Raw genomic sequence first — 115343 nt, 5'->3', positions numbered from 1 at the left:
ACTGAACAGTCAAACCGCAAAGGCGGTTTCGAGCAAGGCTTGAGTGTAGGGGTTTTGGGGGAAATTAAACACCTGTTCGGCGGGGCCCTGTTCCACCACTTTGCCATCTTTCATCACCATCACCGAATGACACAGGGCTTTAACGACTTTCAGATCGTGGCTGATGAACAAGTACGACAAGCCGTACTCCGCCTGCAACCGCTTGAGCAACTCAATCACCTGGAACTGCACCGTTCTGTCGAGTGCCGAGGTGGGTTCATCGAGAATAATGAAACGCGGCCGCATGATCAGCGCCCGGGCAATCGCGATGCGCTGGCGCTGACCGCCAGAAAACTCATTCGGGTAACGAAACCGCATTTCAGGGTCAAGCTCCACCGCCTTCAGGGCTTCGATCACCGCCGCATCACGCTCTTCAGGCTCGCCGATCTTGTGGATATCCAGCCCTTCGCGAACAATTTGCTCCACCGATAACCGCGGACTCAGGCTGCCATAGGGGTCCTGAAATACAATTTGCATGCGCTTGCGCACTGGCCGCAATGCCTTGCGGTTCAGGCCTTGCAGCGACTGTCCCTCAAAATCGAGAACACCCGCGCTTTCTTCGAGTCTTAATATGGCGCGGGCCAGCGTCGATTTTCCGGAACCACTCTCACCGACAACACCGAGGGATTCACCCTCATGCAACGTAAAATCAATGCCATCAACCGCTTTCACATGCCCGATCGTGCGTCGCAGAATACCACGCTGAATCGGAAACCAGACCCGAACATCCCGCCCGGTCAGCAACGGTTTTTGCTCACCCTTCAGGGGCTCTGGCGGATTGCCCGGTTCTGCTGCCAGCAATGCCTGCGTGTAGGGATGCTGTGGCGCATCAAACACCCGACCGGTTGGCCCGGCCTCAACTACCCGGCCCCGCTCCATGACGGCTACCTGCTGGCAGAAGCGCCGCACCAGCGTCAGATCGTGGGTGATGAACAGAACCGCCATACCAAATTCCCGCTGCAGATCGGCAATCAGGTCCAGAATCTGCGCTTGAATGGTCACATCGAGTGCTGTTGTGGGTTCATCGGCAATCAGCATTTCCGGCTCATTCACCAGCGCCAGTGCAATCATCACCCGCTGCCGTTCGCCACCGGATAACTGATGCGGGTAGGCCTTTAGCTTGGTTGATGGGTCTTTCAATCCGACCCGTTCCAGCATGCTCAACGCCTTGGCCGAGGCCTGGCGTGCCGACACTGGGTGGTGCAACTGCACCATTTCGACGATTTGTTTTTCAATGGTATGCAGGGGGTTCAGGGAGGTCATCGGTTCCTGAAAAATCACCCCGACCTTGCGTCCGCGCCAGGCCTGCAGATCCCGGTCTGACTTGTTATCAATCCGCTCACCCTGCCAGCGAACTTCACCGCCCAGCCACACCAACGGCGGGCTGGGTACCAGCCGCAGGATCGACATGGCAGTGACGCTTTTGCCGGAACCGCTTTCACCCACCAGAGCAACAACGTCGCCCGCATGAATGTCCAGCGATACGTTTTCGACCACAGGCGTTACGGCATCGCCGAAACCAAAGCCCAGCGACACATCGACCAGGCTGACCAGAGGTTCGGAAGTCGGATTATTCATGCATCAATACGCCTTGCGCGGGTCAAAGGCATCGCGCACGCCCTCGCCCACGAAAATCAGGGTAGTCAGCATAAAGCCGACAATGAAAAACGCGGTAAAGCCCAGCCAGGGAGCCTGAATGTTCGCCTTGCCCTGCGCCAGCAACAAACCCAGCGATGGTGAGCCGGGCGGCATGCCGAAGCCAAGAAAATCCAGCGATGTCAGAATAGTGATCGACCCCGAGAGCGTAAACGGCAGAAAAGTCAGGGTGGCGACCATGGCATTCGGCAAAATATGCCGAAACATCAGCCGGCTATCACTCATGCCCATGGCCCGGGCCGATTGCACATATTCGAAGTTACGGGTACGCAGAAACTCGGCCCGCACCACACCAACAAACCCCATCCAGCCAAACAACAAAACAACCAGAACCAGCCACCAGAAACTCGGAGTTACGATGCTCATCAGAATGATCAGAATAAACAACGTCGGCATGCTGCCCCAGATTTCCATGAAGCGCTGCATGAACAAATCCAGCTTACCACCGTAAAACCCCTGCACAGCCCCCGCAGCCACGCCAATCACTGCGGAGATAATCGTGGTCAGAAACCCGAACAGCACTGAGAGCCGAAAGCCATACAGCACGTTCGCCAGCACATCCCGCCCCTTGTCGTCAGTACCGAGCCAATTTTCGGTGGTCGGCGGGCTTGGCGCTGGGCTCGGTAAATCGTAGTTGATGGTGTTGTAGGCATAGGGGATGGGTGGCCAGAGAATCCAGCCACTGGATTCGATCAGCTCTTGCAAATAAGGGTCGCGGTAGTCGGCCATCAGGTCGAAATCGCCCCCAAAGTCGAGTTCGGTGTAATCCTGTACCAGCGGAAAGTAAGGTTTGCCCTCGTACCAGATCAGCAAAGGCTCTTCATTGGCGACCAATTCCGACACCAGCGACAGCGCAAACACAATGGTAAAAATCCACAGACTCCACCAGGCCCGGCGGTTGGCCTTGAATCGTAACCAGCGAGCCCGGTTGACCGGTGATAAAAAGGACGTATTAGTACGAGCCATCAACGCGCCTCGAAATCAATGCGCGGATCGATCAGGGTGTACATCAGATCGCTGATAATGCCCATGATTAACCCCATTAACGTAAACACATAGAGCGTTGAAAACATGACCGGATAATCCCGTTGCAGCGTGGATTCAAAGCCCAGCAAGCCCAACCCGTCGAGCGAGAATATCGTTTCGATCAGCAACGAGCTGCTAAACAGAATACCCAGAAAGGCCGCCGGGAAACCGGCAATAATAATCAGCATGCCATTGCGGAATACATGGCCGTAAAGAATTCGCCGCTCGGTACAGCCCTTGGCACGAGCCGTCATCACATATTGTTTGTGTATTTCATCCAGAAAGGAATTCTTGGTCAGCATGGTCAGGCTGGCGAAGCCGCCGATGACCATCGCCAGCACTGGCAGGGCCATGTGCCAGAAATAATCCAGAATCTTGCCGCCGAGGCTCAGTTCATCCCAATTGGTGGAGACCAGCCCCCGCAGTGGAAACCAGTCAAAATAACTACCGCCGGAAAACAGAATAATCAGCAAGATGGCGAATAGAAACGAGGGTATGGCGTTGGCGGCAAAAATAACACCCGAGGTCCAGACATCAAACTGGGTGCTGTGTTTAATCGCCTTGCGGATGCCCAGCGGTATCGACACCAGATAGACAATCAGTGTCGTCCATAACCCCAGGGAAATGGACACGGGCAGCCGTTCGACAATCAGGTCCACTACCGAACCACCCCGAAACAGGCTGTCTCCGAAGTCGAATCTCAGGTATTCCCACAACATGGTGAAGTAACGTTCGTGCAGGGGTTTATCGAACCCGAACCGGGCTTCAATGGCGGCGATGTCTTCCTCGGTTAAGCCGCGTGCACCGCGATAGCTGGAATCCCCCGAGCGGTTATCGCTGCCGGAATCACGCTCGGAAGATGATGGCGACTGCAAAATATCGGTCTGATTGTTACCCGTCATCCGGTCCAGCATGGAGGCGGTATTGCCCTCCATGTTGGCGATCATTTGGTCCACCGGGCCGCCGGGGGCGACCTGGATGATCACAAAATTGATGGTAACAATAGCCCACAGCGTGGGGATGACCAGTAGCAAGCGCCGTATCAGATAGGCTGTCATGCCCCACCCTCAGCGAGCATTGCGGTCTGGCAAGGCAGCTTCGGCGTCAGCATCCAGCCACCAGGTCGAACTTCCCAGTGAATAGCGGGGCCGAGATTCAGGCCGGGCAAACTTGTTCCAGTAGGCCACCCGGTAAGCCCCAATGTGCCAATGTGGAATCACGTAATAGCGCCACAACAACACCCGGTCCAGCGCGCGGCCATAGGCGAGCAGTTCGGAATCGTTCTGCTGGTTATCGCGAATACCCTCTACCAGCGCATCGATTACCGGATCCTGTACGCCAATTGAGTTGTAGGTGGAATCCAGAAAATCACTGTGGAACTGAATCATCAGATCGGCATCCGGGTAGGCACCGCCGCCCAGATTGCCGACCAGCATGTCGTAGTCCCGCTCACGCATCCGATTGGTGTACTGGGTGACATCAACGGTGCGAATGTTCATGGTGATGCCGGCCCGTGACAGGTTCTCCCGGAACGGGATGGCTATGCGCTCGAAGGAAGGTGAGTACAGCAGCATTTCGAATTCCAGCGGTTCGCCGGTCTCGGTGTAGATCAGCCGGCCATCCCGGGTTTCATAGCCCGCCTCGCGCAACAAGGTTAATGCCTGGCGCAATTGAGGCCGCACATTGCCGCTGCCATCAGTGCTGAAGTTCTCGAACACCTCAGTGAAGACTTCTGGCGGCAACTGGTCACGGTATTCGTCGAGAATGTCCAGCTCACGGCCTTCTGGCAGGCTGTCGGCCATGTAGTCGGTGTTCTGGAAGTAGCTGCTGGTGCGGTTGTAGGCGTCATAAAAAAGGTTTTCGTTGGTCCACTCGAAATCGAACAGCATGTTAATGGCCATCCGTACCCGGCGGTCCTGAAACTGGGGGTTTTCGATGTTGAACACAAAAGACTGCATTGACTGCGGCAGCTCGTGCGGAATCTCTTCTTTAACGATATAGCCAGCGTCGAAATTATCCCCGGTGTAGGCCGTAGCCCAGTCTTTGGCAACATTTTCCTGGCGGAAATCGTATTCCCCTTTCTTGAAGGCTTCGAGCAGAACGGTGTCGTCGAGGTAATAATCGTATCGCTCAAAATCAAAATTCAGCTGACCAACGCGCGCTGGGTGATCCTTGGCCCAATAGTCATCGAGGCGCTCATAGACGACATATTGTCCCATACGGTAGTCCGATATGGTGTAGGGGCCACTGCCGAGCGGCACTTGCTCAAAGGGTTCAGTGAAATCCAGATCCGCAAAGGTGTGTTCCGGAAAAACGGTGAGGGTTGCCAGGCTAACCAGTAGGCTTTTGCTGGGCGTTTCCAGGTTAAACCGTACCTGTCGTTCGTTCAGTGCCTCAACGGTTACGCCCTCATAGTAGGTTTTGAATTGGGGAACGCCGTCTTCCATAAACAGATTAAACGTAAAGACCACATCAGAAGCTTCGATGGGCTCGCCATCCTGAAAAGTAGCATCCGGGTTCAAATGGAAGGTAATCCAACGATGGGCGGCATCGTATTCAACCTGCTCGGCAATCAACCCGTAGTAAACCCCTACTTCGTCGCCATTAGCGACCATCAAAGTATCAAACAGGTAATCCCGAATACCGGAAGGTGTGGTACCACGCTGGGCAAACCGATTGAAGTTATCAAAGGTGCCACGCACCCCGTAGGTAACATAGCCCTGGCGAGGGGCATCCGGGTTTACATAATCCCAGTGAGGGTAGTCGTCCGGGTACTGCGGCTCACCGCGTTCGGCGATGGCATGGGAAACAATAACGTCTTCGGCCAGGGCCGCAAACGACACGCCCAAGCCCACCACCAGACTCAACAAGACTCTCATCACGATACTCTCCAGGTTCTATACCACCGGGCAAATCTTATGCGAACCGGCCTCGGCCGGTACTATCAATACGCCACCGGCACGAGTCCGGTTTCGTTTGCATACTTCAAGATCCCTGTTCATGCCATACCGGCCAGATGTAGTCACCTTGTCCGGGCATTCTTGCATCGCTGAGAGCCTCTGGCTCTCCCATTGCATCCTTTCTAATGGTGTTCAGGCTAGTTTTCAGCCTGCATTAACCCCCTCTTGAAACCGTCTTTGTGACAGCGGGATTGTCGACAACCGGCCAATGAAGAAGGTACAGGTCGCCCAAAAACCGACCAGCATCCATTTCAACGCCACCGGTTCAACAATCAGGATCGAACTGCTGAACGTCACCGCCACTACCACCAGCGCAACCCGCTTGGAGCGTTTCTCAATGTAGCGCTCCCGCTGCCAGTTTTCGATCAGAGGTCCAAACAGCTTAGTGGATAACAGCCAGCGGTGGAAGCGGGGCGAAGACCGGTCGAAACAGGCCGCCGCCAGCAGCAGAAACGGCGTCGTCGGCAACACCGGCAGAACCACCCCGATAGCGCCCATCAACACACAACCCCAGCCAACAATAAACAATAGCCAGCGCAGTACAGCCCGGTGCATCAGACTGCCTCCTGCATTCGCGGGATCCTCAAACTCGACGAAGCCATCCTATTAGCGGCCTTCATGACGCCTTCCCTATACCGGATTCATTGGGAAGAACGATAGCAGAGACCAGTGACTGGCGGTATGCCCAGACCATGCTGGCAAGCCTCAATACAGCGCTAACACACTGATTTTGATAATTTTTTCAGGAAAACTGTTGCATTGGTAAATTCCAATGGTAATATGCGCCCCGCTTTCGACGGAAACGGCCAGATGAGGCTGCTTCAAACCAGCACCGTCCTATCGAAAGTTTGTGTGTCCCGTTCGTCTAGTGGCCTAGGACACCGCCCTTTCACGGCGGTAACAGGGGTTCGAGTCCCCTACGGGATACCATTTATTTTCTGTTTTGAGAGCACTGGTGCTCTTGAGACAAAAAACGCGGGAATAGCTCAGTGGTAGAGCACAACCTTGACGAGGTTGGGGCTGGGCGGGAAGCCTCGCGAGTTAAGCCTTCGAAGAAGGCTCAGTAAGTAAGACCAAATTGCGGGAATAGCTCAGTGGTAGAGCACAACCTTGCCAAGGTTGGGGTCGCGAGTTCGAATCTCGTTTCCCGCTCCAAATTTAGATGAAGCAGCCCAAGGGCTGCTTTTTCTGTTTATGGGAACCGAGTTTACATCTCGTAGTGATCCATCTCTTCCCTGTGATGCCCTCTTCGGGCGCAAACGTGCCGTGACTGACCCCGCCACTTACGCCCGCTTAGGATGGAAGCCTCACTGCTGTTTTAAAATGAGCAATCACTTCTTCCCAAGTGGTTCTCCACAGGTCAAAACCCCTGAGATGCCTCGCCCAACGACATTAGCAACTCGGTCTCACTTTCTTTATTGATGCCCAGATAAACATCCACTGTCTTTACTACCCATGCCGATCTGGGCATGGGGTAGCCCGCCTGGCGGGCGATGCTCTCTGCGTTGACGTTATAGGTCACCCAGGCATCAATATAGCCCAGGGTCAGCTTTTTGAGGTTCAATGCATCGTAGGGCAGTTCATCCACATTTACCCCCCGTTCCGTCAGGTACTCGGTAATGGGGGAGTTCTGATACCCACCCACTCTCATACCCTGCAAGTCATCCAGACTGCTGATCTCACGGTCACTGCTTGCTCGGGTGTAAACAACCCACTGGTACTCCGCTAAAGGCCCTATGAACTCAAAGGTGCTTTCCAGGTCGTCATGCCGTTCCAATGGAAAAATGCCATACCCTGGTCTTTCGGAAGCACGCCGGTAGGAGATCGGCCAGGTGCGCATCTGGATACTGTAGTCAACATCCACCTGATTCAGTATCTGCCGTACTCGCTGTGTTGTCTCGTCCTCCAGATCAATGGCACCGGCCTGACTCTGCAAATCGGTATTATAGTGAAACTGGCCATAATCCTCTTTCATAACCCTGAGTTCGGCAGCGGACAATGAACTGCACAAGGCCATCAGAACGGCAAACCACGTGAAATACTTCAATTCTGTACAAAAAGTCATACCTACCCCAAGACTACAACTGGAATCGTTTAATCGCCTGGTCAAGATGATCGGCGATTTCATTAAGTTCGGCGGCTCTCTGAACAGTCGACTCAAAGTCTGCTGCCACGACGGCACCAGTGTCACTAATGGTATTGGTGCGTTTGGTGATGTCTTCCGAGACCGCCTGCTGTTCGTCCGTGGCGACAGAAACCTGCCCATTAAGTTCGCTTACACGAGCGATGTAAGTGAGGTATTCGTTGAATGCTCCTTGCACATCGCCGACGCGACCGGAAATGTCATTCGCATCTTTTACGCTGGTAGAGATAGACGCTACCGCTTCCCGGGACCCTGCCATCACACTGTCTATCTTTTCCGCAATTTCCTGGGTGTAGGTTTGCGTGCGACTGGCCAGTGTACGAACTTCATCGGCCACGACGGCAAACCCTCTTCCCTGCTCGCCTGCACGTGCTGCTTCAATAGCAGCGTTGAGAGCCAGAAGATTGGTTTGCTCTGTGATATTTCTGATTACGTCGAGAATCTGGTCAATACCGGCTACTTCGCTATCAAGCGTCTCTATAACACCGGTCGCTTCCTGCATGGAAACGGTCAGTTTTTGATTGGAATTAACGGCGGCACTGACCGCCGTTTCTATATCATGAGCCCGCTCCTCGCTGTGCACCATTTCATCTGCAGCCTGCCGGGTGTTATGTGCCACATCACGAACACTGGCCGCCATTTCAGTGACCGCCGCCGCCACCGAATTAAGATCTTCACTCTGAAGGTTCAGGCGGGACCGCACAGACTTCGTTGATTCAGCAGTATCTGTGGAAATTGCATTAATATCGCGGTTGAGATCAGCGATCCTGGCGATCATCTCTCTTATCTTGTCGACCAGTTGCTCGGTCGAGTGAAAAACCTCGCCAATTTCATCATTAGGGTAATTGCCCACCCTGGCGCTGAAATCACCGTTACCCACCTGCTTCATATACTCGCTCAGCCTGTGAATGGGACGGCGCACACTGCGCACCACCACCCAGGAGACCGCCAAACACAAAAGCAGTATGGCGATCGTAGCCAGGATGACGATGTATCGCCCAACCGTTACCTGATCCAGCGCCACTTCACTGATTCTTGTTACTGCGCTATCGACTTGCTGTGACAGTGCTTGTAGGTTACCGCCTGTACTGGCAAGACTGGCTTGAACGGCCTCAATCTTCCCGGGTAATTCCGTGCGTATATCCACGAAGAGGTTGGTTTGCCGGGCGATCAGTCCATCGTTGGCAGTCGCCAAGCGGTTAATCTGGTCTAACAAGGGGTCGATAGCGTCGTTGTAGTCAGCAAAGGCAGGGTCTGCATCGACCTGATCGAAGATATCAAACGTCAGAGTGGCAAACGAATCCAGGCTGTCTCTGAGGTCGGCCTGAACTGACTGGATAACATCCAGACTGTCAGCCAGAGAGGCAGTGATGGCCAGCAAGCTGACGGTATCGAACAGTCTCTGTAGCCGAAAAGCAAGGGTTACTGCTTCGGGCTCTTCCATTCGAGCAAGGTTGGTGTCAAATGCCGGACCGGCTTCAGCCCGCAACTGGTCAATTTCCCTTCTCACCTCAGCAATGCGGATTTCGGCCTCAATGGAGCGCTCGTGAGTGTTCATGTTCAGTGCTACCAGCTCGAACTGCTCTCGTGCCTGTTCCACTGACTGAGTTAACCTCGCTTCAAGTTCAGGTGACTGGCTCAGTATGGGAAAGTCGGTCGCCAGACTACCTGCCATCTCATTGAACGACTGGATGCCGGACTCGACTCTGGCACGAATGGTTGCCATAACATCCGGTTGCCGGGCGTTATAGTGCTCGGCGGCACCGGTACTGATGTCTTTCAATGTCAGCCTGGCATCCGCCAGTGCTTCCTTTACCGGCAAAGCCTCTGTAACAAGGGCGTTTAAACCCTGACTGGACTGTTGCGAACTGAACAGACTCACACCGAGCATACACAGCACACCAATGCCGACTAATCCAAAGCCGACACTCAGACGGGTGACCAGCGTCAACCGCGGTAAACTGAGGTACTTTTTCAACACTGTGATCCGGGTCATTCCAAGGGAACTGACAACCATCACGGCCTCCTATTTGTTATTTTGGCCAGTGGTCTATGGGTATTTTCTGTCACTGTTTACTCTATCAGCAAGCCCCGGTTTCAGGCCGTTGCCACCGACATAGCGGCGCTATCTCGGTGACTCAACGTCCCTTGAACCGGGTTTGATATCAACGTGTTGGCTGTCCCCCCACAAATGGAATATTACGCGCTTATCGTTAATGCTTGTGACCACAGCTACCGCCTGAACCATGGCTGTGACCGCAGCTGCCACCGTGACTGTGGCTATGTCCTTTAGCCGACCCGCTACTGACCCCCCCGTGCACGGTGCGTCTACTGCTGACCGATCCATATACCGGGGTTTCCCGGCTGTTGCTGTACATCTGTTGTGCTAGTGCAACGTTAGAGGCACAACCACAGGCGGTGGCAGCGGCACTTTTATAGTTGACCTGTACGTGCTTTTTGAGCCCTTTCATGTGCAGCGCCGGAGCACCCATGATAACGCGCTCCAATGACTCTCCCGTCTCCGGGTGAGAGGTCAGTGCCGGGTCATGAATGCTGTGGAAGAGTTCATAAATCTCCCCGGAATCTGTTGCCCGATAGGTGTAAGTCGGCATTATCGTATCCTCAGAATCAGTGCTTAATAGGGGTTCGCCACGAACAGGTCCTGGGCTGGAAACAGGGTTATTACCCGACAGCCATCAGCTGTCACCACGACTTCCTCTTCGATGCGTGCCGCACCATTGCCATCGGCAGCCGGGCAATAGGTTTCGAGCGCAAAAACCATGCCTTCCTGAAGTTCGAACGGATTCTCGAACGACACAAGCCGGCTAATGATCGGACGCTCATGGAGTGCAAGGCCCAATCCATGCCCGAACTGCAGGCCAAAAGCTTCCATTTCACTCTGAAACCCAAACTCGGTTGCCGCAGGCCACACTGCTGCAATCTTGTCAGTGGTCATACCCGGCCTGACCAGGTTGATGGCCGCATCAATCCACTCCCGCGCTTTGCGATACGCATCGACTTGCGCTGGTGTTTTGCTGCCCACGTTCAAGGTTCGGTAGTAACAGGTGCGGTAACCCATGTACGACTGAATAATGTCAAAAAAAGCCTGATCGCCCGGACGATACATGCGATCAGTAAAGTTATGTGGGTGTGGGCTGCAACGCTCCCCTGATACAGCGTTGATCGCCTCTACATCGTCCGACCCATTGTCATAGAGAAACTTGTTGGCGATGGCCACGAGCTCGTTTTCTCTCTTACCAGGCTTAAGGTTGTCTGCGATTAACTGATAGCATCCGTCAACCATAGAGGCAGACTGGTTGAGCAGGATAATCTCGTCCATGCTCTTGATCTGACGCGCATTCAGCATCACTTGCTGCACATCCCGAACATCGAGCCCCTGCTTTTGCAAGGCGAACAACATGGGCGGTTCGCAGACATCGACCCCGATGGGCATATCGGCAACCCCTTCGGACTGCAGTATGTCGCGAATTTCTTTTGCGGCATTTTCAAACAACCCAGCTTCTTCAGCTACAGAACCTCGCAAACCCAGCATGCCCGCTCGCCAGTGGTCGTTGTCGAACCAGGGGTTATTCAAGCGGTGGTGTGCCGCTGCACTGCCAAAATCCCAGAGGTATGGATCTGAATTACCGGTGAATAGCGCATAGCGGCAAATCTTATCGCGCGACCACTCGCCGATCACACTGCTGGTCAGATAGCGTATGTTGTTATTATCGAAACACAGCATGGCGCCGAGATCAGATTCACGGAGTGCCTGTCTGGCACGGGCGACGCGATACTTGTGCAACCGTCGGAAGTCGACCCGTTCTTCAAAATCGACGTTCATGCGCCCGGGCGCCGGTATGGGACGACTCCAATCCCAGCGTGGATTAAGCGCGTCCGCGTCAATGATACTCGGTTCTACTATAATGTTATTACTCATGGTATCCCTCTCGCCCACGGTGTTGTGCCTGGCCACATCCCGGCACTTCACCACAGTGTCTTTGGTTATTTTGGTGTGATTCCGGAGATCGCCTGGATCAGGTTATCTTCCGTTACATCTTCTGATGTGAACGTTTTTATTATTTCGCCTGAGTACATGGCAACGATTCGGTCGGCGACATGCAGTACTTCGGGCATTTCCGAACTGATCACGATGACGGCGTAGCCACTGGCTGCGAGCTCGCGTATCAGCTTGTGAATTTCGGACTTGGAGCCTACGTCTATGCCTCGCGTTGGTTCATCAACAATCAGGACTTTCGGATGCATTGACAACCATTTGCCAATGACGATTTTCTGCTGGTTACCACCGGAGAGATTACCCACGGTTTGTCGCCAGCCCGGTGTGCGAATATCCAACCGGTCCCGATACAGGTCGAAAAGCGCTACTTCTGCACCATCGGATACAAAAGGGCCTGCTTTCATGTCATCAATCTGCGGCAAGGTCATGTTGTCGCGACAGTTCATACCAAGTACCAGGCCTTGGGTTTTCCGGTCTTCAGGAACCAGGGAAATGCCCTCTCTGATGGCGGTAGCAGGCGAATTGATCACTATCTCTTTGCCATCCAACAAGATCGTGCCTGAACTGGGTTGCCGGAGGCCAAACAGGGTTTCCGCTATTTCCGTTCTGCCTGCTCCCACCAGGCCGTAAAACCCAAGCACTTCACCACACCGGACCTTAAAACTGACGTTCTGGAATGAAGCTCCACAACTAAGGTCTTTAACTTCAATTGCAATATCCCCCAGCTCATGGTTTACAGGAGCCCGGGACAAGTCGAGGTTTCGGCCAATCATCATTCGGGTAATGGCTTCTTCTGTGGTATCCGCCGTCAACACAGAATCCTGATACTGGCCATCGCGAAGCACGCTGACCCGATCGGTGATCTTGAAAATCTCCTCCATGCGGTGGGATATATAAACAATCCCAACGCCCTGGCTCTTTAAGTCTTCAATCACTTCAAACAAGACCAGCTTCTCGGCATCAGTCAGTGATGCTGTCGGCTCGTCAAAAATCACAGCCTTGGCATCAACGGTCAGCGCTCGCGCGATCTCAACCATCTGCTGGTTGGCGATCGACAAATCGCCTACCCGTGTGCGAGCATTAAAGTTTACTTTCAGACGTGTAAGGATCTCGTCCGTCTTCTCGTAAAGCGTCTTCCAGTCAACCCGGCCCACTGACTTTCTCGGGAGTTCACCCAAGTACACGTTTTCTGCCACCGAGAGCTCTTCAGCAAGGCTGAGTTCCTGATGTATAAAAACAATGCCCTTGTTCTTCGCATCAAGCGGGTTGGACATGACAACCGGCGTTTCAGCAACGTAGATCGTTCCGGCATCGGGTTGATAAATGCCACCGAGCACCTTCATCAGTGTTGATTTTCCGGCGCCGTTCTCGCCCATCAACGCATGAACCTCGCCTGCCATCACCGACAGCGATACGTTATCGAGCGCCTTTACACCCGGAAATGCTTTGACAATGCCCTCAAGACGCAGGGCTGGCGTTGACTGAGTCATACTCTTAACTCCTGTGCGCCCTTCACGTTGAGCTGGCGATCAATGAACAGAACCACAATCAGGATCAGGCCGAGAACCAGGTTTACTGTCGATGTATCAGCTCCGATGTAACCGAGACCTGTTCGAAGCACCTGAATTGCGATGACGCCTCCCAAAGTACCGATGATAGAACCAGAGCCACCTGCCAGCTTGGTACCGCCCAACACAACAGCCGTGATGACCCATAATTCATACAGCATGCCATCGTTGGGGTTTACTGACCCCGATCCAGCATAAAAAACAACTGCAGACAATGCGGCGAGGAAACCGATAAGCGCAAAGTTAATCAACATGTGGGGGCCAACCCTAATGCCGGCATTAACCGCTGCGTTACGGTTGTCTCCAATGGCATAGGCGTTACGTCCATGCACCGTGTATCGGGTGATGAGCCAAACAACCAATACGGTCAGTCCAAACACCCAAGTGGCCGTGTGAATACCGAGAAAGCGTGCCTCGGCAAGGTCGACAAGCGTCCAGTTGAGGTTTGACGTTGGGTTCTCGCCATTGAACATGAACACAAGACCGCGATAGCCAAGCATGGAGCCCAGAGTGACGATAAAAGCATCAACGCCTGTCTTCCAGACAATCAACCCATTAAGGGCTCCCAGTAACGCTCCGGTCAGCAGAGCAAGTAGAATGCTGACCAGGATCACCCAATCGCCCAAGCCGGAGAAAATGCCCCAGGACAAGCTGTCTAACAGGATGATGCCCGCAATCGCAAATATGGCGCCAACACTCAAGTCAATGTTTCCATTAACCATGATAATTGTCATACCGACTGCAATAATGCCGATAGGTGCAGACTGCTTTAGTAGAAGCAACATATTACCGCCATCCATAAACGCCACATCAGTTAGCGACAGGTAGCTTCCAGCGATACTGAAGAACAGCAGCTCAAACACAATAAACAGCCAGATTGCGCTGGTACTGAGGTTCCGCTTAATAAAATCTGAGTTCATTACCCGCTCCTATACCGTGGCCCAGAACTTACCGCGCTTGACGGATATATCGAGCCACACCGCCAAGATGATAATGATCCACGTGATGACATATTGGATGTAGAAGGGCCACCCAATCAGCAAGAGTCCGTTTTGGATGAACCCCAGGATCAATACGCCAATCACCGTCTTTAGAATGGTCCCGGACCCACCCAGTAAAGACGCACCTCCAAGGATGACGGCTGCAAGCACCTCAAGTTCCAGACCCTGACCAACTGTGTTCTGGCTGCCCATGGAACGACTGGCTTGAATCAGACCCGCTGTTGCAACGCAAAACGCTGAAATGAGATAACAGTTGAATACCGTACGTGCTCTGGGTATGCCCGAAAAAGACGCAGCAGTCGAATTGCCACCAACGGCGTAAACTTTGCGTCCAAACGGAGTTTTAGCAAGCAATATGCCGAGAAATGCGGCTAGTGCAATAAACAGGATGATTGGAACAGGTAAGCCAAGAATCTCTCCCTGTCCGAAGAAGCTGAACCAGGTACCTGACTTATCCTGAATATCCATGTTCTTGCCACCTGAATACGTCAGTGTCAGGCCATGAATGGCCGATAACATACCGAGGGTTACAATCAGGGAGTTCAGTCGTAAGTAGCCGACCAGGAATCCGATGGTCCCCCCAAGACCCAGGGTCATCAGGTACATGGTAGGAATCGCCAGGGATGGGCCAAGCTTGTCGTGTAAATCCAGCACAACGATGGTGGAAAACGACATCATGGATCCGACGGACAAATCCAGATTCCCGCTGATGACGACAAAAGTAACGCCAAGCGCCATCACTCCCAAAATTGCAGAAGACCTGACGACGCTTTGCAGGTTTTCAAACGATAGGAATTTCGGGCTCGCTAGTGCGAAAATCAGCATGAACATAACGAAGGCGATCAGGATGCCTTGATTTCCGATCACGGTGAGAATTTTTTGTCTGGCTGCATTTGCCATGAGGGTATCCCTGAAACCGTTTTGTTTTTATTCGGGTTAAAGAGGGCCCCATGCGCTCGACTGAACGTCATGGGGCTTGACAACCGAGTGTTTTAAAGCACCATTAAGCGCCCTACCCTACGCCAATCTTAGAAAACCGGCCGGGTAAACTCGTCCATGTTATCTTGGGTAATTTTCGGCGTATCGAAGTAGTTGAGGAAAGGAACTTCTTTACCTTCCAGAATGTCAATGGCGGTCTGCAGAGCAGCTTCGGCATCATCAACTGGAGACTGGTAGATTGAACCCCAGTAGTCGCCTTCAGCCATTGCATCGTAGCCTACCGAGAAGTTGGTGGCGCCAACGAAGATGATCCCTTCACGACCCGCGGCGCGAGCAGCGTTCAGTGCTCCGACACCCATATTGTCGTCGCCTGAATAGACGCCGTCGATATCATCGTACTTGGTCAAAAAGGCTTCCATAACCTGTTGAGACCGCTCCCGGTTCCAGTCGCCGGGCTGCGTTTCCATCAGATCTACATTGGGGCACACTTCAGGCAAACGGTCTTCAAAACCCGCCGCACGCTCAATTGCCGTGGTATAGCCAGGCTGCCCGGAAATCTGAACGACCTTTGCTTCGTTTTCGATCCCCATATCTTTAAATTTGTCACACATGATCTCGGCAGAACGGCTGCCTTGCGTAACGTTATCCGGGCCAGAGAAGGAACGGATGAAATCAAAGCCTTGCTCTGCAATGTTGGAGTTGGTTACAACGACAGGAATACCCGCGTTGTTGGCCCGGCGGACCGCGGGAATGACGGCTTCCCCGTTAGTTGGCCAAATGATGATGGCGTCAACGCCCTGTTGAATCAGTGAATCAACCTGAGCGATTTGTCGCGCCACGTCACCACCAGCATCAAGCACAACGGCACGAACGTTATCGTTAGCCTCTGCTGCCGCGATAAAAGCGCTTTCATAGGTAGTTTGGTAGCTGTCGACACCAACGTTGTTCTGGGTAATACCGATTCTCATATCTTCGGCTACCGCCAGAGCGGGCCCCATCAGTACGGTTGTGGCTATTGCGGTAGTAAGTAGTGTTTTAGTGTTCATAATTACTCTCCGTTATTTTTGTTCTGACAAGCTGCGTTACTGCTGTGTTACCAAGACGCACTGCATGTAATGCATTCCCAGTTAGAAACCAGCCCGGTAACCATACCCCCGGTCGGTCATCGAAAAACCCCCCAATATATCCATTTTGAATGTCATTTTATCCATTTTGGATATCATAATGGTTAATATACTTACGTTCTCGGAGTATATTCAGTTCCCTAATAAGAATTAAACAGAGTCCAACCGCCCAATAGAGCGGTTGAACGAGTCACGGAGCGGTCTGTATGTCGGTACTGCATAACAACTCGGTAGACCGGATTTCGGTGTTAGCGGCACCGGACGAAGGCGTGTTGCGCTTTCTTGATTACATGGACGAGCAGATGCTGGCGTTCGAGTCCGCTCACTCACTGTTCAAACCCAATGCTCACCTGCGTATGTGCGTTGAACTGTTGCGGCGCCATTTCCAGGGGAAAGTAACCTCGCCAACACTGCTCATTGACATCAGCGGCGTACCTTATGCCACCGCCACACGTCGATTAAATGAACTGGTTGAGTCGGGTCTGATAAACCGAAGAGCCCGCCACAAGAGCGAGCGCAGCTTTACCCTGCACCCCAGTGATCAACTGCTGACACTCTGGATTCAAATGGCCAAGGACAATCACCTCCTGGTCAACAACACCATTAATCTGACCGAAAAATCATCAGAACCCGACGAACGTTTCTATGGAAGCGATTACTTCAGCGAACGTTTGGGGCCACCGTTAAACGTGTTGAGCAGCCCTCTGTCATTGCCGGGTGGGCTGCGCATGCTGTCTCACAGTGACCCCACCTTTTTAATCATGAACAACCTGAAACGGCACTTTGAACTCATCGTCGGCTGTCCAATTCACCACCGTTCGTACTCTTTGGACAAGCTTTACGACGAAGCGGTAGAAAATTCGGGTCGCGACAAAAGCAGTTATGACCTCGTGGCCGTCAACTTCCCATGGATTGGCGAGTTTGCCGAGCGGGGCATGCTGTTGCCGCTCGATACACTGATCGACATCGACGCTATGAGCCCTACTGACTTTCACGCCGCCAGCTGGCGCGCATCACACTGGGGTGGGCGCTGCTACGGTATTCCAGTGGAGACCACATCAGAAGTTCTGATGTACCGAACCGACTTGTTCGAACAGGAAGGTATTCAACCTCCTACCACCATTGATGAGCTGTTGGCAGCAGCCAAGAAGTTACACAAGCCCGAGAAACAGATCTACGGCATCGGCTGGAATGGTGCCCGGGGCACTGCATTAAGCCACACCTTCATGATGGCTATGGCCGATTTTGGTCAACCGATCATTGATTTGGCAGCGGATGGCGAAGAGTTCTCGATTGCAGGGCTGGGCAGCCGTAAATATCGGTCAATGATCGATTCCGAAGCGGGAATGTCCGCGGCGAAATTTTTGATTGAACTGCTTAAGTACTCGCCACCGGGCATTCTGAATATGTCTTGGTATGAGCGAACCAAAAGCTATGCCCAGGGCCAGGTTGCAATGAGCTACAGCTTTTCGCAGATGACGCCCTATTTCGAAGATGACGAAAGCTCGCCGGCCAAGGACAACACAGGCTTTATCCCGCATCCGGCCGGGTCCGGTAGAAAGCCTATTTCTCCGCTGGGCGGATTTATATTGGGTATTCCGAGCAACTTGAGTGAGCGACGCATACAAGAAGCCGCCATCGCGCTTGAAACGTTCACATCGGCACGGGCTCAGAGTCTTTATGTAAAGAATGGCAGTCGTGGCTGCTCACGGTATTCAGCAAGTGAAGATCCCAACATCCGCATCAATTCACCGATTTTCGATGCGGTTGACCAATTGGCCATCCAGGACCAACTGCAGGCATGGCCAAGACCACCCACTCCCGAGTTTGGAGCGATAACCCAGTTCTGTGGCGTCGTGTTACACGAAATGCTGCGTGGGGTCATCACACCGGAAGAGGCGCTGTCGCGGGCTCACGAAGGTGTTCAAAAACTCATTGAAAACTGGCAATAACAACAAGACTGGAGAAGTGAAATGGATCCGAAGAGACTGTCTGGAAAGAACATCGTTATCACCGGTGCCGCACAGGGCATGGGCGCAGCAAATGCCATGTATTTTGCCGCCCAGGGCGCCAACGTCGTTCTTGGCGATTTGAACGTCGAGGGCGTTAAAGCTGTCGCGAACAGCATCAACGAAGCAGGTGTTGGCAAAGCTATTGCCGTTTCAATGAATGTGACCAAACGGGAAGACCATACGGCAGCGGTTCAGGCCTGCGTCGATGCCTTCGGCTCCATCAACGTGTACCTGAACAATGCAGGCGTCAACAAGCCAAAAATGTTCCTGGACATCGATGATGAAAACTGGGACCTGATCATGAACGTCAACACCAAAGGTATGCTCTATGGCATGCAAGAGGCGACAAAACAAATGATCAAGCAGGGCCCAATGGATGATCATCCGTACAAGATCATCAATGTGGGCAGCATTTTGTCTCGCACCACCTTTCTGGATGTCATTCCCTATGGTTGTTCGAAGCACGCCGTACTTGCCCTGACCACCGGGGGTGCCAAGGCACTCTGGGAACACAAGATCACCGTCAATGGCTATGGCCCTGGTGTTGTTAAGACTGAGCTGTGGGAACAATTGGACAAGGATCTGGTTGAAATTGGCATGTTCGAAGAGGAAGGCCAGTCTATGGACCACCTTGCCAAAACGATGATTCTGATGAAGAAGCTTTCAACGCCCGATGACGTTGTCGGAACGGCTGCTTTCCTGTGTTCGGATGAAAGCGACTATATGACCGGCCAGATGATCATGATTGATGGTGGCATCGTTATGCAGTAATGCCAACCGGCTAGCACCGCAGTATCTGGAATGACGGTTGCAGAGCACCAATGTCTCTTGTTCTGCAAAACCACGGATACTGCGGTGCGGCCGACGGTTTTTTGAACACTTGCCCTCATTTTTCGCCATGCCTGGCACGACGACGCCTAATATCAACGGGCTGCCAGGTCAACTACAGAGGTTTGCAATGAGTAACGCCAAGAAGAAAGTGAGTGCGGACGATGCGTTAAGAATGTTTCGTCAGATGGTTCGCATCCGTACCTTTGAGAACAATGCGAATCAGCTCTACCTGTCAGCCAAGATGCCTGGTCTGACGCATATGTATTCCGGGGAAGAGGCAGTCGCCGTTGGCATTTGCGAAGCCTTATTGCCTACCGACAAGATCACTTCCACCCACAGAGGTCACGGGCATTGTGTCGCCAAAGGCGCAGACTTCAAAGCCATGTTCTGTGAATTGCTTGGGAAGGAAGAAGGCTACTGCCGTGGCAAGGGCGGTTCCATGCACATTGCCGATCAGTCAAATGGCAACCTGGGTGCCAATGCAATCGTCGGGGGCTCTCTGGGCATTGCAACCGGTGCTGCACTCACCTCCAAACTGAAAAAGACCGGTGATGTAGCCGTCTGTTTCTTTGGTGATGGCGCTACCGCTCAGGGGTTGATGTACGAAGTGATGAACATGGCCGCACTGTGGAAACTCCCGGTTATTTACGCCTGTGAGAATAACGGCTATTCCGAGTACACCAAGACGGAAGAAATTGCAGCCGGTTCCATTACGGCACGGGCTGAAGCATTTGGTATCGAGTCGCACCAGGTAGACGGGCAGGACGTCATCGCTGTAAACGAGTTGTCGCGCAAATTAGTCGAGCGCGCTCGCAAAGGTGAAGGACCTTTCTTCCTGGAACTGATGACCTACCGATACCATGGACATCATGTAGGCGATATTAACCGTGAGTATTACCGCGCCAAGTCAGAAGAACAGGACTGGCGGGATAACCGGGATCCTATCATCCGTATGCGCGCCTGGCTGATCGAGAACAAGTACGCCACGGAAGCCGAATTGGACGAGCTCAGTAAGGAAGTCACCGAAGACGCGGAAACGGCTGTCGCCTACGCGCTGGATGCCCCCTACCCGGATGTCTCGGAGGTGGACATGCATGTCTACACCGATATTGAGCATGTCTTAGCCTGAGGAGAACAGTATGCGGAAAATTACGTTATCAAAGGCCGTCAACGAAGCACTGGCTGAAGAGATGCGCCACGACGAAACGGTCATCATTCTCGGCGAAGACGTGGCAGAAGCCGGTACACCCTTCAAGGTTTTATCAGGCCTGGTGGAAGAGTTTGGTACCGAACGCGTCATCGATACGCCCATTTCCGAACCCGGCTTTATGGGTATTGGTGTGGGTGCCGCCATGACAGGGCTGCGCCCCGTTGTCGATTTGATGTTCGGCGACTTCATCTTTCTGATCATGGACCAGTTGTGTAACCAGGCGGCCAAAACCCATTATATGTCCGGCGGCAAACTCAATGTACCCCTGGTGCTGCGCACCAATATGGGGGCGACGCGGCGCTCGGCAGCGCAACACTCGCAGTCACTGCATGCCATTGTTGCCCATATACCGGGTTTGAAGGTGGCGATGCCATCGTCTGCCTATGAAGCAAAAGGCCTGCTTAAGACCGCGATTCGCGACAATAACCCGGTGGTTATTTTCGAAGACAAGCTGATGTATCAGGACTCCGCCGAAGTACCGGAAGAAGAATACAGCATCCCCTTTGGTGAAGCCTGTATAAAACGCGAAGGCACCGACATCACACTTATCGGCACCTCCTCTATGGTCCAGGTTTGTGAGAAAGCCGCGGAGATGCTGCAGGCTGAGGGCATCAGTGCCGAGGTCATCGACCCGCGCACCATTGTCCCGCTGGATGAAAAGACCCTGGTTGCATCGGCCAAAAAAACGGGCCGGGTCATCGTGGTCGATGAAGGTCATCAGAGCTTTGGTGTGACTTCGGAAATTGCCAGCCGGATCAATGAAAAGGCGTTTTACTATTTGGATGCCCCGACCACCCGTATCGGCGCGATGGACGTACCCATTCCTTTCTCACCGGCACTCGAAGACATCACAGTTCCCACCCCGGAGCGGGTGTTTGAACAGGCCAAAAAACTGGTAAGCGGGGAGTTGATCAATGCGGCATGACATCATCATGCCTGCGTTGGGCATGGCGCAGGATACGGGGACGCTGCTCGCCTGGCACAAGTCGGAGGGTGAGGCCGTTACTCAGGGCGAAACCCTGTTCGAAGTGGAAACCGACAAATCCACCATGGAAGTTGAAGCCCCTGCCAGTGGTTTTCTGGTAGGCGTCAGCGCTCGTGATGGGGATGAGATACCGGTAGGCCAGGTCATTGCCATCATCAGTGATACGGCCGACGCTCCGGCGCCGGGCGAGACAGCTGACAAAGAACCTGTAGAAGCAGCCCAAAAGCCTGACTCACTGCCTACCGGCAAAGCGATCATTATGCCCGTGCTGGGTATGTCTCAGGACTCAGGCGTATTGGTCGGGTGGAACAAGGAACCCGGTGACGCCGTCAAACAGGATGACATTCTGTTCGAAGTGGAAACGGACAAGAGTGTGGTAGAGGTACCGGCTGGCGTTGATGGCTATCTCGCGGCACGGCTGGCCGCCGCAGGCGACGACGTACCCACGGGTGAAACGATCGCCATCATGAGTGAACACTCGGTATCAGACCCCGTCGACAGAGCGTATTCGTCGTCGGCCGTGCCCGCTGCCAGCGCCGAACGCCCACCGGTAGAAGCATCGGCAAAAGCATCGGCAACGACTGTTGCTGAACCGGCTGTCCCAAAACAACCGGAAGTCAGCAAGCGTCGAGCACCGGCACCGGAAGGGAAGATACTCGCCTCACCCAAACTGAAGCGCCTCGCCCACCAGGCGGGCTATGATCTTGCCCATCTGGCCGCTACAGGCCACCCGCAACCTTTCCATGCCAGTGACTTTGAAGCGCTCAGGCAAGCCCATGAAGTGGCAGGAAAACGGTCTGAGTTCGCTGCCCCCGGCGCCGCAATAACCCGATTGTCCGCACGCGTATCACCGGTTGAGCTGGATGCCTTTCTCGACTGGGCAACCGAGAACATCGAGGCTGCCAGTGAGGCGAGTGTCATTGCTGCTTTTGCCGGCGCCAGCCTGGCCGATCAGGCGACCGTGCGCATTGACCGGCGTGGTTCCAGTGAAACCTACTCTGCCCGTCAGAGATTGTCGGAAACCGTAGCAACGGAAGGCGAACCGGATGTCATCATTCATGATCTGCGAGGAACCTTTATTTGCTCAGCTGAGCTTCCGCCCGAGTCGGCGCCCGTCATTACTATCGTGGGCTCCGGCAACGAACTGATGCTGACACTGACCTGCACCGACGCCCTGCTCGCCGGGAAAGATGCAGCCGTCGTACTCGATAACTTTGCCGGACGCATGGCAGATCCACTTCGGCACCTCTTCTAAAGAAAGGTATTGGTATGTCACAACATAACGATTTCATCAACACGGTTCCAACCGACCTTTATATCAATGGTCAGTTTGTTCCAGCGTCTGAAAACGGCCGCTTTGGCGTATTTAATCCGGCGACGGAAGAAGCGCTGGCATCCGTCGCATCAGCAGAAATTGCTGACGCCGATGCTGCCCTTGACGCCGCTGAAAAAGCCATGGTTGAGTGGGCAGCAAGAACACCGCGCGAACGCTCTGAAGTGCTTCGAAAAGCCTGGGAATTGATTCAGGCTCGGCTCGAAGAGTTCGCCTATCTGATCACACTGGAAAACGGCAAAGGTAAAACCGATGCCATGGGCGAAATTCGTTACGCCGCCGAATTCTTTCGCTGGTTCGCGGAAGAAGCCGTTCGGGCAGACGGCCTGATCACCCATGCACCGGCTTCCGGCGCAAGAATCATCGTGCAACACAAGCCCGCCGGTTTAGCTGTACTGGTAACCCCCTGGAATTACCCGGCCGCGATGGGCACCCGGAAAATTGCGCCTGCGCTGGCCGCCGGTTGCGGTGTCATTATCAAACCCGCCGCTGAAACACCGCTGACCATGCTGGCACTGATGCCACTGCTTGAAGAGGCGGGCGTACCGGCGGGTCTGGTAAACGTCTTGCCCACCAGTAAGCCAGCCGAGGTTGTCGATCATATGATGCACGACCCTCGCGTTCGTGTTGTGTCTTTCACAGGTTCAACAGCGGTTGGGCGCAAGCTGCTCAAATCAGCAGCGGATCAGGTACTCACACCCGCAATGGAGCTTGGCGGCAATGCTCCGGTTATTGTGTTTGAAGACGCAGACATGGACACCGCCATTGAAGGCGTGATGCTCGCCAAGATGCGCAACCTGGGTGAAGCCTGCACCGCCGCCAATCGGGTTTACGTGCATAAAGATGTCGTTGATGAATTCACCAAACGCATAACGCAAAAAATGTCTGCCTTAAAAATCGGTAATGGTGCAGACCCTGATGTTGACGTCGGTGCACTGGTTAACCTGAGTACACTTGAGAAGGTGGTGGGCTTTGTCAACGATGCGGTCGCGAAAGGCGCCAAAGTGGAATGTGGCGGGCAGCGGCTACCAGGCAAAGGCTTTTTCTTCCCGCCGACGGTGCTCTCCAATGTGCCGGAAAACGCCGACTGTGTGCACGATGAAATATTTGGGCCGGTCGTTGCCATTCAAACCTTCGAAGATCAGGACGACGTGATTCGCCGGGCAAACGATACCGAGTATGGCCTTGTGGCCTATGTTTTTTCCGAGAACATGAAGCGTGCCATGCAAGTATGCGAACGGCTGGACTACGGCATGGTCGGCCTTAACCGTGGTCTTGTCAGTGACCCGGCCGCTCCGTTTGGTGGCAGCAAGCAATCCGGCCTCGGTCGCGAGGGCGGTCATGAAGGCATGCTGGAATTCATGGAAACCCAGTACATCTCGGCAACCTGGTAAAAAGAGAGGATTATCGTATGCACACTGTTGTTGCATCACCAAGCGTTCGAGCGCAAGCGCGTCGCTTATCGATCGATCTTCAAGATCTGGCCGACCGACTGGGCAGAACCCAACTTACCATGGATGACCTCAGCGGCCATCAGACACTGGAGCAGCCTGTGAACGGTTATAGCAGCTATTGGAACGTGGATCACCGTCAATTCGGACCGGTTGATGAGCACAAAACCAGCAAAATTGACCGGGTTGCCTCTGCGAACCTGACGGCTGCGAACGCAGTGATTCCCCAGGTCACTCATCACGATGAGGTGGATGTCAGTGAAGTCGAGCGCATCCGTGCTCAGTATCGCAGCGAATCCACCGCACGAGGGCTGAAGCTGACGACGCTGCCTTTTTTTGTAAAAGCACTGGCCGTTTCATTGAAAAAGTTCCCAACGTTCAATGCGTCGCTGAGTGCAGACGGTGACATCCTCCATATGAAGAACTACGTTCATATTGGCATCGCGGTGGATACCGAGCACGGGCTGATGGTCCCGGTCATTCGGGATGCTGACAAAAAGGGCTTGTGGCAGATTGCTGCAGACATCGTTGATCTGGCAACGCGGGCAAAGTCGAGAAAGCTGAGCCCTGATGAAATGGGGGGTGCCTCCATGACGATCACCAACCTTGGGGGAATAGGCGGTACCGGTTTCAGCCCAATCGTGAACCCGCCCGAGGTTGCTATTCTGGGCATTACCCGTATGCAGCAACAACCGGTGTGGAATGGCGAGTCGTTTGTGGCAACGCCGATGGTACCGCTGGACCTGAGCTATGACCATCGCGTCATAAACGGTGCCGTTGCCGCCCGTTTTCTCAATGATTATGCGCGCAGCCTGGCTGACCCGCGTTTACTGTTGATATGAAGAGGGGGGTCTAGCTTTCACTGCCAGAGCGAAGCTGGAAGGTCCCTTCCCCAAACGCGACCAGATTACCGTCGGCATCGAACACTTCGCCACTGGACATGAAGGTTTTGCGACCGCCGCCGCGCACCCTGCCAATGGCGGTCAGCGTCCCTTCACGCGCGGGGCTGACAAAGGTTGTTGTCATCGACAGGGTAACGGCTTTGCGCACGACCTTGGGGTCGGGGCTGTATAGCCCGGCAAAGCTCATAGCCGTATCCAGAAGCGAGGCCAAAACACCGCCATGAACAAAATCGCTCAGGTTTAGGTGATGCTCGGTCAGTTCCAGCGCCAGTGTCACGGTGCCTGGTTGACGCTCTGTAACCACCCAGCCTATCAGCGCCTGGTAACCGGAATAGGGTTGCTGTTGCTTCATTCATCACCTTCGGTATTGGCCAGATCTCGCAGCCGGCCTTTCAGGATTTTACCGGTCGCCGTCGCCGGTAACTGCTCCATGATATGAATTCTGGCGGGGCGCTTGTAGGGGGCCAGTTGATCCAGCACAAAATCCTGCAACGTCTGCTCAGTTACCATGGCACCCGGGTCGCACTGAACATAGGCGACCACTTCTTCATTTCCCGTCACTTGTCGCCCGACGACCGCCGACATAATCACCGCCGGATGTCGGTTTAGCACGGCTTCGATATCCGGGGGATAAATGTTAAAACCGGACCGGATGATGAGCTCCTTGCTGCGGCTGACAATATACAGCTGCCCCTGGTCATCGACCCGGGCAATGTCGCCAGTGTTCAGCCAGCCGTCGGCGGTCAGACAGGCGGCCGTGGCGTCTGGCTGACGGTAATAACCCAGCATGACGTTGGGACCCCGTACCCACAGCTCCCCGGGCACGTCGTCACTCGCGGACGCGTTGGATGCTGATCCGGCGTCCAGAATTTGAAGTCGATATTCGAGCATCGGCAATACCGCACCCACGGTATTATCCAGTGGGTGCTGATCGATCCGGGTCTGACTGATGGTCGGGCTCGCCTCGGTGAGTCCGTATCCGTTGTGCAAGGTAAGATTGAACACGGCTTCCACCCGCTGCTTTGTTTCTCTATCGAGCGGTGAGCCACCCGCCGAGAGATAGACCAGCGAGTCCTTTTTCAGCGGCTGCTGACGGGTGCGCAGGTGTTCCAGCATTTTGGCGTACATGGCCGGAACGCCCTGAAGTACAGTAATCGATTCGTGCTCAAGCGCGTCGAACACCGCCTCCGGTGTGAACTTTGGCACCACGTAAAGGCACGCACCGTTGTATAACGAACCCATGCAGACCGACGACAAGCCGAACACGTGCGACATGGGCAATACACCATAGACTCGTTGCCCCTCTGTCAGATGACGCATGCCCCCGGAAATGGACGCTATGTACAGGATGCCCCGATGACTGAGCATGACCCCCTTGGGTCGTCCGGTGGTACCGGAGGTATAAATCAGCGCGGCCAATTGACGATGACCCTCCGGGTACACCGGATCCGTATCAACCGTGTTGACCGGGCTGATCATCAGCTCACCCAGGCGCTCGTGAACATAGGTATCCGCCTTAAGCCGTATTCCATGCTCCGCGGCCTCGGTGGAAACACTCGCGGTGTAGTAGATGCGTCTGGGCTGACAATCGAGGGCAATGGCATCCACTTCGTTGGCGGACAAGCGCGGATTAACAATGGCGACACTGGCATCGAGCTCGGTGGCGGCCAGCAATAGCACCACCAATGCCCGACTGTTTTCGCTAACCACCATAATCCGATCACCCGGGCGAATGCCCTGCCCGGTCAACCAGGCGGTCGCCGCTGTAATCTCGGCTGACAACTGGCGGTAATTCCAGCGCTCCGATCCTTCGACCAGGGCGGGTTGCTCGGGAATGCGCCGGGCGTTGTCATGAACTCGGGTGCTGAGTCGATCGGGCAGTTCAGCGACCAGTTCACTGGCCCAGCGGCCAAAAATCTGTTCATCCGGTGCCTGACGGGGAGTCGACCAGTCCATCAGCTAGCATCCCGCACCATGTTTCTGGCAATCACCAATTGCTGGATCTGACTGGTGCCTTCATAGATGCGGAACAAACGGACATCCCGGTAGAAGCGTTCGACCGCGTATTCCGCCATGTAACCGGCGCCACCGTGAACCTGCACAGCCCGATCTGCCACCCGGCCGACCATCTCCGAGCAAAACAATTTGCTGCAGGATGCCAACGTCGAGACATTCTCGCCCGCATCTTTGCGGCGGGCGCCATCGAGTACCATGCACTCGGCGGCGTAGGTTTCGGTTTTGCTGTCGGCCAGCATCGCCTGTACCAGTTGCTGATCGGACAGGGGCACACCGAATTGCTTGCGCTCCATGGCATACCGCAGCGACTCGTCGATCAGGCGATTCGCCACGCCAACACACACCGCGGCAATGTGCAGTCGGCCACGGTCGAGCACTTTCATCGCCGTCTTAAAGCCCTGCCCTTCTTTGAGCCCGATGATGTTGGCCGCCGGTACCCGGCAGTCCTCAAAAATAATGTCGCAGGTGTGAGAGCCTTTCTGCCCCATTTTTTTGTCGATCGCCCCGCGGGATAAACCCGGTGTATTGCCCTCGACCACAAAGGCCGTGATGCCGCCTGCGCCTTTATTCGACCGGTCGGTCCGTGCCATAACGGTGAACAGATCCGCTTCAGGGCCGTTCGTAATGTAGCGTTTGGTGCCATTCAACACATAATGATCGCCATCGCGTATTGCCGTGGTTCTCAGGCTGGCCGCATCTGAACCGGAGTCGGGCTCGGTCAGACAAAACGCACTGATGATCTCGCCGGTCGCCATTCGAGGGACGTAATAGTTTTTTTGTTCATCGGTGCCATCAATCAGAATGCCCTGGGCACCAATGCCATTATTGGTGCCGAAAATGGAACGAAAGGCTGGCGATGTCTGGCCGATCTCCATCGCGACCCGGACTTCTTCTTCCATGGTCAGACCCAGGCCACCGTAGGCTTCCGGAATGGCCAGCCCAAACAGGCCGATGTCTTTCATTTCCTGAACGATGTCAGCCGGAACCTGATCTGTTTCAGCCAGCACGGCTTCATTCGGAATCAGGCGCTCACGCACAAACTTCCGCAGCGTACCCAGTATTTGGTCCAGTGTTTCCTGATCTCTGATCATGGTTGATCGTCTCCGCGCGCTATTTTTGTTATTCCGCTATGCGGTATCTTCTTCCGCATATATTGCGCCAAACTTTTACATAGCCTAGGATGTCAGTCAATCATTAGAATCCAGTTTTTCAGAGCGGAACCTATCCACTGGGTCTGCCATAACAATAAAACGCATAGGTCACAGGAAATTCCATTATGTCGAGTGAACACCCTACGTCGACGCCAGCGTCACTGACGTTCAAACGTCTGGGCATCGTCGGTACCGGCGCCATGGGCCGGGGCATTGCCCAAATTGCCGCTGAAGCCGGGCTTGAGGTCATCTTGTACGATCAGAATGCCCGGGCAACGACCGCCGCCATCGATTTCGTCTCGGGCCTCTGGCAGAAAAAAGTCAGCAAGAACAAGCTGACCGAGGCAGACCTCGACCGACTGCTGGCCCACCTGATACCCGGAGCCGAGCTTGCCAATCTGGCCGATTGCGACGTCATCATCGAGGCCATTGTTGAAAAGGTAGAGGTCAAACAAAGTCTGTTTTCAGAGCTGGAAAGCCTGGTCGGAGACGACACCATTCTGGCAACCAACACCTCATCGCTGTCGGTGACCGACATCGCCTCTGGCTGCAAGCGGCCGGAGCAGGTGATCGGGTTTCATTTCTTCAACCCGGTGCCGCTGATGAAGATCGTCGAAGTGATTCCGGGTATCAAAACCGCACCTGAAGTCACCGAGCGTATAACGGCGCTCGGGCAGCAGCTTGGGCATTTCACCGCACACACCACCGACACGCCGGGGTTTCTCGTGAACCATGCCGGCCGCGCATTCGGCACCGAAGCCTTGCGGATACTGTCGGAAGGCAGCGCCAGCTGTGCGGACATCGACCGCATCATGACCGACCAGGGCGGGTTCAGAATGGGCCCTTTCACCCTGATGGATCTCACCGGGCTCGATGTTTCCAGTGCGGTAATGGAATCCATTTACCACCAGTACTATCAGGAACCCCGGTATCGGCCAGCGCAATTGATACGCCCGCGTGTCAGTGCCGGGCTGCTGGGTCGAAAGACGAGTGCGGGCTTTTACGCCTACGAGAATGGGCAGCAAGTAATGCCCGACGAACTCCCCATCGAACGCACCGCTCCCTGCCCGGTCTGGATCAGCCCGGAGGATGAAGCCAGCCATGCCCTGCTAACGTCCCTGGTCGACGCGGCTGGCTGGCCCCTGGCCGATACAGCCCAAGACCCTCAGGCCCTGTGCCTGGTGACGCCCTGGGGTGAAGACATCACCGACTGTGCCCTGCGACAAGAGCTATCACCGGCACGTACCCTGGGTATCGACATGCTGGCGGGTCTCGATAAACGCCGCAGCGTCATGACCAGCCCGGCTACGGAACCTGGTTTCACCCGGGCCGCCATGACGTTGCTCAGTGAGGATGGCAGCGCCGTCACCCGCCTGAAAGACAGCCAGGGGTTTGTGTTGCAACGCATGATTGCCTGCATCGTCAACATCGGTTGCGATATGGCGCAGCAGGGCATTGCAGAACCCGGGACCATCAACCGGGCCGTAGAACTGGGCCTGGGTTACCCCAAAGGCCCCCTGGCCTTGGGCGACCACTTCGGCCCTGGCCGCATTCTCGAGATACTGAACACCCTGTTGAACGTCACCGGTGATCCGCGTTACCGCCCCAGCCCCTGGCTGCGCCGCCGGGCCTTGCTTGGCCTGCCATTGACCACTGAAGAACGCTAATCGCCCTACTGACCGAGGTACATCATGCAAGACGCCTACATTTACGACGGAATTCGAACGCCCTTTGGCCGGTTTGGCGGACAACTGGCCAGCGTGCGGCCAGACGACCTGCTCGCCCTGGCGATCAACACTCTGGTGCAACGCACCCCCTTTAACCCCGAACACTTTGAAGATGTGGTGGCAGGCTGCACCAACCAGGCCGGTGAGGACTCCCGCAACGTCGCGCGGCATGCCGGGCTTCTCTCTGGTCTACCGGTTTCTGTGGCCGGCCAGACCGTCAACCGGTTGTGCGGCAGCGGCCTGGCCGCCGTCATCGATACTTCCCGTGCCATTCGCTGTGAAGAGGGCGGCCTGTACATTGCCGGGGGTGTTGAGAGCATGAGCCGTGCGCCCTACGTTCTGGCCAAAGCCGAAAGCCCCTTTGCCCGCAACCAGACGATGTATGACACGGTGATCGGTGCCCGCTTTGCCAACCCTCGCATTCAGCAACAGTTCGGTCTCGATAGCATGCCTGAAACCGCCGACAACATTGCCGCCGACATGGGGCTGCCGCGCGACCAGGCGGATGCCTTTGCGGCCCGTTCCCAGGCGCTCTATCAAAAAGCACTGGCCCAGGGCTTTTACGACGGGGAGTTGCTTGACTTGGAAGTCAGTCAGGGCCGTAAAAAGCCCTCGCTTCAGGTTACCCGGGATGAACACCCGCGCGCAGAGAGCACTGCTGACACGCTCGCAAAACTGCCACCCTTATTCACTGATGGTGTGGTTACCGCGGGGAATGCCTCCGGCATCAACGATGGCGCGGCGGCCCTGATTCTCGGCAGCCAGCAGGCAGGCAATGATGCCGGCATCAAACCCCGGGGTCGTATCGTCAGTTGCGCGGTGGCCGGCGTGGAACCCAGAGTCATGGGGCTGGGCCCGGTGCCTGCCTCGCGCAAGGCACTGGCGCTGGCCGGCTTGACACTGAACGATATGGACGTGATCGAAATCAACGAAGCCTTTGCGGTGCAGGTGATGGGCTGCGCCCAACAGCTGGGCCTGGCCTTTGACGATGCGCGTCTGAATGCCCACGGCGGTGCCATTGCCATCGGTCATCCGCTGGGCGCCTCCGGTGCCCGTCTGGCGCTGACAGCCCTGAGACACCTTGAAGTGCAGCAAACCCGATACGCTCTGGTCACCATGTGCATTGGAGTCGGCCAGGGTATAGCGGTCATCATCGAGCGTTGTCGCTGATATCAGCGACTGCCTGGCTGGGGTACTATGTGGCAATGGGCCGCGCCGGATACCGGTAGTGCCTCTGTGGGGTCGGCGTAGATCCATCCGTGGAGCCTGGGCCGCAGCATCCCTGCTGCGGACTACCCCACAGAGGCACTACCGGCACCCGTCGCTCGTCAACTCAGCCACTCCGAACCATACATTAATATCTACAGAGTGATGCCTTCACATGCAGGACGATCAACCCGAAGAAAAAGATCGTAATTTTGTCACCGCCCTGGCACGCGGCCTTGAGTTGTTGCGCGCCTTTGAAGCGGACGAAACCTATCTGGGCAACGGTGAGTTGTCGAAGCGCACCGGCATTCCCAAACCCAGTGTGTCTCGTCTCACTTACACACTGACGCAACTGGGCTATCTGAAATACAACAGCCACCTGGAAAAATATCAGCTCGGCCCCGGTGTGCTGGCGCTCGGTTACCGGTTTTTTGCCAGCCATGGCATTCGGCAACTGGCGCGTCCCTATATGCAGGAACTGGCCAACTCAACCGATTGCGCGATTGCGCTGGGCGATGTAGACCGAAACGCCATCACCTATGTGGAAGTGTGCCAGGGCACCGGGCCACTGGTTATGCGACTGGAAGCCGGTTCGCGTCTGCCGGTTGTTTCCACGGCGATCGGCCGTGCCTGGTTGTGTGGCGTTAGCGAGGCGCGTCGCACTACGTTTCTGGAGCAGCTCAAAACAGCAGACCCGAAACAGTGGGAGGCGGCACAGGGGGTCGTTGCAAAGAGCCTTGAGGATTATCAGCGCTATGGCTTTGTGTTTTCCGAAGGCGATTGGGAGAGCGAAATCAGCGCTGTTGCCGTACCGTTAATTCTTGAAGGCGGCTCTGAGGTCATGGCCATTAATTGCGGCGGCGCGTCACTGAGGTTGACCCATCAGATACTGACTGAAAAGCTGGGCCCGCGTTTAAAACGGCTGGCCAATACCATTCAGGATAAATTAAAACACGGCTAAACCGATGACTGCGCAGCACGTTGCTGCGCGATCATTCTACCTGGTGTTTCTGCGCCCTAGGAGCCAGTCGGACTTAGGGGGATCGAAGCGAGGGAGTGGGACGGCGAGACCAAATGTTTGCAAATTTCGAGTGCATAGTGGGCCTATGTGCTCGAAATTTGCGGATATTTGGGCTGACGTCCCGCTTCCGCAGCCGATTCATCCTAAGTCCGACAGGCTCCTATGCAACCGCGTGTTTTCCCTGACCCCACCGGGCTAGGCCGATCGCTGGCAGCAAGCAGGCTGCGGCTATCAGCAGCAGTTGCCACTGTGTCACGGGAATCAAATCCCCCCCGCCCGGCAAGGCCAGTGCAAGACCGGCAATCAACACCAGGCCACGAACAACAATTTCCTGGGCAAGGCCATACCCCAATCGGCCAACGCCAATCATGTACCCTTGCATGGCCGATGCGAAAAAGACAATGCCTACCACCGCCTGGACAAATACAACAGCAATCTCAAGCGCCCCACCCTGCATGATCAGCGCCGGGTTCAATACAAACAGAAACGGGATAAAGTAGATGACACTGCCCAGTTTCATCGCCTGAAGACCGGTTTCAATCGGACGAGCGCCGGCAACCGTTGCCGCTGCGAACGCACCGAGCGCCACCGGCGGGGTGATAAAGCTAAGCATGCCCCAGTAGAGAATGAACAGGTGCACCGCCATAGGGTCAAGACCCGCTCCCCTTGTCAGAGCCGGAGCCAGGGCGACGGCCAGAAAAATGTAAGCAGCCGTAACCGTCATGCCAATACCCAGCACGAAACTGGTCAGTGCACCCATCAACAGCAGCAACAACACACTGCCACCGGCCAGGAAAATCAGATCATTGGCAATGGTTCCGGACAGGCCTGTGATCGACAAGGCCCCCACCAGTAAACCGACACCGACGAGTATCGCCGTTAACTCGGCAAATAATTTCGCGCCATCCGTCAATGCCATGTAGGCCTGCTTCCAGCCCCACCGATGTTTTTTCGAAAACTGATTCAACACCAGCAATAACGCCGTTGCATAAAACGGCGCAACGGCTTCGCGCTGCATCACCAGCAACATCCAGATCAGCAGGGCGAACACGAAAATGAAATACCAGCCTTCCTTCAACGTAGTCGACAAGTTCGGCAGATCTTCCTTCGGCAACCCCTCCAGCTCATTGCGAGCCGAGTAGGCGTCTATTTGAATAAAGAGCCCGAGAAAATACAAAACGGACGGGATAATCGCGGCCAGCACGACGGCTGAATAGGGGACGTTCAGAAACATCGCCATGACAAAGGCGGTTGCCCCCATTACCGGGGGCATAAGCACGCCACCGGTAGAGGCACAGGCCTCGACACCGGCCGCAAAGGATCGCTTCATGCCGATGCGCCGCATGGCGGGAATGGACAGAGTGCCGGTGGTCAGAACATTGCTGATGACACTGCCACTCATCGAGCCCATCAACCCGCTTGAAAAAATGGACACCTTGGCCGGACCGCCTCGAACATGCCCCAATACCGAGAACGCCAGGTTTATAAAAAACTCACCGCCACCGGTTTTCTGCAACACAACGCCAAACACCAGAAAACCAACCACCAGGCTGGCGAACGCTTGCAGTGGAATGCCCATGACACTTTCGGTGCTCATGGTGTGGTACATGGCGGTTTCCGACAGCGAACTTGAAAACGCCTGAATGGGGCCCGGCATGACGTCAGCGACCAGCGGATACAGGGAAAACACAGCCGCGATAATGGCAATTGGCCAACCACCGGCACGACGTGCTGCTTCAATAATCAACACCCAGAACAAATAGCTGAAGTAGATGGCCAGGTCCGGTGCGGCAAACGCCCAGCCACGTTCAAGGATCGGTTCGGCGTGCACGACAAAATACGCGCCGGTGATCAGCGTCAACAGGCTCAATGCATAGTCATACCAGGGCACGGGCTTTGACGCCAGCGAAGGCGCCGCAGGCCACAACAGAAAGACCAGTGGCAGCAACAAGGTGACCACCGAATAATAGAACTGCGTTTCCAGACTGGAGACGAAGAGAAACCAGCCAAAATTAAATAAATAGTCCAGCGTCATCAACAATAACAGGCTGGTTATTGTTGCTGGCAACCATGCCAAAGGTTTGGGTAATGCACGAATACTGATGGTCTTTTCTGAATCTGGCGCGTCCTGCTCCGTCTCGTCGGGACGCGCAGGGTTACCCTGAGCCTTGGTCGTCATAACATCTACTCATTAAAAAAACAGATCAGCCAACCAGCCGAAGACTGGTTGGCTGGACAGGCGATTATTCGAAGACCAGATCCATACCCGCCGCGTTCAATGCCTCTGCCCGCGCCTGCATCCAGGCCTCGGTAAAGGCGTCATTATCGCTTGGGGCATCGTCAATAAACGCATTCCAGGCATCCAGAATCAGGTTCTGGCGATTGACCAGATAGTCCTGATGGGCCTGAAGCTCATCGTTCCAGACACCGATTTCCTGATAATAGCGAACCACCCCTTCATGGAAGGGAATCACCCATTGCAGATTCTGATTGTCCAGTGCATAGCCATTGGCACCTGGCGCAGAATCCTTGTAGGCGTCAAACTTTTCCTGCATGGCCTTGATCAGGCTATAAGCCACATCGTCATCCAGCGTCTCATTACCAATGACAATCGGGTAAGGGTAACTGGCACTCGGAACCGGATTATCAGCACTGACGCCACCGGCGCCCGCTGTCACCTGGTGAGGCTGAAAGTAAGGCGCAACCGCTCTCATGCGCTCCCAGCCTTCGGTATCGTTCGGGTCAAGCACCGGCCAGCTGATGCCACGGGGGCTGCTGGCCAGTTGCTGAGCTGGCGGTGTCACCGATGTCGTGAAGGAGGCATCAACGTTCCCCGCAATGATCCCGTCGAACGACCGTGCGTAGCCGGGAAAGTCGACCCGCTCCACGTCATCCCAGGTCAGGCCACCGAACGCCAGGTACGCCTCGGTGCCTTTGTTCAGGGCATCGTCACCGCGAATGTAAGCCACCCGCTTGCCTCTCAGGTCAGCTGGCGTCTCAACGCCCATGTCACCCGCTACGGCAATCGATAAACCGAAAGACGCCTTGGACGTTGTGATCAGACGAATCGGCTGAGGGCCCCAGTCCCGGTCTGCGAACATAAGCACACCTTCAGCCCCGTAGTAACTGGCAATACCGCAGGCGCATAGGTCGACGCGGCCGGTTTTCAGTGGGGTCATACGCGATACATCGTTATCGCCCGGCAATATACGAACCGAGGTGCCGTATTGGGATTGCAGCATGTTGCCAATGGCGACCACCTGAGCGTAACCACTGGAATTCGTGCCGTAGGCCGTCCAGGCCATGGTAGAGGGTAATTCAACCTCGGATGCCAGGCTGGCAGACGCACCAAATATCAGTGGCAAGCCGGCAACAGCAAGGCGTAGCGCAAAACGTCTCATAGTTCACTCCTGAGTGTTTCTTGTTTTTGTTTTGCTGTGCGGAATTATCTTTCGCATGCAGAGGTTATCCTAGCCCTCGCTGATTCCCCCTGTCAATGGCTGGAGGCGTTCAGGCACCCCAGCTGTTCCGCTCTGCAGTTTGGTATTTTGTTTCTATTGACTATTGATGCCGGGCTGACCACCCTAAACAGCAGATTCCGACGGCACCATTAAGCGCGCAAACATAGAGGGTTAGGATGAGCCAGACTGTTTACTTGAGCTGCCAGGGTGACACGGCCCTGATCGAGATTGATAACCCACCGGTCAACGCATTGTCACAGTCCGTCCGTGCCGGCTTGCTGGAGGCACTGAACAAGGCGGAAGCAGACCCGTCGATCAACGTGGTTGCCCTGATGGGACGCGGCAAGGTGTTTATTGCCGGCGCTGACATCAAAGAATTCGGCAAACCGCCCCAGTCACCCATCCTTCCCGATGTGATCGCGACGCTGGAGCAAAGCACGAAGGCGGTAATTGCCATCCTGCACGGCGTGGCCCTTGGCGGGGGCCTCGAAGTGGCCCTGGGCTGCCACTACCGGGTCGCCCTCAATGACATTCGCCTTGGCTTGCCGGAAGTAAAACTGGGTCTGCTGCCCGGCGCCGGTGGCACCCAGCGCCTGCCCAGACTGACCGGCCTGGCAACCGCTGCCGACTGGATCACCCGGGGTAAACTGGTCGATGCCCAAACGGCGCTGAGCTCGGGTCTGATCGACGCCATCAGCGATGCGGATTCCGCGCAGGAAGCCGCACTGGCTGTTGCCAGACAATGGCAAGAAGGCCGTATTGCGCTGCGCAAAACCGGCGACTTGCCCAACCCCCGCGACGATAGCCATGTCATCGACCGTGTTCGCCAGCAATTGCTCGACGAATGCCCGGAGCTCTATTCGCCGTTTCGCATTCTGGATGCCCTTGAAGCCAGCTGTACCTTACCGCTGGCAGAGGGCCTGACACGCGAGCGTGAACTGTTTTTTCAATGCATGGACTCACCGCAGCGCGCCGGATTGATTCATCATTTCTTTGCCAGCAAAGCCATCGGCAAGGTGCCGGGAGCAGACGGTCCGGCCAGGATCGCAAGCGTCGTTGTGTCCGGTGAGCATTCAGTGGTTAAAGCCCTGGCCGATCAGCCGCTGGTGGAGCGGTCTGAATCCGGGTCGCCGGGTATGACGGTCTGGCTGGCATCAGACGACAATAAAAGCACCGACACCCCTGTTACCGTCACCTTTCTCGATCCGGATTCAGCGCAGACTGACGTGGTGAGCGACTTTTCATTACTGCTCATTCCCCATAGCCAGTGGGCAGAACTGATTGACCACGGAGCACAGCCCGGCGTACAACAAGCCCTGCTCAACCTGCTCAAATCATCCGGGTTTTCGATCGTCCCAAGCAAACAACGCAGTCTCTATCGCACCTTAAAGGACAGTACAAAAGCTTCAGACGGTGACAAAAACACGCTGGAAAAGGCCGCCCTGAGTAGCTGGGAAGCCGGGCTGTGCTATCGCGGTTCAGACGTAGACGTGCTGGCCATTGAAACCCTGGGCTACCCAAAACATCTCGGGGGGCCACATTACCAGGCTACTTTGTCGAAGTAGCCCGGTAACACAAGTTTCGGAGTTCGGATTAATAGGGTGGCTGTAGCCCGCGGCGGATACCGGTGGTGCTTCTGTGGGGTCGGCGTTAATCCGTCCATGGAGCCTAGACCGCAGCGTCCCTGCTGCGGACTACCCCACAGAAGCACCACCGGCACCCGCCGCTCGTATTGTGCAAACTCCGAAACCTGAACTCGTAATTTATCGCCCTGCTTAAGCGTCGAACGCCTCTCGCGTCAGGTTACGATGGCCGATTGCGGTCACCAGCACATTGTCTTCAATCCGAATGCCACCGTACGGTTTTAGCTGTTCGATCAATTCCAGATCCAGCCCGTGCTGCGGCTCTTCTGCGATGAGTTTGTTCAGCAACATCGGAATGAAATACAAGCCAGGCTCAATGGTAATCACCATGCCCTCTTCCAGTGTGCGGGTTAGCCGCAAGAAGGGATTTTCCGGATCGTTACGGACGTCGCCTTCAGGGGTTTGCTGATGCCCAGCGACGTCGTGAACGTGCAAGCCCAGCAGATGCCCCAATCCGTGTGGGTAAAACGCCAGGGGAATCTTCTTGCTCAGTTGCTCCTCGACTGAGAGGCTGCAAATCTTGTGGTCTTGCAACAACTGCGCAACACCAGCCTGGGTTTTTCGATGCAGGTCGGTCATTCTCACGCCGGGTTTGATGGCCGCATTGATGTCTTGTTGCAGCGCATCCACACCCGCCAGCAAAGCAGCGAAACGACCGGTATCGGTCGTGTGCGTACGGGTAATATCACTGGCGTAGCCATTCACCTTGGCACCGGCATCGATCAGCAGGGTTCGGTGTTGCGCCGGCACTTCAAACGAGCGTCGTTCGTAGTGCAGTGTCGCCGCTGATTCGTTCAACGCAATGATGCCGCTGTAAGGTTCGGTGCTTTCCAACTGACCACTGGCGGCGAGATAATCGCGATACACACCGGCTTCAGACTGGCCGGCAAAAAAGGCGTCACGCGCTGCCCGGTGTCCGCGTACCGCAAGCCGGTTTGCCTCAGCCAGGCATTCAACTTCAAACTCGGTTTTATAAGCGCGGTCATAGGCCAGTAGGGATCTCAGCTCCGTCGGGTTTAGCTCGACCGCATTAGCATACTGACTCAGTGCCGGATGCTCCGGACCAACCCAGGCGGTACGACCGGTGAGCGAGGGCAGCCAGTCATCCAGGCTTTCAGCCGGTTGAAAACGCCACATGCCCGTCCAGTCGCCACTCGGTTCGGTGGGCGTAATATGCCAAAAATCCTGACGGGCTGGCCACAGCAAACGCGGCTTGTCGCCAGGCTTGAAGACGATGAAGGTGTCGGGCAGGACGTCGTAGGGTAACCACTGCTGAGCATAGGCTCGCGGCGTATAGGGGTAGGCGCGATCGTCTTCGGCGACCATGACCAGGCTGCCCGCGCTGATCACAACCTGGTCGTATCCGGTTGCTGCAAGGGCACGCTCATAGCGTTCCATCAGGGTGGCCAGATGACGGCTGTAGTGTTGTGTGTTCATGGTGTCTCCCGGGGCCAGTCGTTCAGCCCTGTCAGTAAAGGGGGTATCGCGATTAAAAACTTTTCGACAGCAATTCGTTTCCGTAGTCGCTGCTGAACTGCTGTTGTTTCAGTTGGTCAACGGTGGCGAGTTCAACCAACTCGCCCTGCCGCAGAATGCCCAGGTTGTCACACAGAAATGACACAACCGGTAAATCATGGGTCACCAGAAAATACGTGAGCCCACGCTCTTCCCGCAGTGTTTTCAACAGGTTCAGCACTTCAGCCTGCACCGATACATCCAGTGCCGAGGTCGGTTCATCGAGCAGCATGACCGGCGGGTCGAGCATCAGGGCACGGGCGATCGCCACGCGCTGGCGTTGCCCGCCCGACAACTGATGCGGCAGCCGGAAGCGAAACTTGCGGGCCAGCCCTACTGCATCCAGCGTCTCCAAAACCCGCTGGTTCTGGTCGCGAATGCCATGAATACTGAGCGGTTCACTGAGAATGGTATCGACCGTTTTGCGCGGGTGCAGAGAACCAAACGGGTCCTGAAACACCATCTGACACAAACGGACCAGTGCCCGGTCACGCCCGTGCTGCAAGTCGTGCTCGCCCAACCGAATACGGCCGGTCCAGTTGGTGATCTGTCCGGCAATGGCTTTGAGAATGGTGGATTTGCCAGACCCACTCTCGCCTACCAGCGCAAAGCTGCCGCCTTCCGGTACGTGCAGGGTTACGTCTTTGACCACCGAGGTTTCGCCATAGGCAATCGACAGGTGCTTGAGATCAATCATGTCAAACGCCTCCCAGTTGGGTGCGGTCGAGTACCGGCAGACGGTCCCGGTGTTCATCGAGCGTTGGCATTGAAGCGAGCAGACCCTGGGTATAGGGATGCCGGGCATTGGCCAGCTCACTGGCTTGACAGCTTTCCACTATTTCACCGTTGAACATCACCAGAATGCGGTCGCAATAACGGGCGACCATATTCAGATCGTGACTGATAATGATCAACCCCATGCCGGTGCGGGTGACCAGGTCATCCATAATGTCCAGCACCTGAGCCTGTACCGACACATCCAGTGCAGAGGTGGGTTCGTCGGCAATCATCAGGTCGGGTTCAAGAATCACCATCATGGCAATCATGATGCGCTGACCCATGCCACCCGACACTTCATGCGGGTAAAGTTTATACACCCGCTCCGGATCGGTAATGCGCACGGCTTCGAGGGATTCCAACACGCGCTTGCGTCGCTCGCGTGCGTTTAACTTGCTGTGAAAGCTCAGCACCTCGGCGATCTGATCGCCGATGCGCATCACCGGATTCAATGAAAACTTGGGGTCCTGCATCACCATGGACATGCGAGCACCGCGCAGGGCCCGCATTCGCTTGTTCGACAGCGTCATCAGATCCAGGCCATCGAATTCCATCCGGTCGGCAGTCACTTTACCCGGCTTTTCGATCAGGCGAAGGATGGAACGACCGGTCATCGATTTACCGGACCCACTCTCGCCAACAATACCCAGACGCTCTCGCCCCAGTTCAAAACTGATGCCCTTTACAACCTCAATGGCACCCTGTTCGCCCGGAAAGCTGACGCGCAGGTTTTCTATGGTCAATAAACTCATTATCGGGTCCTGTTGCGGGGGTCGAGTACGTCACGCAGACCATCGCCAAAGAGACAAAAGCCGAGACTGACAATCACGATGGCAAAGCCGGGCATGGTGGCTACCCACCACTGGTCAAGAATAAACGCCCGACCGCTGGAAATCATCGCGCCCCATTCGGGCAGTGGCGGCTGTGCACCCAGGCCAAGAAAGCCCAGGCCGGCGGCGGTCAGAATGATGCCGGCCATATCGAGCGTTACCCGCACGATGGTGGACGACAAACACAAGGGCATGATGTGCCTGAAAATCACCCGGGTATGGCTGGCACCCTGCATTTGAATCGCGGATATAAACTCTGCATTGCGAAACGTCAGGGTCTCGGCCCGGGCAATTCGGGCATAGACCGGCCAGGTGGTGATGGCAATGGCGATCACCGCGTTTTCAATGCCTGGCCCCAGAGCCGCCACAAACGCCAGCGCCAGAATCAGTTTCGGCATCGACAGGAAGACATCGGTCAGCCCCATCAATACGCGGTCAACCCAGCCACCAAAGTAGCCAGCAACGGTGCCTACCAGCAGACCCACCGGGGCAGAAATAACAGCGACCAACAGCACGATCATCAGGGTGATGCGCGCACCGTGGATGATGCGCGAAAGAATATCGCGACCCAGCTCATCGGTGCCCATCCAGTGATCGGCCGAGGGCGCCAGAAGGCGCGCCCCAAGGTTGCTTTCTATCGGAGAATAAGGCGCCAGTACCGGCGCGAAGGCGGCAACGATGAGTAGACCAATGATGATCACCAGCCCGACCACCGCCAGCGGATTGCGCAGCAGTGCCCGTACCATCCGATAGGTTTGCCCGGCCCCGGCCTGAAAGCGGGTTTCCGGATTTTCATCCACTAACCATGCGTGTGACAGCTGCATCATCGTGCCCTCGGATCCAGTATGCGGTACAACAGGTCGGAGACCTTATTGACGCCAATAAACACAGCGCCAATCACCAGCGTGGCGCCCAGTACCGAGTTCATGTCGGCATTAAGCAGTGCATTGGTCAGGTAGTTGCCAATACCGGGCCAGGAGAAAACCGTCTCGATCATCACTGACCCTTCCAGTAACTGGGCGAAGGACAAGCCAATCACCGTCACCAGCTGAATTCGTATCGGGCGAAACGCGTGCCGCCAGATCACGACCCGTTCCGGCGCTCCTTTCACCCGGGCCGTGATCACATATTCCTGACTGAGCTGTTCGAGCATAAAAGACCGCGTCATTCGGGCGATGTAGGCCAGGCTGAAGAAGCCGAGAATCGTGGCGGGCAAAATAATATGGGACCAGGCACTGCGGAACACCGCCCAGTCACCCGAGAGCATGCTGTCGATCAACAACAGGCCGGTTCGGCTCGGTACGATGCCTTCCATAAATATATCGATCCGGCCCGGCCCGCCCACCCAGCGCAGGTTGGCGTAAAACAGGGCCAGGCCCACCAGGCCGAGCCAGAAGGCGGGTATGGCGTAGCCCGCCAGGCCAAGCACCCGAATAATCTGATCGATCCAGGAACCCTGACGAGCGGCCGCCAACACCCCCGCGGGCACACCAACCAACACGCCGATCAAAATACCCAGAGTGGCCATTTCCAACGTCGCCGGAAACACTCGCGCCAACTCTTCAGCCACCGGGCGCTGACTGGTGACGGCCATCCCCAAATCACCACTGATCACCGCCCCGACATACTGAACGAACTGAACGATCAGCGGATTATCGAGCCCCATCTCCGCCCGCACGGCGTCGTAGACATCCTGCGGGGCACGGTCGCCCACGACGGCCAGCACCGGGTCTATGGGCACCACTCGCCCGATCACGAAGGTAATGGCCAGCAAGCCCAGAAAGGTCATCGCGATGGTGGCTGCAAAGCCGCCCAGCGAAATCAGCCAGCGCAGTGACTGCTGACGCCGCCTTTTCCAGGGGTCGTCAGCGGCTGGGTTTGTCAGCACAAGGCTTTTCATGGAGGGCAAAATCCTTTGTTGTTGTAAAAAACATTTTTTGACTTAACTAAATTTTTTTACTAGTGTCAAATAACTTTCATAAATACAGGCTGACTCATGAACGACCCAACACCGGCTCAGGACCTCGATAAACCGCCGCTCAGTGGCCAGCGCATACGGGATTTACGCCGCCGTGCCGGGCTAACGCTGCAGGCCTTGAGCGACCAGGCGGGCATTTCGGTGGGGTTTCTCAGTCAGGTGGAGCGGGACAAGGGCACACCCTCGCTGGGGACGCTGGCGCAACTGGCGTCGGCCCTGGGGGTCAGCATCGAATATTTCATCGCCACGCCCAAAGCCAACGACAGCATCACCCGTGGCCAGGAGCGTGAGCGATTTGCCATCGCCGACTCTTCACTGCAATACGAACGCCTGTCGACCGACCTGCCTGGTGGCACCCTGACCTCACTGATGATTCACATCCCGGTGGGTTACAGCTCGGAACTGACCAGCCATGCCGGCGAGGAATTGATCGTGATGCTCGACGGCACCGTCCGGCAAACGCTGGGCGACAGCACCTTTGTACTGAATGCCGGGGATACCCTGCACTTTATGGGCGACACCCCCCACAGTTTCGCCAACATCGGCGACGTACCGGCCCGTATGGTCTGGACAGGTACTTCCCCCCGACTGATTGGTCAAAAAAGAACCCGGTTATCACGGGATTAACACTCTGGAGAACTATAATTATGGTTAACCGCTTTAAAACCGTCGCAGCCGCTGCGCTGCTGACGCTGACCGGCGCCTACGCCTCGGCTGCCACGCCCGACAACGCCCTGGTCGTTGCCCAGAACATCGACGACATTGTCAGCATCGACCCGGCCCAGGCTTACGAATTTTCATCCGGTGAGTTTGTCGCCAACGTCTACGACCAACTGGTGCAATACGACGCTGAAGACACCACAACTCTGGTCGCCGGCCTGGCTTCCGATTGGGAAATTGATGCTGCCGATAAGGAAATTGTCTTCACCTTGCGTGATGGCGTAACTTTTCATTCCGGCAATCCACTGCGCACCGACGACGTGCTGTACTCGTTCGAACGGGTCATCAAACTGAACAAGGCCCCGGCCTTCATCCTGACCCAGCTCGGCTGGACCCCGGACAACGTGCTGGACATGGTCACCGCCGACGGCAACCAAGTGACCGTGCGTTATGTAGGCGAGTTTGCCCCCTCATTCGTGATGAACGTGCTGGCCTCTCGTCCGGCATCCATCGTCGATGCAGAGACCGTCAAGGCACAGGCCGTTGATGGCGACATGGGCAACAACTGGCTGAACCGCAACTCCGCAGGCACCGGCCCCTTCAAGCTGCGCACCTACCGCCCCGCCGAATTGCTGATTATGGATGCGAACCCGGATTACTTTGCCGGAGCACCGGAAATGGATTCGGTGATCATTCGTCATGTCGCAGAAGCCGCCACCCAGCGCCTGCTGCTGACCTCCGGCGATGTCGACATCGCCATGAACCTGACACCCGATCAGGTCAGCGGCCTGGCCGGTAACGACGAGGTTCGGGTTGAAACCTTTCCGCAAGCCGCCGTGCATTTCCTGTCGTTTAACCAGATGAACGATGCACTGACGTCTGAAGCCTTATGGGAAGCGGCCCGTTACCTGGTCGATTACAACGGCATGGCCGACTCCTTCCTGAACGGCCAGATGCGCGTTCACCAGGCTTTCTGGCCCGCCGGTTTCCCAGGCGCCGTCACCGAGACGCCTTACAACTACGACCCGGAGCGGGCTCGCAGCATTCTCGAAGACGCCGGTTTCGACCTGCCGATGACGATGACGCTGGATGTCATCAACTCGGCACCGTTCACCGATATGGCTCAGGCACTGCAAGCTACCTTCGCGCCGGTGGGCCTGAATTTTGACATTCTGCCCGGCACCGGTGCCCAGGTGATCACCAAATACCGCGCCCGCACCCATGAAGCCATGCTGCTTTACTGGGGCCCCGATTTCATGGACCCGCACTCGAATGCCAAGGCGTTTTCCTACAACAGCGACAATTCAGACGACAACTACCAGAGCACCACAACGTGGCGCAACGGCTGGCAGCCATCTGATGCGATGAATGAGATGACCATGGCGGCACTCAGTGAGCAGGACGCAGACAAGCGCCTGGCCATGTATGAAGAGTTACAACGTGGCGTACAAGAGTCGTCACCCATTGTGATCATGTTCCAGGCCACCAAACAGGTCGCCATGGCTAACCAGGTGCAGGGCTTTGTTAACGGTGCCATTTCCGACTATGTGTTCTACCGTCTGGTCACCAAGTAACACAGCATGACGACCGCATTACCTTCATAATGTACGACTTGGGGCGCTCTGCGCCCCCTTTTTTTGACCGAATTTTTTCAAATAACGCTGGATACGCAATGACACTTGATTCAACCGCTCCAATTTATAAAGCACTGCACCAGGAAGCGAACACAATTGCAGGCGCCAAACTGTTTACGATTATGGTGTTGGATAACGATGCCGGGCTGGCGCGACGGGCCTACACCTCTCATCCGACCGACTACCCGGCAACCGGTTCCAAGCCAATGCGACAGGACCGTTGGAGTGCTCAGGTCATCGACGCCAAGCAGTCGTTTATTGCCAACTCAACCGACGGGTTTTCCGATGTGTTTTCCGACCACCCGCTGATCAATCAACTCGGTTGCGAGTCGGTCCTGAACGTTCCGGTGATTGAGCAGGACAAAGTTGTCGGCACCGTGAACTTTCTGGATGACAAGAACCATTTCACACCAGAACGCGTTATCGCCCTGGAGAATCTGGTTAACGCCCATCACCAGGCACTGGTTACAGCTCTGGCGAAGGAACTTGGCTAAGGTCGGGCAACACTAGCAATGTGTTAAAAAGTCGGGCTGCAAAGCCCGCTCTCACCCCCATCGTACACCCAGCCAGACAGCAGCGTTCCAGCGAGACCCACCGTTCTGCGATATAGTACCGACTTAATTGCGCTCACTGGCAAGGACTGTATTTTAATGCCTGTAAACCCCACCTTTCTGATCCTGATCCTGACGCTCCTGTTGGGTTTGCAGCCGTTCACGACCGACCTCTACTTGCCCGCCCTGCCGTACATCACCGCGTCATTCGAAACCACAGTCGCCCACGCCCAGTTAACCCTGTCGGTCATGTTGCTCGCTTTCGGCGCTTCGCAGCTGATTTGGGGGCCGGTTTCAGACCGCTATGGCCGCCGGCCCGTATTGCTGGCGGGCCTCGGCTTATACGCCTTGTCGGCCATAGGCGCGGCACTGGCACCGGCCATGGAATGGCTTATTGGCTGGCGCCTGGTTCAGGGCATCGCTCTCGGTGCGGCGGTGATGTGTGCACGGGCTTTGGTACGCGATTTGTTTGACGACCCGGTACAGTCAGCTCACGCGCTGAGCCGGGGCTTGTCCGGGCTGGGCGTTCTAGCCTGTATTTCCGCACCGCTCGGAGCCTTGTTAACCGCCTATCTAGGCTGGCAGTTTACCTTTGTGTTTCTGGCGGCATTCAGCTTCGCGGTGTTGCTGGTAATTGCTTTTCGCCTTAATGAGACGCTGCGCGAGCCGCGCACCCAATCCCTGCGGCCGGGCCGCCTGGTACGCACCTGGGCGGGCATTCTCACCCATCATACGTTCTGGTCTTACGCGCTGTTGCAGGCAGCCACCTACGGGGGGCTTTATGTGTTTCTGGCGTCGTCTTCGTTTGTGTTTATGGACTACCTGAGCCTGTCGGCCACGCATTACGGCATCATCATGTTTTCGATGTCGGCGTCTTATATTAGCGGTACCTTGCTGTGCCGTCGCCTGCTGCGGCGCGTCAGCATTAAGCGTACGGTTGTGGTCGGCGGTGCGTTTGCACTGGTGGGCAGTTCGACGATGATTCTGCTGGTCGTACTGGGCTTTACCTCACTCTGGGCGTTGCTACTGCCGTTTTACGTCTTCATGATCGGGCACGGCATTAACCAGCCCTGTGCACAAAGCGGCGTTATGGGACCTTTCCCCCAGGCCGCCGGGGCAGCATCGGCACTCAGCAGCCTGGTGATGGTGATCGGCTCGTTCCTGATCGGGCTCTGGCTCGGCCAGGCCATGGACGGAACACCACTGCCAATGGCACTGGGCATCTGGGTGTGCGGCATTGCCGTGGCCATCTTTGGCTGGGGCTTTGCCGCCCGGATTCGATTGCCCGCCGCGGCGTAACCCGGCTTCACGCTAGTCCAACTGCCCTCCCTCGGTTCTGATCCGTATTTCCCGGGTCAGGGTTTTATGCACCGGGCAGCGATCGGCGATTTCCAGAAAACGTTGCTGTTCGGCCTCGGTCAGGTTGCCCTGATAGCTAATATGGCGCTCCAGTTGTTCGATCTGGCCGTTCTTCGACTCGCAATCCTGGCAGTCTTCCGCATGAATTCGCGAATGCCTCAGCCGTACCCGAATGTCGCTGACGGCCAGCGATTTGTGATTGGCGTACATGCGCAAGGTCATGGAGGTGCAGGCGCCGAGCGACATCAGCAACAGATCATAGGGGGTTGGGCCCTGATCGGTGCCGCCCTTGCTTTCAGGCTCGTCGGCCAGCACTTCATGCCGTGTTGTATACAGACCGCGCAAAAAACGGGCGTCCTGTTCGGTCACGATAACCTCATCTTCTGCAACCCGGGGCCGATCTGTCGGGGTGGCCTCATCGCCAAATTCCAGGTACCGGCTCGCCCAGGCCGCCAGTGTCGCCGCGACATAATCGGAATCGGCGCGCTTTGACAACAGGTGATCAGCGTTGTCGAGTGACACAAAACTCTTTGGATGCATGGCCGCCTGGTATAGCTCGGCGGCTTCACTGACGGGCACTACAGCATCGACCGGTGAGTGAAAGATCAGCAAGGGTTTGCGCAGGGTGGCAACCAGGTTGCGTGACGACCAGTCTTCCAGGTCGTCCAGTAATTGCGCCCTGATGTTGAAGTGGCGCCCGCCAATATCCACCTCGGCCTGGCCGTCCCGGTTAATGTCGCAGTGCTGGTCGGCAAATAAATGCTGAACGTGCGAGGGCGTTGAAGGGGCGGCAATGGTCACCACGGCTTCTACCGATTCAAGCCGGGAGGCCGCGACCAGTGCGGCCGCGCCACCCAGGCTATGGCCAATCAGCAATCTGGGGGCCTGGTAATGTTCAGTCAGAAACTCAGCGGCATCAAGCAGATCTTCAACATTGGAACTGAAATTGGTGTTGCCGAAATCGCCGTCGCTGCCACCCAGTCCGGTAAAGTCGAAGCGAAATACGGCGATGCCCTGCTCGGCCAACGCACTGGCAATGCGAGTCGCGGCAATGACGTCCTTGCCGCAGGTAAAACAATGCGCGAACAGCGCCATCACCCGAATCGGGCCTGATTCCGGTTGTTCCAGTGAGCCGACCAGAGTGTGGCCATCCCGGTTGGTAAACTCGACTTTACGGCGCGACATGGTGACTCCCAATCATCAGAATAATAGTCGAACACCCTAGCACAACGGTCAATAAGTACGGCATTTCACCCTCACCTGCCCAACCTCTGATAGGCTGCTCGCAACTTTCTGACTAAGGACGAGCAATGAGCAGCAATCTGATGAATCTGGGTCTGATCACACTGGCCACCTTGGGGCTCATTATCGTATTGGCGCTGTTTGCCGCGTTAATCACACTGACAGTTCTGTACCTGATTGACCGCAATCAGAGCAAACACAGCATTCGCCGTAATTACCCGGTTTTTGGCCGTTTTCGGTATTTTTTCGAACATTTGGGAGAGTTTTTCCGACAGTATTTTTTCGCAATGGACCGGGAAGAGCTGCCGTTCAACCGGGCTGAACGAAGCTGGGTGTATCGGGCCGCCAAGAACCTCGACAACACCATTGCCTTTGGTTCTACTCGGTCGCTGGATCCAACGGGTACCCTCATGTTCATGAACTCGGCTTTTCCCACACTCAGCGATACCTCGCCTCACTGGCAGCCGAAGCTCATCGGACCCGATTGCCGTCAGCCTTACGAGCCGAAGTCGCTGTTTAATATTTCTGGAATGAGCTATGGCGCCTTGTCAAAGCCCGCAATACAGGCTTTGTCCCAGGGGGCGAAGGCTGCGGGTTGCTGGATGAATACTGGCGAAGGGGGTCTATCGCCGTTTCACCTCGAAGGAGGCTGTGATCTGGTGTTTCAGCTGGGGACTGCCAAATACGGGGCCCGGGACCAGAGCGGGGAACTCAGTGATGACAAGCTGCGCGCTCTGGCGGCGCACGATCAGATCAGGATGTTTGAAATCAAACTCAGTCAGGGTGCCAAACCCGGAAAAGGAGGCATTTTGCCCGGCGACAAGGTCACGGAGCAAATAGCCAGAATTCGGGGCATACCCGTGGGTCAGGATTCCATCAGCCCGAACCGGCACCTGGATATTGCCTCGAATGAGGACTTGTTAACGATGATCCACCGTATCAGGGAGGTCACCGGCAAACCGGTCGGCTTCAAATGCGTACTGGGGGACACGGACTGGCTGGTGGACCTGTTCGAGCTGATTCGTAAGCATGGACCAGACTGCGCACCGGACTTTATCACGCTCGACAGTGCCGATGGCGGGACCGGGGCGGCACCGCAACCGCTCATGGACTATGTTGGCCTGCCCATCAAGGAAAGCCTGCCGTGGCTGGTCGACCAACTGATTGCCAGCGGCCTGCGCGATCGCATCCGGATCATTGCCTCCGGCAAACTCATGGTACCGAGTAAGGTAGCCTGGGCTCTGGCAACCGGGGCTGATTACATCGTATCGGCCCGTGGTTACATGTTCTCACTGGGCTGTATTCAGGCGTTGCAGTGCAACAAGAATACCTGTCCAACGGGTGTCACCACCCACGACCCGAAATTGCAACGCGGCCTGGTACCGAGCGACAAAGCAGCCAGAGTAGCCCATTATCATCAGCAAATGATGTATTTTCTGGAGATGATCGCCCACTCGTGTGGCGTGGCTGGCCCTTCGAATCTGGAGCGACGACATGTACGCATGGTCACCGACAGTGGCTTGTCGGCACCGCTGGAACACGTTTACAAGAACCGGATTCCCCTCCATACCATTGAGTAAAGGCCTTACCGGCTTGATAAACTGGCAGTCCGAAGGAGATCTTGTGCCGCTTGCTCACCCCCCAAAGCACACGGGGCGGTGAGCATTGAGCGGAAATCACTAGCCTTTTTCGATCTTGATCTGGCGTTGTGAACTGGCCTGAGTAAGGTCACGGCCAATGGTCACCGTCAGAACACCGTTTTTAAAGCGCGCTGAAACATCCTCGACCCTGGCGTCGGCAGGTAAAGTGAGCACCCGTCTGAAGTGGCCATAGCTGCGCTCTACCCGGTGGACCTTATCGTCCTTTTTATCCTCATGTTCCGAACGCTTTTCGCCGCTGATGACCAGGCTATCCTGCTCCAGACTCAGTTTCAGATCATTCTCCTCGACACCGGGGACCTCGGCGGTAATGACATAACTGTCCTTGCGCTCGGCGATATCAATGCTTGGACTGAGCATGCCGGTAGTGCCTGCGAAAAAATCTGTGTCATCGAACAAGTTCGGAAATTGAATGCCTCCGAATGCCTGATCAAACAGCCGATCCATGTCATCTCTCATTCGGATCAGCGAAAACAATGGCTTTCGCCTGTCGGCAACCGGTGAATGTTGCTCTTCTTCATGCTTGAGCCAATTTTTGGGGGCCAGTTTTGATTTGGACTGATGTGTGTTTTCCATTGTCTTGTCCTGTGGTTAATGTCCGAAATACCCTGAACAATACAACCTGAATCAGGAGTTACCAGTTTGGGATCCGGCCCTGAAACGCCATGTTTCAAAAGTCGTCCCAGTCCCTAGCATTGGCAAGATTAGCTCAAAAGACATTGATCAGGATCAATGAATTGCCATAGTTAACAGAAGGCCACACTTCTATACGAAACAGCCACAGGGTGCACCACCATAAACCCTGAATCTACCGCTGTTGTGTAGGCGGCGTATTTTAGAGCGAGTAGAAAAATTGCCCTTACTGGTTTTTTTGCCGTCAATTTTTAAGGCATTTCTCACAGGCAACGACTATTATCAGTCACTAATGTAAGCTGTGTTTGTGATAGCGCCCTGTTATGCGTCATTTTGTTGTACAAATACTACTGCTGCTTGCTGTTCACGGGTTTGGACTGGCGTTCGCTCCGGCAAGCGCCTCAGGACAACCGCTGGACGAAGGCTGGCAGTTTCGCTGGGGCGACTCACCTTTCACGGCAGACGGTGCGCCCGAGTGGACTCGGGACCCGGCCAACAGTAACAACTGGCAGGCCATCGACTTTCCCTCCAACCCGCCTGATCGCAACGGCCAGACCAACGTCTGGTACCGGGTAACCCTGCCCCTGGATGAATGGCGAGACCCGATTCTCTACATTTATAGCGTCGATCTGATTACCGAGGTCTACCTCGAGGGTGAGCAGATTTACCACTATGGCACCTTCGATGATCAGGGCCAGGGGTCTTTTGAAGGCTGGCCCTGGCATATGGTGCCTCTGCCGGAGGGGTATAGCGGCAAAACCCTGTATTTCAGAATTTTTTCGAGCTACAGCGACATCGGCCTCTGGGGCGAAGTAAGACTGAACAGTCGACAGGATCAGATTCTCACCCTGCTGACCGATTCGGCGGATGCGCTGGCCGCCAGCGCCTTTTCCCTGATCATAGCCGTACTTGCCCTGTTTTTTGCACTGATCGAAACCCAGCGTCGAACCTTTTTCAGCGTGGGCCTGTTTTCTCTGGCCTCGGCACTGATGGTCACCGCCGAAAGCCCCGCTAGCTTGTTGCTGTTGTACCAGCCTATTGTCTGGGACTACGCCGCCGCGGGCGCCTACTTCATGTTGCCGGTGGCCATAGGATTGCTGCTGGAACAATGGCTGCCTGAATCCAGAACCGGGTTGATTCGCAAGCTGTGGCAGGGGCATTTGTTGTACGTTGTTGGTGCCCTTGGTTTGTCGTTGCTCGGTGTCATTATTCTGCCCTCGGCGTTCTATGTATTTGACTACTTGCTGCTGGCGACACTGACCCTGCTGTTTGTTTTAGTCGCTCCCAACCTGCGCCGGGTAAACCGGGAGCAACAGGCAATCATCGCCACTTTCGCGCTCTACTCGGTCCTGCTGATTATCGATATGGCAGTCGCCCACGGGTTCTTGCCCTGGAATAGAACCCCACTGAGCTGGGGTGGACTGGCGTTTTCTCTGGTCATCAGTCTGGTGTCGCTGCGCCAGTATCACCAGACCCGCCAGGAACTGTACGCGCTCAATCAACAATTGGAACTGAGAGTCGATGAACGCACCCGCAAGCTCGAAACGCTGGCGGACGAGGAGCGCTTGCGTACCCGAATTCTGTCTTATGAGCATGAAAAAACCCTGCTGCTCAACGACATGGTCACCCGCCTGCACGCCAGCCAGTCACTGGAGCAGGGCTTTGACAACCTCGCCGCTGATCTGCCGGCGTACACTCGACCTCTGGTTGGCGCACTCTATCGTCGCCTTAACACCAAACCGGTATTCACGTTACTGTCGCGATGGGGCGAACATGGACCGCAACCCCCTGAAACCTGGTCAGGAAGCGACCTCCCCAGCATCCCAGCCTCTGCATACCTGGACCCGATGAGCCAGGCACGAGTCGATATTGACGGTTATCCTTACTGGGTATTCCCCATTACTGTAGAAGATGTCGACCGGGGCTCTGATGTTCTGGGCCTGCTGATCATCGCCTTGCCTGAACAGGTCGCCGAAGGCGAACGTCGCAGCGGTCGCGGCCAATTGTTTCAATCTGTCCGCCAGGCAATGGACAAGGTAGGCGTGGTCCTGTCGAGCCTGATCCTGAGGCAACGGCTGGAGACGCTGTCGTATGAAGACTCGCTCACCGGTCTGAAGAACCGGCGTTACTTTAATGAACTCTATGCCCGGGAATCGGCCATTGCGCTGCGCACCCAGGTGCCACTGAGTTTCATCATGGTCGACCTCGACCACTTCAAACAGTTCAACGACCAATACGGACATCAGGCCGGCGACGAAGCCCTGCGCCTGGTCGCCGATACCATGCGCAGCCGGTTTCGAGAAACCGATGTGGTGTGCCGCTATGGTGGCGAAGAATTCATTGCCATTTTGCCCGGGGCCAGTTCGGCCGATGCCGAAGCCCTCGCCGGAGAAATTCGCATTGCCGTGAACCAGGTGCCCATCTTTCATGAACACCGGAACCTGGGGTACCTGACCCTGTCGGCTGGCATTGCGACCTGGCCCGAGCACTGCACCGACCCGGACGAACTGCTGGTTCTGGCCGACAATGCCCTGTACCTCGCAAAGGATTCCGGTCGTAACCGGGTTTGTACACCCACCCGTCCGGCGCACAGCACTGCCCCCAGCCCCACAAAATGAGCGTTTAAACCCCGCAGTTGACGTTTTGCCCAATGCGCCCTATTCTTCATAATATTAGTTTTTTCTTATTTAATAAGATGCAACTGTGATGACTCGCCTATACACAAGGGGAACAGGATGAAGACTTACCAGATACTGATCGCCGGTGGAGGGGCTGCTGGCCTGTCCGTCGCGGCGTCGCTGAAGCGACGCGATGCATCACTGACCATTGCGATTATCGAACCGTCGGAGACCCACGTTTACCAGCCTGGTCAGACACTGGTGGGGCGCGGCGTCATGTCGCTGGAGGAACTGAAACGACCGACTCAGTCGTATATTCCAGCCGGTGTCGACTGGATCAAAGCCGCGGTCACCGCCTTCAACCCTGAAGCCAGTGAAATCGATCTCGACAACGGCACTACCCTGGCCTACGAACAGCTAGTCGTCAGCCTGGGCCTGAAACTGAACCTCGAGGGCATTGAAGGCCTGGCGGACACACTGGGCCAGAATGGGGTGACTTCAAATTACGTCACCGAGTTATCGGCCTATACCTGGGATCAGGTGCAACAACTGAAGACTGGCCGGGCTCTGTTCACCCAGCCACCCATGCCGATCAAATGTGCCGGGGCGCCGCAAAAAGCCATGTACCTCAGTTGCGATTACTGGCTAAAGGAAAATCGATTGTCTGGCGTTGATGTCGAGTTTCACAATGCCGGTGCGGTTATGTTCGGCGTCGCCGACTTTGTGCCGGTACTCGAAAGCTATGTTAAAAAGTACGGCGTAAAAACCTGCTTCAGTAGCACACTAATCAAGGTGGATGGCCCTGCCAGGAAAGCCTGGTTCAAACAAGGCGATGGCAGCGTTGAAGAAACCACGTTTGACCTGCTGCATGTAACACCGCCGCAATGTGCGCCGGATATCGTCGCCTCCAGCGCACTGGCCAACGAAGCCGGCTGGGTCGATGTCGATCAGAAAACACTGCAACACACCCGATTTACCAATGTCTTTTCGCTCGGCGACGTGTGCTCAGCCCCCAATGCGAAGACAGCGGCCGCAGTGCGCAAACAGGTTCCGATTGTCGCCGACAATCTGTTAGCTGCCAGAAAGCAACAGACTATGCCTGGCGTTTACGATGGGTACGGTGCCTGCCCACTGACAGTGGAAGTTGGGAAAGTCGTGCTCGCTGAGTTCGGTTACGGTGGCAGCCTGAAACCCAGCTTTCCATTGGACCCAAGAGTACCGCGCAGCCTCTACTGGTGGATGAAAACCACGGGTTTTCCCTGGGTTTACTGGAACCTGATGCTGCGCGGCAGAGAGTGGCTGGTGAAAACCAGCCCTTAAAAAAAAACCCCGGATAACCGGGGTTTTTTATGCCTGACTGACAATCAGACTTTGGTGGTGCGCAAGTAGGGACGAATTTCATTCCAGCCTTGGGGGAAGATGTCTTTGGCTTCCTCGTTGCTGATCGACGGTGGAATGATAACGTCGTCACCCGGACGCCAGTCGGCTGGCGTTGCAACCCGCTTGGCATCACCCAGCTGCAGGGCATCGATAACCCGCAAAATCTCATCGAAGTTACGACCCACCGACATCGGGTAGGTCAGCGTCAGCCGAATCTTTTTCTTCGGGTCGACAATGAAAACAGAACGAACGGCGGCTGTCTGGCTTTCACCGGGGTGAATCATGTCGTACTGCTTGGCAATCGACAGGTCGGCATCGGCGACAATCGGAAAGTTCAGGGTAGTGTTCTGAGTGTCGTTGACGTCAAAGATCCACTTGTTGTGCGCTTCAACGGTGTCCGTTGACAGCCCCAGTGGTTTGACGTTGCGCTTGGCAAACTCGTCCGACAGCTGCGCTGTGCGTCCCATCTCAGTGGTGCACACGGGCGTAAAGTCAGCGGGGTGGCTGAAGAAGAAGGCCCATGAATCGCCCAGCCACTCGTGGAAGGTGATCTTTCCCTGAGTGGTCTCAACGGTAAAATCGGGTGCGGTATCGCCTAAGCGTAGTGTCATCGTCTTGCTCCTGTTTACAGTGAGAACATGAAAGCACGGTGATGTGCCATCCTTACAATTCAGTATATTTGTTTTTCCTAATATTTATACAATTCCATACTATGCTGTCGATAGTGACTGACTATCCAGGGTTATATTCATCCACATCAGGCTGGCAGCCTGGCTGCAACGCGATGCAACCCTCGTGTCTGCCCATACATCTGGTCCCGTCAGCACTTTTTAAAGTGCCATTTACATTTGCTGACAACGCCACCCTGAGTCAAACCCGTTCAGTGGCCCGAAACGGAGAATCGACCGTATATGAATCATACAATAGCCAATCGGAGTCAACATGCTCAGTTTTCTGAAACGAGATACCACCAAGTCTTTGCAAAAAGCCTACGAAAAAAAGCTGACGGAAGCCCAGCAGGCGCAACGCAACGGCGATATCCGCAGCTATTCAATGCTGTCTGAAGAGGCCGACAAGCTGTATAAGATGCTGCAGGCCGGTCAACAAGACAAGCCGTAAACACACGCTCGCTCTCGGCGCTAACGTTTCGTGGTTTTAACAAACGGATCGTCACCCGCCTTAAAATTACCTGCTTTGCGGCGTTTCATCACCGTATTGATGTAGTCTTCCGTCGCTGCCGCCTGGCCGACATCTCGGCCGGCTGCCTGGCTCAGATACCATCGATGTTCGAGAATTTCATGGAAGACTTCAGCATCATCGAGACTGCCTTTCAGATCGCTAGAAATGCTTTGCAGACTGGGGTTAAACACTTCGGACAACCAGCGATAGGCGGCCACAGGTTCGGGAATGTCACGGCCCTCGTGTTCGGCGAGAAAGGCTTTGTAGCGGCTCAGGTCATTTAGCAGCCGGCGTGCCTGGTTTTCCTGCACTTGCAACCCGGTGAGGCTGTTCAGCCGGCGCCGGTGATGCCAGTGTTCCACCACTCGCGGCACCATGCGCACGCGCTGACCATCGTCAACCGTGGTAATCTCCATTTCCTCGACATCGAAGCCCAGGTCATTCAGCCGTCGCACCCGCTGTTCAATTTTGAACTGATCTTCGGGTTCGAAGATTTCATCGTGAGTCAGCTCCTGCCAGAGCTTGTTGTAGCGGTCGACCACAGAGTTGGCCAGTTCAACCGGGTCGGCCCCTTTTGGCAGTTGCTCGGCGGCTTCCAGGTCCATCAGGTCGCCGGCCAGGTTCAACTCGGCCAGTTCCAGATCGTAGGCGCGCTGGCCATCACTCAGCGTCGGGTAGATTTCACTGGTTTCAGCGTCGACCAGGTAGGCCGCCATCAGGCCCGCATCACGCCGGAACAGCGTATTGGAGAGCGAGCAATCGCCCCAGTAAATGCCACTGAGGTGCAGCCGGGCGAGCAACTCAACCAGAGCGTCCAGCATCTGACCGAGTTGCTCCATGGTGATGCCTTGCTGGATGATGATGCGGTAAGGCAGCGCGCCTTCCAGATAGTGTGTGACCAGCAGCGCACGGTTGCTCATGTCCATGCTGTCCCCCACCAGATCAAAGGTCGACCGGGCCTGGGAGACGCCCTCATCCCGGTTGGTGACCAGTCCGACAGGTTCGACCACTGGCAAGCCCATTTCCTCCATCTCGCGCAATAAGTTGTATTCATTGCGGGCGATGGGCGTCATCAGTTCCTTGAGCGCATAGACCCGCCCCTTGTTGCTGATGAAACGAACCACATTGCGATGAATCCCCCGCGCCACCTCAACAAAGAGCTCCGGTGGCCATTGCGTCAGGTGCTTTGACCAGGGGTATCGCAAATCGGTAATGTAATGGCTTGGCGAATGAATCTGAATTTTCATGGAAGGTCCCCTGACACTGAAACAAAAAAACCGGCTAACAAGCCGGCTTTTTATGGGCACTACTCACTGCTGTAAACGCGAAACCGAACTTACAGACGGTTGGTGGTTTCGCCGTCGAAAATGTGAAGTTTGTCGGCGTTCACATACAACACCAGGTCGTCGCCAACCTTCGGTGTCTTGTGTACATCCATTTTGGCGACAATGCTTTTGTCGTCATTGGCCAGTTTGGAATGTACAACCACTTCATGGCCCAGAGTTTCGACAATTTGTGCCTTGGATTTAATTTCAGCAACGTTTTTCCAGTCGTGTTCGCCTTCGCCGCGAATGTGCTCGGGACGGAAACCAACGTAGACCATCTTGCCTTTGCGTTCGCTGACGGCTGCTTTCCAGGCCTCTGGCGTTTTGTAGGTGATGTCCGGATGCGTCAGTTCGGAGCCATCGTCCGACACGGTCATCTTCAGGATGTTCATGTTCGGGGTGCCGATAAACTGCGCAACAAAGACGTTTTGCGGGTTGTCGTACAGATCGAGCGGTGTACCCACCTGACGCAGGTTACCGTCGTGCAATACCGCGATGCGATCGCCCATGGTCATGGCTTCAACCTGGTCGTGCGTTACATAAACCGAGGTGATGGAAAGACGCTTCTGCAGGTTGGCGATTTCAGCACGCATGTGAACCCGCAGTTCGGCATCGAGGTTCGATAACGGCTCGTCAAACAGGAACACCGATGGTTTGCGCACAATGGCACGACCCAGCGCCACACGCTGACGCTGACCACCGGACAAGGCTTTGGGCTTACGATCCAGCAAGGGTGTCAGGCCCAGGGTGTCGGCGGCTTCGCTGACCAGACGATCAATCTCGTCTTTGGGCAGTTTGCGCAGGCGCAGGCCAAAGGCAATGTTTTCATAGACCGACATGTGCGGATAGAGGGCGTAGCTCTGGAACACCATGGCAACGTCGCGGTCTTTGGGATGGACGTTGTTAACCACCCGGTCGCCGATAAACAGCTTACCATCGGTGATCTCTTCCAGGCCGGCAATCATCCGCAGCGTGGTTGATTTACCACAACCAGACGGGCCAACCAGAACCATAAATTCCTTGTCGCGGATCTCCAGATCGAGACCCTTGATGATGTCTACGTCGCCGTAGCTCTTCACTACGTTGTCAAATTTTATGCTAGCCATCAGCTTCCACTCATTTTTGTCGTTATACGAACCCAGTGCCGGGGCAAAGGATGTTTCAAGTGCCTTTGTAGTTTTCTTACAGGCATTTTCGACTCATCCGACGAATGGCTCCATTATAGCCGTAATAATACTACCAATTGCAAGCCCGAATCCGGACCTAACGCTGTAATTTCCTTCCAAACCGCTCTGGAATGAGCCTTAGCCGTCACCTCTCAGGGTGTTCAGCTGCTGGCAAAAGGCCTTTATCGCCGCTTTTGAGAACAACTCCGGCAGGGTTTCAGTCAGTTTCCGACGCCAGTTGGGGTATTCATCGCTGGTTCCGGGGATATTGACCGGCGCGTTGATCAGCATCAGATCCTCCAGTTGCACCGCCACAATTTGCGAGTGGCAGGCAGCCAGATGCCGATGGATGGCCAGACACAGCGGCAACGTCATGTCAGGCACCTTCCCGGCATCGCTGGAGATACCGTCCGGTAGTCGGTTATAGGCAGCAAGGGCATCGATGATCGCCTGTTTGGCCTTCGACCTCGCGACGCGTTCGCCCTGAAAATCCGCCTCGGTGGCGAACATGCCCAGTTGCTGGCGCAGATCCAGATCCGACATGGCCCAGAACGCATGCACGGTCGGCATATCGTGGTTGCAGACGATGGCAAGGGCCCGTTGAGCGTAGTCTTCCGGCGGTGTACAGACGCCATCGGCCATTTCAAAGTAAAAGACCTTGTTTGAATACAGCTGGGCACGCGGAAAGGTGTCGATCACCTCGTCCGGCACGGTACCCAGGTCTTCAGCGATGACCATGCACTGGTTGCGCTGCGACTCCAGATTCAGAATGCCGAGCAAATCGTACAGGTCGTAATACACATAGGCGCCATAAGCCGCCGACTCGCCGGGCGGGCACCACCAGAGCCGCAACAGCGCCATGGCATGATCGATGCGCAGGGCACCACAGGCGCGCATGTTGTTGCGCAACAGCGTAATAAAAGACTGGTAGCCCTGGGCTTTCAGTTTAATCGGGTCGAACGGAGGCAGGCCCCAGTTCTGACCGTTGGGCCCCAGGGCGTCCGGCGGGGCTCCGACTGCTGCATTCAGGCAAAAACTCTCCCGATTACCCCAGACTTCCGCCCCACCGCGGTCGGCACCTACGGCGAGATCGCGGTACAAGCCGATGCGCATGCCGCGCGCTTTGGTTTGCCGGTCAACCGCCTGAAGCTGTTCATCAGCCACAAACTGCAGGTACTGAAAGTAGGTAATGTCGTCGTCATGCTCGGTGGCAAAAGCCTGCACTGCCTCGCTGTGGTGGTCCTGATAGGCCTCTGGCCAGCACGGCCAGCCCCAGGCCATGGGGTCTTGCTGGCGAAAATGGGTCAGCAGGGCTTCGAAGGTGGCATGCTCACGCAGAGGGTCACCCTGTTGCTCGACAAACGCCTGAAAGGCGCGGTCCCGATCGGTACCCTGCCCCAGATGGTCTCGCCGAAATACCCGGTAGAGATCCTTCAGTGCCCGGTACTTAAGCGCACTGACGCCCGTGTAGTCGACCATAGACTGATCGCGCAGACGGCTCAGCTCCGTCTGCATCTCAACGCCAGCCAGTGTCTGTTGCAGGTCTGTGGCCGACTGGAATTCGGGCACCTGCTCAATAACCACGTAGAGCGGATTAACGTAGCTTCGGTTCGACGGGCTGTAGGGGCTGGCATGCTCGGGACTGATCGGATAGAGCGAGTGAATCGGGTTCAGGCCGATCACATCCGCCCCCTGATCGGCCAGGGTATCGACCAGCTCGGCCAGATCCCCAAAATCGCCCATGCCCCAGTTGTTCGACGAGCGCAGCGTATACAGCTGAATGGCCGTACCCCAAATGCGATCGCCCCGCGCCATGGGCTCAGGCTGAAAACTGGTGGCCGGGGTCACGATCAGGGCTGTTTCATTGGTTTGACCGGCCAGGGTCAGATAAATGCGATGGTAGCCTTCGGGCAAATCTAAAGGCAACGGCAGTGCCAGCCGCAGGTGTTCGGTATCGCCAATCCAGTAGTCGCCCGTTTGCGTCAGTTCAGACGGATCAAAGTGCCCTTCACGTGCGGGTGCGTCCTGTTCACATTCAATACGCCAGTGGCCGGTCTGCTGGCATTCATCACGGGTCAGGTAGAGGTTCAGGTCGTGACCGCGCAGCGGGTTAAGCACCACCACCGGCTCAAGACGTTGCTGCCATTGCTGCTGATCCAGCTGCATGGCGCGCTGTGCCAGCCCGGCGTCATCTTCGAGGTCGTAGCCCATGGCGGCGAGAATGCGTTCAATGTTGGCCGCGTCGACTTGCGTGGCGACCCCGCGATAGTCCTGAAAGGTGGAGGAAATGTTTCGCAAGTGAGCAAGCTTGCTGACCAGCTCCCCATTCGTCATAGAAACCCCAGTCGCCATAGAAACCTCAGTCAAAGTGCGGTTCAAACCTGACCGGCTGCGGACGCTGCATGCGACGATGTGTGTAGTCGTTGGTATCGCACCAGGCTCCGGGGCCAGTCACCCGTCTAGCCAGTGTAGCGAGCCTTGGCCCGGTTTTCGCGGTTCGTCCGCTCCGGGCCGGAAGGATTTATCGCCAGGAGGATTTCCCCGGCCGGATGAAGCGGCACCAGCGCGCCTTATCAGGCCATTTCCGGTGCATTCTCAACCAGATAGGTGAGCGATTCCAGCAGCCAGTAGCGTACGGACTCCGGCGGTGCCTGGTAAAACTGCTGCCAGGCTTCACCGCGGAACTGGTTGTAAGCATCCGCCTGGCTGGCATGTTTGTGCTGCCAGCTTAAGCGCACGGCATGGGAGATCACCACATCGAGAATCACGAAGTCGTCGAGTTCCAGCAGCGGGTTCGCTTCGGCAAAGGCCATCAGTGCTGCCAGCGCTTCGACCGACATCTGGCGATATTCCGGGCTTTCTATCTGACTGAGCAATCGCTCGACCAGTTGCGCAAACTGGGGTTCGCCCCCGGTCATGTGACTGGTCACCAGATCACTTTGCAGTCGGCTGCGCGGATCAAACCGGTCGCCCACGACAACGCCCCGGCATTGTTGCAAAACCGACCAGAGCCGCTGATGGAAGGATTCAGGGAAACGCGGCATAACGCCCTGCTCTTCACGCCAGCTCTGCCAGTCAGCCACGTCGTTCTCGACCGTGGCGCCCGGCAAACTCTCTGGGCCCGAGTCGACCCGGTACAGAACGCCGGGTAAGCTGCGCAAATGCAGCGCTTCGGTGGAAAACAGCCGACTAACTTCCTCAGTATAGCTTTCCAGAATGTCGCGAATCCGGCTCTGGATGTCGAACGGGCTCATAGCCGCGAGGTACTCAAAGGCCTGGTCAGGCTCCAGTGAGGCTTCCTGGGCAAAACGGCCCATCATCAGTTGGGCCAGGTGGCCCGGTCGTATGGTCATCATGCCGTCGAACAATTCGGGCTCTCCGCGCATAATGACCGACAGAATGACGAGAATTTCCTGGTTCAGTATGGCCTCGCGCACATCGGCACCGCAGTTCTGGCGAATCAGCGCCAGCGTTTCCCGGTTGCTCAGCGGCATGCGAATCAGCCCCTGGTCGGAATAGGCACGGCCGACATTAATTATGCGCTGACGCGCCAGTATTTCGGCCACTGAATCTTCCAGGCCACCCCAGTACTTGCCGAGCACCCCGGCCGCCTTGCGCAACACGCTCCATTCATGGCGACAACTGGCTTTGCGATACACCTCTTCCAGCAGTACCTTGACCGTGACCCGCGGAGCAATGCCGGGTTCGAAATCCAGCCCATGCACCTGGGCCCAGTCGGTGATGATGTCCATCTGTTCGCGCAGGTTGGTGCTGTTTTGCAGTCGGTCGCGTTGCTGATCGAGGTTTTCGCTCGGCTCCAGCAACGACAGTACCGAAGGCTGCACCGGCTGGCACTGATCGGCCTCGGGCAGCCAGTTTTTACGGCGCAGTCGAACCAGGCTCAGCGCATCGGGCACGTAATAATCGTTCAGGTCATCAATGCGTTCTGTGCCGACGTCATCCAGTAGCTCAAGCAAGGGACCGGTGCGCACGGTGACGCCGTTGCAGCTACCAGCACTCAGTTCGGCAACCAGATCGAATACCGCCCCGGCGTCACGGGCGGTCGTCATGGTGTCCGTCAGGTAGAGCATCATCAGCGGTTGCTTGTCCTGATGCCAGTGACGGCTGACGTACTTCAGCTCTGCCTGGACTTTTTCACACAGCAGTTGGTTATCGGATGCCAGATAAAAGGTATCCCGATTCTGGAACTGGGGCAGAAACACGCAGCTTTCGCCACCCAGTTGATAAAGCTGTGCCGTTGCCAGCGAGCGCGGCCGGCGTTGTGGGCGACCGGTGAGGCCAAGCGTCCGGTTCTGACCGACCACATTGAAGACTCGCGCCAGTTCCAGCGGTGGCAACACCCGCACCGGGTCCAACTGGTCGACGGTTTCGGACCAGAGGCCGCGCGCCGCCAGCCGGTCTTTCACCGCCTCGTTCTCGGCCAGCAGACCCACCAGCACCGGTGACCGCTGCTTGCGGCCGATGCGCTTGTGCGCGGCGACGGGGTCGAGTTCTTCGGTGGTAACCAGGCCTTCGTGCACCAGACAACCGAGTACATAGAGCGACTGGGTCCACACCAGTGGCACGTTGGCATTGGCCAAGCGTGGCTGGCTGCCCGGGTCTGCCCGTTCGGCATCGATGTGTTCCTGATCGACGTAGTACAGCTCCGGCAGCAGCCACAGGCCGTCTTTTTCGACGCGCAACTCATCCAGCTTGAGCCGGTATTCGTCGCTGCGTTCCCGGTCTTCGGCGAACAGTGCATCGAGATACAGAAACGCAAAAAACAGCGGCCATTCGGATTCTATGTTTTCGAAATTACGCAGTTCGTCCGGTTCGTAATGCAGCCGGTCGTGGTTTTCCAGCACGGTCTGGTGGCCATCGAGCAGAAAACGCTTGCAGCCATAGCGACCGGCCAGTTTGTCGAGTATGTGTTCGCGGGTGGTGTTGACCAGGCTTTTCTTTTCCACGGCAAACGCCGGGTAACCGATGACCGACAGACAGGCGGCATCCACTTCCTTCGACAGGGATTCGCGCGGTAACAGGTTTTCGAGCGTGGTTCGGCAGCGGGCGATTTCATCCGGCACCACATGAATAACACCGCGGTAGCTGTGAGCGTCGTGTAACAGGTTCAGGCCACGCATCGCCTGCAGTGCAGCCTTTACCATACCAACCGATGAAGCGTTGATTTCAACGTGACCGTTGTTGATCTTGTTGCCCCGCTCCCAGATGCCGTAATCCGGTGTGCGGTAACCACGGCCGATGTACCAGACCAGGTTCTGGACAAAATTCACTTCGTCAACGCTGTGAATCAGGCGCAACCCGGAGCGTGTCATCTGTGCCAGCATCAACAGAAAGATCGAGGTGGCATCGAGTTGCAGATGGCCCCATTTGTCGTCGTCGACCACGACGTCGCCACTTTGGGTGCCGTACTTGGCGTGCAGTGCATCCATCGGGTTCTGGGTGTATTTGAACCGCTCGACCTTGTGCGACTGACGCAACATGGCCGACAACAGACCGCGCATCAGCCGGGTTACACAGTCGCCCAGGTATTCGGTACGCCCCGGGTTATGGTTGGTGCGCCGGTAGCCCAGCCAAAGGCCCCAGACCGCCTGAACGGAATAGACGTTGTCGCGCACCCAGGCATCGGTGTAGTCACCGTGACCGTTTACGTCAGTACTGGCCGGAAACAGACCGGTTTTGGCATCCTGACGGCTTAAAATGGTGGCGTACACTTCGTCGAAATACTGATCAAGACGTCCGGGAGCGTTCAGATGGTCAGTGTGATCGGTCATTGTTTGACACTCCAGAAAGGGCAGGACTGCAATATAAGCTGCAACCTTTGTGCCTTATGACTCAGGCGTTGTAAAACGGATATCGGAAAAAGTTTCAGAGCCAGCACCCAAGCAAGTGCCGGGTGCCGGGTATACCTGTCCGGGGTAGTCCGCAGCAAGGATGCTGCGGTCTAGGCCCCACGGAAGGGTTCACGCCGACCCCGGATAGGTATACCCGGCAACTGGCACGTACCACTGGCAACCAAGTACCATGAGCTTCAGGCCTGCTTCGCCAACTCACAGGCTTCACGGGCGAGCTGCTCAATGCGGGCCCAGTCGCCCTGATTCAGCGCATCGGCCGGCACCACCCAGGAGCCACCAACGCACACCACATTGGGCAGCGCCAGGTACTGGGTAAAGTCGTTCACTGAAATACCGCCTGTGGGGCAGAATTTCACATCCGGGAAGGGCCCGGCAAAGGCCTTCAGCGCCGAAACACCGCCCGAGGCAGCAGCCGGGAAAAATTTGAAATGTTCGTAACCCATCTCCAGCCCCTGCATCATTTCCGACACGCTGGCGATGGCCGGCAGAAACGGCATTGAAGTTTGCTGGCCGGCTTCGAGCAGGCGTGGTGTTGCGCCGGGGCTGATGGCAAAATCGGCACCGACAGCCTCCAGTTGCTTCAATTGCTCAACCCGGGTCACGGTGCCGGCACCCACAATGATGCCCTCTACCTTTTTCATCTCGGCAATCACGTCGATCGCCGCACTGGTGCGCAGCGTCACCTCCAGCACCGTCAGGCCGCCCGCCTTCAGGGCGCGGGCCAGTGGCTGGGCGTCTTCGACGCGGCTGACCGCCAGCACCGGCATAACCGGAAAGGCGCGTTCAAGGATATCCTGGACTTGATAGCTCATATTCTTCTCTCTGCGTAAACGTGAGTAACCCTGTCTTGGTGTTGCACACCCGTCAGGCGGTTACTGTATTCAATCGATGATTCAGCACCGCCGCCGACCCGAGCAAACCGGGCTGTCTGGCAACGACAACGTAAGTGGGTATTGGCTGGTTAAAGCCGCTTAAACGCCCTTTGGCCTCGAACCGGGAGCGGAACTGGCTGTTCTGAAAATAAGGCAGAAAGCGCGGAACGATGCCGCCGGTGATGTAGACACCGCCCTTGGCTCCCAGCGTCAATGCCACGTCACCGGCATAGCTGCCCAGAATGGCGCAGAAACGGGCCAGGGTCTCTTCGCACAGTGGGTCCGTCTTATCCAGCGCCCGGGTCGAAATATCCGGGGCTTTCAGGCTCTCTGCAGCCACACCGCGCAGATGGCACAGCGCCTGGTAGATGTTCTCGATACCCATGCCCGATACCAGTCGCTCGATCGACACCCGCTCATACTTGCGAAGCAAAAACTGTAAAATGCCGATCTCGACCTCGTCGGTGGGCGCAAAATGCGCGTGTCCACCTTCGGTCTGCAGGGTTACCGGGCCGGCTTCACCAAAGGCCAGTCCAGCCAGACCCAAACCCGTTCCCGGGCCAGTCACGGCCATTGGCAAACCGGGTGTGGCATCGCCACGCCCCACCTTGACCAGCCCATCGCTGTCGAGCTGCGGAATGGCGTTGGCCAGGGCGTTGTAATCGTTCACGAACACCAGGGTTTCAAAGCCGAGCGTGGCTTTCAGCTCGCTGACCTTAAAGGACCAGGTGTGGTTGGTCATGGTGATCTGGTCCTGATCGGTCGGGCAGGCAATGGCCATCACCGAATGACGCGGCCGTTGGTAATCGGCTGCCGGGCCGGCCAGATACGCCAGAATGGCATCTGCAATGGTCTCGTACTCAGCCCCGTTTAGCGCCGCGACTGCGACCAGATCCTGTTCGGTCAGCGGCAAGCCGGCCAGCGGATCAAAGTGTTTGATCGGCGCCAGCGCAAAGCGCGCGTTGGTGCCGCCGATATCGGCGACCAGTCCGTATTCAGCCATTATTTACCTCGGAATCTTCAAACCGGAATACCGTTGCGCCCTCTTCAGCCGTGCTGACCGCGCTGCGCATATGCCCAAACAGCTCGCGACCGACGCCAAACTGGTTGGCTTTTAAATCACCAATAACCGGGGTGCGCGCCGCAAATTCAGCCGGGTCGACCTGGATGTTCAGCTCACCGGTGTGGGCGTCGAGCTTGATCATGTCGCCGGACTGAACGCGAGCGAGCGGTCCGCCTTCACTGGCTTCCGGCGACAGATGAATCGCTGCCGGTACCTTGCCGGAGGCACCACTCATGCGACCGTCCGTTACCAGGGCCACCTTATAGCCTTTATCCTGCAACACACCCAGGGGTGGGGTCAGCTTGTGCAATTCAGGCATGCCATTGGCTTTTGGCCCCTGGAACCGGACCACGACGATGCAATCCTTGTTCAGATCGCCTGCCTCGAAAGCGGCCTGCAAATCGTGCTGGCTTTCGAATATCACCGCCGGCGCTTCAATGTGCTGGTGCTCAGACTTAACGGCAGACACTTTAATAACGCCCGTGCCCAGGTTGCCCTTGATCACATGCAAGCCCCCTTCAGGGCTGAACGGGTTGCTGACCGGGCGAACGATGTCTTCATTAAGCGATTTGCCAGCGCCCGGCTTGAACACAATGTCATCGCCTTCGAGGAATGGCTCTTCGGTGTACTTGCGCAGACCGTTGCCCATGATGGTTTTAACGTCGTCATGCAGCAGGCCGCCGTCGAGCAATTCACCGATCAGGTAACCGAGCCCCCCGGCGGCGTGGAAATGGTTCACGTCGGCCATACCATTCGGGTAAACCTTTGCCAGCGAGGGAACAACGCGGGACAGATCGGAAAAGTCTTCCCAGGTCAGCACGATGCCGGCAGCACGCGCCATGGCGATCAGGTGAATGGTCAGGTTGGTGGAACCGCCAGTGCTGAGCAGACCGACCAGACCATTCACAAAGGCTTTTTCAGTGAGCACTTCATACAGCGGCGTGTACTGACCGTTCTGCTTGGTGATGCGCACCGCCTGCTCTGTGGCCTCGCGGGTCAGCGCATCGCGCATGCTGTTTTCCGGGTTAACAAAACTGCTGCCCGGCAGGTGCAGGCCCATGAATTCCATCAGCATCTGGTTGGTGTTGGCGGTACCGTAAAAGGTGCAGGTGCCAGCGCTGTGATAGGAGTCCGATTCGGCTTGCAACAACGCATCGCGCCCAACCTTGCCCTGGGCGTATTCCTGCCGGACGCGGGCTTTTTCACTGTTGGGCAGTCCAGAAGGCATCGGGCCAGCCGGTACAAAGACGGTGGGCAAATAGCCAAAGCGCAGTGCGCCCATGACGAGCCCGGGTACGATTTTATCGCACACACCGAGGTAGAGTGCCGCGTCGAACATGTTGTGCGACAGACCAATGCCCGCCGACATGGCAATGTTGTCGCGGCTGAACAAACTCAGTTCCATGCCCGGCTGACCCTGAGTCACGCCGTCGCACATGGCAGGCGTTCCGCCCGCTACCTGGGCGGTACAACCCATTTCGCGAGCCGCCGCTTTGATGATGCCAGGAAAACGCTCATAGGGATGGTGCGCGCTGAGCATGTCGTTGTAGGCGGTGATGATGCCGAGGTTAGCGGCGTTCATCATCTTGATGGTGTTTTTTTCCGTTTCCGTACAGGCGGCAAAGCCGTGTGCCAGGTTGCCACAGCTGAGCTGCTTGCGGTCCGGAATGTTATCGCCCGCGTCTTTCATGCGCGTCAGGTACAACTGACGCGAAGCCCGGCTGCGTTCAATAATGCGTTCGGTGACGCGAATCAATTCGGTGTTCATTATTCACTCCTGTTTGGACAGTGACGCCACTGCCGAAAACGCTTACTCGGCCCAGTACACAGACACAGGTGTCTGGTCTTGTTTAAGCACGCTGCGCACCGGTAGCTCGGTGACGGGCCCGTCACCCAGGGCAGCTTCAAGCACCGGTTTCTTACCGGCACCGGTCAGGTGCAATACGATCCAGTCGCTGCGCAGAATGCGTTGCAGCGTCAGCGTCATGCGCGGGTGTGGTGCGGTCTTGGGCACCACCGCACAACAGTCGCTGTGCAGGCCGGCATCGAGGGCTTTTGCCAGAGTATCGGCACCCGGGAAGAACGACGCGGTGTGGCCGTCTTCTCCCATGCCCAGAATCGATACGGTTAGCCGGTCAGGCAAGGCGGCCAGTGCCTTGTTCAATTCCGACTCGGCTTCAAAGGGCGACTCGGCCGCCGTTTTGTGCGGAATGAAACGCGCGACGGCGGCCTTGTTTTGCAGCAAGTGGGTGCGCACCAGTTTTTCATTGCTGTCATCGTGGTCAGGCGAGACCCAGCGTTCATCCACCAGGGTAACGGTCACCTTGCTCCAGTCGAGATCCGCCTGGCTCAGTGCCTGAAACAAGGCCACCGGGGTGCGCCCGCCCGATACCGCCAGCCCGGCCTCACCCTTGGTTTCAATGTCGGCTTTGAGGCGGGCCAGTATTTCACCGGCCAGGGCGTCGGTCAGGGCATCACGGCTGTCGAAATCGTGTTGTGTCATGGTCATGCTCCGGGCTCCTTAATTGGTTTCGTGCCAGCTGCGGCCATCGCGCGCAACCAGTTCAAAGGCCGCCTGCGGCCCCCAGCTTCCCGCCGGATAGACGTGCGGATCAACCGTGGCGGTCGCCCAGCTGTCCAGTATGGCATCAGCCCAAACCCAGGCAGCTTCAACTTCATCGCGATGCACAAAGAGAGTCGAGTTGCCGCGAATCACATCGAGAATTAGCCGTTCATAGGCTTCCGGCACCCGTGAGTCGGCGATGCGGTCGGGCAGCGTCAGGTTCAAGGTCACGGGAGTAACTTCCATGCCTTCGCCCAGGCCAGGCAGCTTGTTCATCATGTACAGCTGAATCGATTCTTCCGGCTGCAATCGAATGACCAGCTTGTTCGGGCTCATGTTCGCGGTGCCGGGGAAAATGGAATGCGGTACGTCTTTAAACTGAATCACAATTTCGCTGTAGCGAGCAGGCAGGCGCTTGCCGGTACGCAGATAAAACGGTACGCCGCGCCAGCGCCAGTTGTGAATATCGGCTCGAATGGCGACAAACGTTTCGGTTTGCGAGTCGGGCACACCGCCCTCTTCTTCCTTGTAGCCTGGCACCTTGCGGCCATCCATATTGCCCGCTGTGTATTGGGCCCGCACGGTGTTGCGCCGCACCCTGTCAACCGACATCTTCTTCAGTGATTTCAGGACTTTGAGTTTTTCCGCCCGGACCGCTTCGGCATCGAGCGAGACGGGCACGCCCATGGCCACCAGGCTGAGCAATTGCAGCAGGTGGTTCTGAATCATATCGCGCAGGGCACCGGAGTCATCGTAGTAGCCCCAGCGGCCTTCCACACCGACGGTTTCGGCCACGGTGATCTGCACGTTGTCGATGTGGGCATTGGTCCAGACCGGTTCGAACAGCGCATTGGCAAAGCGAACCGCGAGCAGGTTTTGCACGGTTTCCTTGCCGAGGTAATGGTCGATGCGATAGATGTTCTTCTCGGGAAACGAGCGGGCAACGGCATCATTGATGGTTTTAGACGATTCCAGGCTTTTGCCGATGGGCTTTTCCATCACCACCCGGGTGCGGTCGCTGACCAGTCCGGCGGCGGCCAGGTTGTCAGTGATATCGCCAAAGAAGTCGGGCGCGGTCGACATATAGTAAACGGTGTCGTTCTGAGTGAAGGATTTGCCCAGCGCCTTCTTTAACAGTTTGAAGCTGTCGAGATTGCGGGCGTCGACGGCGACGTAATTCAGGCGATCCTTGAACCGTTCCCAAACGGCTTCATCCCAGCAGTCCGGGTCGCCGAACTCGTCGATGCCCTGGCGAACCATCTCGATGTAACCATCGCGGCCAATGTCGGTCCGGGAAGCGCCGATGACCTGAGTGCCCTCGCACAAATAGCCGCCCCGATCGAGGTTGTACAGTGCGGGCAGCAGTTTGCGTATGGCCAGATCGCCATTGCCGCCGAAAATAACGACGTTACAAGGGAAACAGGTCGTGTTGTGTTGCATAGATCACTCCAGGTCAAATGCGGTTCCGGCGGGCTGAATGAGCCTGGCTGTTTGGCCGGGCAGGCACGCCGTGTTGTAATTTATTTTCAATTTTACGGTAAATAAAGCCCTATGTCGCCCATATTTGTAATTTTACAACAATGTGATCGGCGACCATAATAGGCAGCAATCATGTCGTTTTAAGGTCTGCGGGAAAAGATAGTCACACAGCGCGCTTTCGCCAGCGGGTTGAATTCCCTACAATCGCGAACACTCAACCCGGGGGTTGGCGCGTTTGCAGCACCCCATGCAATCAACCAAGGATTGTCAGTCCATGTCTGTGAACATTCTGGAGCGTCTCAAGTCCAACCCCAGCTGCCTGAGCAAAAGTGAGCGCAAGGTGGCCAACGTCATCCTTGAGGATCCGAACAAGGCGATTCGCTCCAGCATTGCCAGCCTGGCCAAAGCGGCCAATGTGTCCGAACCCACCGTAAACCGTTTCTGCCGCAGCCTCGATTGCACCGGCTTCCCCGATTTCAAGCTGAAACTGGCCCAATGCCTGGCCACTGGCACGCCCTACGTTAACCGCAATGTGGAATCGAGCGACAACGTCGAGGAATACAGCAGCAAGATATTTGAGGCGACAATGAGCGCCATCAGCGACGCCAAGCGCTCCATCGACCCCAATGCGCTTAGCCGCACGGTAGACGCCCTGGCCCAGGCGCGGCGCATTGAAATATACGGCCTCGGCGCTTCCGGCAGTGTCGCCATGGACGCTCAGCACAAGCTGTTTCGCCTTAACACGCCCTGCGTTGCCTATATTGATGTCCTGCAACAGCGCATGGCGGCCGCGGCCACCAAGCCCGGCGATGTGGTCATCATCATCTCTAATACCGGCCGTACCATAGCGCTGGTCGAGACCGCTCGCATTGCCCGGGAATCCGGCGCGACGGTGATCACCATCACCCAGCCGCACACGCCTCTTTCCGAAGAAAGCCATATTCTGCTCGGCGTCGACAGCCCCGAAAACACCGACATCTATACCCCCATGACCTCGCGCATCGTGCATCTGACCATCATTGACGTGCTCGCCACCGGCGTCATCCTCAAGCATGGCCCGGAATTCCAGAGCCACCTGAAGCGCATCAAGGCCGCCCTGGCCGACACCCGGTTCAAATCCCCCGACAGCGAATAACGGCCAGCCTGCAACAAACCCGCCCTGTAGCAGGCCTGAACCCTCAGGTCTGTCGCTGCGTATCAACGGTTTAAACACGCATAAAGATGTAATAAAACTACAAATAGCTGTGAAATCTGTCCTGAAGCTGGCAGAATGCGCCCGTTTTGTTGTATAACTATGAAAGTTAGCTACACCGCAACTCGCCCACTAGACTGGTTAACCACACCCACTGGCGAGGCCAACCGGGGTACGGTGCCGTCACGGCAGGGCTAACAAAACAGACAACGAATTTCACCAGCCGTCTGCGGACGGCTGATCTGGTCAGACGACCCGGTGACACGGGGTTGCGGCCAGACGAACGTATTCAAAACAATCCGGCGGTGGTCCGAAAACCGCCTCATTAACGCTAAGGAGCACACCATGTCCAAGATCCGCGTTGCTATTAATGGTTATGGCCGTATTGGCCGCAATGTCTTGCGCGCCTTGTATGAAGCCAACCAGGCTGGCAAGGACTACCCGATCGAGATCGTTGCCATCAACGACCTGGGTGATTCCAAAACCAACGCTCACCTGACCAAGTACGACACCGTTCACGGTCGCTTTGGTTTCGAGGTTACCTCCGACAACGAAGCGCTGTACGTTAACGGCGACAAGATCAGCATCTTCTCCGAGCGCAACCCGGCCGACCTGCCCTGGGGCAAGCTGAACGTGGATGTGGTGTACGAGTGCACCGGCCTGTTCGTCGACAAGGCCAGCGCCAGCAAGCACATCGCCGCCGGCGCCAAGAAAGTCATCATCTCTGCACCGGGCAAGGAAGTGGACGCTACCGTGGTTTTCGGCGTCAACGACAGCATCCTGACCAGCGACATGACGGTCATTTCCAACGCCTCCTGCACCACCAACTGCCTGGCGCCTGTTGCCAAGGTATTGAGTGACGCCGTTGGCATTGAAAGCGGTCTGATGACCACGATTCACTCCTACACCAACGACCAGCGCCTGAGCGATGTCTATCACTCAGACCTGTACCGCGCCCGCGCCGCTGCGCTGAACATGATCCCGACCAAGACCGGCGCAGCCGCTTTGGTTGGCAAGATTGTTCCGGCACTGGAAGGCAAGTTCGACGGCATGGCCGTGCGTGTTCCGACCGCCAACGTATCGCTGGTTGACCTGACCTTCACCGCCAGCAAGGACGTCACTGCCGAGGGCATCAACAAAGCCATCTCCGACGCCATTGCTGCCGACAAGAACCTGGCCAAGGTACTCGACGTCAATGTTGAACCGCTGGTGTCTTCCGACTATAACCACAACAGCTTCAGCTCGATCTTTGACGCGACTCAAACCCGCGTTCAGGGTCGTCTGGTCAAGGTTATGTCCTGGTATGACAACGAATGGGGCTTCTCCAACCGTATGCTGGACAGCACTGTTGCCCTGATGAACGCCAAGTAAGTCCCCCCAGAAAAGCCCGGTTGACCCGGGCTTTTCTGCGAGTAAAGATCTGAGTGTCACAGCCAGACCCGACAACAAGAGATCAGAGATACCATGAGACGTACCAAAATCGTCACCACCCTGGGCCCCGCCACCGATCGCGAGGGTGTGCTTGAAAAGCTCATTCTCGCCGGCGCTAACGTCGTTCGCCTGAACTTTTCACATGGCAGCCCGGAAGATCATCAGCGTCGTGCCGATGAGGTCCTTGCCATTGCGAAAAAGCACGGACTTCACGTTGGCATACTCGGCGACCTGCAAGGCCCGAAAATCCGCATTGCCCGTTTCAAAGACACCAAAGTTCTGCTCGAAGACGGCCAATCATTTATTCTCGATGTCGATTTCGACAAGAACGCCGGTGATGCTACCCGGGTTGGCATCGATTACCCGGAACTGGCCGCCGACAGCAAACCCGGCGACATCTACTTGCTGGATGATGGCCGGGTTAAGGTTCAGGTCGATAAAGTGGAAGGCAATGCCGTTCACACGACCGTGACCCAAGGCGGCCCGCTGTCGAACAACAAAGGCATCAACAAGCTGGGCGGTGGTTTGTCGGCGAAGGCGCTGACCGAGAAAGACAAGGCAGACATCAAGACCGCAGCGGCCATTGGCGTCGACTACATCGCTGTCTCTTTTCCGCGTAACGCCGAAGACATGAATGAAGCGCGTCAGCTGCTGGCTGAAGCCGGCTCAACCGCCGAGATCGTAGCAAAACTGGAACGCGCCGAAGCGGTGCTGGACCACGACAACCTCGATCGCATTATCCTCGCGTCCGATGTCGTGATGGTGGCGCGTGGCGACCTGGGCGTTGAAATTGGCGACCCGGCGCTGATCAGTGTGCAGAAGCACATCATCAAGCGGGCTCGCACCCTGGACCGCGTTGTGATCACCGCCACCCAGATGATGGAGTCGATGATCGACAACCCGTTCCCGACCCGGGCGGAAGTGTTCGACGTGGCGAACGCGGTACTGGACGGCACCGATGCCGTGATGTGTTCCGCTGAAACCGCCGCCGGCGACTACCCGGTGGAAACCGTGAAGGCGATGAACGACGTCTGCCTGGGTGCCGAGAAGCACCCCCTGACGACTCAGTCGCGCCACCGGGTGAACACAGAGTTCCATCGCATCGATGAAGCCATTGCGATGTCGGTGATGTACACCGCCAACCACCTGAAGGGCGTGAAAGCCATTGTCTGCATGACCGAGTCGGGCTCGACGCCGCGCTGGATGTCTCGCATCAGCTCCGGCATGCCGATCTACGCCATGACCCGCCAGGAGCTGACTCAGCGCAAATGCGCGCTGTACCGGGGTGTGGAAGCCATCGCCTTTGATGTCTCTGCCGGCCCGATCGAGCAAGTCAACAAGCGCGCGGTCGATGAACTCAAGCAACGTGGCATTGTCAAGGACGGTGATCTGGTGCTGCTCAGCTACGGCGATCACCAGGGTGTGCATGGTGGCACCAATACTCTTAAGATTGTCAGCGTTGGGAATATCCTGTAAAAAGGGCGGCCACGATCGCGATGACCATCTAAAGCGACAATTCAAAACGGCAGCCCTGTGGCTGCCGTTTGTTGTTTCAGGGTTAGCAAAAAGCGAAATTTCGCCAGAATGCGAAATCACGCTAACCCTGGCCACAGACTGTTAATAGTAGGCTAGAGTTAAACCACTGTTTTCAAACGGGCGGGTGCTTATCACACCGGCTCGCAACTTGTGAATCTACTCTGATGATTCAACCCATAGGGGAAGAGGTCTGAACTTTATGGAACACGATATCGATCCGATTGAAACGCAGGAATGGCTTGATGCCCTGGCATCGGTTATGCGCGAAGAAGGCAATGACCGCGCGCAGTTCCTGCTCAAGCGTTTGTCCGACAACATCACCAAGGGCGGTCCGGATGTTCCCTTTGCGCTGAACACACCGTTCCGTAACACCATTACCCTGGACGAAGAACCCAAGTACCCGGGCGACAACGACATGGAGCGTAAGATTCGCGCCATGATTCGCTGGAACGCCGTGGCCATGGTGATTCGTGCCAACAAGAGCGGTGATGAACTGGGCGGTCACATTTCCAGCTTTCAGTCCTCGGCCACTCTGTACGACATGGGTTTCAACCATTTCTGGCGTGCCCCGACCGATACCCACCCGGGTGACATGGTTTATTTCCAGGGCCACATTTCGCCGGGCATTTATGCGCGGTCATTCGTTGAAGGCCGGCTGTCGGAAGAGCAGCTCGACAACTTCCGCCGTGAAGTCGACGGCAAGGGTCTGTCTTCCTACCCGCACCCCTGGCTGATGCCCGATTACTGGCAGTTCCCGACCGTTTCCATGGGTCTTGGCCCGATTCAGGCGATTTACCAGGCGCACGTGATGCGTTATCTGGAAAACCGTGGCGAAATCGACAAGGGCGGCAAGGTTTGGGCTTTCCTCGGCGATGGCGAAACCGACGAGCCGGAATCACTGGGTGCCATTTCACTGGCTGGTCGTGAACACCTCGACAACCTTAACTTCGTCATTAACTGCAACCTGCAGCGCCTCGATGGGCCGGTTCGCGGTAACGGCAAGATCATCCAGGAACTGGAAGGCATGTTCCGCGGTGCCGGCTGGAACGTCATCAAGGTGGTCTGGGGTCGTCAGTGGGACAAGCTGTTCGCCAAAGACAGCAAGGGCCTGTTGCAAAAGCGCATGGACGAAGTCGTCGATGGCGAACTGCAGGCGTTCAAATCGCACGGTGGTGCCTACACCCGCGAACATTTCTTCGGCAAATATCCGGAACTGGCCGAGATGGTCAAGGATATGAGCGACGAAGACATCTACCGCATGAACCGCGGTGGTCACGACCCGTACAAGGTTTACTCGGCGTTTGACCGCGCGGTGAATGACAACAACGGCCAACCGACTGTTATTCTGGCGCACACCGTCAAGGGTTACGGCATTGAAGCTGGCGAAGGCAAGAACGCCACGCACTCGCTGAAAAAGTTGAGCGTTGACGATCTGAAAACCTTCCGCGACCGCTGTGGTGTGCCGATCTCCGATGAAGAGTTGGAAGCAGGCAAGATTCCGTTCTACCGCCCGGACGAAAACAGCCCGGAAATGCAGTACATTCGCAAGCACCGCAATGACCTCGGCGGCTACATTCCAATGCGTCGCCAGACCGCCAAAGAGCAGTTGAAGGTACCGTCGCTGGAATCGTTTGAAGCGCTGACCAAAGACAGCGGTGATCGTGAAATCTCGACCACCATGACCTTTGTGCGCTTGATTTCAACGCTGATGAAAGACAAGAACATCGGCGACCGCATCGTGCCGATCGTTCCGGACGAAGCCCGTACCTTCGGTATGGAAGGTCTGTTCCGTCAGTTCGGTATCTATTCACCCAATGGCCAGCTGTACATCCCTCAGGATAAAGGCCAGGTGATGTGGTACAAGGAAGACGTTAAGGGTCAGATCCTGCAGGAAGGCATCAACGAAAGTGGCGCATTCAGCTCCTGGCTTGCGGCCGCAACGGCTTACAGCACTTACAACCGCCAGCTGATTCCGTTCTACATTTACTATTCAATGTTCGGCTTCCAGCGCGTGGGCGATTTGTCCTGGGCCGCCGGTGACCTCCAGGCACGTGGCTTCCTGATCGGTGCCACCTCGGGCCGCACCACCCTGAACGGCGAAGGCCTGCAGCACCAGGATGGCCACAGCCACGTACTGGCCGGCACCATTCCAAACTGCGTCACCTACGACTGCACCTATGGCTACGAGCTGGTCACCATTGTTCAGGAAGGCATGAAGCGCATGGTTGAAGACCAGGAAAACGTCTTCTACTACATCACGACACTGAACGAGAACTACCACAACCCGGGTCTCGATGAGGCCATGGTCGATGGCATCAAGCGCGGCATGTACCTGCTTGAAGATGGCGTCAAGAAAGGCAAAAAGGCGGTTCAGTTGTTTGGTTCCGGCTCCATCCTGCAAGAAGTGCGGGCCGCTGCCACCCTGCTGCGCGACGACTTTGGCGTGCAAGCCGACGTTTGGGCCGTCACCAGCTACAACGAACTGACCCGTGATGGCCTGAACACCGACCGCGACAACCTGTTGAACCCGGAACGCGACAAGAAGAAGTCGTACGTGACCGAAATGCTGGAAAGCCGTCGTGGTCCGGTCATTGCTGCCAGCGACTACATGAAAAACTACGCCAACCAGATCCGTAAGTGGGTTCCGCACAGCTACCACGTGCTGGGTACCGACGGCTTTGGCCGCAGTGACTCGCGCCAGAAATTGCGTCACTTCTTTGAAGTTGACCGTTACTGGATCGTTGTCGCCGCTCTGAACGCCCTCGCGGAAGAAGGCACTGTTGATGCGAAAGACGTCACCAAGGCGCTGAAACAGTTCAACCTCGACCCCAACAAACCCAACCCGGCGCTGTCTTGATCGGGTACAGGATACGAGCGGATTTAGGAGTCATACATGGCAACTGAAATCATTAAGGTTCCCGATCTGGGAATGGACGAGGCCTCGGTTATTGAGGTCAGCGTCAAAGCCGGGGATACCGTCAGCGAAGACGATACCCTGATTGTGCTGGAGTCGGACAAGGCCTCCATGGATGTCCCGTCGCCCAAAGCCGGGAAAGTCACCCAGGTGAAAGTCAAGGAAGGCGACAGCCTCAAAGAAGGCGACGAAATTCTGTACCTGGAAATTGAGGGCGATTCCGACAGCGACGACAGTTCGGCGTCTGATAAAAAATCTGACGAGAAAGCTGACAAGCCGTCTGCAGAAAAGGCCGAAAAACCGGCCAAAAAAGAAGCCTCCAAAAGCGGTGGCGAGGTCGTCTCCGTCAAGGTGCCGGACATCGGCATGGACGAAGCCGGCGTGATTGAAATCAACGTCAAGGTCGGCGATACCATCGAGGTCGACGACCCCATCGTGGTGCTCGAATCCGACAAGGCGAGCATGGAAGTGCCTTCTGATGTCGCCGGTGAAGTGGTCTCAATCAAGATCAAGGAAGGCGACCAGGTTAAAGAAGGCAGCGTTCTGGTAGAAGTGAAGTCGGCGGGCGGTGGTGCTGAATCGTCGGCGGATAACAGCCAGGAAAGCGACGACAATGCCAGACAAGCGGAGGCGCCAGCGTCATCCGGTGGCGGCAAAGACAGCGTAATAACCGTCAACACGCCGGACCTTGGCGATGCATCGGAAGTGGATGTCATCGAAGTATCGGTTAAGCCTGGCGACACCCTGGCCATCGACGACCCCATGGTCGTTCTGGAAACCGACAAGGCCAGCATGGAAGTGCCTGCCCTGGAAGCCGGTGAAGTGGTTGAAGTGTTGGTCAAGACCGGCGACAAGGTCAGTGAAGGCACGCCGCTGCTGAAGCTGAAGGTCAGCGGCGGTGAAGCGTCTTCTGCCAAGTCTGACGACACGCCAGCCAAGTCTAGTGCCCCGGCCCCCAAAGCCGCCGCCGAAGAACAACCGGCGACTCTGGCAACGGCCCACGATGACGCCCCGGTGCGTCCGTCCAAGACCGTGCATGCCGGCCCTGCGGTGCGCAAGCTGGCCCGTGAATTTGGCGTCGACCTGGCGCTGGTGCCTGGCTCTGGACCGAAAGGCCGCATCGTAAAAGACGACGTAGCCGCTTGGGTCAAAAAGCGTGTTCAGGAACCTGCCCAGGTTGCTGGTGGTGCTGGAATTCCGAGCGTACCGGATCAGGACTTCAGCAAATTCGGTGACGTCGAGGTGAAAGACCTGACGCGGATTCAGCAGATCACCGCCCAGAACATGGCGCGTAACTGGCTGAACATTCCGCATGTGACTCAGTTCGACGAAGCCGATGTGACCGATACCGAGGCCTTCCGCCAGTCGCTGAAAGGCGAAATGGAGAAGCGTGGCATCAAGATCAGCCCGCTGGCGTTCATCGTTAAAGCCTGTGCTTCGGCCTTGCTGGAGTTCCCGAACTTCAACGTCTCGCTGATGGCCGATGGCAAGCGCATCGTACAGAAGCACTATGTGCACATCGGTATCGCGGTCGACACGCCAAACGGCCTGATTGTTCCGGTGATTCGCGATGCCGACAAGAAGTCGATCTGGCAGATTGCCGAAGAGATCATCGACTACGCCAAGCGCGGTCGGGATGGCAAGGTGAAGTCTGACGAGATGCGCGGTGGCTGCTTTACCGTCTCCAGCCTCGGTGGTCTCGGTGGCACAGCGTTCACGCCCATTGTGAACGCACCGGAAGTGGCGATCCTCGGTGTCTCCAAGAACCAGGTGAAACCGCACTGGACCGGCAAGGAATTCGTGCCGCGTACCTTCACGCCGCTGTCGCTATCCTACGATCACCGGGCCGTAAACGGGGCCGATGCGGCCAAGTTCGCGACCTACCTGACCGAGGTCATAAGCGACATTCGCAAACTGGTGCTGTAACAAGCCCCTTATGGCGACTCAATTAACCCGGCCCAGGCCGGGTTTTTTTATGTCTGTTTAGTAACTCAAGTTCAGGGGTTTGGCTTACTTCGGTGGCTATCGTTCGCGGCCAGCTTTTCTGCCAGTCGCTCGCACCGGCCACCAGGTAGGGCCATCGAGGGTCGGCGTAAACCCGTCCATGGGGCCTGGACCGCAGCATCCTTGCTGCGGACCACCCTCGATGGCCCTACCTGGCATCCGGTGCTAGTCCTTTGCTAGCGAACTCCGAAACTTGAGTTAAGTCACTTCCAACACCTGAATCCGCACATCGAGTGTCAGTTGCAGCCGGGTCAGTTCGGCGGCTCTGGCCAGGCCTTCAGCGGGTGCCCGGTAAAGATGCGGTGTCATCGCTAGCAGGTCCGCAATGTTTGATCCGCCCTCCAGCACAATCGTTTCGCGAACAGTTTCCCGACTCTCCTCCTGAAACGATTCGGGCACAACACGTTCCCCTTCAGGTCGCTCGGTGACACTGGGGTAAATAATGTCTCGTAGTTCACGTAGATGGTCTGACCCCGGGTCGACCATGATCAGCCGTCCTCCTGGCTTTAATACCCGGGCAAACTCGTCGAATACCGGGAAACCAAACACACAGAGCACCCGGTCGAGGCTGTTGTCGGGTACCGGTATGTGGGCATTGGTGCCCACCACCCAGGCGGGAGCCGGGTCCTGTTTGGCGGCCGATAGCGCGGCCCATTTGGACACATCCAGCCCCAGCACCTGCATTTCAATACCTTCCGGCACCGCGTGGCCAAGCTGCCGCAGGTAATAGCCCTCGCCACAGCCAGCGTCCAAACAAGCTGCATCAGTTGGTAAACCAGGCATCACAGCCTTGTTAAGCGCATCGGCTATAGACCGGTAATAACCTGCATTCAGAAACCGTTGTCGGGCCGCCACCATGGCTTTACTGTCGCCCGGGTCTTTCGACCGCTTTTTTTGAACCGGCAACAAATGCACATAGCCCTGGCGGGCAATATCGAAGCTATGCCCCTGCGGGCACTGCCAGGCAGTGTTCTGGCGCGTAAGTGGCTGGCCGTCCAATGGACAGACGAGGCGGTGAAAAGCGGTAACAGGCATGATCAACTTGGGCCGGGAATGTGACGCCATTGTACCGAAAAAGCCCAACCAGGCACGGCCTATCCCTGCTCTTATCTAATAGCTCAAAGCTCGCAGCTAACAGCTTTCCCTTCCCCCATGCGACTAAAGTCTGGCTTTTCAATGGACACTGCAATTATGCACCATAGCGTTGGGTATTCTTAAGAACACCGCGCACTCTCTAGCTCGTTCAACAACAATAAGACGGAGAACACATCATGAGTGATGAAAAATCCCCAGCGGCGCAGTATTGGTCGGCCAACCTGAGATTGATTCTGGGTTGCCTGATCGTCTGGGCTTTTGTGTCCTACGGTTGCGCCATTTTGTTTCGTCCGTTACTGGCCGGAATTCAATTCGGTGGCACCGACCTCGGCTTCTGGTTTGCTCAACAGGGTTCAATTCTCAGCTTTATCGGTCTGATCTTCTTCTACGCCTGGAGAATGAACAAACTCGATAAGAAATTCGACCTCGGGGAGTAAGGCAGATGAGTCAATTTGCAATTAACCTGATCTTTGTCGGCGGCTCCTTTGCGCTTTATATCGGTATCGCGATATGGGCCCGGGCATCCTCTACCAAAGAATTCTACGTCGCCGGTGGCGGCATCAACCCGGTGACCAACGGCATGGCAACAGCGGCCGACTGGATGTCGGCTGCCTCGTTCATCTCCATGGCGGGCCTGATTTCCGCCGGTGGTTACGCCAACTCAACCTTCCTGATGGGTTGGACGGGTGGCTATGTGTTGTTGGCCATGCTGCTGGCACCCTACCTGCGCAAGTTCGGCAAGTTCACAGTGCCTGACTTCATTGGCGACCGTTTCTACAGCAGCAAGGCGCGTCTGGTCGCCGTTGTCTGCCTGATCGTGGCGTCGGTAACCTACGTAATCGGTCAGATGACCGGTGCCGGTGTTGCCTTCTCACGCTTCCTGGAAGTGAGCAGTACAGCAGGTATCTGGATTGCGGCGGTCATCGTGTTCTTCTACGCGGTATTCGGCGGCATGAAAGGCATTACCTATACTCAGGTAGCCCAGTATGTAGTGCTGATCATCGCCTACACCATTCCGGCGATCTTTATTTCACTGCAACTGACGGGTAACCCGATTCCGATGTTCGGTCTGTTCAGCGAGCATACTAACTCCGGCATGCCGTTGCTGGCCAAACTGGATGAAGTGGTACGTGAACTGGGCTTCCGGGACTACACCGCAGACGTGTCCAACAAGCTGAACATGGTGCTGTTTACCCTGTCACTGATGATCGGTACTGCAGGTCTGCCCCACGTAATCATCCGCTTCTTCACCGTACCCAAGGTGGCTGACGCACGCTGGTCTGCCGGCTGGGCACTGGTGTTCATCGCCCTGCTGTACCTGACAGCGCCTGCCGTTGCTTCAATGGCTCGTCTGAACCTGCTGACCACGGTCTTCCCGGATGGTGCCGAAGCCCCTGCGCTGGCCTATGACGAGCGGCCGCAGTGGATTCGCAGCTGGGAAGAAACCGGTCTGGTGAACTTCGACGACAAGAACAACGATGGCCGCATCCAGTTCTACAATGCTGTGCCTTCGTTTGAAGACACCGCAGAAGCACGAGGCTGGGCAGGCAATGAACTGACCGTTAACAACGACATCCTGGTACTGGCCAACCCTGAAATTGCTAACCTGCCAGGCTGGGTTATCGGTTTGATTGCGGCGGGCGGTATCGCGGCGGCCCTGTCGACGGCAGCAGGCTTGTTGCTGGCCATTTCCTCGGCCATCAGTCACGATTTGATCAAGAAAACCCTCAAACCAGACATCAGTGAAAAAGGTGAAATGCTGGCTGCCCGTATCTCCATGGGCGGGGCCATTCTGCTGGCAACCTATCTGGGCCTTAACCCACCCGGGTTCGCGGCGCAGACGGTGGCTCTGGCGTTTGGTATTGCGGCTGCCTCGATCTTCCCGGCGATCATGATGGGTATTTTCTCGACCCGCATGAACGACAAGGGTGCGATCGCCGGTATGCTGGCGGGTCTGTTGTCCACGCTGCTGTACATCTTCACCTACCTCGGCTGGTTCTTCATTCCAGACACCAACATGCTGGCCAACACGGCTGACAACTGGCTGTTTGGTATTTCACCACTGTCCTTCGGGGCTGTCGGTGCTATGATCAACTTCGGCGTTGCCTTCATCGTATCCAACGCGACCGATGCACCACCGAAAGAAATTCAGGAACTGGTTGAAAGCGTTCGCTATCCGAAAGGCGCTGGCGCAGCGAGTCACCTCAGTCACTGATTGATCCGGTGTACTGCCGCCGACTCTCGCTCCCGGGAGTCGGCACAGGTACACTGACAGGACCACAGTTTCTCTCACGGGCTTCCACTTGGAGGCCCGTTTTATTTCAGGGTTGACCTTTCATGTTATGGCATTTAATCGCAATTGCAGTATCGGGCCTGGGTGCCGCTGGCATTGGCCTTTTCCTACGTTTTCTCAGCCGAAAGAAATTACCCCGATGGATCATCCCGGTCTTTGCCGGTGCGGGCATGCTGGCTTACCAGATCAACTTTGAGTACAGCTGGTTCGATTTGAAACAGACGCAGCTCCCCGAGGGTTCCGTGGTGGTTTCAACCGAATCTCCCAACCAGGTCTGGCGGCCCTGGACCATGGTTTACCCCATGATCAATGCCTTTACCGTGCTGGATGTAAACAACATGGTTCACCGCGAACAGGAAGGCGACACCATTGCCCGCTTCGTGATGTATCGCTTTGAAAAACAACACATCGATCAGGTGACCTATCAAACCTATCTGATCAATTGCACCACAACCGAGCTGGTACCCATGACTGAAGCCGGAGAGGCCCAGGTCAACGACATTCGCACACTTGAGCAAGACAGCACCATCATGACTGAAGTCTGCCAGGCACTTTGAGATTGGGCGCTGAAGGTGGCATTCTTGCAGCGCCATTCATCAGGGGAACGTCATGCAAATAGCAGTCTATTGCGGATCAAAAAGTGGTCATAGCCCGGAATACATCGACCTGGCCACGAACCTGGGCCAACAGATGGCCCGGCGACAGCATGACCTGATTTACGGCGGCGCCAACATTGGTTTGATGGGCGCGGTGGCCGATGCCGTGCTGGCCGGTGGCCGCCAGGTGCTGGGCGTGATGCCCAAAGCACTGGTCGACCGGGAAGTCGCTCACCCGGGTATCACTGAGTTGCAGGTCGTCGATACCATGCATGAACGCAAAGCAGGCATGGCCGAGCCGGCCGATGCCTTTGTCGCACTGCCTGGCGGGCCAGGCACCATGGAAGAGCTTTTTGAAGTCTGGACCTGGCGGATGCTGGGCTATCACCACAAGCCAGTGGCCATTCTGAATTACAACGGTTACTACGACCCGCTGCTCACCATGATCACCCGAATGACCGACCAGGGCTTCGCCTGGGCCGACCTCACGACCACACTGATCATCGAATCGACGGTCGACAGCCTGCTGACTACCCTGGAAAGCCAGGTCCGGCCACAATGAACATCGCCTTTTTCATGCGCGCCTACACCGGTTTGCTGGGTGTGGCCGCCACAGTAGCCATTCTCGCTCTGTTGAACGGGTCAGAACCTGCGCCCTGGTGGGGGGTTCTGCTGGCGGTTGCACCCATGGCCCTGCATTTCACCCTGCGCGCCACTCTGACCGGTCGGCCACGCAAACGCTGGCTAATGCCGCAGCAAGTCTTCACCATTGGCGGCCTGGGGCTGACCATGAACCCGGATTCGGTTGAACAACCGTCAATACTGGCCTCGGGGCTGGCCGCTGCACTGGTGGTCATGCTGTACATCTATGTGCTGAAGGTCTGGCGGAAGGGGGTGGAGCATGATAACGGGGGCGCCGATACATCGGGCGACCCCTGATTTATAGAGCCGAGTTTTACCTCAACAACAACAGCGGCTTGTTCGACTTCAACAACACCTTGGCGGTCAGACTGCCCAGCACCAGCTCGCGCAATCGGGTATGGCTGTACGCCCCCATCAGGGTCAGATCGATATCGTGCTCGGCCTGGTAGTTCACCAGCGCTTCACTCGGTTTACCGTCCAGGGTCACCGCAGTAACGTTGTGACCCGCTGCCTGCAATACCTCCGTTGCCCTGTGCTGCAGGGTGTTTGAGTTAGCCGGGTCTTCCCCTACCGTAACCAGATGCACCGGAATGCCTTTGAACAGAGGGCTTTGCGCCAGCATGTCGAGTGCCTTGCTGGAGGCATCGCTGCCATCGTAGGCCAGCATGACTTTCTCGGGCACCGTAAATTCGGTGTTTACCACCAGAATGGGTCGGTGCAGAGCGCGTATCGTGGCTTCCAGATGAGCGCCCAGGTGCGTGGTGTCCTGCTCGTGCTCTTCGCCACGAATACCCAGCACCAGAACGCGAATGTCCTCTTCCATCTCGATCAGGGATTCTGTCAGGCTGCCGTGGCGCTGTTTGGTCGACGCTTCGGCACCGCCCTGCCCGATCCGCTCTTTGGCGGCCGCCAGCATCAGCTTGCCCTGCTCCATCATCAGCCGGTTGCGCTGTTCTTCGACCTCGGTCAATTCCTGCAGCAGGGTATCGCGGCTGCCCAGCCCAATGGCACCGGACAAGTCAGCCGTAGAGGCACCCACCGGATGCTCCAGGTTGTGCATTAATTGTAAGGGTGCACCCGTGCGCTGGCTGATCCAGGCGGCATAGTCACAGACCGACTGGCTGTATTTGGAACCATCAATACAGGCCAGTATTTTATTGTCTTTGTTAAACATCAGTGACCTCCTAAAACTTTGTCGATCTCTTCGGGTTTATCGTGCACCCCAAAGCGGTCAACGATGGTTTCACTGGCTTCGTTCAGGCCAATGACCTCAACCTGTGCCCCTTCACGGCGGAACTTGATCACGGCCTTATCGAGTGCGCCCACGGCGGTGATGTCCCAGAAATGAGCACGGGTCAGGTCAATAACAACATGATCGACGGCTTCTTTGAAGTCGAATGACGCCAAAAACTTCTCGGATGACGTAAAAAAGACCTGGCCGATAACGCTGTAGCGACGGGTATCGGTCTGTTCATCCAGCTCACTGGTGACATACATAAAGTGCCCCACCTTGTTGGCAAAGAACAATGCCGCCAGCAGCACGCCCGCAAAGACACCGTAGGCCAGGTTATGCGTCCAGACCACAACCACAACGGTAACGATCATCACAATATTGGTCGACAGCGGGTATGTCTTAAGGTCTTTGAACGAGCCCCAGTTAAAGGTACCGATAGAGACCATGATCATCACCGCCACCAGAGCGGCCATCGGTATCTGCGAGACCCAGGGGTTCAGAAAAACCACCATGATCAGCAACACGACACCGGCAATCAGCGTCGACAAACGTCCGCGACCGCCTGATTTAACGTTGATGACCGACTGTCCGATCATGGCGCAACCGGCCATGCCACCCATCAGGCCAGAACCGATGTTGGCAACGCCCTGGGCCTTGCACTCGCGGTTCTTGTCACTGGGGGTGTCGGTCAGATCATCGACAATGGTCGCTGTCATCAGAGATTCGAGAATCCCGACCATGGCCAGCGCAAAGGCATAGGGGAAGATAATTTGCAGGGTTTCGAGGTTCAGCGGTACATCGGGCCACAAGAACATCGGCAGGGTATCCGGCAATTCGCCCAGATCGCCCACGGTTCTGATCTCAAGCCCCATCACCATGCTCACGCCCGTCAGTACAACAATGGTCACCAGCGGCGAGGGGATGGTTTTATTGATCAGCGGAAACAGGTAAATGATGCCCAGGCCTGCTATCGTCATCGCATAGACGTGCCAGGTGACATTGGTCAACTCTGGCAATTGCGCCATAAAGATCAGAATCGCCAGGGCATTCACAAAGCCCGTGACCACTGAGCGCGATACAAAGCGCATCAGCTCGCCCATGCGCAAATAGCCGATCACAATCTGCAGAACACCGGTCAACAGCGTTGCCGCCAGCAGATATTCGAGCCCATGTTCTTTCACCAGCGTCACCATCAACAATGCCATGGCGCCGGTGGCGGCCGAAATCATACCCGGCCGGCCGCCGGTAAAGGCAACGACGACGGCGATGCAGAAGGACGCGTACAAACCAACCTTGGGGTCAACACCTGCAATGATGGAAAAGGCAATGGCTTCGGGGATCAACGCGAGAGCAACAACCAAACCGGCGAGCACATCGCCACGAACATTCCCGAACCAGTCTTTTCGGGTAGAAGATAACAACATAGGGACCTCAGAGGGTACGAGTTAACGAATAAGTGCCGCGTATCGGCGAGCCATACAGGATGCGTGTCCTGGATGAACAGATTACGTCAGACATAGGCGTCTGCTGAGATGGGATGGTGCGCTAGGGTGGCGTAAGAATCACAATGCGTGCTGCAGACTCAGTCGGTAAAGGGACGCGCATAATAGCGGCTGGAGAGCAGATAACAACCCCTGGTTACCCTAGTTCCGGAGTTCAGCTCACCTCATTGGCGCTGGCCCGCACCGGATACCGGGTAGGCCTCTGTGGGGTCGGCGTTAATCCATCCATGGAGCCTAGGCCGCAGCATCCCTGCTGCGGACTACCCCACAGAGGCCTACCCGGTATCCGGTGCTAGTCTCCTGAGCCAACTCCAAAACTTGAGCTGGTAACCAAATAACACACTTCAGCAGCCACAAAAAAGCCCTACCCGCGATTACCGCGAGCAGAGCAAACAGAGGTTATCTTGTCATTTGAAAAACAGGTATAGCGTTTGCTACAAACTGAGTATCAGGTGCCGGGTATGGCTGTCCGGGGTAGTTCGCAGCAAGGATGCTGCGATCTAGGCCCCATGGATGGGTTCACGACGACCCCGGAGAGCCATACTCGGTGGCTGATACGGGCTCCTGGCAACCAGTGGAACTAAACCTCCGAACTTGCCTCAGAAGAACCCCATTGGATTCACGTCGTAGCTGACCAGCAGGTTCTTGGTCTGTTGGTAGTGATCCAGCATCATTTTGTGGTTTTCGCGACCAACACCGGATTTTTTGTAGCCACCGAAGGCCGCGTGTGCCGGGTAATGGTGGTAGCAGTTGGTCCAGACGCGGCCGGCTTCGATGCCCCGGCCCATGCGGTAGGCCCGATTCATATCCCGTGTCCACAAACCGGCGCCCAGGCCGAACTCGGTGTCGTTGGCGATTTCCAGCGCTTCGGCTTCATCTTTGAAGGTGGTGACCGACACCACCGGGCCAAAGATTTCTTCCTGGAAGACGCGCATCTTGTTGTGGCCTTTAATCAGCGTTGGCTGAATGTAGAAGCCGGACTCGTACTTGCCTTCCGTTGTACCCAGCTGATCACCGCCCAGCAGGAACTCAGCGCCCTCTTCCCGACCAATAGCAAAGTAGCCCATGATCTTGTCGAATTGCTCCTGTGATGCCTGAGCGCCGACCATCACGTCGGTATCGAGTGGGTTACCGCGCTTGATCTGATTGGTGCGTTCAATCACTTTCTTCATGAACTCGTCGTAAATCGATTCATGCACCAGCAAACGGGACGGGCAAGTACAGACTTCGCCCTGGTTAAAGAACGCCAGCACGACCCCTTCGATGCACTTGCTCAGGTAGCTGTCTTCATGCTGCATCACGTCTTCGAAGAAAATGTTGGGTGATTTCCCACCGAGTTCAACGGTAGAGGGAATGATGTTTTCAGCGGCACATTTGAGAATGTGCGAGCCGACTGGCGTGGACCCGGTAAAGGCGATTTTGGCGATGCGCTTGCTGGTCGCCAGTGCCTGGCCGGCTTCAGCGCCGTAGCCGTTCACAACATTCAACACACCCGCTGGCAGCAGATCTTCAATCAGTTCAATGAATTTCAGAATGGACCAGGGCGTCTGCTCGGCGGGCTTCAACACAATGCAGTTACCGCTGGCCAGTGCCGGAGCCAGTTTCCAGGCGGCCATCAACAGCGGAAAATTCCAGGGAATGATCTGCCCGACGACGCCGAGCGGTTCGTGAAAATGATAGGCAACGGTGTGCTCGTCGATCTCACCGATGGAGCCTTCCTGTGCTCGAATCGCACCGGCAAAGTAGCGAAAGTGGTCGACCGCCAGCGGTACGTCGGCATTCAGGGTTTCACGCACGGCCTTGCCGTTATCCCAGGTTTCGGCGATGGCGATCATTTCCAGGTTTTGTTCGAGTCGATCGGCAATCTTCAGCAAGAGGTTGGAGCGCGCCGTGACCGACATTGACCCCCAGGCCGCTTTAGCAGCATGGGCAGCATCGAGTGCCAGGTCGATGTCTTCGGCGCTGGAGCGCGGAATCTGGCAAAAGATATCGCCGGTCACCGGCGATACATTATCAAAGTACTGGCCTTTAACGGGTTCGACCCATTGTCCGCCAATAAAGTTGCCATAGCGGGTTTTTACGGAGACGGGGGAATCGGGCTGGCCAGGGTGCGAATAGAGCATGGTTGTTACCTCTTGCTGTTGTTGTTTTGGGTGAATCCATAAGGGCTATCGCAACGGCCGTGCCAGCGCTTGCATTGATGCCTGGAAGGGGCTAAAACAAAGGAGCTGAACAGCAAGGTGAACCAGACCTGCAAGGCTTGCCAGCCGGGGCTTAGCGTCACTCGGAACATCGCCGGTAAGCCAGTATTCACGGGCCACTCAGCACGCACATCACCGCAAGAATAAAAACTCAAACGCCGGTCGGGTATCGGCGATCACCCGAACAGGGTGTTGCAGGGTGCATCAGGTGTTGCAAAATGCCACACCCGGGAGATCACAGATGGCTTCTACGACTCACCCCAGTGCCGAGGCACTGGCCGCCGCCAGGCATCAGTTTTTTGAACAGCGCCAGACGCCCGGTTCACTGATTTCTCCACTGATCGAGCGTTCCTGGCAGCGCAGCCTCAAAGCAGGACTTACACCGGAGCACTGCAGCCGGGAAGCGCGGCTGTCGCAACCCGAATTTCGCGACATTCGCGAACGCAACCACACCCTGCTCGACATCGCCCGTCCGCAACTGGAAAGCCTGTTCGAGCAAATTCAGGACACCCAGTGCGCCGTCTTACTGGCTGACCAGACTGGCACTATTCTGCATGGCGTGGGCGATGCGGGCTTTGTACCGGAAGCTCGGCGCGTAGAATTGATGCCGGGCGGTGTCTGGAGTGAAGGCGCGCGGGGCACCAATGCCATTGGCACCGCTGCCAGCGAAGGACGTTCGGTGGTTGTGCATGGCCAGGAGCATTTTCTCGACCAGAACGGCTTTTTAACCTGTGCTGCAGTGCCGGTGTTTGACCCCAGTGGCCAGGTGATCGGAGTGCTCGATATTTCCAGCGATGCGCGGCATTCACAGCGCCACACCATGGCTCTGGTCAATCTGGCGGTATCGATGATTGAGAACAGCCTGCTCGAACGCACTTGCGAGCGGGCTCATTTAATGTACCTGCACCCTCACGCCCATCTGCTGGGTGGTTTGTACGAGGGTATTCTGGCCTACGACGATAGCGGCCACATCATTGGCGCCAATCGCTGGGCGCGGCAGCATCTGAATCTGCCTGACCGCAGTGAGCAACCCCTCAATCTGCACAACCTGTTTCCAAGATTGACCGAGCCCGAAGCCCATGCCAGCCTGGTGACTCACAGTGGCCAGACCTTGCACGCCCGACACAAGGCCTACAGAGCCCCGTCGAGCCCGACTAAAACAGCACCGGCTCCGCGTCCAACCCCAGTACCCGATCCGCTGGCAGCGCTGGAGAGTACCGATCCGGGCATCGACAGACTGATCAGACAGGCAAGACGCATCGTCGGCCAGGGCATTCCCATCCTGCTGCAAGGCGAAACCGGGGTCGGCAAGGATGTCTGGGCCAGAGCACTCCACCAGGCTGGTCCCGGCAGTGGCGCCATGGTAGCGGTCAACTGCGCTGCCATTCCCGAAAGCCTGATCGAAGCCGAGTTGTTCGGCTACCGCCCGGGGGCCTTTACCGGGGCCGACAAGGCAGGCTCCCGGGGCCGGATACTGGAAGCCGACAAAGGCACGCTGTTTCTCGATGAAATCGGCGATATGCCAACCGCCCTGCAACCGCGTTTGCTGCGCGTACTGCAGGAGCGGCAAGTGATCCCGGTCGGTGGCGGCCAGCCCATTCCGGTCGACTTCGACCTGATCTGCGCCACCCACACCCAACTGGGTGAAGCTGTCGGCCAGGGGCTGTTTCGGCAGGATCTGTATTACCGGATCAATGGCCTGACACTGAACCTGCCGCCCTTGCGCGAACGGGAAGACATCAGAAGCCTGATCGACAGGGTTCTGGCTGAACTCGGCGGCGGCACACTAAGCCCGGCCAGTTGCACTCTGCTGGAAAACCACCCCTGGCCCGGCAACTTGCGACAGCTGCATTCCGTGCTCAGAACCGCCCGCATTCTGTGCGACCCGGACCAACCCATAGAACCCGAACACCTGTCGGCCGATTTTCTGGCCGAAGCCCGGACGGCAGGGCCAGCAGAAGCCACTGGCCCTGCCCTCGCTGACTGGGAACGTCAAGCCATCAACACGGCACTGGAAAACAGTCAGGGGAACGTTTCAGCAGCGGCCCGTGAATTGAACATTGACCGCACTACCCTGCACCGTAAGTTGAAACACTTGAGTGGGCACAGCCAGTAGGGTCATGAGTCAGACCAAGCCACACATTGCAGCATCTGCATCGTTTGAAACCCAATAATTCGTACTTTGCAAATAGAATCCCATAAAAATGTTACCAATCGGTCACATTTTTCGGGTAATGTGGTTAGGCTCATTTTTTGACCAGATGTTCAACTAATGATGCTGCACCGTGCCTTCGGGTGCGTTATAAAAACCAAAGTTCTTAGAACGCAGCTCAGCAGTCGATACGCTGCACTCACAAAAAAAACAATAACGGGACTCTGTGGTCGGCAACCCACACGGATGTCAGAGAGCCCCGAAGTCAATGAGAGGGATACCATGAACGCCAGACGAACTACCCTGGCCCTGATGATTGCCGCGGCCTCTGCCAGCGGTGCCCAGGCCGATCTGATTTTCTCCGAATACATTGAAGGCTCCTCCTTCAATAAAGCCATTGAATTGCAAAATACCGGCGATGCCACGCTCGACCTCAGTCAATACGCGGTCGAACTGTACTCCAATGGCAGCACTAGCCTGAATACCTCCCTGACCCTGAGCGGCACCCTGGCGGCGGGTGATGTCTATGTCATCGCCAATAGTCAGGCTGCACAGGACATTCTGGACGTCACCGACATAACCTCGGGTGTTGCCAACTTCAACGGTAACGATGTCGTCCTGTTGCGCGAAGTCGACACCGTCGTCGACCGCATTGGCCAACTGGGCAATGGCGATACCTTCGGTGCCAATGTCACCCTGGTACGCAAGTCTGACATTACTGGGGGTGATCCTGACTTTACGGCCACCTTCGACCCGAGCGCCCAGTGGGATTCCTATCCGAGTAATACCTTTGCTTATCTGGGTAACGGTGGAACAGGTGATGACGGTGACCCGGATGATCCGGTATTAGCGCAATGCGGTGACCCGATGACATTGATCTCGGCCGTACAGGGCAGTGGTAACGAATCTCCCCTGCTTGGCCAGAGTGTGTCGGTTGAAGCCATTGTAGTTGGCGATTACCAGGCCGGAAACCAGCTCAGCGGTTTCTTCCTGCAAGAAGAAGATGCCGATCAGGATGGTGATGCAAGCACCTCTGAAGGCCTCTTTGTCTTCTACTCCGGTACCGACGTTGCGGTCGGCGACCGCGTTGTCGTCAACGGTTCGGTAGACGAGTACTTTGGCCTGACTCAGATCAATGATGTCGACGGCATCAGCGTCTGTGCCAGCAACCAGATGTTGCCGACACCGGCACTGGTCTCACTCCCGCTGGATAATGCCGACGATCTCGAAGCCTTTGAAGGTATGAGCGTCGCCAGTAACCAGACCCTAACGGTCAATGAGGTGTATCAGCTGGGCCGCTATGGCGAATTCACCGTCAGCGAGGGTCGTCGTTACATTCCGACCGAAGTTGCGGCACCAGGCCCCGATGCGTTCGCCGTGAACGCTGCCAACGACTTGAACAAGCTGGTTGTTGAAGACGGCATTCGCACGCAAAACCCGGATCCAATGCGCTTCCCCGCGCCTGAGTTGTCGGCCTACAACACCCTGCGCATTGGCGAAACCATCACCAACCTCAGTGGCGTTCTGAACTACTCGTTCGGCGCTTACAAGCTGATTCCAACGAGTGATTTTCAACTGCAGGGCACCAACCCGCGCACCGCTGCACCGGAAGACACTCTGGATCGCGACATGCGCGTGGCCAGCTTCAACGTGCTGAACTACTACAATGGTGATGGCCTGGGCGGTGGTTTCCCGACCGACCGTGGTGCCGATACACCGCTTGAACTGGAGCGTCAGGAAGCCAAACTGGTTGCTGCGTTGTCGGCACTGGACGCCGATGTGATCGGTCTGATGGAAATCGAGAACGACGGCTTTGACGAAAACAGTGCTATTGCCCAATTGGTCGATGCCCTGAACGTGACTCAGCCAGCGGATAAGATTTACGATTACATCTCAACCGGTGGTGCGGGTGTGGGCACCGATTCGATCGCGGTGGGTCTGATCTACCGCCCCGATGTGGTGGCACCGGTCAACAGTGCCCAGGTATTGTCGAGCGACAACTCGCCATTGAATGACGAGGGCGAACCTCTGTTCAACGATGAGAAAAACCGCCCGGCGCTGACGCAGAGCTTTGAGCATCTGGACAGTGGTGATCGCTTCACCGTTGTCGTCAATCACTTGAAGTCCAAAGGTTCTTCCTGTGACGACGTTGGCGACCCTGAAGATCCCAATCTGCAGGGCAACTGCAATGGCGTGCGTACCGATGCGGCTACTGCCATGGCCGAATGGCTGAGCACCAACCCGACCGGCGTTGATGATGCGGATGTCATGATCATCGGTGACCTGAACGCCTATTCGATGGAAGACCCGCTGCAAGTGCTCGCCGATGCTGGCTATGCCAATCTGAAAGGAGAAGGTGAATACTCTTACGTCTTCGATGGCGAATCCGGCAACCTGGACCATGCACTGGCCTCCGCCAGCTTGCAGGCCAAGGTGATTAAGGTTCAGGACTGGCACATCAATACCGATGAGCCGCTGGTGCTGGATTACAACACCGAGTTCAAGAGCGACAATCACGTTGAGCTCTTGTATGCGCCAACGCCTTACCGGTCTTCCGACCATGATCCGGTCATCGTCGACTTCAATCTGAACACACCACCGAACGCCTCGTTCAGTGTGTTCAAGTTCCTGTTCTGGTACATCTTTATCAGTGACAGCAACGACGATGACGGCTATGTCGTCGACCATGAATGGCAGGCAGGGTCATTCACCTTCTCAGGTGACTGGAATGTAATTCCGAGGTACCTGCTCAAGCGCAACAAGGTACGTGAGGTTACCCTCACCGTCACCGATAACGATGGCGCGACCAGCAGTCTGACTCAGACGCTGCCGCGTTAATCTCTCTGGCTGGGGCATCCTTCCATGGAGCCCCGGCACTTCTAATTAGGTGCCATGAATTCGTGCTGGGCACCGGGTATGACTATACGGGTGGTGCGACACATCGCTCGGCGTGAACCCGTCCATGGGGCCTAGATCGCAGCATCCATGTTGCGAACTTCCCCGGATAGTCACACCCGGCACCCGGCACTTAACCTAGTGTCACTTCCAAATAAGCCTCTCTACTCCCGTATCTGAGCAACAGTTTCGCGGGGATTATTGACTCAAGTTTCGGAGTTCGCTAAGGCGACTAGCGGCGGATGCTGGGTATGCCTCTGTGGGGTAGTCCGCAGCAGGGATGCTGCGGCCTAGGCTCCACGGACGGATCTACGCCGACCCCACAGAGGCATACCCGGTATCCGGCGCGGACCACCGCCACTTCTGCGGACTCAAACTCCGAAACTTGAGTTAATAATCCCTGTTCATCAAATCATCACGGTACTGTCGTCCAACTGTCATTTCCCGGCAATAGTCTGAACCTGTCTGCTATGACCGGAGCCTGCCGTTATGACGAATCGATCCGTACGTGCTGTGTTTATTTCCGATATTCATCTGGCCAACCCCAATAGCCAGGTAGCGCTGCTTGAAGAATTTCTGCGCACGACTGAGATGGAAACACTTTATCTGCTTGGCGATATTGTCGACCTGTGGAAACTGAGCACCCGCAAAGGCCGCTGGTCCCGCCAGCACGAAGCCATTCTGAAGGTGATTCTGGCCAAGGCCCATAACGGCACCAAAGTGGTTTATGTACCGGGTAATCATGACCCCTTCTTTCGTCATTTTGCCGATACTACGCTGGGGCCGATCAGCGTGGAGCACGAGGCGATTCATACGTCAGCAACGGGGGAGCGCTATTTGTTATTGCACGGCGACCGGTTCGATGACGATATTTATTGCGGGCATTTCTGGTGGCATTTGGGTGAGTGGGCCTATGAGTCCATCGTGACGCTCAACCGCCATCTGAACCGGGTGCGCGCGCTCTTTGGCAGACCTTACTGGTCATTGCCGGGTGCACTGAAAGTGCGCAGCAAGAAAGCCCGGGCCTACATCGAGAGTTTTGAAACCAAGGTGATAGATTACGCGCGTAGTCAGGGTGTTCAGGGGGTGATCTGCGGTCACATTCATCAGGGCACGCTGCGCATTAGCGATGGCTTTGTGTACGCCAATGATGGCGACTGGGTTGAGAGCTGCACGGCCCTGCTGGAACACCAGGATGGCAGCCTGGAACTGCTTCAGGTACCGCACGCTGCCACCCAGCCCGGCACGCGATTGCACCCGGCCATGTCACCCAAGCAAGCGGCTGCGTTACACAGCCAGGCTCATTGAAACCTTTACTTACGTTTCTCTACGAAATAATTACGCCTGCAGTGTCAATTGAATCACAAACGGTGCGGTAGCACATTGTACTGTTTGCGAATAAGGGCCAAAGTATAGGAGTACTCCATTCGCCGATGTAAAGGAGCCATTGAGACCCGGTGCACCCTATGCAACCCTTACCGTTGCAGACCCCGGGTTCTTAAGCCAAGGCCAATTAGCAGTCTTCGGATTCACGGCCGGAACGGATTCCCGGGAGGTTCTATGATGGCACTGCTCGTAATACTCAGTCTGTTTCTCATGGTTTTTAGCATTTGCTACTGGTCTTTAAACCACTATCCGCGTTCGCGCCCCTTTCGCTACAGCCCGGGGTCGGAAATGCCGCTGCCCGATCCAAAGCGCACGCAACTGATGGCCGTTCTGGCTCAGCGTTACGAACTGGAAACCATCATCAAACATGCCCGTCTCGACAGCGAACGGCTCGATGCCTTGCAGCGCTGGACACTCAATCGCTGGGAACCCCAGAACGGCAGTCGGTCGGGCTCGCACAACCCACTCGATATTCTGGCCCGGGTTAGCCAGGGGGAACAGTTTGGTCGCAGCGATTTCGTCACCGTGCTTGGCCACGCCCTTCAGGCAGTCGGTATTCCTGCTCGCCTGGTTGAGCTGCACACACGCGACAGCCATTGGCGGCCGCTTGGGGGCTGTTACACCGGGCTTGAGGTTTTTTTAAGTGAGGAAAACACCTGGGTCTGGGTCGATGCCCAGTACGATGCCATTATTCTGAACAAGGGTCGTTACTGCAGTGCCCTCGATATTAAAGATGCCTTGCTGTCCCGCACCCATGAACTCGAACTGATTTCCGCGCTCGAGGGCACTGATATTGATAGCTATCTTGCTTTCTTGGCGCCTTTTCTGGACATCATTATTGCCCAGCCGCTGGGCCAAAGCCGGCGTTTTGCGCTTGTTCCACCGCAGTTGCGCTTCCCGCGGCGCCACCACCTGTTCGGTCGCACCCTGTACGATCAGGTCTGCCACTCGCGGGATACCTTTTACGCCGTTCGGGAGCTGAACCAGTTAATCCCGACTCGTCCCAAAAGCACCTTCCGGCCAAGAACCGCCAACGCCTGACGATTAAACGACCGGCCGTTAGCCGCCAGCGTTGGCTGACCGGTCGGAGTCTTCGATGGGGGCGAAATCTTCCTCACTCAGCTCGGGCGATTCCGTGCTGGTGTAGGTGGAGTCGATTCGCTTAAGTGCCTTGCACATTACATCGATGCGCTGATCCTGAGCGTGAATGTGTTCAAGCAAGGCCATAATGGCATGGGCGGTTGGGTCTGGCATTTGTGACACCCCGTAGGCATCGAAACCGACTTTATCGGCCATGGCCTTCTGTTTATCGCTGAACGGCAGTACTTTTTCACCCTGCTGTTTAACGATACGCCCGGGAATACCGACCACAGTAGCGTTCTCTGGTACGGCCTTGGTGACAACCGCATTGGACCCTACCCGCGCATTCTTGCCGACGGTAAAGGGCCCCAGTACCTTAGCGCCGGCACCGACAATCACGCCATCTTCCAGCGTTGGGTGGCGCTTGCCTTTTTCCCAGCTAGTGCCGCCCAGGGTAACGCCCTGGTAAATGGTGACGTCATCGCCAATTTCAGCGGTTTCCCCGATCACCACGCCCATGCCATGGTCAATGAAGAACCGTCGGCCTAGCTTGGCGCCCGGGTGAATCTCGATACCGGTGAACCAGCGAGCCAGCTGAGAGACCCAGCGAGCCAGTGTTTTCAGATTCCATTGCCACAGTTTGTGACTGAAGCGATGGATCAGAATGGCATGCAAACCCGGATAGTTCAGGAGCACCTCAAACCAGCTTCGCGCCGCAGGGTCGCGGTCAAAGACGCTCTGGATGTCTTCTTTCAGATTGCGGAACATATCAGGGTTTCCTTATCGACTTGTCTACCTGCGTCAGCATGCCACGTAAAATGTTGGCTTCAACTTCATCGGGCTGCGCGCGCAGAATCAGGCGGCGTAATTTACTGATCAGAGTTCGGGGGTTAGTGGGGTCGAGAAAGTCGATCTCAACCAGGGTCTTCTCCCAGTGCTCGAACAAGCCTTCAAGCTGCTCGGCCCGCGCTGGTGGCTGGTCCCATTCGACGCCCCAGTCGGTTCGGGTCTGGGGCACAGCCAGTTCCTGACGCATGCGCAATTCATAGCAGAGTACCTGAACCGCCTGAGCCACGTTAAGCGAACTGTAGTCCGGATTTGACGGAATGTTCACATGATAGTGGCACTTGGCCAGCTCATCATTGGTCAGGCCACTGCGTTCACGCCCAAACAGCAAGGCCACATTTGACCCGGCCGGGTGGGCGGCCACTTTATCGGCCATTTCACGCGGATTGAGCAGCGGCCAGGGCAAGGAGCGCGAGCGAGCTGAAGCGCCCACCACCAGGGTGCAATCGGCAATGGCGGTGTCGATATCCTCGACGACCTCAGCCCGATCGAGCACATCGTGGGCACCGGAAGACAAGGCGAAGGCTTCACCGGACGGATAATCCTTGGGAGACACCAGCACCAGCCGGGTCAGGCCCATGGTTTTCATGGCCCGGGCGGCGGCACCAATATTGCCCGGGTGGCTGGTGTGCACCAACACCACTTTAATATCATCCAGCCGGATACCCGTTTCGCCAGCGGCGTCCTGTGACTGCGACATGCTTTATTTCACCTCTTATCGTTCAAAAACTGCACACCACGTCTTAAAGAGTGCATCAAAGGTGTGTATTATACGCGCCCTCGTTCGGGAAAGCGCCCGAACCGCTGTTTAACAAACCCGTTTTTGCGGATAAAACCGACGTACCTGACCAGGCTCGTCCGGTCCGTTCTGTCTGGCTGTGCTGTCACACACCCGATGGAAAGGCTGGCGCCCATGCCTGTACCGGTACGGTTTAACCCTTTTGATGTGAGTGTGAACCGACCATGCAACCGATTCTGACCATTGCCCTGCGCGCCGCGCGCAACGCAGCCGACAAATTAACCTACACCTTGTCGAACATCGATTCACTGACCGCCGAAGGCGCCACCCGCAAAGACGTGTTTGACCAGGCCATAGAAGACGCCGCCTGGCGTGCCCGCAAAGCCATCCGTAAAGGCCACCCGCGCCACCACATCGACAGCCTGCACATCGGCATGGACGAAAGCCGCGACTACGACGGTCAGTCGTGCTGGAAAATCAACGTGCTGGCCGGCGAATCCAACTACCGCTCCGGTTACCCTGGCTTTCTGATTGTCGTCACTTTCTTTGTCAAAGACCGCATCGAAGCGGCCGCCCTGCTCGACCCGATCACCGGTGACGAGTGGACCAGCATGCGTGGCCGCGGTGTGCAGCTGAACGAACGCCGCGTTCGGGTAGACGCCTCCACACTGGACCTGGCCCTGGCCGCGATCGACAGCAGCGACCCGGCCGAAATCGGCCGCTGGTCAGAGCGCGTCGCCGGCATTCGCGTCAGCGGTTGTGGCCTGATGAACATCGCCCAATTGGTGGCAGGCAGAGTGCAACTGGCCTTTGCCGACGATCTGAACGACATCGACTTCCCGGCGGCCAGCCTGCTGCTGCAAGAAGCCGGAGCACTCAGTGGTGATCGCAACGGTGGCCCGGTCAGCGCCCGCAAAGGTGAGCTGTTGGCCGCGTCACCGCGCCTGTTCAAGCAACTGTTCAGCCGCGGCTAAGCACCCTTTACCCTGTTGCCTCCAGCAGTCTACTGTTGGAGGCGTCATTTTGTGACTTCCTTTCCGGTTCCAGACATCAGATCTGGCGTTTTACCCGCTACGCCTTGGGGCAGGGCCTATCACGGGGTATAGTGCGCGTTTTCCGCACTGTGTTTTCTGCACCTACGATTTCCGCAACTACGATTTCTGCAACTACAGGGACAGCCGTTTGACCCAAGCGCTCAATTTCTTCGCTGGCGAGCACGCCTACCGGACCATTCACAACGAAGGGCTGTCACCCCAGTCGATCCGCGTCATTATGGGCGCATCGGGCGGGCCCAAGTGGTTTGTACTGAGCCACCTCGATCGCTACCTGGCCAGCGAATGGCTGCCCGCCATCAATCACCCCCTGAACCTGATCGGCAGCTCCATCGGCGCCTGGCGCATGACAGCCTATGCCAACAAAGACCCAGTGGCAGCGCTCAACCGGCTCGAACACGGCTACCTGAACCAGCGTTATTCAGACAACGCCGATGCCGACGAAATTACCGGCAAGGTCAACGAGTTCATCGACGAAACCATGGGCGATTCCCCCTTCGATGATTTGCACCCAAACCGCCTCTTGCATCTGGTCACCGCCCGTTGCCGGGGCGTCACGGCGGCGCACTCCACGCGTAAACAGGCGTGGGTATTCACTGGCGTTGCTGCCAGCAACATGATCTCCCGGGCCACCCTGCCGCGTTACTTCGACCGAGTGGTGTTTCGCAGCCCCGGCGGCCAACTCCCCCTAACCGACTGGGACCAGTTCACCACCTACCAGGTGCCACTGACACCCGACAACCTGCGCCAGGCACTGCAAGCCAGCGGCGCGATTCCGGTAGTCATACACGGCGTCACCAACCCGGCCGGCGCCCCGCCGGGAGTTTACCGCGACGGCGGTATGGTCGATTACCATTTCGACCTGCCCATCAAACCGGATAACGGCCTGGTGCTCTACCCGCATTTCTCCCCGGTGCTGAAGCCCGGCTGGTTCGACAAACCCTTGCCCTGGCGCAAAGTCACCGCGAGCCACTACAGCCACACCCTGGTCGTCTGCCCGAGCCAGGCGTTCATCGACAAGCTGCCTTACGGCAAAATCCCGGACCGCAAAGACTTCGAAACCCTCGACGACGAAACCCGCCTGCGCTACTGGAATACCGTGGTCGACATGAACCGGGCGTTAGCCGACGAATTCCACGACCTAGTCAGCACTGGCAAACTGGCAGAACGACTCCAGCCTATTAACGCCATAGCGCGCTGATTAATTACCTTAACCCAATATTAACAACCACACTTTCCAGCCCGTTCAGTTCAGATCGGGTTCAGCCTGCCTTGCGATACTGGCTCCATTGAACAAGGAGCCTTACACATGACTCAGAACAGTCTGCATCAACGGTTCGAACCGACCACCGAACCAACCCAGCATTCACCCGCTCAGCGCCGCCTGGCCACCATGGCCACCTTTTCCATAATGACAGGCCTGCTGCTGACGGGTTGCCACGTAAGCGTCACCGATGTAAATGAGCATGAGGCCGGTTACGACACGGAAGTCACTCCAACACTGGCGCGCTACGACACCGAATTTCTGGTTCGCAGCGCGCTGGTACCCTACTCACTGAGCGCCACCAGCATCGAGATGATCGCGGATCCCGAGGCGTTTCTAACCCCCTCGGCCCGCATGGCCAGCCGCAGTCATATCCCGGTGGAAACCACGTCGACTTACCTGTTTGATTCCGGAGCCTGCGACTTTGGCGGCTACACCAGCATCGACGCCTATGGTGAGACCGAAACCTACTCCGACAGCATGACGTTCATCACCATGGACGTAACCGCCGAGGCCGTGGACTGTGATACCCGTAACTGGCAGGGTTATGTCACCCTGAACAGCCGGCTCGATTTTGATGTAATGGGCTGGTTCGACGACTATGACGACCGCATAGAATCCCTCGAAGGCAGCATGACCGGCCGGCTGCGCATGCGCGCCGAACGCAGCGACCTGAACTACACCAACATCAGCACGGAAATCATCGAACTGAACTCGACCGACTTCCGAATCGAGGCCAGAGCCAGTGTCTGGCTCGACGATGGCTGGCGCACCAACTCGGCGAGCCTTACGACCACTCGCGGCGTGCACTGGTACCAGAACGACACCCGCCCACACGCGGGCAAGGTTCGGCTGACGGCTTATCGGGGCTGGGTGGATCTGGAGTTTTCGGACTATGGCGTGACTCGTACCGACAGCAATGGTTATCGGGACAGTATTTCCTGGTCGAGTTTGCTCTAAAAGTGTGGTTATAAAAGTGCCAGCCACAAAAAAGCCGACTCATTGTCGGCTTTCTTTCGTTTATTTTTTGAACCCGCCCGGCGGTGAGTGGCGGCTGCCGGATTGGTCTATCCGGGGTAGTCCGCAGCATGGATGCTGCGGTCTAGGCTCCATGGATGGATCTACGCCGACCCCGGATAGGCTAATCCGGCAGTCGGCATGGGCTCAAGGCACCCAAGCAGGTGCAACTGAGCAACCACCTTACTCCAATACCATGTATTCGGGGCCGAAGCCGGCTGACCAGACGATGACGGTGCCAACTCGCAGGGTCACCAGCAGTACCAGTGCCACGGTGATGACCGAGGTTGCGTACATAAAAGCACGCTCTTTCGGAATGTTCATCACGATGGGCAGGCCTTCGTAGATCAGATAGACCGCGTAGGCGGCCGCGATGGCGAACACCACGGCGTTGAGCCAAAGTACCGGCCATGCACCGACAATACCGGCCAGGAAAATCGGCGCAGTGGTATAGACTGCCAGGGCCATCCCATGGTGCGGATCGACCGGCTCATCGGAATAGGTCGTTGTCATCCAGGTAATAAACTCACCGAATGCCCAGACACCGACCAGCGCCGCCAGATAACTCAACACACAAAGCACCAGTGCGCTTTGCTGGGTCAACACCGTCAGCGGGCCATCGCCCAGGCTCCAGCCGACCTCGGCTACGCCAATGTAGAAACACACCGCAGGAATCAGCGCCAGAATCGGGACGTGGGTCAGAAACTCCATCGTCTTGCTACGTCGCTGTTTACGAATGAGTGACCACTCACTACCGGGGTGAGTGAAAATACCAAGGGTGTGATCCAGAATCATAATGCTCTCCAAAGGGTCGTTCCGGCCGGTACGGGTTATTGTTGTTGACGGTCACCTGAGCGATTTCTACCAGGCTGGAACAGGGCCTGCTTGCAACCGTTCAGAGGCTACGTAAAAGTGGCCGGATGCTGACTGATAACATAGAGGAATTGGCGCAGACTGCAAGCATGCCGGGAGGCCTGACAGGGAAAATTAATGCACCACGACGACCAATCTCTGGAAACTGTGATCCATATCATTATATTATTCTTTTCTAATACAACCGCTGAACGCTGCAATCCGGCCGACGGTATCGCACCGTGGTTAAGCAGGTGGTAGCATCCAGCATAATTCGACATCAAAGCAGGAGAGGTTCAATGAACGTAACCCAGCTATCCCCCACCTTCCGGGTCAGCCCGCAAATTACGACTGACGACGTTGCCGAAGCCAAAGAACAAGGCATTGGTGTCATCGTCTGCAACCGGCCCGATGGCGAAAGTGCCGACCAGATTCCGGCGGCCGACATCCGTCGTGCCTGCGAAGCGGCCGGCATCAAATTCGTCGAGTTGCCAATGAACGGGCCCAACTACTCGCCCGAACAGGTGAGCACCCTGAAATCCCTGATCGACGACGGCAGCAACATTCTTGCCTATTGTCGCACCGGCAATCGCAGCAGTATTTTGTACAACGCCACTCAAGGGTCCAACTGAGTCTTGCCGAAAGCCATCGCCTTCTCAATGCCCCGCGCCGGCGACATCAACGCCGGCTTACTGGTGGCACTGGTCGGTATTCCGCAATGCCTTGCCTACGCCATGTTGTCAGGGCTACCCCCGATGTACGGACTGGTTACTGCTGCCCTGCCGGGTATGGTGGCGGCCTTGTTTGGTCGCAGTGCCCACGTTACCGTCGGCCCGACCAATACCACCGGCCTGATCATTCTTGCCAGCCTGACCCCCTGGGCCGACCAGCCCGAGCTGTTATTAACCGCCATGGCTACCTTGACGGTTCTTGCGGGCCTTTCACGCCTGCTGATCGTCGCGCTGCGGGCGGAGCGCGTCTTCGACTTCGTGCCCGAGGCCGTTATGGTGGGTTTCGCCACCGGTGCGGCCGTTATCATTGCGCTGATGCAGCTCGACGAATTCATCGGCACCCCCTTTTCCGATGTGCGCAATGTGGTGGATGAACTGGTGCAGCTCTCGGGTCTGAGGCTGCCTGATATTGAATGGGCCGCAGTAGGCCTGTCGGTCTTTGCGCTGGCGTCGGTCGTGCTCGGCCGGCGCTACCTGCCCCGCTGGCCCATTCCGCTGATGACCCTGGTGATCAGCACGGCTCTGGTCGTCTGGGCACCCTGGTCCTTCATCGAACGCTGGATAACCCTGGAACAAACCACCGTCATTGCCGATGGCTGGCCGCAACTGGCTACTCACTGGCCCAGCTGGAGCATGGTGCAGGCCCTGATTATTCCCGGGTTTGCGGTCTCCTTTATCGGCTCGCTGGAGCTGATTGTGACCCTGCGCAACCGCGCCGAACAGCGCTGGCTGCGGCGCGAGCTCGGCAGCCAGGGCATTGCCAACCTGGTCGGCAGTGTGACTGGCGCCTTCCCGTCCAGCACGTCCCTGACCCGGTCGGTATTGCTCGACATTGGTGGTGCGGTGACCCGCTGGGCGCCCTTTATCGCCGCCCTGGTCATTCTGCCCATCATTCTGTTCGGCGCCGATCTGATTCGCGCCATTCCACAGGCGGTTATCGCCGGCCTGCTGGTCGCTACCGCACTGTCGATGCTGAAGCCCAACCAGATTCGCACCATTCTCAAAGCCAACTCCCAGACCCGAACGCTGTTTCTGGTCACCCTGATCAGCACCCTGGTGCTCAATTTCCACGAGGCCATACTACTTGGCGCGGCGCTGGGGCTCGGCATCTTTCTGTTTCAGGCCAGCGTACCCCTACTGCGGCGCTACGCGGTGGACGAAGAAGGCTGGCTGCGTGACACCATTGAACTCGACAGCCCCCACACGCTGATTCAGATCTCGGGCAGTCTTTACTTCGCCGCCGCGCGTCAGCTCCCGGAGCGGTTGACGGCCATGCTGGCTCCGAAAACAACGCTGCTGACCATCGACCTGACCCATACTCATCACATTCGCGTCGCGGCCCTTCAGGCTCTGCAACAGTTTGTAGCGCATGCTCAGACGCAAGGCATCGAGCTTCAGATTTGCGGCCACACACCGGCGCTGGTGCAACTGTCCAACACCCTGGGCATTCGTCTGCCCTGGTGCGACCGGGTAATGGCCCAGCGCATCCGCGAACCGGAACCTGACAATGACTGACCTCTACCGGCCCGACGATCAGCGCCCGCATAACTTTGGTGGCCTGCTGACCGTCGCCCCCAACATGCTGGAGTTCATGGCTCAGGCCGAGCGGGTCGCCCGAACCCAGGCGTCCATTCTGGTGCGGGGCCAAACCGGGTCTGGCAAGGAACTGGTGGCGCGCTACATTCACGACCAGTCGCGCCGGGCTGGCCAGGCATTCAGCGCCATCAACTGCGCGGCTCTGTCGCGGGAACTGATGGCCTCGGAACTCTTTGGTCACAAACGCGGCGCCTTTACCGGCGCCACACACGACCGCACCGGCCTGTTTGAACTGACCGACGGCGGCACCCTGTTTCTGGATGAAATCGCGGAAATGCCGCTGGATATTCAGGCGGGTTTGCTGCGGGTACTGCAAGATCGCTGCTTTACGCCACTGGGCTCAAGCGAAGTACTGCACACCGACATCCGCCTGGTCAGTGCTACCCACAAATCCTTGCGCAAACTGGCCGCAGACGGCGATTTCCGCGAGGATCTGATGTACCGGGTACGCGTCGTGCCGCTGTATCTGCCACCGCTGAAAAGCCGCGTCGGCGACGTTGCCATGCTCAGCTGGCAGTTCATTCACAGCCTGAACCAGGAAAACGAACGCCACATCGACAGCATCACGGCGTCGGCCTACGATGCGCTGCTGGCCTACGACTGGCCCGGCAACATTCGCGAACTGATCAATGTCATCACCTACGCCCATGCCATCGGCGAAGGACCGACCATTCAGCTACAAGACCTGCCGCCCGAACTGCGCGGCGAAGCCCCGCCAGATGAGTCCGAGATCAGCATCGAACAAAATGAACGGGACCGGATTCTCGCACTGATGCAACAGCACAAAGGCCACAAGCAAGCCGTCGCCGACGCTATGGGCATTTCACGCGCGACCCTCTGGAGAAAAATGAAATCCCTGCAGCTGATGTAACCCGGGCTTCTTCGTTGTGGTCGGCTCTGTGGCTTTGGTCCGCGGCGGCCACCTGGGATGCCTCTGTGGGGTCGGCGTGGATCCGTCCCTGGAGCCTAGGCTTCGGGATATGAATCCCATCCGTGGGATTCACCCTTCGGGCTCGCTGCGCTCATGCTAAAACGCTCCTGGCGTTTTAGTCCATGCCTCAGACTACCCCACAGAGGCATCCCAGGCAGCCGCCGCTCGTCATGTCCTCGCATTCCAACTCTTAAGAAATGGAACCGTTTTGCGAAGAATTTTCGTTCCTGAGCCGCCTTTCCCAACAGTCGCTCCCCGTATTCGGTAAACTACCGTTACATTTTTAATTAACTGCAGAATGCATGTCCCCCGATCACACTGATCTCTGGTTTCTGCCGCTGGGTGGCTGCGGCGAAATCGGTATGAACCTGAATTTGTATGGCCACGACGACCAATGGCTCATGGTCGACTGCGGCGTGACTTTTGCCGACCCCGATCAGGCCCATCAGCCGCATGTGCAAATGCCCGACCCGGCTTTTATCGCCGAACGCGCCGATCATCTGGCCGGTATTGTTATCACTCATGCCCATGAAGACCATTTAGGTGCCCTTCCCTATCTGTGGCGTCGGTTTAAGGGCCGGGTCTATACCACGGCGTTCACCGCCGAAGTGCTGCGCCGCAAACTGGTCGAGTTCAATCTGGCCGGGCAAATCTCAATCGAGGTCGTTAAACCCGGTGACCGGAGGCAAATAGGCCCGTTCAATGTCGAATGGCTCAACATTACCCATTCGATACCCGAGCCCCAGGCTCTGATGATCCGCACGCCCGTCGGCAGTGTTTTTCACACTGCGGACTGGAAACTCGACCCGGCGCCGGTCATCGGCCCGCCCATCGCGCCTAAAATCTTCCAGGCACTGGCCGACGAATCCCCTTCGGCCATGGTGTGTGATTCCACCAATGCGCTGGTCGATGGTCACTCGGTATCCGAATCAGAACTGATACCTGGCCTGCGCAAGATTATCGAAAACGCCCGTGGTCGGGTGGTGGTCAGCTGTTTTGCCAGTAACGTCGCCCGGCTGGTCACGCTGATGCAGGCCGCCGACCAAACCGGTCGCCGCGTTGCACTGCTGGGCCGCTCACTGAAAAACATGGTCTCGGCGGCCAAAGCAACCGGTTACTGGGACAGCAAGCACCGCTTCATCGACCCCTTCGATCTCGGCTTCTTCCCACGCGAGCACTTTATGGCCATCGCCACCGGCAGCCAGGGCGAACCCCGGGCTGCGCTGTCACGACTGGCCAAAGACACCCACCCGGATCTGACGCTGGAAGCGGGCGACACGGTTGTGTTCAGCGCACGCATCATTCCGGGCAATGAAGTACTGGTCGATGCCCTGATCCGGGCATTAAAGGCTCGAGATATCATCGTGATCACCGCCGAAGAAGCCGGCCTGCCGATCCACGCTTCCGGCCACCCGGCAGCCGACGAACTGACGCAGATGTACCAGTGGGTCAAGCCAGAGCTGGCCATCCCGGTTCACGGCGAACCCGCCCACATGGCGGCCAATGCCAAACTGGCGCGAATCGCGGGCGTCACCCGTCAGTTAACCGGGCAAAATGGCGACTTGTTTTATATCAAACCGGTGGTGGGGATTCGGCGCAAGGCGGTGGCAACCGGGCGGCTTGGTTGGGATCGGGATGCGTTGATTCCATTGGAAATTGAACAATGAAGAAGCCCAGCAATTTTTAAAGCAACTTCACTTGTAGGCATCAACATTAATGCTGGTCTTATTTTTTTAAGGTGACCGCAGAACTGAGTGCCAGGTGCTGGGTGTACCTATCCGGGGTAGTCCGCAGCATGGATGCTGCGGTCTAGGCTCCATGGAAGGATTTACGCCGACCCCGGATAGGTATACCCAGTGCCTGGCACGGCCGCCAGGCACAGCAGCAAACCTAAACTCCGCTCCCTGCTTTAGATCAACCACCAAAGCCTGCACCGGTTTCTAGGTGTCCAATAACCTCCTACTGCCCTTCCAACTCCGCAATTCTTGCCAGCAACTCAGCATCGGGTTCTACCTTGGCATTGGTGTTGTAGTCGAGCAATACGATGCGTCCGTGGCCTTCTGTGGTTAGCGCCTGTTGGTTTTGGCTGAATATGCCGTAGTGCTGAACAAACCCAAACCGCTGCAACTCCCCTATTCGGGCACCTACCCAAAGCTTGTCCGGGTAGTTGACCGGTCGGCGGTACTTGCATTCGGTAGACGCCAGAATCGGGCCAATGCCCGAGACTTCCTTGCGGCCGAAGAGGCCACAGGCTTCGAAATAGGCAATGCGGGCACTTTCGAAGTAGCGAAAATAGGTGACGTTGTTGACGTGATTGAAGGCATCCATCTCGCCCCATTGCACAGGCAGTTCAATTCGAACGGGGAAGGTGTTTTTGAAATCGTCCAGGGTCATGGCCATGGGTCTTTCCTGTTTGAGTCGTTTTAATCAGGTCGCAGTGTGCCCGACTTGCTGACATAACAGAAGGCAGGGGGTAGTCAGGAGTCCGTAGCCTGCTCGCCACAAGCATCAAACAGGCCTTGCCAGGCTTCTACCTGCTGGCGAATCTGAGCCCGGTAGCGATCGTGATAGTGCGTCAGCGCTGTTTTATATTCATCGATGGCCGGGTTATCCACGTCTATGGTTTCGGTCATTGCTGCCAGGGCGTCGTAGCCTGCCAGAAACCGCTGGTCGACGCTGACCAGCCAGGGCTGAACCTCCCGGGCGAACACATTGCCCATCACATTGCGAGCAAAGCCCAGTTCCTGCAGTGGTGGCCCCATCGGGCACATCCGGGCGTCTTTAGCGGCGGCCCGCAGCATCTGTTCGCTCTGCTCCAGTGCCTGAATCGCCCAGCGCATGGCCGTCAGACTGCGGCCGCCCATCGAGTAAGCCGCAATTCGCTCCATGCTATACAGCCACTGCGACTGAGTGACACTCAGCGGTTGTGCTACGTATCCAGCCAGTGCCTGATGCGCTGCCCGGTAGCCTTCGAAATCGACCTCGTCTTCAGCCGCAAAACCCTCGCTGCCGCCCGTCCAGTAGCTTTGGTAGTCGGGGTTCGCCAGGGTGGCGTTGAACAGGTGCTGGGGAAACACCTGGCGTTTCAGCTCCAGAATGCCTTCCAGCTCGGTGATCAGATCGTCTTCCAGATCGGCTTCCGTTGCCAGGCACTCCGGTAGCAGGGTTAACAGCCGGCGCTCGTAATCCAGGCGTATCAGTGGGTCAGCTACCCGGCCCAATATGCTGTTGCGTTCTCCCATCAGGGTGAACACTTCGCAGCCACGCAGCGACCAGGCGTCGAGCACATCGATCTGCACCTCCGGAGGCGACTGTCGCAGGGCTCGAGTCTGTGGATAAGCCGGAAGGTTAACCGGTGTCACAGCAGGGATATCCGCATCCAGCACCCGGCTGACCCGTTTGACGTAATCGGCGAGCAAGTCGTCACCCTGTTGCGCGCACCCGACCAGAGACAGGATGCCAAGAAATGTTGCAAAACGAAACATCGGTTGCAACACGTTAATACACCCCATTCGGCTCACCCTGAAAAACTCCTTTAATATCAATAGATTAATAAGTGGCACGACACTTGATATAGGTAAGCAAAGCGAACTCACTGAGCGGCTGGCGGATTCCAGCCTCCCGCTCATGATCACCAAGAGGATACTGTCATGGCCCATCGACTGGTTTGGATGCCAACCGACGAAATTTTAAAGAAAGTTCCCTGCACCTGCATTGACGGCCGCACCCAGGGCATTCGCTACAGTGTAGCCGGTGGCAGCTTTGGGTTATTCCTGCATGTACTGGCGAGGTTACAACGCACTCACGGGCGCTGCCTGCAACAGGAAAGCGTGGATCAATACATGCAACTCTTTGCAAAGGACGTAGGCCCGGTGTATCTGCACAGCGACCAGCACACCCTCGACCGGATTTTCGCTCGTATGGGGCTGGAAAGCGATACGCGGCTAAAACACCTGACTGAAAACCAGCAACGCTCTTTCTGCGAGCTGGCCACCACCCCGGAATTCCAGGGGTGCGGCCATATCAAGCTGATCATGCAAAACGAGCTGATTTACCAGGTGCCACCTACTCTGGTGACCCGGGCGATCAAGGCCTTTTTTCGCATGTACTTCGCGGGCACCAGCAACCTGATGTTCGATGTCCTCGCCGGACGCCACCAGGAGGAAAGCGTGCTGCTGCTTGAAGAACAATTCAGCAAGAATCTGGACAGCGAATCGGCTCTGCTTCTGGCCGAGCCGATGGATCAGGATCAGTTCTTCTGCCACCGCCCACTCAAACAGGCTCTGGCGGAGCGTTTTCTCAGGGCCATCGACCAGGCCGGTTTGCCGGGACTAGACCCATCGCAGTGGCCAGACCTGATCAGTACTCATAACAGCGCCGCAGAAACTACCCTTAACAAACTGGCACCGGAGCTTCCGGTCGACCACATTCGCCTCTAACTGGAGACCCTCACTATGACACAGGCAACCTTTAAACACCGGGTATCCCAATGGATCCCCGCTCTGGACTGGATACGCAACTACCAGCGTGGTGACCTGCGTGGTGACCTGATCGCAGGCATTACCGTCACCATGATGCTGATTCCCCAGGCCATGTCCTATGCCATGCTTGCTGGCCTGCCACCCTATATTGGTTTGTACGCCTCGGTGATGCCGCTGCTGGTGTATGCCTTGTTTGGCACGTCACGCCAGCTCGCCGTTGGCCCGGTCGCCATGGTGGCCCTGCTGGTTTCAAGCGGGGTGGGCGCTCTGGCGCCCATAGGTTCCGATGACTACATTGCCATGGCCATTTTGCTGGCACTGATGGTGGGCGTCATTCAGTTCCTGATGGGGGCTTTCCGGCTTGGCTTTGTTACCAATTTCATGTCGCACCCGGTTATTTCAGGTTTTACCAGTGCCGCCGCGCTGATCATCGGTTTCAGTCAGCTCAAGCACATTGTTGGCCTGCCTCTGCCACGCACCGAGAACATTGCCGAAACCCTGTGGCTGACCGTTACCCAGGTCAATGCCATGGACCCGGTCGCACTGGCCATCGGCGTCGGCGGCATCGTATTGCTGCTGGGCCTTAAACGCATCAGTTCGCTGTTGCCGGGTGCCATGATCGCCGTTGTTATTGCCACTCTGGTTGTCTGGGGCTTCAACCTCCATGAAACGGCTGACGTTAGCATCGTCGGCCAGGTTCCGGCGGGCTTTCCGGAATTTTCAGTTCCGACACTGGGCTGGTCCACCATCATCAACCTGCTGCCCATCGCCCTGACGATCTCGATCGTGGGCTTTATGGAAAGCATTGCCGTAGCCAAGAAGATCGCCACGGAAAAACGTTACGAAATCGACGCCAATAAGGAACTGGTCGGCCTGGGCCTGGCCAACATTGTCGGCTCGCTGTTCAAAGCCATGCCGGTCACCGGTGGTTTCAGCCGCACCGCAGTAAACAAGAATGCCGGTGCCAACACCGGCTTGGCGGCCATCATTACAGCGGTTCTGATCGGCATTGCCCTGGTGTTCCTGACGCCGCTGTTCTATTACATCCCCAACGCCATTCTGGCCTCTGTGATCATGGTGGCGGTGTTTGGATTGATCGATGTGCACGAGGTAAAACATCTTTGGAAGGTAAAACGCGACGATCTGGGCCTGCTGATCTTCACCTTCGCCGCCACCCTGGTGCTCGGCGTCAAATACGGGATCTTCCTGTCGGTGGGTCTGAGCATGGTCTGGTTCGTGATTAAAACCACCCGGCCCCACTACGCCGTGCTGGGCAAACTGCCAGAAACCGACCAGTACCGTAACGTTAAACGTCACGACCAGGCTGAAACCACGGCCGGCGTACTTGCCTTGCGCTTCGACGCCCAGTTCTACTACGGCAACGTCAGCTTCCTGAAAGACACGGTCAAACGAGAAGAAGCCCGGATGGACAGCCCGATGAAAGCCCTGGTACTCGATGCCAGCGCCGTCAACCAGCTCGATTCATCGGCCGATACCGCTCTGCATGAACTGCTCAGGGATTACCGACTGCGCAATGTGGATCTGTTCTTCGCCCACGTTAAAGGGCCCGTCATGGATGTCATGAAACGCAGTGGTTTTGCCCAGACACTGGGTGAAGATCACTTCTTCCTGACCACGGATGCCGCGATTCAGGCGGCCCGGGCCTACACCAACCGCTAGTTCGATGGTTGCAACATGCTGCAACGCATGTTGCAACGCATTAATACAGATTATTCTAATATAACTTGAAACGCCCGTATCATGCAGCCTTCGAGTTGGCACATTACTGGCAATAGAGACAGCAACACCGGACATACTGCCTCCGGCATGCGACTACCATCAGATTGGAGAATGACTATGAAACAAGCCATTAAAACATTCTACGACCCAGCCACGTTTACCCTGACATATGTGGTCTACGACGAAGACAGCCGCGACGCCGTCGTCATCGACCCGGTGCTGGACTACAACCCCATTGGCAGCATCGTCTCCGACGAGTCATTCCAGCAAGTTGTAGATTTCGTCGCCGAAAACGACCTGCAACTGCACTACGTGCTTGAAACCCATGCCCATGCCGACCATCTGAGTTCCAGCCAGCTGTTCCGCGATGAGTACCCGGACATCAAAGTGGCTATCAGCGAGCGCATCACTGGCGTGCAGACGGTCTTCAAGACGGTCTACAACCTCGACGAATCCTTCGTTACCGACGGCAACCAGTTCGACACGCTGATTACCGACTTCGAAATACTCGAAGCCGGAACGCTGCGCATCAAGGCGCTGCCAACACCAGGGCATACACCCGCCTGTTTGTCGTTCCTGATCGGCGATGCCGTCTTTACCGGCGACGCCCTGTTCATGCCCGATTACGGGACCGGACGCTGTGACTTCCCCGCAGGTGATGCACGCACACTGTACCGCTGTGTAACCGACAACCTGTACAGCCTGCCGGATGAGACCCGCGTCTTTGTCGGTCACGACTATCAGCCGGGTGGTCGTGACGTTGCCTGGGAAAGCACCATCGGTGAAGAGAAAGCCAACAATATCCAGTTGAAGGCGGACACTAGCGAAGACGATTTCGTCACTTTCCGTGAGCAGAGAGACTCTGGACTGGCCGCGCCGAAGCTGATCTACCAGAGCATTCTGGTGAACATCGACGCGGGCCACCTGCCCAAAATGGAAAGCAACAATCAGCGGTACCTGAAAATACCGCTCAACCTGAAAATGCAGCGCGCTGTCTGAAAAAGTGGGTAACCCGGTGGCCTAAGCCCTTGCAAAGGCCACCTGGCTCCCTAACTAAGGCACCCATACATTAGCTAACACTTATTCGAGGTTATGATGGAAATCATCAATTTCACACCCTTGTCAGCAACACTCGGCGGCGCCCTGATTGGCCTGTCGGCGGCTTTTCTGCTGCTGGTTAAAGGCCGCGTGGCCGGTATATCCGGTATTTTCGGCGGCATCGTCTACCCGGAAAAAGGCGACGTCAGCTGGCGCATCTTGTTCATCGCCGGCCTGATCATCGGCGGGTTTGTCTACCAGTGGCTGGGGGCCGGTGCCGGCGTCGACCACATTGAAGCCGTGGTCGGCACGCCCTGGCTGATCGCTGCGGGTCTGCTGGTCGGCGTTGGTACCACCATCGGCACCGGCTGCACCAGTGGTCATGGCATCTGCGGTCTCGCCCGGCGCAGCCCCCGCTCACTGGTCGCTACTGTGACCTTTATGTCCACCGCCTTTGTCACGGTGTACATCGTCCGTCACCTGTTTACCGGAGGAGTCTAATCATGACCAACGCTAAAAGCCTGTCGGCCGCCCTGTTTGCCGGCATCCTGTTCGGCTTCGGCCTGTCGGTCGCACAAATGATCGACCCGGCCAAGGTGGTGAACTTTCTGGATATTTTCGGCACCTGGGATCCTTCACTGGCCTTTGTCATGGGTGGCGGTTTATTGGTGAATGCCATCGCGACGCCGCTGATTCTCAAACGCGGCAAACCGATTCTGACCGAATTCTTCCGGGTACCCGCGAAGAGCCAGGTAGACCGGCGCATCGTGATCGGCGGTGTGCTGTTCGGTGCAGGCTGGGGCCTGGCCGGCTATTGCCCGGGCCCGATGATCACCTCACTCAGCTTTGTGGATGGCAGCATTCTGACCATCTTCACCGCCTACGTCGTCGGTACACTGGGCGCTAAATTTGGCCTGGCCAAATACGAAGACTACAAGCACCAGAAGCATCAGGCGAACGAGGCCTGCATCGGCTAGGGGTTCTGCTTGAGGCGATACGTTCAAACCCGGCTTTGGCCGGGTTTTTTGCATCACCCCTCATAATTCAACTCCAAATGCCCGTATTTGACCATTGTCGCTTGAATCAGCGCTGATAAAGCGAGAAGCTGGCCGCACTGTGTTTGAACCGCAGGGAACCCGATCAGCTACACTGACGATGACCGAAACAGGCAGAATCACCCCCTATGACCCGAAGAGCCTCACCGAACCCATTCGATGCACCCCTCACCCGCGCGCTGATCACCGTTGCTGCCGTGATCGTCATCATAGCTGGCATGCGCATCGCACAACCCATACTGGTGCCCTTCCTGCTTGCGCTGTTTCTGGCTGTTCTTACCACCCCCGCCGTGCGCTGGCTGGTGCTCTACCGGGTACCTACTCCACTTGCCATAGGGGCCGTGGTGCTTCTGGTGTTTATCGTGCTCTACGGCATCAGCAGTCTGGTTATCTCGTCGACTGACGAGTTTTTCCAGCGCATGCCGGAATACGAAGAGAAGCTCGAGGGCTGGCTGCAACTGCTGCGCGAGCGGCTTCCGTGGCTATCGGGTGATCTGCGCACCAGCCTGCAAAGCATCGCGCCGGATTCAGACAAAATGCTGGGTGTTGTCAGCGCCCTGTTTTCAGGCCTGGGCGGTATTCTGCTGGCCCTGGTGCTGACGGTGTTCATCCTGATATTCATGCTCGACGAAGCCCAGGGAGCCCACGCCAAACTGAACCGGGCGCTGGGCGATGATCGTTCTGCCGAATATGCCCGTCGCTTCACGTCCATGGTGCAACGCTATCTGGTGATCAAATCGTTCATCAGCGTCATCACCGGTTTACTGGTTTGGGGGTTTCTCAAACTGCTCCAGGTCGATTACCCCATTCTTTGGGGTACCCTGGCCTTTGTCATGAACTTCATCCCCAACATCGGCTCTCTCATTGCGGCCATTCCCGCCGTTTTTCTGGCCACGGTGCAACAGGGCTTTAGCGGGTTCGCCATCAGCCTGATTGGCTTTGGCGTCATTAATGCCCTCATCGGGAATCTGCTGGAACCGCGCCTGATGGGGCGGTCACTGGACTTGTCAACTCTGGTGGTGTTTCTATCGCTGATTTTCTGGGGCTGGGTACTGGGGCCGGTCGGCACTCTGCTGGCGGTTCCGCTCACGGTGGTCGTCAAGATCGGCCTGGAGGTTTACCCAAAAAGCCGCTGGCTGGCGATACTGCTGAGCCAGTAACATGAATTCGCCGCCAACCTCCCGATTGAGGCTGGCGGCGGCGCGCGCATCACGCCCGGGACATGAACTTCCTGGATTCGGTATTCACCTTAATCCGCTCGCCCTGCTCAATGTATTCGGGCACCTGAACGGTAATGCCCCCTTCCAGCAAGGCTGGCTTGGTGCGCGCAGAAGCAGACGCCCCCTTGATGCCTGGTGCCGTTTCAACAATCTGCTTGACCAGCGACTGCGGCAATTCAATGGCAACCAGTACTTCGTTAACCACCAGACCCGTCAGCCCTTCCATCCCATCATGTAGCCAGGCTAGCTGATCACCCAGATCATCGGTGGACAGCATATGCTGAGCGTAATCGTCGACATCCATAAAGGTATGCATGTCACCCTCGGAAAACAAATACTGCATGGAGCAGGTAGCAGCGTCCGCCAGGGTCAGAAAGTCATCCCCTTTGAAGGCTTCTTCTCGCTTACGCTTACTGACCAGTTCATTCATGGTCATCTTGTACAACGTCGCCGCGCCGCGCGCACTGGGGCTATGCACATCAACTTTGCTGATCTTGTACTGGTTACCGTCCAATTCAATCACGTGGCCGGGTTTAATCTCGGGAGCTTTCGGCATGATGGTCTCAACAGGGAAGTGGAAATGGCCTAAAAACGCGGCAATTCTAGCACTCAGGTTTACTGTGGTGACAGTGGGTTCTGTGGCATGAGTACTGAGTTAGAAGTTCGCGGGCGAATTGGGCTGGGAGGTAGTTTGCAGTTCAGTGCCAATCGGGACACCGGGTACGCTTACTGGAGGCACGCCGTGAACCCATCCATGGGGGGCGTTATTCAGCAACCAAGGGGGCTAACCACCCCCACGAAACGCCCCCCCGGCCCCCAAGCATGAAAGACGCTTAATTTCAGAGACACA

Annotated in this window: 90 protein-coding genes and 2 tRNA genes; 48 read left to right on the top strand and 44 right to left on the bottom strand. The window is 56.6% G+C overall.

Going from position 1 to position 115343, the window contains the following annotated elements; translation table 11 throughout:
* Window positions 1–9: 9 nt before the first annotated feature.
* The 5 genes from ACHUE7_RS12395 to ACHUE7_RS12375 all read right to left on the bottom strand — a co-directional run bounded on the left by ACHUE7_RS12395 (window position 10) and on the right by ACHUE7_RS12375 (window position 6236).
* Window positions 10–1617, bottom strand: a complete 1608-nt coding sequence (locus ACHUE7_RS12395; RefSeq protein WP_394170243.1) for an ABC transporter ATP-binding protein — start codon at window positions 1615–1617, stop codon at window positions 10–12.
* Window positions 1618–1620: 3 nt separating this feature from the next.
* Window positions 1621–2661 carry an ABC transporter permease gene (locus tag ACHUE7_RS12390; RefSeq protein ID WP_394170242.1) on the bottom strand — a complete coding sequence of 347 codons (1041 nt, stop codon included), beginning with the start codon at window positions 2659–2661 and terminating at the stop codon, window positions 1621–1623.
* Complete coding sequence (locus tag ACHUE7_RS12385; protein ID WP_394170241.1) at window positions 2661–3779, bottom strand: microcin C ABC transporter permease YejB; 1119 nt, start codon at window positions 3777–3779, stop codon at window positions 2661–2663. Before ACHUE7_RS12385 ends, ACHUE7_RS12390 begins: the two co-directional genes overlap by 1 nt.
* Window positions 3780–3788: 9 nt before the next feature.
* On the bottom strand, window positions 3789–5600 hold the full coding sequence (locus ACHUE7_RS12380; RefSeq protein WP_394170594.1) for an extracellular solute-binding protein: 1812 nt from the start codon (window positions 5598–5600) through the stop codon (window positions 3789–3791).
* A 225-nt stretch (window positions 5601–5825) separates the two neighbouring features.
* On the bottom strand, window positions 5826–6236 hold the full coding sequence (locus ACHUE7_RS12375) for a YbaN family protein (protein ID WP_394170240.1): 411 nt from the start codon (window positions 6234–6236) through the stop codon (window positions 5826–5828).
* 299 nt (window positions 6237–6535) lie between these two features.
* On the opposite strand from ACHUE7_RS12375, the gene ACHUE7_RS12370 reads away from it, so the two are divergent.
* A tRNA-Glu gene (locus ACHUE7_RS12370) sits at window positions 6536–6611 on the top strand.
* A 150-nt stretch (window positions 6612–6761) separates the two neighbouring features.
* Window positions 6762–6836 (top strand) — tRNA-Gly (locus tag ACHUE7_RS12365).
* A gap of 205 nt (window positions 6837–7041) precedes the next feature.
* On the opposite strand, the gene ACHUE7_RS12360 is transcribed toward ACHUE7_RS12365, so the two are convergent.
* The 7 genes from ACHUE7_RS12360 to ACHUE7_RS12330 all read right to left on the bottom strand — a co-directional run bounded on the left by ACHUE7_RS12360 (window position 7042) and on the right by ACHUE7_RS12330 (window position 16396).
* Window positions 7042–7656, bottom strand: coding sequence for a substrate-binding periplasmic protein (locus ACHUE7_RS12360; protein WP_394170239.1), 615 nt, complete (start codon window positions 7654–7656; stop codon window positions 7042–7044).
* Between the two features lie 103 nt (window positions 7657–7759).
* Window positions 7760–9841, bottom strand: a complete 2082-nt coding sequence (locus tag ACHUE7_RS12355; protein ID WP_394170238.1) for a methyl-accepting chemotaxis protein — start codon at window positions 9839–9841, stop codon at window positions 7760–7762.
* A 618-nt stretch (window positions 9842–10459) separates the two neighbouring features.
* Window positions 10460–11764 carry a M24 family metallopeptidase gene (locus ACHUE7_RS12350; protein ID WP_213677328.1) on the bottom strand — a complete coding sequence of 435 codons (1305 nt, stop codon included), beginning with the start codon at window positions 11762–11764 and terminating at the stop codon, window positions 10460–10462.
* 65 nt (window positions 11765–11829) lie between these two features.
* Window positions 11830–13332, bottom strand: a complete 1503-nt coding sequence (locus ACHUE7_RS12345; protein WP_394170237.1) for a sugar ABC transporter ATP-binding protein — start codon at window positions 13330–13332, stop codon at window positions 11830–11832.
* Window positions 13329–14330, bottom strand: coding sequence for an ABC transporter permease (locus tag ACHUE7_RS12340; RefSeq protein WP_394170236.1), 1002 nt, complete (start codon window positions 14328–14330; stop codon window positions 13329–13331). The genes ACHUE7_RS12345 and ACHUE7_RS12340 overlap by 4 nt, the downstream gene beginning before the upstream one ends.
* Window positions 14331–14339: 9 nt before the next feature.
* Window positions 14340–15311 (bottom strand): ABC transporter permease, encoded by a 972-nt coding sequence (locus tag ACHUE7_RS12335; RefSeq protein ID WP_394170235.1) that lies wholly within the window; start codon window positions 15309–15311, stop codon window positions 14340–14342.
* A 128-nt stretch (window positions 15312–15439) separates the two neighbouring features.
* Window positions 15440–16396 (bottom strand): sugar ABC transporter substrate-binding protein, encoded by a 957-nt coding sequence (locus tag ACHUE7_RS12330; protein WP_394170234.1) that lies wholly within the window; start codon window positions 16394–16396, stop codon window positions 15440–15442.
* A 284-nt stretch (window positions 16397–16680) separates the two neighbouring features.
* Here ACHUE7_RS12330 and ACHUE7_RS12325 point away from each other — a divergent pair, with 284 nt between their 5' ends.
* The 7 genes from ACHUE7_RS12325 (at window position 16681) to ACHUE7_RS12295 (ending at window position 25138) form a co-directional block, all read left to right on the top strand.
* Window positions 16681–18426 (top strand): extracellular solute-binding protein, encoded by a 1746-nt coding sequence (locus ACHUE7_RS12325; protein WP_394170233.1) that lies wholly within the window; start codon window positions 16681–16683, stop codon window positions 18424–18426.
* A gap of 21 nt (window positions 18427–18447) precedes the next feature.
* Window positions 18448–19257 carry an SDR family NAD(P)-dependent oxidoreductase gene (locus tag ACHUE7_RS12320; protein WP_127555936.1) on the top strand — a complete coding sequence of 270 codons (810 nt, stop codon included), beginning with the start codon at window positions 18448–18450 and terminating at the stop codon, window positions 19255–19257.
* A gap of 187 nt (window positions 19258–19444) precedes the next feature.
* Entirely contained in the window at window positions 19445–20446 is a 1002-nt protein-coding gene (locus ACHUE7_RS12315) for a thiamine pyrophosphate-dependent dehydrogenase E1 component subunit alpha (RefSeq protein WP_394170232.1), read from the top strand.
* A 10-nt stretch (window positions 20447–20456) separates the two neighbouring features.
* Window positions 20457–21452, top strand: a complete 996-nt coding sequence (locus ACHUE7_RS12310; protein WP_394170231.1) for an alpha-ketoacid dehydrogenase subunit beta — start codon at window positions 20457–20459, stop codon at window positions 21450–21452.
* Window positions 21442–22767 carry a biotin/lipoyl-containing protein gene (locus ACHUE7_RS12305; RefSeq protein ID WP_394170230.1) on the top strand — a complete coding sequence of 442 codons (1326 nt, stop codon included), beginning with the start codon at window positions 21442–21444 and terminating at the stop codon, window positions 22765–22767. The genes ACHUE7_RS12310 and ACHUE7_RS12305 overlap by 11 nt, the downstream gene beginning before the upstream one ends.
* A gap of 14 nt (window positions 22768–22781) precedes the next feature.
* Window positions 22782–24239: an NAD-dependent succinate-semialdehyde dehydrogenase gene (locus ACHUE7_RS12300; protein ID WP_394170229.1), complete on the top strand. Its 1458-nt coding sequence runs from the start codon at window positions 22782–22784 to the stop codon at window positions 24237–24239.
* Window positions 24240–24256: 17 nt separating this feature from the next.
* Window positions 24257–25138 carry a 2-oxo acid dehydrogenase subunit E2 gene (locus tag ACHUE7_RS12295; RefSeq protein ID WP_394170228.1) on the top strand — a complete coding sequence of 294 codons (882 nt, stop codon included), beginning with the start codon at window positions 24257–24259 and terminating at the stop codon, window positions 25136–25138.
* Between the two features lie 10 nt (window positions 25139–25148).
* On the opposite strand, the gene ACHUE7_RS12290 is transcribed toward ACHUE7_RS12295, so the two are convergent.
* The 3 genes from ACHUE7_RS12290 to ACHUE7_RS12280 are packed head-to-tail and all read right to left on the bottom strand — an operon-like array spanning window position 25149 to window position 28305.
* Entirely contained in the window at window positions 25149–25550 is a 402-nt protein-coding gene (locus ACHUE7_RS12290; RefSeq protein WP_394170227.1) for a PaaI family thioesterase, read from the bottom strand.
* Window positions 25547–27154, bottom strand: coding sequence for a class I adenylate-forming enzyme family protein (locus ACHUE7_RS12285; RefSeq protein WP_394170226.1), 1608 nt, complete (start codon window positions 27152–27154; stop codon window positions 25547–25549). Before ACHUE7_RS12285 ends, ACHUE7_RS12290 begins: the two co-directional genes overlap by 4 nt.
* Window positions 27154–28305, bottom strand: coding sequence for an acyl-CoA dehydrogenase family protein (locus ACHUE7_RS12280; RefSeq protein WP_394170225.1), 1152 nt, complete (start codon window positions 28303–28305; stop codon window positions 27154–27156). The genes ACHUE7_RS12285 and ACHUE7_RS12280 overlap by 1 nt, the downstream gene beginning before the upstream one ends.
* A 185-nt stretch (window positions 28306–28490) precedes the next feature.
* On the opposite strand from ACHUE7_RS12280, the gene ACHUE7_RS12275 reads away from it, so the two are divergent.
* The 3 genes from ACHUE7_RS12275 (at window position 28491) to ACHUE7_RS12265 (ending at window position 32259) form a co-directional block, all read left to right on the top strand.
* Window positions 28491–30032 (top strand): 3-hydroxyacyl-CoA dehydrogenase, encoded by a 1542-nt coding sequence (locus ACHUE7_RS12275; protein ID WP_394170224.1) that lies wholly within the window; start codon window positions 28491–28493, stop codon window positions 30030–30032.
* A gap of 24 nt (window positions 30033–30056) precedes the next feature.
* Window positions 30057–31262 (top strand): 3-oxoadipyl-CoA thiolase, encoded by a 1206-nt coding sequence (locus ACHUE7_RS12270; RefSeq protein WP_394170223.1) that lies wholly within the window; start codon window positions 30057–30059, stop codon window positions 31260–31262.
* Window positions 31263–31473: 211 nt separating this feature from the next.
* Window positions 31474–32259: an IclR family transcriptional regulator gene (locus tag ACHUE7_RS12265; protein WP_394170222.1), complete on the top strand. Its 786-nt coding sequence runs from the start codon at window positions 31474–31476 to the stop codon at window positions 32257–32259.
* Window positions 32260–32479: 220 nt separating this feature from the next.
* On the opposite strand, the gene ACHUE7_RS12260 is transcribed toward ACHUE7_RS12265, so the two are convergent.
* Both ACHUE7_RS12260 and ACHUE7_RS12255 read right to left on the bottom strand, forming a co-directional pair.
* Window positions 32480–34498, bottom strand: a complete 2019-nt coding sequence (locus ACHUE7_RS12260) for a TRAP transporter permease (RefSeq protein WP_394170221.1) — start codon at window positions 34496–34498, stop codon at window positions 32480–32482.
* A gap of 64 nt (window positions 34499–34562) precedes the next feature.
* Window positions 34563–35720 (bottom strand): TAXI family TRAP transporter solute-binding subunit, encoded by a 1158-nt coding sequence (locus ACHUE7_RS12255; protein ID WP_394170220.1) that lies wholly within the window; start codon window positions 35718–35720, stop codon window positions 34563–34565.
* A 236-nt stretch (window positions 35721–35956) separates the two neighbouring features.
* Here ACHUE7_RS12255 and ACHUE7_RS12250 point away from each other — a divergent pair, with 236 nt between their 5' ends.
* Entirely contained in the window at window positions 35957–37345 is a 1389-nt protein-coding gene (locus ACHUE7_RS12250; protein ID WP_394170219.1) for an enoyl-CoA hydratase/isomerase family protein, read from the top strand.
* A 210-nt stretch (window positions 37346–37555) separates the two neighbouring features.
* On the opposite strand, the gene pepQ is transcribed toward ACHUE7_RS12250, so the two are convergent.
* From pepQ to ACHUE7_RS12225, 5 genes are read right to left on the bottom strand one after another with little or no spacing between them, the layout of a single operon-like run.
* The gene (gene pepQ / locus ACHUE7_RS12245; RefSeq protein WP_394170218.1) at window positions 37556–38860 is read right to left on the bottom strand and encodes a Xaa-Pro dipeptidase; all 1305 of its coding nucleotides are present in this window, start codon (window positions 38858–38860) and stop codon (window positions 37556–37558) included.
* Between the two features lie 52 nt (window positions 38861–38912).
* On the bottom strand, window positions 38913–39635 hold the full coding sequence (locus ACHUE7_RS12240) for an ABC transporter ATP-binding protein (protein ID WP_394170217.1): 723 nt from the start codon (window positions 39633–39635) through the stop codon (window positions 38913–38915).
* A 1-nt stretch (window position 39636) separates the two neighbouring features.
* Window positions 39637–40467: an ABC transporter ATP-binding protein gene (locus ACHUE7_RS12235; RefSeq protein ID WP_394170216.1), complete on the bottom strand. Its 831-nt coding sequence runs from the start codon at window positions 40465–40467 to the stop codon at window positions 39637–39639.
* On the bottom strand, window positions 40467–41372 hold the full coding sequence (locus ACHUE7_RS12230) for an ABC transporter permease (protein ID WP_394170215.1): 906 nt from the start codon (window positions 41370–41372) through the stop codon (window positions 40467–40469). The genes ACHUE7_RS12235 and ACHUE7_RS12230 overlap by 1 nt, the downstream gene beginning before the upstream one ends.
* On the bottom strand, window positions 41369–42445 hold the full coding sequence (locus ACHUE7_RS12225) for an ABC transporter permease (RefSeq protein ID WP_394170214.1): 1077 nt from the start codon (window positions 42443–42445) through the stop codon (window positions 41369–41371). The genes ACHUE7_RS12230 and ACHUE7_RS12225 overlap by 4 nt, the downstream gene beginning before the upstream one ends.
* Window positions 42446–42541: 96 nt before the next feature.
* Here ACHUE7_RS12225 and ACHUE7_RS12220 point away from each other — a divergent pair, with 96 nt between their 5' ends.
* The 4 genes from ACHUE7_RS12220 to ACHUE7_RS12205 all read left to right on the top strand — a co-directional run bounded on the left by ACHUE7_RS12220 (window position 42542) and on the right by ACHUE7_RS12205 (window position 46667).
* Entirely contained in the window at window positions 42542–43150 is a 609-nt protein-coding gene (locus ACHUE7_RS12220; protein WP_394170213.1) for a helix-turn-helix domain-containing protein, read from the top strand.
* Between the two features lie 20 nt (window positions 43151–43170).
* Window positions 43171–44757: an ABC transporter substrate-binding protein gene (locus ACHUE7_RS12215; RefSeq protein ID WP_394170211.1), complete on the top strand. Its 1587-nt coding sequence runs from the start codon at window positions 43171–43173 to the stop codon at window positions 44755–44757.
* Between the two features lie 98 nt (window positions 44758–44855).
* On the top strand, window positions 44856–45311 hold the full coding sequence (locus ACHUE7_RS12210) for a GAF domain-containing protein (RefSeq protein ID WP_394170210.1): 456 nt from the start codon (window positions 44856–44858) through the stop codon (window positions 45309–45311).
* 156 nt (window positions 45312–45467) lie between these two features.
* Window positions 45468–46667: a multidrug effflux MFS transporter gene (locus ACHUE7_RS12205; RefSeq protein ID WP_394170209.1), complete on the top strand. Its 1200-nt coding sequence runs from the start codon at window positions 45468–45470 to the stop codon at window positions 46665–46667.
* 12 nt (window positions 46668–46679) lie between these two features.
* Here ACHUE7_RS12205 and ACHUE7_RS12200 read toward each other — a convergent pair whose 3' ends face one another.
* Window positions 46680–47912 carry a bifunctional alpha/beta hydrolase/OsmC family protein gene (locus tag ACHUE7_RS12200; protein ID WP_394170208.1) on the bottom strand — a complete coding sequence of 411 codons (1233 nt, stop codon included), beginning with the start codon at window positions 47910–47912 and terminating at the stop codon, window positions 46680–46682.
* A 125-nt stretch (window positions 47913–48037) separates the two neighbouring features.
* Between ACHUE7_RS12200 and ACHUE7_RS12195 the strand changes: the two genes are divergently transcribed.
* Window positions 48038–49549: an FMN-binding glutamate synthase family protein gene (locus ACHUE7_RS12195; RefSeq protein ID WP_394170207.1), complete on the top strand. Its 1512-nt coding sequence runs from the start codon at window positions 48038–48040 to the stop codon at window positions 49547–49549.
* A 99-nt stretch (window positions 49550–49648) separates the two neighbouring features.
* Here ACHUE7_RS12195 and ACHUE7_RS12190 read toward each other — a convergent pair whose 3' ends face one another.
* Window positions 49649–50203, bottom strand: a complete 555-nt coding sequence (locus tag ACHUE7_RS12190) for an Hsp20/alpha crystallin family protein (RefSeq protein ID WP_394170206.1) — start codon at window positions 50201–50203, stop codon at window positions 49649–49651.
* Window positions 50204–50583: 380 nt separating this feature from the next.
* Here ACHUE7_RS12190 and ACHUE7_RS12185 point away from each other — a divergent pair, with 380 nt between their 5' ends.
* Window positions 50584–52878, top strand: coding sequence for a GGDEF domain-containing protein (locus ACHUE7_RS12185; RefSeq protein WP_394170205.1), 2295 nt, complete (start codon window positions 50584–50586; stop codon window positions 52876–52878).
* Between the two features lie 117 nt (window positions 52879–52995).
* Window positions 52996–54198: an NAD(P)/FAD-dependent oxidoreductase gene (locus ACHUE7_RS12180; protein WP_394170204.1), complete on the top strand. Its 1203-nt coding sequence runs from the start codon at window positions 52996–52998 to the stop codon at window positions 54196–54198.
* Between the two features lie 44 nt (window positions 54199–54242).
* Here the strand turns inward: ACHUE7_RS12180 and ACHUE7_RS12175 are convergent, their stop codons facing one another.
* Entirely contained in the window at window positions 54243–54869 is a 627-nt protein-coding gene (locus ACHUE7_RS12175; RefSeq protein ID WP_394170203.1) for a peroxiredoxin, read from the bottom strand.
* 331 nt (window positions 54870–55200) lie between these two features.
* Between ACHUE7_RS12175 and ACHUE7_RS12170 the strand changes: the two genes are divergently transcribed.
* Window positions 55201–55377, top strand: coding sequence for a DUF6435 family protein (locus ACHUE7_RS12170; RefSeq protein ID WP_394170202.1), 177 nt, complete (start codon window positions 55201–55203; stop codon window positions 55375–55377).
* 20 nt (window positions 55378–55397) lie between these two features.
* Here the strand turns inward: ACHUE7_RS12170 and ACHUE7_RS12165 are convergent, their stop codons facing one another.
* From ACHUE7_RS12165 to zwf, 9 genes are all read right to left on the bottom strand, one after another.
* Window positions 55398–56684, bottom strand: coding sequence for a DUF4032 domain-containing protein (locus tag ACHUE7_RS12165; RefSeq protein ID WP_394170201.1), 1287 nt, complete (start codon window positions 56682–56684; stop codon window positions 55398–55400).
* Window positions 56685–56773: 89 nt separating this feature from the next.
* Window positions 56774–57868 (bottom strand): ABC transporter ATP-binding protein, encoded by a 1095-nt coding sequence (locus ACHUE7_RS12160; RefSeq protein WP_394170200.1) that lies wholly within the window; start codon window positions 57866–57868, stop codon window positions 56774–56776.
* Window positions 57869–58066: 198 nt separating this feature from the next.
* Window positions 58067–60262, bottom strand: a complete 2196-nt coding sequence (gene malQ / locus ACHUE7_RS12155) for a 4-alpha-glucanotransferase (protein ID WP_394170199.1) — start codon at window positions 60260–60262, stop codon at window positions 58067–58069.
* A gap of 239 nt (window positions 60263–60501) precedes the next feature.
* A complete protein-coding gene (locus ACHUE7_RS12150) occupies window positions 60502–63720 on the bottom strand; it encodes a glycoside hydrolase family 15 protein (RefSeq protein ID WP_394170198.1) in 3219 nt (1072 codons plus the stop codon).
* Window positions 63721–63977: 257 nt separating this feature from the next.
* Window positions 63978–64613, bottom strand: coding sequence for a bifunctional 4-hydroxy-2-oxoglutarate aldolase/2-dehydro-3-deoxy-phosphogluconate aldolase (locus tag ACHUE7_RS12145; protein ID WP_394170197.1), 636 nt, complete (start codon window positions 64611–64613; stop codon window positions 63978–63980).
* 52 nt (window positions 64614–64665) lie between these two features.
* Window positions 64666–65676: a glucokinase gene (gene glk, locus ACHUE7_RS12140; RefSeq protein WP_394170196.1), complete on the bottom strand. Its 1011-nt coding sequence runs from the start codon at window positions 65674–65676 to the stop codon at window positions 64666–64668.
* On the bottom strand, window positions 65669–67504 hold the full coding sequence (edd, locus tag ACHUE7_RS12135) for a phosphogluconate dehydratase (protein WP_394170195.1): 1836 nt from the start codon (window positions 67502–67504) through the stop codon (window positions 65669–65671). Before edd ends, glk begins: the two co-directional genes overlap by 8 nt.
* Before the next feature lie 42 nt (window positions 67505–67546).
* Entirely contained in the window at window positions 67547–68245 is a 699-nt protein-coding gene (gene pgl, locus ACHUE7_RS12130) for a 6-phosphogluconolactonase (RefSeq protein WP_394170194.1), read from the bottom strand.
* Between the two features lie 12 nt (window positions 68246–68257).
* Window positions 68258–69739, bottom strand: a complete 1482-nt coding sequence (gene zwf, locus ACHUE7_RS12125) for a glucose-6-phosphate dehydrogenase (RefSeq protein WP_127555973.1) — start codon at window positions 69737–69739, stop codon at window positions 68258–68260.
* Window positions 69740–70052: 313 nt separating this feature from the next.
* Here zwf and hexR point away from each other — a divergent pair, with 313 nt between their 5' ends.
* The 5 genes from hexR to aceF all read left to right on the top strand — a co-directional run bounded on the left by hexR (window position 70053) and on the right by aceF (window position 78777).
* Entirely contained in the window at window positions 70053–70913 is an 861-nt protein-coding gene (gene hexR / locus ACHUE7_RS12120) for a transcriptional regulator HexR (protein ID WP_028670392.1), read from the top strand.
* 402 nt (window positions 70914–71315) lie between these two features.
* Window positions 71316–72341, top strand: a complete 1026-nt coding sequence (gene gap / locus ACHUE7_RS12115) for a type I glyceraldehyde-3-phosphate dehydrogenase (RefSeq protein WP_213677280.1) — start codon at window positions 71316–71318, stop codon at window positions 72339–72341.
* A 93-nt stretch (window positions 72342–72434) separates the two neighbouring features.
* On the top strand, window positions 72435–73877 hold the full coding sequence (pyk, locus tag ACHUE7_RS12110) for a pyruvate kinase (protein WP_348476026.1): 1443 nt from the start codon (window positions 72435–72437) through the stop codon (window positions 73875–73877).
* Window positions 73878–74136: 259 nt separating this feature from the next.
* Window positions 74137–76794, top strand: coding sequence for a pyruvate dehydrogenase (acetyl-transferring), homodimeric type (gene aceE / locus ACHUE7_RS12105; protein WP_348476027.1), 2658 nt, complete (start codon window positions 74137–74139; stop codon window positions 76792–76794).
* 36 nt (window positions 76795–76830) lie between these two features.
* The gene (gene aceF, locus ACHUE7_RS12100; protein WP_394170193.1) at window positions 76831–78777 is read left to right on the top strand and encodes a pyruvate dehydrogenase complex dihydrolipoyllysine-residue acetyltransferase; all 1947 of its coding nucleotides are present in this window, start codon (window positions 76831–76833) and stop codon (window positions 78775–78777) included.
* Window positions 78778–79053: 276 nt separating this feature from the next.
* Here the strand turns inward: aceF and ACHUE7_RS12095 are convergent, their stop codons facing one another.
* The gene (locus ACHUE7_RS12095) at window positions 79054–79890 is read right to left on the bottom strand and encodes a putative RNA methyltransferase (protein ID WP_394170192.1); all 837 of its coding nucleotides are present in this window, start codon (window positions 79888–79890) and stop codon (window positions 79054–79056) included.
* A 236-nt stretch (window positions 79891–80126) separates the two neighbouring features.
* Between ACHUE7_RS12095 and ACHUE7_RS12090 the strand changes: the two genes are divergently transcribed.
* The 5 genes from ACHUE7_RS12090 (at window position 80127) to ACHUE7_RS12070 (ending at window position 83778) form a co-directional block, all read left to right on the top strand.
* Entirely contained in the window at window positions 80127–80387 is a 261-nt protein-coding gene (locus ACHUE7_RS12090) for a DUF4212 domain-containing protein (protein WP_394170191.1), read from the top strand.
* A gap of 5 nt (window positions 80388–80392) precedes the next feature.
* On the top strand, window positions 80393–82165 hold the full coding sequence (locus tag ACHUE7_RS12085; RefSeq protein ID WP_394170190.1) for a sodium:solute symporter family protein: 1773 nt from the start codon (window positions 80393–80395) through the stop codon (window positions 82163–82165).
* Window positions 82166–82287: 122 nt separating this feature from the next.
* Window positions 82288–82800, top strand: coding sequence for a hypothetical protein (locus ACHUE7_RS12080; protein ID WP_394170189.1), 513 nt, complete (start codon window positions 82288–82290; stop codon window positions 82798–82800).
* Window positions 82801–82852: 52 nt separating this feature from the next.
* A complete protein-coding gene (locus ACHUE7_RS12075) occupies window positions 82853–83401 on the top strand; it encodes an LOG family protein (protein ID WP_348476033.1) in 549 nt (182 codons plus the stop codon).
* Complete coding sequence (locus ACHUE7_RS12070) at window positions 83398–83778, top strand: hypothetical protein (RefSeq protein WP_394170188.1); 381 nt, start codon at window positions 83398–83400, stop codon at window positions 83776–83778. The genes ACHUE7_RS12075 and ACHUE7_RS12070 overlap by 4 nt, the downstream gene beginning before the upstream one ends.
* Window positions 83779–83794: 16 nt before the next feature.
* Here ACHUE7_RS12070 and ACHUE7_RS12065 read toward each other — a convergent pair whose 3' ends face one another.
* From ACHUE7_RS12065 to exaC, 3 genes are all read right to left on the bottom strand, one after another.
* A complete protein-coding gene (locus ACHUE7_RS12065) occupies window positions 83795–84655 on the bottom strand; it encodes a universal stress protein (RefSeq protein WP_394170187.1) in 861 nt (286 codons plus the stop codon).
* A complete protein-coding gene (locus tag ACHUE7_RS12060; protein WP_394170186.1) occupies window positions 84655–86139 on the bottom strand; it encodes a SulP family inorganic anion transporter in 1485 nt (494 codons plus the stop codon). The genes ACHUE7_RS12065 and ACHUE7_RS12060 overlap by 1 nt, the downstream gene beginning before the upstream one ends.
* A 677-nt stretch (window positions 86140–86816) precedes the next feature.
* Entirely contained in the window at window positions 86817–88340 is a 1524-nt protein-coding gene (gene exaC, locus ACHUE7_RS12055) for an acetaldehyde dehydrogenase ExaC (RefSeq protein ID WP_394170185.1), read from the bottom strand.
* 319 nt (window positions 88341–88659) lie between these two features.
* Here exaC and ACHUE7_RS12050 point away from each other — a divergent pair, with 319 nt between their 5' ends.
* From ACHUE7_RS12050 to ACHUE7_RS12035, 4 genes are all read left to right on the top strand, one after another.
* The gene (locus tag ACHUE7_RS12050; protein WP_394170184.1) at window positions 88660–90534 is read left to right on the top strand and encodes a sigma-54-dependent Fis family transcriptional regulator; all 1875 of its coding nucleotides are present in this window, start codon (window positions 88660–88662) and stop codon (window positions 90532–90534) included.
* A gap of 318 nt (window positions 90535–90852) precedes the next feature.
* Complete coding sequence (locus ACHUE7_RS12045; protein ID WP_394170182.1) at window positions 90853–93408, top strand: ExeM/NucH family extracellular endonuclease; 2556 nt, start codon at window positions 90853–90855, stop codon at window positions 93406–93408.
* Window positions 93409–93954: 546 nt separating this feature from the next.
* Window positions 93955–94773, top strand: a complete 819-nt coding sequence (locus ACHUE7_RS12040) for a UDP-2,3-diacylglucosamine diphosphatase (protein WP_394170181.1) — start codon at window positions 93955–93957, stop codon at window positions 94771–94773.
* A 252-nt stretch (window positions 94774–95025) separates the two neighbouring features.
* The gene (locus tag ACHUE7_RS12035) at window positions 95026–95892 is read left to right on the top strand and encodes a transglutaminase-like domain-containing protein (protein WP_394170180.1); all 867 of its coding nucleotides are present in this window, start codon (window positions 95026–95028) and stop codon (window positions 95890–95892) included.
* A gap of 18 nt (window positions 95893–95910) precedes the next feature.
* Here the strand turns inward: ACHUE7_RS12035 and cysE are convergent, their stop codons facing one another.
* Both cysE and trmJ read right to left on the bottom strand, forming a co-directional pair.
* Window positions 95911–96699, bottom strand: coding sequence for a serine O-acetyltransferase (cysE, locus tag ACHUE7_RS12030; RefSeq protein ID WP_348477416.1), 789 nt, complete (start codon window positions 96697–96699; stop codon window positions 95911–95913).
* A 1-nt stretch (window position 96700) separates the two neighbouring features.
* Window positions 96701–97477 carry a tRNA (cytosine(32)/uridine(32)-2'-O)-methyltransferase TrmJ gene (gene trmJ, locus ACHUE7_RS12025; RefSeq protein WP_394170179.1) on the bottom strand — a complete coding sequence of 259 codons (777 nt, stop codon included), beginning with the start codon at window positions 97475–97477 and terminating at the stop codon, window positions 96701–96703.
* A gap of 263 nt (window positions 97478–97740) precedes the next feature.
* Here trmJ and ACHUE7_RS12020 point away from each other — a divergent pair, with 263 nt between their 5' ends.
* From ACHUE7_RS12020 to ACHUE7_RS12010, 3 genes are all read left to right on the top strand, one after another.
* Window positions 97741–98490 (top strand): inositol monophosphatase family protein, encoded by a 750-nt coding sequence (locus ACHUE7_RS12020; protein WP_394170178.1) that lies wholly within the window; start codon window positions 97741–97743, stop codon window positions 98488–98490.
* Window positions 98491–98698: 208 nt separating this feature from the next.
* On the top strand, window positions 98699–99769 hold the full coding sequence (locus ACHUE7_RS12015; RefSeq protein ID WP_394170177.1) for a patatin-like phospholipase family protein: 1071 nt from the start codon (window positions 98699–98701) through the stop codon (window positions 99767–99769).
* Window positions 99770–99877: 108 nt separating this feature from the next.
* On the top strand, window positions 99878–100792 hold the full coding sequence (locus tag ACHUE7_RS12010) for a hypothetical protein (protein WP_394170176.1): 915 nt from the start codon (window positions 99878–99880) through the stop codon (window positions 100790–100792).
* Window positions 100793–101032: 240 nt separating this feature from the next.
* Here ACHUE7_RS12010 and ACHUE7_RS12005 read toward each other — a convergent pair whose 3' ends face one another.
* Window positions 101033–101644 carry a Yip1 family protein gene (locus ACHUE7_RS12005; RefSeq protein WP_348477422.1) on the bottom strand — a complete coding sequence of 204 codons (612 nt, stop codon included), beginning with the start codon at window positions 101642–101644 and terminating at the stop codon, window positions 101033–101035.
* A gap of 356 nt (window positions 101645–102000) precedes the next feature.
* Here ACHUE7_RS12005 and ACHUE7_RS12000 point away from each other — a divergent pair, with 356 nt between their 5' ends.
* The 4 genes from ACHUE7_RS12000 to ACHUE7_RS11985 all read left to right on the top strand — a co-directional run bounded on the left by ACHUE7_RS12000 (window position 102001) and on the right by ACHUE7_RS11985 (window position 106626).
* Window positions 102001–102333, top strand: a complete 333-nt coding sequence (locus ACHUE7_RS12000; protein ID WP_348477423.1) for a protein tyrosine phosphatase family protein — start codon at window positions 102001–102003, stop codon at window positions 102331–102333.
* A 3-nt stretch (window positions 102334–102336) separates the two neighbouring features.
* Entirely contained in the window at window positions 102337–103947 is a 1611-nt protein-coding gene (locus ACHUE7_RS11995; protein WP_394170175.1) for a SulP family inorganic anion transporter, read from the top strand.
* Window positions 103940–104899 (top strand): sigma-54 interaction domain-containing protein, encoded by a 960-nt coding sequence (locus tag ACHUE7_RS11990; protein ID WP_394170174.1) that lies wholly within the window; start codon window positions 103940–103942, stop codon window positions 104897–104899. The genes ACHUE7_RS11995 and ACHUE7_RS11990 overlap by 8 nt, the downstream gene beginning before the upstream one ends.
* 362 nt (window positions 104900–105261) lie before the next feature.
* Complete coding sequence (locus tag ACHUE7_RS11985; protein ID WP_394170173.1) at window positions 105262–106626, top strand: ribonuclease J; 1365 nt, start codon at window positions 105262–105264, stop codon at window positions 106624–106626.
* A gap of 292 nt (window positions 106627–106918) precedes the next feature.
* Here ACHUE7_RS11985 and ACHUE7_RS11980 read toward each other — a convergent pair whose 3' ends face one another.
* Window positions 106919–107359, bottom strand: coding sequence for an acyl-CoA thioesterase (locus tag ACHUE7_RS11980; protein WP_394170172.1), 441 nt, complete (start codon window positions 107357–107359; stop codon window positions 106919–106921).
* 77 nt (window positions 107360–107436) lie between these two features.
* Complete coding sequence (locus ACHUE7_RS11975) at window positions 107437–108471, bottom strand: DUF3080 family protein (protein ID WP_394170171.1); 1035 nt, start codon at window positions 108469–108471, stop codon at window positions 107437–107439.
* A gap of 138 nt (window positions 108472–108609) precedes the next feature.
* Here ACHUE7_RS11975 and ACHUE7_RS11970 point away from each other — a divergent pair, with 138 nt between their 5' ends.
* The 6 genes from ACHUE7_RS11970 (at window position 108610) to ACHUE7_RS11945 (ending at window position 114433) form a co-directional block, all read left to right on the top strand.
* Window positions 108610–109398 carry a hypothetical protein gene (locus ACHUE7_RS11970; RefSeq protein WP_394170170.1) on the top strand — a complete coding sequence of 263 codons (789 nt, stop codon included), beginning with the start codon at window positions 108610–108612 and terminating at the stop codon, window positions 109396–109398.
* Between the two features lie 15 nt (window positions 109399–109413).
* The gene (locus ACHUE7_RS11965) at window positions 109414–111120 is read left to right on the top strand and encodes a SulP family inorganic anion transporter (protein WP_394170169.1); all 1707 of its coding nucleotides are present in this window, start codon (window positions 109414–109416) and stop codon (window positions 111118–111120) included.
* A 177-nt stretch (window positions 111121–111297) separates the two neighbouring features.
* On the top strand, window positions 111298–112179 hold the full coding sequence (locus tag ACHUE7_RS11960) for an MBL fold metallo-hydrolase (protein WP_394170168.1): 882 nt from the start codon (window positions 111298–111300) through the stop codon (window positions 112177–112179).
* Window positions 112180–112272: 93 nt separating this feature from the next.
* Window positions 112273–112719: a YeeE/YedE family protein gene (locus ACHUE7_RS11955; protein ID WP_394468252.1), complete on the top strand. Its 447-nt coding sequence runs from the start codon at window positions 112273–112275 to the stop codon at window positions 112717–112719.
* A gap of 2 nt (window positions 112720–112721) precedes the next feature.
* On the top strand, window positions 112722–113195 hold the full coding sequence (locus ACHUE7_RS11950; RefSeq protein ID WP_394170167.1) for a DUF6691 family protein: 474 nt from the start codon (window positions 112722–112724) through the stop codon (window positions 113193–113195).
* A 206-nt stretch (window positions 113196–113401) separates the two neighbouring features.
* Window positions 113402–114433: an AI-2E family transporter gene (locus tag ACHUE7_RS11945; protein WP_394170166.1), complete on the top strand. Its 1032-nt coding sequence runs from the start codon at window positions 113402–113404 to the stop codon at window positions 114431–114433.
* Window positions 114434–114482: 49 nt separating this feature from the next.
* Here the strand turns inward: ACHUE7_RS11945 and efpL are convergent, their stop codons facing one another.
* Entirely contained in the window at window positions 114483–115049 is a 567-nt protein-coding gene (efpL, locus tag ACHUE7_RS11940) for an elongation factor P-like protein EfpL (RefSeq protein ID WP_394170165.1), read from the bottom strand.
* Window positions 115050–115343 lie beyond the last annotated feature (294 nt).

Source organism: Saccharospirillum alexandrii, assembly GCF_043641555.1.
GTDB lineage: Bacteria > Pseudomonadota > Gammaproteobacteria > Pseudomonadales > Natronospirillaceae > Saccharospirillum > Saccharospirillum alexandrii_A.
Note: the sequence above shows the minus strand (reverse complement) of the source record. Positions and strands in the feature narration are given on the sequence as shown.

What these genes read in the sequence shown, in the direction of transcription:
- ACHUE7_RS12395 (WP_394170243.1), bottom strand. Translation starts at nt 1,617, where the DNA reads ATGAATAATCCGACTTCCGAACCTCTGGTCAGCCTGGTCGATGTGTCG.
- ACHUE7_RS12390 (WP_394170242.1), bottom strand. Translation starts at nt 2,661, where the DNA reads ATGGCTCGTACTAATACGTCCTTTTTATCACCGGTCAACCGGGCTCGC.
- ACHUE7_RS12385 (WP_394170241.1), bottom strand. Translation starts at nt 3,779, where the DNA reads ATGACAGCCTATCTGATACGGCGCTTGCTACTGGTCATCCCCACGCTG.
- ACHUE7_RS12380 (WP_394170594.1), bottom strand. Translation starts at nt 5,600, where the DNA reads ATGAGAGTCTTGTTGAGTCTGGTGGTGGGCTTGGGCGTGTCGTTTGCG.
- ACHUE7_RS12375 (WP_394170240.1), bottom strand. Translation starts at nt 6,236, where the DNA reads ATGCACCGGGCTGTACTGCGCTGGCTATTGTTTATTGTTGGCTGGGGT.
- ACHUE7_RS12360 (WP_394170239.1), bottom strand. Translation starts at nt 7,656, where the DNA reads ATGAAAGAGGATTATGGCCAGTTTCACTATAATACCGATTTGCAGAGT.
- ACHUE7_RS12355 (WP_394170238.1), bottom strand. Translation starts at nt 9,841, where the DNA reads ATGGTTGTCAGTTCCCTTGGAATGACCCGGATCACAGTGTTGAAAAAG.
- ACHUE7_RS12350 (WP_213677328.1), bottom strand. Translation starts at nt 11,764, where the DNA reads ATGAGTAATAACATTATAGTAGAACCGAGTATCATTGACGCGGACGCG.
- ACHUE7_RS12345 (WP_394170237.1), bottom strand. Translation starts at nt 13,332, where the DNA reads ATGACTCAGTCAACGCCAGCCCTGCGTCTTGAGGGCATTGTCAAAGCA.
- ACHUE7_RS12340 (WP_394170236.1), bottom strand. Translation starts at nt 14,330, where the DNA reads ATGAACTCAGATTTTATTAAGCGGAACCTCAGTACCAGCGCAATCTGG.
- ACHUE7_RS12335 (WP_394170235.1), bottom strand. Translation starts at nt 15,311, where the DNA reads ATGGCAAATGCAGCCAGACAAAAAATTCTCACCGTGATCGGAAATCAA.
- ACHUE7_RS12330 (WP_394170234.1), bottom strand. Translation starts at nt 16,396, where the DNA reads ATGAACACTAAAACACTACTTACTACCGCAATAGCCACAACCGTACTG.
- ACHUE7_RS12325 (WP_394170233.1), top strand. Translation starts at nt 16,681, where the DNA reads ATGTCGGTACTGCATAACAACTCGGTAGACCGGATTTCGGTGTTAGCG.
- ACHUE7_RS12320 (WP_127555936.1), top strand. Translation starts at nt 18,448, where the DNA reads ATGGATCCGAAGAGACTGTCTGGAAAGAACATCGTTATCACCGGTGCC.
- ACHUE7_RS12315 (WP_394170232.1), top strand. Translation starts at nt 19,445, where the DNA reads ATGAGTAACGCCAAGAAGAAAGTGAGTGCGGACGATGCGTTAAGAATG.
- ACHUE7_RS12310 (WP_394170231.1), top strand. Translation starts at nt 20,457, where the DNA reads ATGCGGAAAATTACGTTATCAAAGGCCGTCAACGAAGCACTGGCTGAA.
- ACHUE7_RS12305 (WP_394170230.1), top strand. Translation starts at nt 21,442, where the DNA reads ATGCGGCATGACATCATCATGCCTGCGTTGGGCATGGCGCAGGATACG.
- ACHUE7_RS12300 (WP_394170229.1), top strand. Translation starts at nt 22,782, where the DNA reads ATGTCACAACATAACGATTTCATCAACACGGTTCCAACCGACCTTTAT.
- ACHUE7_RS12295 (WP_394170228.1), top strand. Translation starts at nt 24,257, where the DNA reads ATGCACACTGTTGTTGCATCACCAAGCGTTCGAGCGCAAGCGCGTCGC.
- ACHUE7_RS12290 (WP_394170227.1), bottom strand. Translation starts at nt 25,550, where the DNA reads ATGAAGCAACAGCAACCCTATTCCGGTTACCAGGCGCTGATAGGCTGG.
- ACHUE7_RS12285 (WP_394170226.1), bottom strand. Translation starts at nt 27,154, where the DNA reads ATGGACTGGTCGACTCCCCGTCAGGCACCGGATGAACAGATTTTTGGC.
- ACHUE7_RS12280 (WP_394170225.1), bottom strand. Translation starts at nt 28,305, where the DNA reads ATGATCAGAGATCAGGAAACACTGGACCAAATACTGGGTACGCTGCGG.
- ACHUE7_RS12275 (WP_394170224.1), top strand. Translation starts at nt 28,491, where the DNA reads ATGTCGAGTGAACACCCTACGTCGACGCCAGCGTCACTGACGTTCAAA.
- ACHUE7_RS12270 (WP_394170223.1), top strand. Translation starts at nt 30,057, where the DNA reads ATGCAAGACGCCTACATTTACGACGGAATTCGAACGCCCTTTGGCCGG.
- ACHUE7_RS12265 (WP_394170222.1), top strand. Translation starts at nt 31,474, where the DNA reads ATGCAGGACGATCAACCCGAAGAAAAAGATCGTAATTTTGTCACCGCC.
- ACHUE7_RS12260 (WP_394170221.1), bottom strand. Translation starts at nt 34,498, where the DNA reads ATGACGACCAAGGCTCAGGGTAACCCTGCGCGTCCCGACGAGACGGAG.
- ACHUE7_RS12255 (WP_394170220.1), bottom strand. Translation starts at nt 35,720, where the DNA reads ATGAGACGTTTTGCGCTACGCCTTGCTGTTGCCGGCTTGCCACTGATA.
- ACHUE7_RS12250 (WP_394170219.1), top strand. Translation starts at nt 35,957, where the DNA reads ATGAGCCAGACTGTTTACTTGAGCTGCCAGGGTGACACGGCCCTGATC.
- pepQ (WP_394170218.1), bottom strand. Translation starts at nt 38,860, where the DNA reads ATGAACACACAACACTACAGCCGTCATCTGGCCACCCTGATGGAACGC.
- ACHUE7_RS12240 (WP_394170217.1), bottom strand. Translation starts at nt 39,635, where the DNA reads ATGATTGATCTCAAGCACCTGTCGATTGCCTATGGCGAAACCTCGGTG.
- ACHUE7_RS12235 (WP_394170216.1), bottom strand. Translation starts at nt 40,467, where the DNA reads ATGAGTTTATTGACCATAGAAAACCTGCGCGTCAGCTTTCCGGGCGAA.
- ACHUE7_RS12230 (WP_394170215.1), bottom strand. Translation starts at nt 41,372, where the DNA reads ATGATGCAGCTGTCACACGCATGGTTAGTGGATGAAAATCCGGAAACC.
- ACHUE7_RS12225 (WP_394170214.1), bottom strand. Translation starts at nt 42,445, where the DNA reads ATGAAAAGCCTTGTGCTGACAAACCCAGCCGCTGACGACCCCTGGAAA.
- ACHUE7_RS12220 (WP_394170213.1), top strand. Translation starts at nt 42,542, where the DNA reads ATGAACGACCCAACACCGGCTCAGGACCTCGATAAACCGCCGCTCAGT.
- ACHUE7_RS12215 (WP_394170211.1), top strand. Translation starts at nt 43,171, where the DNA reads ATGGTTAACCGCTTTAAAACCGTCGCAGCCGCTGCGCTGCTGACGCTG.
- ACHUE7_RS12210 (WP_394170210.1), top strand. Translation starts at nt 44,856, where the DNA reads ATGACACTTGATTCAACCGCTCCAATTTATAAAGCACTGCACCAGGAA.
- ACHUE7_RS12205 (WP_394170209.1), top strand. Translation starts at nt 45,468, where the DNA reads ATGCCTGTAAACCCCACCTTTCTGATCCTGATCCTGACGCTCCTGTTG.
- ACHUE7_RS12200 (WP_394170208.1), bottom strand. Translation starts at nt 47,912, where the DNA reads ATGTCGCGCCGTAAAGTCGAGTTTACCAACCGGGATGGCCACACTCTG.
- ACHUE7_RS12195 (WP_394170207.1), top strand. Translation starts at nt 48,038, where the DNA reads ATGAGCAGCAATCTGATGAATCTGGGTCTGATCACACTGGCCACCTTG.
- ACHUE7_RS12190 (WP_394170206.1), bottom strand. Translation starts at nt 50,203, where the DNA reads ATGGAAAACACACATCAGTCCAAATCAAAACTGGCCCCCAAAAATTGG.
- ACHUE7_RS12185 (WP_394170205.1), top strand. Translation starts at nt 50,584, where the DNA reads ATGCGTCATTTTGTTGTACAAATACTACTGCTGCTTGCTGTTCACGGG.
- ACHUE7_RS12180 (WP_394170204.1), top strand. Translation starts at nt 52,996, where the DNA reads ATGAAGACTTACCAGATACTGATCGCCGGTGGAGGGGCTGCTGGCCTG.
- ACHUE7_RS12175 (WP_394170203.1), bottom strand. Translation starts at nt 54,869, where the DNA reads ATGACACTACGCTTAGGCGATACCGCACCCGATTTTACCGTTGAGACC.
- ACHUE7_RS12170 (WP_394170202.1), top strand. Translation starts at nt 55,201, where the DNA reads ATGCTCAGTTTTCTGAAACGAGATACCACCAAGTCTTTGCAAAAAGCC.
- ACHUE7_RS12165 (WP_394170201.1), bottom strand. Translation starts at nt 56,684, where the DNA reads ATGAAAATTCAGATTCATTCGCCAAGCCATTACATTACCGATTTGCGA.
- ACHUE7_RS12160 (WP_394170200.1), bottom strand. Translation starts at nt 57,868, where the DNA reads ATGGCTAGCATAAAATTTGACAACGTAGTGAAGAGCTACGGCGACGTA.
- malQ (WP_394170199.1), bottom strand. Translation starts at nt 60,262, where the DNA reads ATGACGAATGGGGAGCTGGTCAGCAAGCTTGCTCACTTGCGAAACATT.
- ACHUE7_RS12150 (WP_394170198.1), bottom strand. Translation starts at nt 63,720, where the DNA reads ATGACCGATCACACTGACCATCTGAACGCTCCCGGACGTCTTGATCAG.
- ACHUE7_RS12145 (WP_394170197.1), bottom strand. Translation starts at nt 64,613, where the DNA reads ATGAGCTATCAAGTCCAGGATATCCTTGAACGCGCCTTTCCGGTTATG.
- glk (WP_394170196.1), bottom strand. Translation starts at nt 65,676, where the DNA reads ATGGCTGAATACGGACTGGTCGCCGATATCGGCGGCACCAACGCGCGC.
- edd (WP_394170195.1), bottom strand. Translation starts at nt 67,504, where the DNA reads ATGAACACCGAATTGATTCGCGTCACCGAACGCATTATTGAACGCAGC.
- pgl (WP_394170194.1), bottom strand. Translation starts at nt 68,245, where the DNA reads ATGACCATGACACAACACGATTTCGACAGCCGTGATGCCCTGACCGAC.
- zwf (WP_127555973.1), bottom strand. Translation starts at nt 69,739, where the DNA reads ATGCAACACAACACGACCTGTTTCCCTTGTAACGTCGTTATTTTCGGC.
- hexR (WP_028670392.1), top strand. Translation starts at nt 70,053, where the DNA reads ATGTCTGTGAACATTCTGGAGCGTCTCAAGTCCAACCCCAGCTGCCTG.
- gap (WP_213677280.1), top strand. Translation starts at nt 71,316, where the DNA reads ATGTCCAAGATCCGCGTTGCTATTAATGGTTATGGCCGTATTGGCCGC.
- pyk (WP_348476026.1), top strand. Translation starts at nt 72,435, where the DNA reads ATGAGACGTACCAAAATCGTCACCACCCTGGGCCCCGCCACCGATCGC.
- aceE (WP_348476027.1), top strand. Translation starts at nt 74,137, where the DNA reads ATGGAACACGATATCGATCCGATTGAAACGCAGGAATGGCTTGATGCC.
- aceF (WP_394170193.1), top strand. Translation starts at nt 76,831, where the DNA reads ATGGCAACTGAAATCATTAAGGTTCCCGATCTGGGAATGGACGAGGCC.
- ACHUE7_RS12095 (WP_394170192.1), bottom strand. Translation starts at nt 79,890, where the DNA reads ATGCCTGTTACCGCTTTTCACCGCCTCGTCTGTCCATTGGACGGCCAG.
- ACHUE7_RS12090 (WP_394170191.1), top strand. Translation starts at nt 80,127, where the DNA reads ATGAGTGATGAAAAATCCCCAGCGGCGCAGTATTGGTCGGCCAACCTG.
- ACHUE7_RS12085 (WP_394170190.1), top strand. Translation starts at nt 80,393, where the DNA reads ATGAGTCAATTTGCAATTAACCTGATCTTTGTCGGCGGCTCCTTTGCG.
- ACHUE7_RS12080 (WP_394170189.1), top strand. Translation starts at nt 82,288, where the DNA reads ATGTTATGGCATTTAATCGCAATTGCAGTATCGGGCCTGGGTGCCGCT.
- ACHUE7_RS12075 (WP_348476033.1), top strand. Translation starts at nt 82,853, where the DNA reads ATGCAAATAGCAGTCTATTGCGGATCAAAAAGTGGTCATAGCCCGGAA.
- ACHUE7_RS12070 (WP_394170188.1), top strand. Translation starts at nt 83,398, where the DNA reads ATGAACATCGCCTTTTTCATGCGCGCCTACACCGGTTTGCTGGGTGTG.
- ACHUE7_RS12065 (WP_394170187.1), bottom strand. Translation starts at nt 84,655, where the DNA reads ATGTTTAACAAAGACAATAAAATACTGGCCTGTATTGATGGTTCCAAA.
- ACHUE7_RS12060 (WP_394170186.1), bottom strand. Translation starts at nt 86,139, where the DNA reads ATGTTGTTATCTTCTACCCGAAAAGACTGGTTCGGGAATGTTCGTGGC.
- exaC (WP_394170185.1), bottom strand. Translation starts at nt 88,340, where the DNA reads ATGCTCTATTCGCACCCTGGCCAGCCCGATTCCCCCGTCTCCGTAAAA.
- ACHUE7_RS12050 (WP_394170184.1), top strand. Translation starts at nt 88,660, where the DNA reads ATGGCTTCTACGACTCACCCCAGTGCCGAGGCACTGGCCGCCGCCAGG.
- ACHUE7_RS12045 (WP_394170182.1), top strand. Translation starts at nt 90,853, where the DNA reads ATGAACGCCAGACGAACTACCCTGGCCCTGATGATTGCCGCGGCCTCT.
- ACHUE7_RS12040 (WP_394170181.1), top strand. Translation starts at nt 93,955, where the DNA reads ATGACGAATCGATCCGTACGTGCTGTGTTTATTTCCGATATTCATCTG.
- ACHUE7_RS12035 (WP_394170180.1), top strand. Translation starts at nt 95,026, where the DNA reads ATGATGGCACTGCTCGTAATACTCAGTCTGTTTCTCATGGTTTTTAGC.
- cysE (WP_348477416.1), bottom strand. Translation starts at nt 96,699, where the DNA reads ATGTTCCGCAATCTGAAAGAAGACATCCAGAGCGTCTTTGACCGCGAC.
- trmJ (WP_394170179.1), bottom strand. Translation starts at nt 97,477, where the DNA reads ATGTCGCAGTCACAGGACGCCGCTGGCGAAACGGGTATCCGGCTGGAT.
- ACHUE7_RS12020 (WP_394170178.1), top strand. Translation starts at nt 97,741, where the DNA reads ATGCAACCGATTCTGACCATTGCCCTGCGCGCCGCGCGCAACGCAGCC.
- ACHUE7_RS12010 (WP_394170176.1), top strand. Translation starts at nt 99,878, where the DNA reads ATGACTCAGAACAGTCTGCATCAACGGTTCGAACCGACCACCGAACCA.
- ACHUE7_RS12005 (WP_348477422.1), bottom strand. Translation starts at nt 101,644, where the DNA reads ATGATTCTGGATCACACCCTTGGTATTTTCACTCACCCCGGTAGTGAG.
- ACHUE7_RS12000 (WP_348477423.1), top strand. Translation starts at nt 102,001, where the DNA reads ATGAACGTAACCCAGCTATCCCCCACCTTCCGGGTCAGCCCGCAAATT.
- ACHUE7_RS11990 (WP_394170174.1), top strand. Translation starts at nt 103,940, where the DNA reads ATGACTGACCTCTACCGGCCCGACGATCAGCGCCCGCATAACTTTGGT.
- ACHUE7_RS11985 (WP_394170173.1), top strand. Translation starts at nt 105,262, where the DNA reads ATGTCCCCCGATCACACTGATCTCTGGTTTCTGCCGCTGGGTGGCTGC.
- ACHUE7_RS11980 (WP_394170172.1), bottom strand. Translation starts at nt 107,359, where the DNA reads ATGGCCATGACCCTGGACGATTTCAAAAACACCTTCCCCGTTCGAATT.
- ACHUE7_RS11975 (WP_394170171.1), bottom strand. Translation starts at nt 108,471, where the DNA reads ATGGGGTGTATTAACGTGTTGCAACCGATGTTTCGTTTTGCAACATTT.
- ACHUE7_RS11970 (WP_394170170.1), top strand. Translation starts at nt 108,610, where the DNA reads ATGGCCCATCGACTGGTTTGGATGCCAACCGACGAAATTTTAAAGAAA.
- ACHUE7_RS11965 (WP_394170169.1), top strand. Translation starts at nt 109,414, where the DNA reads ATGACACAGGCAACCTTTAAACACCGGGTATCCCAATGGATCCCCGCT.
- ACHUE7_RS11960 (WP_394170168.1), top strand. Translation starts at nt 111,298, where the DNA reads ATGAAACAAGCCATTAAAACATTCTACGACCCAGCCACGTTTACCCTG.
- ACHUE7_RS11955 (WP_394468252.1), top strand. Translation starts at nt 112,273, where the DNA reads ATGATGGAAATCATCAATTTCACACCCTTGTCAGCAACACTCGGCGGC.
- ACHUE7_RS11950 (WP_394170167.1), top strand. Translation starts at nt 112,722, where the DNA reads ATGACCAACGCTAAAAGCCTGTCGGCCGCCCTGTTTGCCGGCATCCTG.
- ACHUE7_RS11945 (WP_394170166.1), top strand. Translation starts at nt 113,402, where the DNA reads ATGACCCGAAGAGCCTCACCGAACCCATTCGATGCACCCCTCACCCGC.
- efpL (WP_394170165.1), bottom strand. Translation starts at nt 115,049, where the DNA reads ATGCCGAAAGCTCCCGAGATTAAACCCGGCCACGTGATTGAATTGGAC.